The sequence below is a fragment of the Streptomyces sp. NPDC053426 genome (genome assembly GCF_055585405.1).
This window is the reverse complement of the sequence record NZ_JBVJKE010000002.1, coordinates 365,920-481,262: the sequence shown is the minus strand read 5'-3', so window position 1 is coordinate 481,262 and position 115,343 is coordinate 365,920. Positions and strand designations below refer to the sequence as shown.

The 115,343-nt window shown below is 71.7% G+C and carries 99 protein-coding genes and 1 pseudogene (2 of these 100 only partly in view); 60 read left to right on the top strand and 40 right to left on the bottom strand.

The features are described 5' to 3' along the window. A protein-coding gene (locus ACZ62B_RS05995; protein ID WP_344557321.1) for a S1 family peptidase crosses the window boundary here: on the top strand, positions 1-104 show its final stretch. 829 nt of this gene lie to the left of the window's left edge; only the last 104 of its 933 coding nucleotides appear in the window; the start codon falls outside the window, past its left edge; its stop codon occupies positions 102-104. Positions 105-128: 24 nt separating this feature from the next. On the opposite strand, the gene ACZ62B_RS05990 is transcribed toward ACZ62B_RS05995, so the two are convergent. Both ACZ62B_RS05990 and ACZ62B_RS05985 read right to left on the bottom strand, forming a co-directional pair. Further along, the gene (locus tag ACZ62B_RS05990; RefSeq protein ID WP_469689336.1) at positions 129-1,739 is read right to left on the bottom strand and encodes an N-acyl-D-amino-acid deacylase family protein; all 1,611 of its coding nucleotides are present in this window, start codon (positions 1,737-1,739) and stop codon (positions 129-131) included. A gap of 9 nt (positions 1,740-1,748) precedes the next feature. Continuing rightward, complete coding sequence (locus ACZ62B_RS05985; RefSeq protein ID WP_468882928.1) at positions 1,749-3,020, bottom strand: amino acid deaminase; 1,272 nt, start codon at positions 3,018-3,020, stop codon at positions 1,749-1,751. A gap of 159 nt (positions 3,021-3,179) precedes the next feature. On the opposite strand from ACZ62B_RS05985, the gene ACZ62B_RS05980 reads away from it, so the two are divergent. The 8 genes from ACZ62B_RS05980 to ACZ62B_RS05945 all read left to right on the top strand — a co-directional run bounded on the left by ACZ62B_RS05980 (position 3,180) and on the right by ACZ62B_RS05945 (position 14,066). After that, positions 3,180-4,364 (top strand): sugar kinase, encoded by a 1,185-nt coding sequence (locus tag ACZ62B_RS05980; RefSeq protein ID WP_469689388.1) that lies wholly within the window; start codon positions 3,180-3,182, stop codon positions 4,362-4,364. Next, entirely contained in the window at positions 4,361-5,131 is a 771-nt protein-coding gene (locus ACZ62B_RS05975; RefSeq protein ID WP_469689335.1) for an IclR family transcriptional regulator, read from the top strand. The genes ACZ62B_RS05980 and ACZ62B_RS05975 overlap by 4 nt, the downstream gene beginning before the upstream one ends. A gap of 13 nt (positions 5,132-5,144) precedes the next feature. Continuing rightward, positions 5,145-5,555: a RidA family protein gene (locus tag ACZ62B_RS05970; protein WP_468882930.1), complete on the top strand. Its 411-nt coding sequence runs from the start codon at positions 5,145-5,147 to the stop codon at positions 5,553-5,555. 129 nt (positions 5,556-5,684) lie between these two features. Next, positions 5,685-7,172 (top strand): GntP family permease, encoded by a 1,488-nt coding sequence (locus ACZ62B_RS05965; RefSeq protein ID WP_468882932.1) that lies wholly within the window; start codon positions 5,685-5,687, stop codon positions 7,170-7,172. Positions 7,173-7,315: 143 nt separating this feature from the next. Beyond that, positions 7,316-8,431, top strand: coding sequence for a macro domain-containing protein (locus tag ACZ62B_RS05960; protein WP_344557291.1), 1,116 nt, complete (start codon positions 7,316-7,318; stop codon positions 8,429-8,431). After that, on the top strand, positions 8,431-9,126 hold the full coding sequence (locus ACZ62B_RS05955) for a hypothetical protein (protein ID WP_344557289.1): 696 nt from the start codon (positions 8,431-8,433) through the stop codon (positions 9,124-9,126). The genes ACZ62B_RS05960 and ACZ62B_RS05955 overlap by 1 nt, the downstream gene beginning before the upstream one ends. Before the next feature lie 31 nt (positions 9,127-9,157). Further along, positions 9,158-9,811: an RES family NAD+ phosphorylase gene (locus tag ACZ62B_RS05950; RefSeq protein WP_344557287.1), complete on the top strand. Its 654-nt coding sequence runs from the start codon at positions 9,158-9,160 to the stop codon at positions 9,809-9,811. Positions 9,812-9,848: 37 nt separating this feature from the next. After that, positions 9,849-14,066, top strand: coding sequence for a CHAT domain-containing protein (locus ACZ62B_RS05945; protein WP_469689334.1), 4,218 nt, complete (start codon positions 9,849-9,851; stop codon positions 14,064-14,066). On the opposite strand, the gene ACZ62B_RS05940 is transcribed toward ACZ62B_RS05945, so the two are convergent. Beyond that, on the bottom strand, positions 14,047-16,020 hold the full coding sequence (locus ACZ62B_RS05940) for a caspase family protein (RefSeq protein WP_469689333.1): 1,974 nt from the start codon (positions 16,018-16,020) through the stop codon (positions 14,047-14,049). The two genes, ACZ62B_RS05945 and ACZ62B_RS05940, sit on opposite strands and share 20 nt — an antisense overlap. 176 nt (positions 16,021-16,196) lie before the next feature. Here ACZ62B_RS05940 and ACZ62B_RS05935 point away from each other — a divergent pair, with 176 nt between their 5' ends. The 7 genes from ACZ62B_RS05935 to ACZ62B_RS05905 all read left to right on the top strand — a co-directional run bounded on the left by ACZ62B_RS05935 (position 16,197) and on the right by ACZ62B_RS05905 (position 23,068). Next, the gene (locus ACZ62B_RS05935; RefSeq protein ID WP_344557281.1) at positions 16,197-16,718 is read left to right on the top strand and encodes a hypothetical protein; all 522 of its coding nucleotides are present in this window, start codon (positions 16,197-16,199) and stop codon (positions 16,716-16,718) included. Between the two features lie 59 nt (positions 16,719-16,777). Continuing rightward, positions 16,778-18,550 (top strand): hypothetical protein, encoded by a 1,773-nt coding sequence (locus ACZ62B_RS05930; protein WP_344557279.1) that lies wholly within the window; start codon positions 16,778-16,780, stop codon positions 18,548-18,550. Continuing rightward, positions 18,547-18,783, top strand: coding sequence for a hypothetical protein (locus ACZ62B_RS05925; protein ID WP_344557277.1), 237 nt, complete (start codon positions 18,547-18,549; stop codon positions 18,781-18,783). Before ACZ62B_RS05930 ends, ACZ62B_RS05925 begins: the two co-directional genes overlap by 4 nt. Further along, on the top strand, positions 18,780-19,343 hold the full coding sequence (locus ACZ62B_RS05920) for a DUF4588 domain-containing protein (protein WP_344557275.1): 564 nt from the start codon (positions 18,780-18,782) through the stop codon (positions 19,341-19,343). Before ACZ62B_RS05925 ends, ACZ62B_RS05920 begins: the two co-directional genes overlap by 4 nt. A 53-nt stretch (positions 19,344-19,396) precedes the next feature. Further along, on the top strand, positions 19,397-20,962 hold the full coding sequence (locus tag ACZ62B_RS05915; protein WP_344557273.1) for an AAA family ATPase: 1,566 nt from the start codon (positions 19,397-19,399) through the stop codon (positions 20,960-20,962). 92 nt (positions 20,963-21,054) lie between these two features. Continuing rightward, positions 21,055-21,678 carry a hypothetical protein gene (locus ACZ62B_RS05910; RefSeq protein WP_469689332.1) on the top strand — a complete coding sequence of 208 codons (624 nt, stop codon included), beginning with the start codon at positions 21,055-21,057 and terminating at the stop codon, positions 21,676-21,678. Positions 21,679-21,745: 67 nt separating this feature from the next. Then, positions 21,746-23,068, top strand: a complete 1,323-nt coding sequence (locus ACZ62B_RS05905; protein ID WP_344557261.1) for an Nramp family divalent metal transporter — start codon at positions 21,746-21,748, stop codon at positions 23,066-23,068. A 34-nt stretch (positions 23,069-23,102) separates the two neighbouring features. Here ACZ62B_RS05905 and ACZ62B_RS05900 read toward each other — a convergent pair whose 3' ends face one another. Together ACZ62B_RS05900 and ACZ62B_RS05895 are read right to left on the bottom strand one after the other, a co-directional pair. Then, complete coding sequence (locus ACZ62B_RS05900; RefSeq protein WP_469689331.1) at positions 23,103-25,412, bottom strand: serine/threonine-protein kinase; 2,310 nt, start codon at positions 25,410-25,412, stop codon at positions 23,103-23,105. Between the two features lie 171 nt (positions 25,413-25,583). Beyond that, on the bottom strand, positions 25,584-27,293 hold the full coding sequence (locus ACZ62B_RS05895) for a chitinase (protein ID WP_344566802.1): 1,710 nt from the start codon (positions 27,291-27,293) through the stop codon (positions 25,584-25,586). 427 nt (positions 27,294-27,720) lie between these two features. On the opposite strand from ACZ62B_RS05895, the gene ACZ62B_RS05890 reads away from it, so the two are divergent. The 14 genes from ACZ62B_RS05890 (at position 27,721) to ACZ62B_RS05825 (ending at position 39,262) form a co-directional block, all read left to right on the top strand. Continuing rightward, positions 27,721-28,557 carry a hypothetical protein gene (locus tag ACZ62B_RS05890; RefSeq protein WP_344566944.1) on the top strand — a complete coding sequence of 279 codons (837 nt, stop codon included), beginning with the start codon at positions 27,721-27,723 and terminating at the stop codon, positions 28,555-28,557. An 80-nt stretch (positions 28,558-28,637) separates the two neighbouring features. Then, on the top strand, positions 28,638-29,345 hold the full coding sequence (gene cpaB, locus ACZ62B_RS05885) for a Flp pilus assembly protein CpaB (protein WP_344566804.1): 708 nt from the start codon (positions 28,638-28,640) through the stop codon (positions 29,343-29,345). 9 nt (positions 29,346-29,354) lie between these two features. Next, on the top strand, positions 29,355-30,608 hold the full coding sequence (locus ACZ62B_RS05880) for a CpaE/TadZ family protein (protein WP_344566806.1): 1,254 nt from the start codon (positions 29,355-29,357) through the stop codon (positions 30,606-30,608). After that, on the top strand, positions 30,605-31,003 hold the full coding sequence (locus ACZ62B_RS05875; protein WP_344566808.1) for a pilus assembly protein: 399 nt from the start codon (positions 30,605-30,607) through the stop codon (positions 31,001-31,003). The genes ACZ62B_RS05880 and ACZ62B_RS05875 overlap by 4 nt, the downstream gene beginning before the upstream one ends. A gap of 1 nt (position 31,004) precedes the next feature. Beyond that, complete coding sequence (locus ACZ62B_RS05870; protein WP_344566810.1) at positions 31,005-31,451, top strand: TadE/TadG family type IV pilus assembly protein; 447 nt, start codon at positions 31,005-31,007, stop codon at positions 31,449-31,451. Positions 31,452-31,465: 14 nt separating this feature from the next. Further along, positions 31,466-32,803, top strand: coding sequence for a CpaF family protein (locus ACZ62B_RS05865; protein WP_469689330.1), 1,338 nt, complete (start codon positions 31,466-31,468; stop codon positions 32,801-32,803). 11 nt (positions 32,804-32,814) lie between these two features. Then, positions 32,815-33,759 (top strand): type II secretion system F family protein, encoded by a 945-nt coding sequence (locus ACZ62B_RS05860; protein ID WP_344566813.1) that lies wholly within the window; start codon positions 32,815-32,817, stop codon positions 33,757-33,759. 21 nt (positions 33,760-33,780) lie between these two features. Further along, positions 33,781-34,668 carry a DUF5936 domain-containing protein gene (locus tag ACZ62B_RS05855; protein WP_344566814.1) on the top strand — a complete coding sequence of 296 codons (888 nt, stop codon included), beginning with the start codon at positions 33,781-33,783 and terminating at the stop codon, positions 34,666-34,668. 11 nt (positions 34,669-34,679) lie between these two features. Continuing rightward, positions 34,680-36,149: a sensor histidine kinase gene (locus ACZ62B_RS05850; protein ID WP_468882953.1), complete on the top strand. Its 1,470-nt coding sequence runs from the start codon at positions 34,680-34,682 to the stop codon at positions 36,147-36,149. Continuing rightward, positions 36,146-36,994: a response regulator gene (locus ACZ62B_RS05845; RefSeq protein ID WP_468725878.1), complete on the top strand. Its 849-nt coding sequence runs from the start codon at positions 36,146-36,148 to the stop codon at positions 36,992-36,994. The genes ACZ62B_RS05850 and ACZ62B_RS05845 overlap by 4 nt, the downstream gene beginning before the upstream one ends. Positions 36,995-37,154: 160 nt before the next feature. After that, positions 37,155-37,391 (top strand): hypothetical protein, encoded by a 237-nt coding sequence (locus tag ACZ62B_RS05840; protein WP_468882957.1) that lies wholly within the window; start codon positions 37,155-37,157, stop codon positions 37,389-37,391. Next, on the top strand, positions 37,391-37,990 hold the full coding sequence (locus ACZ62B_RS05835) for a pilus assembly protein TadG-related protein (RefSeq protein ID WP_468882958.1): 600 nt from the start codon (positions 37,391-37,393) through the stop codon (positions 37,988-37,990). The genes ACZ62B_RS05840 and ACZ62B_RS05835 overlap by 1 nt, the downstream gene beginning before the upstream one ends. Before the next feature lie 34 nt (positions 37,991-38,024). Continuing rightward, a complete protein-coding gene (locus ACZ62B_RS05830; RefSeq protein ID WP_468882960.1) occupies positions 38,025-38,606 on the top strand; it encodes a hypothetical protein in 582 nt (193 codons plus the stop codon). Positions 38,607-38,614: 8 nt separating this feature from the next. Continuing rightward, the gene (locus tag ACZ62B_RS05825; RefSeq protein WP_469689329.1) at positions 38,615-39,262 is read left to right on the top strand and encodes an OmpA family protein; all 648 of its coding nucleotides are present in this window, start codon (positions 38,615-38,617) and stop codon (positions 39,260-39,262) included. On the opposite strand, the gene ACZ62B_RS05820 is transcribed toward ACZ62B_RS05825, so the two are convergent. The 4 genes from ACZ62B_RS05820 to ACZ62B_RS05805 all read right to left on the bottom strand — a co-directional run bounded on the left by ACZ62B_RS05820 (position 39,237) and on the right by ACZ62B_RS05805 (position 42,489). Further along, on the bottom strand, positions 39,237-39,623 hold the full coding sequence (locus tag ACZ62B_RS05820; protein WP_468725867.1) for an ASCH domain-containing protein: 387 nt from the start codon (positions 39,621-39,623) through the stop codon (positions 39,237-39,239). The genes ACZ62B_RS05825 and ACZ62B_RS05820 overlap by 26 nt on opposite strands. 131 nt (positions 39,624-39,754) lie before the next feature. After that, positions 39,755-40,123, bottom strand: coding sequence for a DUF192 domain-containing protein (locus tag ACZ62B_RS05815; RefSeq protein WP_344566830.1), 369 nt, complete (start codon positions 40,121-40,123; stop codon positions 39,755-39,757). A gap of 81 nt (positions 40,124-40,204) precedes the next feature. Further along, positions 40,205-41,728, bottom strand: coding sequence for an alpha-1,2-mannosidase (locus tag ACZ62B_RS05810; protein WP_344566832.1), 1,524 nt, complete (start codon positions 41,726-41,728; stop codon positions 40,205-40,207). Between the two features lie 92 nt (positions 41,729-41,820). After that, positions 41,821-42,489 (bottom strand): DUF4232 domain-containing protein, encoded by a 669-nt coding sequence (locus ACZ62B_RS05805; RefSeq protein WP_468725863.1) that lies wholly within the window; start codon positions 42,487-42,489, stop codon positions 41,821-41,823. 250 nt (positions 42,490-42,739) lie between these two features. Between ACZ62B_RS05805 and ACZ62B_RS05800 the strand changes: the two genes are divergently transcribed. The 9 genes from ACZ62B_RS05800 to ACZ62B_RS05760 all read left to right on the top strand — a co-directional run bounded on the left by ACZ62B_RS05800 (position 42,740) and on the right by ACZ62B_RS05760 (position 53,117). After that, complete coding sequence (locus ACZ62B_RS05800) at positions 42,740-43,333, top strand: hypothetical protein (protein WP_469689328.1); 594 nt, start codon at positions 42,740-42,742, stop codon at positions 43,331-43,333. Between the two features lie 367 nt (positions 43,334-43,700). Further along, positions 43,701-44,360 carry a hypothetical protein gene (locus tag ACZ62B_RS05795; RefSeq protein ID WP_469689327.1) on the top strand — a complete coding sequence of 220 codons (660 nt, stop codon included), beginning with the start codon at positions 43,701-43,703 and terminating at the stop codon, positions 44,358-44,360. Next, a complete protein-coding gene (locus ACZ62B_RS05790) occupies positions 44,348-45,376 on the top strand; it encodes a hypothetical protein (RefSeq protein ID WP_469689326.1) in 1,029 nt (342 codons plus the stop codon). The genes ACZ62B_RS05795 and ACZ62B_RS05790 overlap by 13 nt, the downstream gene beginning before the upstream one ends. Before the next feature lie 227 nt (positions 45,377-45,603). Then, entirely contained in the window at positions 45,604-46,479 is an 876-nt protein-coding gene (locus ACZ62B_RS05785; protein WP_344566844.1) for an LLM class flavin-dependent oxidoreductase, read from the top strand. Between the two features lie 42 nt (positions 46,480-46,521). Further along, entirely contained in the window at positions 46,522-47,331 is an 810-nt protein-coding gene (locus ACZ62B_RS05780) for a class I SAM-dependent methyltransferase (RefSeq protein ID WP_344566846.1), read from the top strand. A gap of 744 nt (positions 47,332-48,075) precedes the next feature. Continuing rightward, the gene (locus tag ACZ62B_RS05775; RefSeq protein WP_073932231.1) at positions 48,076-48,849 is read left to right on the top strand and encodes an isoprenyl transferase; all 774 of its coding nucleotides are present in this window, start codon (positions 48,076-48,078) and stop codon (positions 48,847-48,849) included. 305 nt (positions 48,850-49,154) lie between these two features. Then, complete coding sequence (locus ACZ62B_RS05770) at positions 49,155-50,480, top strand: PhoH family protein (protein ID WP_344566849.1); 1,326 nt, start codon at positions 49,155-49,157, stop codon at positions 50,478-50,480. Between the two features lie 410 nt (positions 50,481-50,890). Beyond that, the gene (locus tag ACZ62B_RS05765; RefSeq protein ID WP_468725853.1) at positions 50,891-51,583 is read left to right on the top strand and encodes an aggregation-promoting factor C-terminal-like domain-containing protein; all 693 of its coding nucleotides are present in this window, start codon (positions 50,891-50,893) and stop codon (positions 51,581-51,583) included. Positions 51,584-51,728: 145 nt separating this feature from the next. Beyond that, positions 51,729-53,117: an AI-2E family transporter gene (locus ACZ62B_RS05760; protein WP_468725851.1), complete on the top strand. Its 1,389-nt coding sequence runs from the start codon at positions 51,729-51,731 to the stop codon at positions 53,115-53,117. 382 nt (positions 53,118-53,499) lie between these two features. Here ACZ62B_RS05760 and ACZ62B_RS05755 read toward each other — a convergent pair whose 3' ends face one another. Together ACZ62B_RS05755 and ACZ62B_RS05750 are read right to left on the bottom strand one after the other, a co-directional pair. Next, entirely contained in the window at positions 53,500-54,033 is a 534-nt protein-coding gene (locus tag ACZ62B_RS05755) for an alkyl hydroperoxide reductase (protein ID WP_085574276.1), read from the bottom strand. A gap of 6 nt (positions 54,034-54,039) precedes the next feature. Then, on the bottom strand, positions 54,040-54,594 hold the full coding sequence (locus ACZ62B_RS05750; RefSeq protein WP_030859927.1) for a peroxiredoxin: 555 nt from the start codon (positions 54,592-54,594) through the stop codon (positions 54,040-54,042). A 133-nt stretch (positions 54,595-54,727) separates the two neighbouring features. Here ACZ62B_RS05750 and ACZ62B_RS05745 point away from each other — a divergent pair, with 133 nt between their 5' ends. Next, positions 54,728-55,672 (top strand): LysR substrate-binding domain-containing protein, encoded by a 945-nt coding sequence (locus ACZ62B_RS05745; RefSeq protein ID WP_382052682.1) that lies wholly within the window; start codon positions 54,728-54,730, stop codon positions 55,670-55,672. Between the two features lie 21 nt (positions 55,673-55,693). Here the strand turns inward: ACZ62B_RS05745 and ACZ62B_RS05740 are convergent, their stop codons facing one another. The 5 genes from ACZ62B_RS05740 to ACZ62B_RS05720 all read right to left on the bottom strand — a co-directional run bounded on the left by ACZ62B_RS05740 (position 55,694) and on the right by ACZ62B_RS05720 (position 60,574). Further along, positions 55,694-58,030: an ABC transporter permease gene (locus ACZ62B_RS05740; RefSeq protein WP_344566859.1), complete on the bottom strand. Its 2,337-nt coding sequence runs from the start codon at positions 58,028-58,030 to the stop codon at positions 55,694-55,696. Then, positions 58,027-58,722: an ABC transporter ATP-binding protein gene (locus ACZ62B_RS05735; protein WP_344566870.1), complete on the bottom strand. Its 696-nt coding sequence runs from the start codon at positions 58,720-58,722 to the stop codon at positions 58,027-58,029. The genes ACZ62B_RS05740 and ACZ62B_RS05735 overlap by 4 nt, the downstream gene beginning before the upstream one ends. Beyond that, entirely contained in the window at positions 58,719-59,243 is a 525-nt protein-coding gene (locus ACZ62B_RS05730; RefSeq protein WP_344566872.1) for a PadR family transcriptional regulator, read from the bottom strand. The genes ACZ62B_RS05735 and ACZ62B_RS05730 overlap by 4 nt, the downstream gene beginning before the upstream one ends. 144 nt (positions 59,244-59,387) lie before the next feature. Further along, positions 59,388-59,642 carry a type II toxin-antitoxin system antitoxin gene (locus tag ACZ62B_RS05725; RefSeq protein WP_073932240.1) on the bottom strand — a complete coding sequence of 85 codons (255 nt, stop codon included), beginning with the start codon at positions 59,640-59,642 and terminating at the stop codon, positions 59,388-59,390. Next, positions 59,639-60,574, bottom strand: a complete 936-nt coding sequence (locus tag ACZ62B_RS05720; protein WP_469689325.1) for an SPFH domain-containing protein — start codon at positions 60,572-60,574, stop codon at positions 59,639-59,641. Before ACZ62B_RS05720 ends, ACZ62B_RS05725 begins: the two co-directional genes overlap by 4 nt. A gap of 260 nt (positions 60,575-60,834) precedes the next feature. Here ACZ62B_RS05720 and ACZ62B_RS05715 point away from each other — a divergent pair, with 260 nt between their 5' ends. Continuing rightward, complete coding sequence (locus ACZ62B_RS05715) at positions 60,835-63,129, top strand: transglycosylase domain-containing protein (RefSeq protein ID WP_469689324.1); 2,295 nt, start codon at positions 60,835-60,837, stop codon at positions 63,127-63,129. A 62-nt stretch (positions 63,130-63,191) separates the two neighbouring features. On the opposite strand, the gene ACZ62B_RS05710 is transcribed toward ACZ62B_RS05715, so the two are convergent. The 5 genes from ACZ62B_RS05710 to ACZ62B_RS05690 all read right to left on the bottom strand — a co-directional run bounded on the left by ACZ62B_RS05710 (position 63,192) and on the right by ACZ62B_RS05690 (position 71,373). Further along, positions 63,192-65,315: a SpoIIE family protein phosphatase gene (locus ACZ62B_RS05710; protein WP_344566879.1), complete on the bottom strand. Its 2,124-nt coding sequence runs from the start codon at positions 65,313-65,315 to the stop codon at positions 63,192-63,194. Positions 65,316-65,589: 274 nt separating this feature from the next. Then, positions 65,590-66,282 (bottom strand): cytidylyl-2-hydroxypropylphosphonate hydrolase, encoded by a 693-nt coding sequence (gene fomD / locus ACZ62B_RS05705; protein WP_344566950.1) that lies wholly within the window; start codon positions 66,280-66,282, stop codon positions 65,590-65,592. 75 nt (positions 66,283-66,357) lie between these two features. Next, positions 66,358-67,761, bottom strand: a complete 1,404-nt coding sequence (locus ACZ62B_RS05700; protein WP_468725843.1) for a class II fumarate hydratase — start codon at positions 67,759-67,761, stop codon at positions 66,358-66,360. Positions 67,762-67,875: 114 nt separating this feature from the next. Beyond that, positions 67,876-69,309 carry a M28 family peptidase gene (locus tag ACZ62B_RS05695; protein ID WP_344566883.1) on the bottom strand — a complete coding sequence of 478 codons (1,434 nt, stop codon included), beginning with the start codon at positions 69,307-69,309 and terminating at the stop codon, positions 67,876-67,878. A 384-nt stretch (positions 69,310-69,693) separates the two neighbouring features. Then, positions 69,694-71,373 carry a fumarate hydratase gene (locus tag ACZ62B_RS05690; RefSeq protein WP_344566885.1) on the bottom strand — a complete coding sequence of 560 codons (1,680 nt, stop codon included), beginning with the start codon at positions 71,371-71,373 and terminating at the stop codon, positions 69,694-69,696. 182 nt (positions 71,374-71,555) lie between these two features. On the opposite strand from ACZ62B_RS05690, the gene ACZ62B_RS05685 reads away from it, so the two are divergent. Together ACZ62B_RS05685 and ACZ62B_RS05680 are read left to right on the top strand one after the other, a co-directional pair. After that, positions 71,556-72,251, top strand: coding sequence for a DUF1707 SHOCT-like domain-containing protein (locus tag ACZ62B_RS05685; RefSeq protein ID WP_344566886.1), 696 nt, complete (start codon positions 71,556-71,558; stop codon positions 72,249-72,251). A gap of 102 nt (positions 72,252-72,353) precedes the next feature. Continuing rightward, a complete protein-coding gene (locus tag ACZ62B_RS05680) occupies positions 72,354-72,728 on the top strand; it encodes a WhiB family transcriptional regulator (RefSeq protein WP_073932249.1) in 375 nt (124 codons plus the stop codon). Positions 72,729-72,984: 256 nt separating this feature from the next. On the opposite strand, the gene glpX is transcribed toward ACZ62B_RS05680, so the two are convergent. Then, positions 72,985-74,019 carry a class II fructose-bisphosphatase gene (glpX, locus tag ACZ62B_RS05675; protein WP_073932250.1) on the bottom strand — a complete coding sequence of 345 codons (1,035 nt, stop codon included), beginning with the start codon at positions 74,017-74,019 and terminating at the stop codon, positions 72,985-72,987. Between the two features lie 126 nt (positions 74,020-74,145). On the opposite strand from glpX, the gene ACZ62B_RS05670 reads away from it, so the two are divergent. Next, positions 74,146-74,670 carry a DUF4245 domain-containing protein gene (locus ACZ62B_RS05670; protein WP_468725834.1) on the top strand — a complete coding sequence of 175 codons (525 nt, stop codon included), beginning with the start codon at positions 74,146-74,148 and terminating at the stop codon, positions 74,668-74,670. Positions 74,671-74,844: 174 nt separating this feature from the next. On the opposite strand, the gene ACZ62B_RS05665 is transcribed toward ACZ62B_RS05670, so the two are convergent. The 3 genes from ACZ62B_RS05665 to xseA form a co-directional block, all read right to left on the bottom strand. Continuing rightward, a complete protein-coding gene (locus ACZ62B_RS05665; RefSeq protein ID WP_344566891.1) occupies positions 74,845-75,435 on the bottom strand; it encodes a malonic semialdehyde reductase in 591 nt (196 codons plus the stop codon). Positions 75,436-75,589: 154 nt separating this feature from the next. Further along, positions 75,590-75,853: an exodeoxyribonuclease VII small subunit gene (locus ACZ62B_RS05660; protein WP_344566893.1), complete on the bottom strand. Its 264-nt coding sequence runs from the start codon at positions 75,851-75,853 to the stop codon at positions 75,590-75,592. After that, on the bottom strand, positions 75,850-77,085 hold the full coding sequence (gene xseA / locus ACZ62B_RS05655; RefSeq protein ID WP_344566895.1) for an exodeoxyribonuclease VII large subunit: 1,236 nt from the start codon (positions 77,083-77,085) through the stop codon (positions 75,850-75,852). Before xseA ends, ACZ62B_RS05660 begins: the two co-directional genes overlap by 4 nt. A gap of 65 nt (positions 77,086-77,150) precedes the next feature. Between xseA and ACZ62B_RS05650 the strand changes: the two genes are divergently transcribed. After that, on the top strand, positions 77,151-78,170 hold the full coding sequence (locus ACZ62B_RS05650) for a 4-hydroxy-3-methylbut-2-enyl diphosphate reductase (protein ID WP_468727163.1): 1,020 nt from the start codon (positions 77,151-77,153) through the stop codon (positions 78,168-78,170). A 71-nt stretch (positions 78,171-78,241) separates the two neighbouring features. Beyond that, positions 78,242-78,988, top strand: coding sequence for a polyphosphate--glucose phosphotransferase (gene ppgK / locus ACZ62B_RS05645; RefSeq protein WP_073932256.1), 747 nt, complete (start codon positions 78,242-78,244; stop codon positions 78,986-78,988). A 6-nt stretch (positions 78,989-78,994) separates the two neighbouring features. Here ppgK and ACZ62B_RS05640 read toward each other — a convergent pair whose 3' ends face one another. Continuing rightward, positions 78,995-79,597, bottom strand: a complete 603-nt coding sequence (locus ACZ62B_RS05640; protein ID WP_468886809.1) for a DUF6542 domain-containing protein — start codon at positions 79,595-79,597, stop codon at positions 78,995-78,997. A gap of 183 nt (positions 79,598-79,780) precedes the next feature. Here ACZ62B_RS05640 and ychF point away from each other — a divergent pair, with 183 nt between their 5' ends. Together ychF and ACZ62B_RS05630 are read left to right on the top strand one after the other, a co-directional pair. Continuing rightward, positions 79,781-80,869 (top strand): redox-regulated ATPase YchF, encoded by a 1,089-nt coding sequence (gene ychF, locus ACZ62B_RS05635; RefSeq protein ID WP_344566907.1) that lies wholly within the window; start codon positions 79,781-79,783, stop codon positions 80,867-80,869. A 364-nt stretch (positions 80,870-81,233) separates the two neighbouring features. Continuing rightward, positions 81,234-81,455 (top strand): annotated as a pseudogene (locus ACZ62B_RS05630) (ATP-binding protein); the annotation flags it as partial. Between the two features lie 24 nt (positions 81,456-81,479). On the opposite strand, the gene ACZ62B_RS05625 reads toward ACZ62B_RS05630, so the two are convergent. From ACZ62B_RS05625 to ACZ62B_RS05585, 9 genes are all read right to left on the bottom strand, one after another. Further along, positions 81,480-82,202, bottom strand: coding sequence for a glycoside hydrolase family 11 protein (locus ACZ62B_RS05625; protein WP_344566923.1), 723 nt, complete (start codon positions 82,200-82,202; stop codon positions 81,480-81,482). A gap of 509 nt (positions 82,203-82,711) precedes the next feature. Continuing rightward, positions 82,712-83,893 (bottom strand): glycosyltransferase, encoded by a 1,182-nt coding sequence (locus tag ACZ62B_RS05620; RefSeq protein WP_344566925.1) that lies wholly within the window; start codon positions 83,891-83,893, stop codon positions 82,712-82,714. Beyond that, positions 83,890-85,290 (bottom strand): MATE family efflux transporter, encoded by a 1,401-nt coding sequence (locus ACZ62B_RS05615; protein WP_344566927.1) that lies wholly within the window; start codon positions 85,288-85,290, stop codon positions 83,890-83,892. The genes ACZ62B_RS05620 and ACZ62B_RS05615 overlap by 4 nt, the downstream gene beginning before the upstream one ends. 1 nt (position 85,291) lies before the next feature. Beyond that, positions 85,292-88,876 carry an SDR family NAD(P)-dependent oxidoreductase gene (locus ACZ62B_RS05610; RefSeq protein WP_469689323.1) on the bottom strand — a complete coding sequence of 1,195 codons (3,585 nt, stop codon included), beginning with the start codon at positions 88,874-88,876 and terminating at the stop codon, positions 85,292-85,294. After that, positions 88,873-89,727: an ACP S-malonyltransferase gene (locus ACZ62B_RS05605; protein WP_468727152.1), complete on the bottom strand. Its 855-nt coding sequence runs from the start codon at positions 89,725-89,727 to the stop codon at positions 88,873-88,875. The genes ACZ62B_RS05610 and ACZ62B_RS05605 overlap by 4 nt, the downstream gene beginning before the upstream one ends. 16 nt (positions 89,728-89,743) lie before the next feature. Then, positions 89,744-90,784: a hypothetical protein gene (locus tag ACZ62B_RS05600; RefSeq protein WP_344566936.1), complete on the bottom strand. Its 1,041-nt coding sequence runs from the start codon at positions 90,782-90,784 to the stop codon at positions 89,744-89,746. 22 nt (positions 90,785-90,806) lie between these two features. Next, a complete protein-coding gene (locus tag ACZ62B_RS05595; protein ID WP_344566938.1) occupies positions 90,807-91,817 on the bottom strand; it encodes a hypothetical protein in 1,011 nt (336 codons plus the stop codon). A 610-nt stretch (positions 91,818-92,427) separates the two neighbouring features. Continuing rightward, a complete protein-coding gene (locus ACZ62B_RS05590; protein WP_468880254.1) occupies positions 92,428-93,699 on the bottom strand; it encodes a phosphatase PAP2 family protein in 1,272 nt (423 codons plus the stop codon). 137 nt (positions 93,700-93,836) lie between these two features. After that, positions 93,837-94,769 carry a LysR family transcriptional regulator gene (locus ACZ62B_RS05585; RefSeq protein ID WP_344566940.1) on the bottom strand — a complete coding sequence of 311 codons (933 nt, stop codon included), beginning with the start codon at positions 94,767-94,769 and terminating at the stop codon, positions 93,837-93,839. Positions 94,770-94,861: 92 nt separating this feature from the next. Here ACZ62B_RS05585 and ACZ62B_RS05580 point away from each other — a divergent pair, with 92 nt between their 5' ends. The 10 genes from ACZ62B_RS05580 (at position 94,862) to ACZ62B_RS05535 (ending at position 106,374) form a co-directional block, all read left to right on the top strand. Continuing rightward, the gene (locus ACZ62B_RS05580) at positions 94,862-95,692 is read left to right on the top strand and encodes an SDR family NAD(P)-dependent oxidoreductase (RefSeq protein ID WP_344566942.1); all 831 of its coding nucleotides are present in this window, start codon (positions 94,862-94,864) and stop codon (positions 95,690-95,692) included. Positions 95,693-95,959: 267 nt separating this feature from the next. Then, entirely contained in the window at positions 95,960-97,540 is a 1,581-nt protein-coding gene (locus ACZ62B_RS05575; RefSeq protein WP_344565208.1) for a S8 family peptidase, read from the top strand. 95 nt (positions 97,541-97,635) lie between these two features. After that, positions 97,636-98,835: a DUF4190 domain-containing protein gene (locus ACZ62B_RS05570; RefSeq protein ID WP_468727145.1), complete on the top strand. Its 1,200-nt coding sequence runs from the start codon at positions 97,636-97,638 to the stop codon at positions 98,833-98,835. A gap of 147 nt (positions 98,836-98,982) precedes the next feature. After that, positions 98,983-99,735 (top strand): GntR family transcriptional regulator, encoded by a 753-nt coding sequence (locus tag ACZ62B_RS05565; protein ID WP_344565212.1) that lies wholly within the window; start codon positions 98,983-98,985, stop codon positions 99,733-99,735. Between the two features lie 524 nt (positions 99,736-100,259). Continuing rightward, entirely contained in the window at positions 100,260-100,448 is a 189-nt protein-coding gene (locus ACZ62B_RS05560) for an SPOR domain-containing protein (protein ID WP_344565214.1), read from the top strand. 50 nt (positions 100,449-100,498) lie between these two features. Further along, positions 100,499-100,912 (top strand): (deoxy)nucleoside triphosphate pyrophosphohydrolase, encoded by a 414-nt coding sequence (locus ACZ62B_RS05555; protein ID WP_344565216.1) that lies wholly within the window; start codon positions 100,499-100,501, stop codon positions 100,910-100,912. Between the two features lie 142 nt (positions 100,913-101,054). Beyond that, positions 101,055-101,483, top strand: a complete 429-nt coding sequence (locus ACZ62B_RS05550; RefSeq protein WP_469689322.1) for an ATP-binding protein — start codon at positions 101,055-101,057, stop codon at positions 101,481-101,483. A 266-nt stretch (positions 101,484-101,749) separates the two neighbouring features. Next, positions 101,750-104,365, top strand: a complete 2,616-nt coding sequence (locus ACZ62B_RS05545; protein ID WP_073932284.1) for a SpoIIE family protein phosphatase — start codon at positions 101,750-101,752, stop codon at positions 104,363-104,365. Positions 104,366-104,399: 34 nt separating this feature from the next. Beyond that, entirely contained in the window at positions 104,400-104,960 is a 561-nt protein-coding gene (locus ACZ62B_RS05540) for a GNAT family N-acetyltransferase (protein WP_469689321.1), read from the top strand. Between the two features lie 91 nt (positions 104,961-105,051). Then, positions 105,052-106,374 (top strand): hypothetical protein, encoded by a 1,323-nt coding sequence (locus ACZ62B_RS05535; RefSeq protein WP_469689320.1) that lies wholly within the window; start codon positions 105,052-105,054, stop codon positions 106,372-106,374. Here the strand turns inward: ACZ62B_RS05535 and ACZ62B_RS05530 are convergent. From ACZ62B_RS05530 to ACZ62B_RS05515, 4 genes are read right to left on the bottom strand one after another with little or no spacing between them, the layout of a single operon-like run. Continuing rightward, positions 106,371-107,138: a succinate dehydrogenase/fumarate reductase iron-sulfur subunit gene (locus ACZ62B_RS05530; RefSeq protein ID WP_468727135.1), complete on the bottom strand. Its 768-nt coding sequence runs from the start codon at positions 107,136-107,138 to the stop codon at positions 106,371-106,373. The genes ACZ62B_RS05535 and ACZ62B_RS05530 overlap by 4 nt on opposite strands. Further along, on the bottom strand, positions 107,135-109,069 hold the full coding sequence (locus tag ACZ62B_RS05525) for a fumarate reductase/succinate dehydrogenase flavoprotein subunit (RefSeq protein ID WP_344565227.1): 1,935 nt from the start codon (positions 109,067-109,069) through the stop codon (positions 107,135-107,137). The genes ACZ62B_RS05530 and ACZ62B_RS05525 overlap by 4 nt, the downstream gene beginning before the upstream one ends. 16 nt (positions 109,070-109,085) lie before the next feature. Beyond that, positions 109,086-109,922 (bottom strand): hypothetical protein, encoded by an 837-nt coding sequence (locus ACZ62B_RS05520; protein WP_344565229.1) that lies wholly within the window; start codon positions 109,920-109,922, stop codon positions 109,086-109,088. A gap of 46 nt (positions 109,923-109,968) precedes the next feature. Then, on the bottom strand, positions 109,969-110,262 hold the full coding sequence (locus tag ACZ62B_RS05515; protein ID WP_073932289.1) for a hypothetical protein: 294 nt from the start codon (positions 110,260-110,262) through the stop codon (positions 109,969-109,971). Positions 110,263-110,552: 290 nt separating this feature from the next. Between ACZ62B_RS05515 and ACZ62B_RS05510 the strand changes: the two genes are divergently transcribed. Further along, a complete protein-coding gene (locus ACZ62B_RS05510; protein WP_469689319.1) occupies positions 110,553-112,745 on the top strand; it encodes an ABC transporter family substrate-binding protein in 2,193 nt (730 codons plus the stop codon). A gap of 62 nt (positions 112,746-112,807) precedes the next feature. Here ACZ62B_RS05510 and typA read toward each other — a convergent pair whose 3' ends face one another. Next, entirely contained in the window at positions 112,808-114,715 is a 1,908-nt protein-coding gene (gene typA, locus ACZ62B_RS05505) for a translational GTPase TypA (protein WP_344565233.1), read from the bottom strand. A 441-nt stretch (positions 114,716-115,156) separates the two neighbouring features. Here typA and ACZ62B_RS05500 point away from each other — a divergent pair, with 441 nt between their 5' ends. After that, positions 115,157-115,343, top strand: partial view of an ABC transporter permease gene (locus ACZ62B_RS05500; RefSeq protein ID WP_344565235.1) — the 5' end (the start) only. Its footprint extends 854 nt past the window's final position; the window shows 187 of its 1,041 coding nt (coding positions 1-187); the start codon lies at positions 115,157-115,159; its stop codon lies off the right edge, out of view.

Here is a 115,343-nt window from a genome sequence, read left to right as displayed (position 1 = left end):
AGGGCATCAACTACGCCCAGCAGACCTACCTGTTCCCCGCCTGCTTCGGCGCGGACAACAGGCTCGACCTGAGCGCGAGCGGCTGCGCGGTCCCCAAGCCGTAAAGGGCCGGTGGGGAGGACGGGCGGTCAGCGGGGAGTCCTGCGGACCGCCCGTCCCGCCAGTACGTCCGTGCGCCGCCCGTCCTCGATCACGAACCGCCCGTCGACCAGCACGTACGGGATGCCCGTCGGAAGCGTCCGCGGCGCGGCGAAGGTCGACCCCGCGGCCACCGTCCCCGGATCGAACAGCACCAGGTCCGCCTTGTACCCCTCGCGGACCAGCCCCCGGTCCGGCAGCCGCAGCCGGGCCGCCGGGCGCGACGTCAGGTGCGCGACGCACTCCTCCAGCGACAGCACCCCCAACTCCCGTACGTAGTGCCCGAGGTAGTGCGGGAACGTCCCGTACGCGCGCGGGTGCGGCTTCGCGCCCTGAAGGATGCCGTCCGAGCCGCCGGTGTGCACCCGGTGCCGCATGATCGCCCGTACGTTCTCCTCGTGGCCGACGTGCTGGAGGATCGTCGGGGCCAGCCTGTCCTTCAGCAGCAGCTCCCGCGCGACCGCCCACGGCGACTCGCCGCGCGCCCGCGCCGACTCCAGGACCGTACGGCCCACGTACTCGCCCAGCGCCGGGTCGCCGACGCCCGAGATCTCGATGGTCTCCCACTCCACCGGCACCCCGTGGCAGCCGTCCGAGCCGGTGACCTCCATGTGGTGCCGGATCCGCTCGGCGGTCCCGTCGTCCGCGAGCCGCCGCAGGATCTCCTCGGGGCCGCCCTCGCTCGCCCAACCGGGCAGCAGCGCCACGAGGGTGGTGCAGCCCGGGGTGTACGGATAGGTGTCGAGGGTGATGTCGGCGCCGGCGTCGAGCGCGTCGTCGAGGAGGGACAGCAGCTCGGGCGCCCGGCCCTTGTTCACGCCGAAGTTCATCGTGGCGTGCGCGAGGTGCAGCGGGCAGTCCGCCTCCCGCGTCAGCGCCACCATCTCCTCGTACGCCTCCAGCGCCCCGGCGCCGTAGGAGCGGTGGTGCGGGCAGTAGTAGCCGCCGTACGACGCCACCACCCGGCACAGCTCGGTCAGTTCGGCCTCCTTGGCGTACATGCCCGGCGTGTACGTCAGCCCCGACGACATGCCGACCGCGCCCTGCTCCATGCCCTCCGCGACCAACCGCCGCATCCGGTCCAGCTCTTCGGGCGTCGCCTCCCGGTCCTCCCAGCCGACGGCGAGCGCCCGGACCGTGCCCTGCGGGATCAGATACGCGGCGTTGACCGCGATGCCCCGGTCCAGCCGGTCCAGGTACTCGCCCACCGACCGCCAGTCGAAGTCGATGTCGTCGCCCGAGCCGTTCCACCCGGCGATCGCCCGGCGCACCTCGCCCAGCGTCCGGTCGTCGACCGGCGCGTACGACAGCCCGTCCTGGCCCAGGACTTCGAGGGTGACGCCCTGCGCGGCCTTGGCGCCGTGGTCGGGGTCGCGCAGCAGCGCCAGATCGCTGTGGGCGTGCATGTCGATGAAGCCGGGGGCCAGCACCAGCCCCTCGGCGTCCAGTTCACGGCGGGCCTTCGGGCGCTGACAGCCCGCGTCCGCCGCCTCCTTCACGATGGAGACGATCCTGCCGCCGTCCACGACCACGTCCGCGCGGTACGAGTGGTCGCCGGAGCCGTCGACGACGTCCGCGTCCCGGATGACGAGCTCTTCCATGCCGGCCTCCTAGAAGAACGTACGGATGTAGTCGACCACCGTGCCGTCCGCCTCCGCCACGGGGATGAGCACCCACTTGTCGAACGACGTGCACGGGTGGGACAGCCCGAGCCCCACCCAGTCTCCCACCTCCAGATCGGCCTCCCCGGTGGTACGCAGCCACGCGTGCTGGTCGGACAGGCCGGTCACCGAGATCCCGGTGGCCGGGCGCTCGCCCCCGTCCCGGCGGACCACCTGGGCGAACGGCAGATCGAGGTCGTGGGCCGCGTCCCGCTTGCCCGCGTTGGTGAACGCCTGCCCGTCGGACGGCCGGGACACCACCTGCGTCCACAGCCGGAACGCCGGCTCCAGCGCGCCCTCCTCCGGGACCCGGTTGAAGGGGGTCAGCTTGCGGTAGTGACCGTCGTCGTGGGAGACGTACGCCCCCGAGCGCAGCAGCTTCAGCACGGGCGCGGAGAGTTCCGGGATCCCGGCGAACACGTCCGCCACCGCGTCGAACCAGGCGCTGCCGCCCGCGCTCACCACGATCTCGTCGAGGCCCGAGAACCGGCCCGCCTTGTCGAAGTCCACGGCGAGGGACACCAGCCTCCGCAGCCAGGCGTGCACCCGCTCCGGGTCCGCCCGCGGCACCTCGCCCTCGTAGCCGGCGACCCCGACCAGCCGCAGTCCGCGCGCGCCGGCCACGGCGTCGGCGACGGCGGCGCACTCGGCCTCCGTCCGCACACCGGTCCGGGCGCCCTCGCCGGCGGCGAGCTCGACGACGACGTCCACGGGGCGGGAGGCGCCGCTCGCGGTGAGCGCCGCGTCCATCAGCCCGACCCCGCGCACGGAGTCGACGTAGCAGACGAACCGGAACTCGGGGTCGGCGTCCAGCCGGGCGGCGACCCAGCGCAGGGCCGCCGCGTCCACCAGCTCATTGGCGAGGAAGACCCGCTGGACACCGAACGCCCTCGCCACCCGCACCTGGTGCGGAACGGCCAGGGTGATGCCCCACGCCCCGTGCTCGATCTGCCGCTGGAAGAGCTGCGGGGCCATGGAGGTCTTGCCGTGCGGCGCGAAGGCGAGCCCGTGCCGGGCCGCGTACGTCTCCATCAGCCTCAGGTTGTGCTCCAGCCGCTCGGCGGAGAGCGCGAGCACGGGGGTGGTGAAACCGCCGGTGAAGAGATTGCGGCGCTGCGCGGCCAGCTCGCCGACGGTCAGCCCCTCGGCGTCCGGCGGGAGGCCCTTGAAACGGTGGTCGACACGTTCCTCGGTGAGGCGGGCAAGAGCGTCGAGGACCATCGGAACCTCCCTGATCAGCTGTGTTGCATGTCTTGCAACACTCATTGCGTATAACGCTTACCGCTGTCTAACATCTCGGCCACGCGCGGTCAACGGAGACCGCCCCACCCGCAGAAGAGAAGGAGTCACGCCGTGGACGTTGTCGCACTCGGCGAGTCCATGGTGACGTTCCTGCCCTCCCGGCCGGGCCGCCTCGCCGACGTGCCGTCCTTCGACCGGGGGATCGGCGGCGCGGAGTCCAACGTGGCGTGCGTGCTCGCGGCGGCGGGCCACTCCACCCGGTGGGTCAGCCGGGTGGGCGCCGACGGCTTCGGCGACCACCTCGTCGAGGCGATCGGCGGCTACGGCGTCGACGTGTCGCACGTCCGCCGCGACCCGGCCCGCCCGACCGGCATCTACTTCCGTACGGCCGGCGACCGCGCCACGGACGCCCACGAGGTCGCGTACTACCGGGCGGGCTCGGCGGCCTCCGCGATGACGGTCGCGGACCTCGACCTGGAGGCGGTCCGCGCGGGACGCGTCCTGCACCTGTCAGGCATCACACCGGCACTCTCCGCCGACTGCCTGACCCTGATCCGGGAACTGACCGCCCCCCGCCCCGGCCGCCCCCTGGTCTCCTTCGACGTGAACCACCGCCCGGCCCTGTGGCGCGGCCCCCACGGCCCCGAGGTCCTCCTGGACCTGGCACGCGGCGCGGACCTCGTCTTCGTGGGAGAGGACGAGGCGGAGGAGGCCTGGGGCATCACAGGCGGCCCGTCATCCATCCGCGAAGCCCTCCCCGAACCGGAACTGCTGGTGGTCAAGCAGGGCGCACACGGGGCCGTGGCCTTCGGCCCGACTGCGGGCAGCCGTACCCACCTCCCCGCGGGCAGCCGTACCCGCCTCCCCGCGGGCAGTCGTGCCGCTGGGGCGATGGGGGTCCCCCCGCTCGAGCGAAGCCGAGAGTGGGGGAGGGTGGGCGCTGGGGGCACCCCCTCCGGGGGAGGCACCCCGCAAGCGCCGGGCAGCGCGACCCACCCCCGCCCCGCACCAGCACAGGGCACCTACGAACCCGCCCTCGAAGTCGACGTAGTCGCAACAACCGGCGCCGGCGACGCCTTCGCCGCGGGCTTCCTCTCCGCGACCCTCCGCGACCTCCCCCTGCGCGACCGCCTGAGACACGGCCACCTCATGGCCGCAGCCGCCCTCACCACCCCCGGCGACCTCGCCCCACCCCCGCCCCGCGCCCTCGCCGACCGCCTGGTCGCCCTCGGCGACACCGCGTGGGGGAAACTGCGACTCGGCCCCGGCTGGACGCAAGCCGATGAAGACGAGAGGGCCGAGAAGGAGGCACGCACCCCATGAGCCAGACCGTAGACCGCGCCCTGAGCATCCTCCCCCTGCTCGCGGAAGGCCCCGCCGACCTCGGCCAGGTCGCCGACCGCCTGGGCGTGCACAAATCCACCGCCCTCCGCCTCCTCCGCACCCTCCACGAGCACGGCCTGGTCTACCGCCAGTCCGACCAGCGCTACCGCCTCGGCGCCCGCCTCTTCGCCCTCGCCCAGGAGGCGATGGAGAACCTCGACGTCCGCGAGATCGCCCACGCCCACCTCGTACGCCTCAACGAGAAGTGCGGACACACCGTCCACCTCGCCGTGTACGAGGAGAACGAGGTCCTCTACATCGACAAGGTCGAGAGCCGCTACCCGGTCCGCATGTACTCGCGTATCGGCAAACCCGTCGCCATCACCGTCGCGGCCGTCGCCAAGCTCCTCCTCGCCGACCTGCCCGAACACGAGCGCCGCCCCGTCGCGGAGAAGCTCGACTACCCCATGTACACGTCCCGTTCGACACCCAACGCCACCGCGTTCCTCCAGGAACTGGCCAAGGTGCGCGAACAGGGCTGGGCCACCGACCTCGGCGGCCACGAGGAGTCCATCAACTGCGTCGCCGCGCCGATCCGCGGCGCCGACGGCAAGGTGGTCGCCGCGATGTCGGTCTCCGCGCCGAACGTCGTCGTCACCGCCGACGAACTCCTCACCCTGCTCCCGCTGGTGCGCCGTACGGCGGACGCGATCAGCGGCGAGTACTCCGGCCGGACCCCTGCGGAACCCCGGCAGAACCTCCAGTGAAGGAAACACCCGCATGACCGAGAAAGTCGCGCTGACCCCGAAGACCCACACCACCCCGCCCGCGAAGTTCTCCCACGGAGTCCGCAAGGGCAACATCCTCCAGGTCGCCGGCCAGGTCGGGTTCCTGCCCGCCGAGGAGGGCAAGCCGCCCACGCCCGCCGGCCCCACCCTGCGCGAGCAGACCCTCCAGACCCTCGCCAACGTCAAGGCGATCCTCGAAGAGGGCGGCGCGGGCTGGGACGACGTGATGATGATCCGCGTCTACCTCACCGACGTGGACCACTTCGCGGAGATGAACGACCTCTACAACACCTACTTCGAGGAGCAGGGCCTCACCCAGCCGCCCGCCGCCCGCACGACCGTCTACGTCGGTCTCCCCGCCGGACTCCTCATCGAGATCGACGCGCTCGCCGTCCTCGGCTGACCCGCGCCCTCCCTCTCTCCCTCCTCACCGCCGTACGTCGTCACGGCACGGCGTCCCGTACCCCCTGGGACGCCGTGCCGCGATCCCCCCTGCCCGAAAGCACCGTGCACTTAGCCAGAGGACCCCCGCATGTCCCATCCGCTCCTCCCGCTCGCCGCCTCCGCACCGGTGGAAGCACCACCGCACACCGGAGGACTGCTCCTCCTCCTCGACGGCACGGCGGGCCTGCTGACCGTCGCCGCCGTCGGCATCGCGCTGCTCCTCTTCCTGATCATCAAGGTCCGGCTCCAGCCCTTCGTCGCGCTGCTCGCCGTCTCCATAGCCGTCGGCCTGATGGCGGGGCTGTCGGTCACCGAACTCTTCGGCACGGTCCAGCGTTCGGACGCGGTGTCCACCATCGAGTCGGGGATGGGCGGCATCCTCGGCCATGTCGCGATCATCATCGGCCTGGGCACCATGCTCGGCGCGATCCTCGAGGTCAGCGGCGGCGCGGAGGTCCTGGCGGGCCGGCTGCTCGGCCTGTTCGGCGAGAAGCGCGCCCCGCTCGCGATGGGCCTCACCGGTCTGATCTTCGGCATCCCGGTCTTCTTCGACGTCGGCATCTTCGTCCTCGCGCCGATCGTGTACGCCGCCGCCAAGCGCTCCGGCAAGTCGATCCTGCTCTACTGCCTGCCCCTGCTCGCCGGCCTCTCGGTCACCCACGCCTTCCTGCCCCCGCACCCCGGCCCGGTGGCCGCCGCCGGACTGCTCCACGTCGACCTCGGCTGGGTCATCCTCATGGGCGTCGTCTGCGGCCTGCCGGCCGTCGCCGCCGCCTGGGTCTACTCCGCCTGGATCGGCAAGCGCATCTTCGTCGCCGTACCGCAGGACATGGTCGAGGCCGCCCAGGAGGCCAAGGACGCCGTCGTCGCCGAGCAGCGCGCCTCCGGGGTCGAACCGCGGGAGGCGCCGGTGCCGCTCGGCACGGTCCTCGGCATCATCGGCACGCCCCTCCTGCTGATCCTCGCGGCCACCTTCTCCTCGATCGCGCTGGACCCCTCCACCCTCCGCTCGGTGATCGAGTTCTTCGGCCACCCGTTCGTGGCGCTCACCCTCGCCCTGTTCCTCGCGTACTACCTGCTGGGCATCCGGCGCGGCTGGTCCCGCAAGTCCCTGGAGACCGTCTCCACGTCCTCCCTCAAGCCGGTCGGCAACATCCTGCTGGTGGTCGGCGCGGGCGGTGTCTTCGGAGCCGTCCTCAAGGCCAGCGGGGTCGCCCAGGCCCTCTCGGACACCTTCAACGACGTCGGCCTGCCGGTGATCGTCCTGTCCTATCTGATCTCCGTGGTGCTGCGGGTCGCGCAGGGCTCGGCGACGGTGGCGATCGTGACGACGGCGGGCATCGTGGCCCCGCTGCTGGCCGAGGGGGACCACTCGCAGGCGTTCGTCGCGCTGGTCATCATGGCCATCTCGGCGGGCTCGATCTTCGCCTCGCACGTCAACGACGGCGGCTTCTGGATGGTCGCCAAGTACTTCGGCATCAGCGAGCGGGACACGCTCAAGACGTGGACGGTGCTGGAGAGCGTGCTGTCGGTGGCCGGGTTCGTGGTGGCGGCGGTGTTGAGCGTGTTCGTGTAGCCGTACGACGGTTCACGCGTCCGGGGCCGGGCTTCGCCCCGGACGCGCCCTGAACCCGACCCGTCGTCGACCGGTCCCTGCGCTGCAATGGAAGGACGGAACGGGCTTGTGGGGCCTGTGACGCCGGTGCGATGCTGATCGTCATGCCGTCGCCGCAGCCGTACCCGCTCGATCACCGGACGGTCCTCGCGGAGGTGCGCAAGGTGCGACGAGCCGGAGTCGTCAGACTGCGTGAACTCGCCGTGCCGGTGCTCGCCGAGGTCGCCCGGGAACTTCCGTGGGGAGACGGCGAGTCGCCAGGGGGGCCGGTGGAGAAGGTGTTGCGGCTCGCCGTCTCCCGGATGGGCGGCGGCACCCTGCAGACCGCCGCGGAGTACAGCCTGGGCCTCGCCCAGGGCACCCGGGACTGGCCGTCCGCCGACCGGCGCCGACGGGCCGCCCAGGTGTACGGGGTGAGCGTCGAACGCTTCCGCAAGCACCACGAGTTCATGGTCCTCGGCCAGGTCGCGGAACAGATCGTGCAGGTCGCCGAGCAGCGCGTCGGGCGAGAGCGCGCGCGGGTGGCGGAACATCCGTCGCCGCTTGCCGAACTCCCCGCCGCCCACCGGTCCCTGAACGTCCGCCTGCACCGCCGTGCCGTCCCCGTCACCCTCCACGTCCACTCCGTGGACCTGCTGCGTGACATCGACGTCGTCGTCTCGCCCTCGAACACCTACTTCGCGCTGCCCGCGCCGTACAAGTCGTCGGTCTCCGCGACCTTGCGCCGCGCGGGGGCGCGCCGGGACCCCACCGGGGGACTCGTCGAGGACCTGATCCACGACGAGCTGGGGGACTGGGCCGCCCGGCACGGGGCCTCGGGCCGGGCGGCCCTGCCAGGAACGGTCGCCGTGACCTCCGCGGGCGCCCTGGCCGCGCAGAGCGTCCGGCGCATCTACCACGTGGCCGTGGCCGTGCCCCGCCCCGAGACGAACGACTACGACGTGCAGCCCGCCGACATCACCCGGGGGGTGGCCCGGGTCTTCGCCCTGATGGCCGAGGAGTCCCGCCGGTACGATCCGCCGCTGCGGTCGGTCTGTCTGCCGCTGCTCGGTGCCGGACGCGGCGGCCTGACCCCGCTGGAGAGCTTCGCCGCCCTGTGGGCCGCCGTCGAGGCCGAACTCGCCCGCGGCGCCGACTGGGACGTCCACTTCGTCGTACGCCGCCATGCCCGCGCCGATCTGCTGGAACGGCTGCTGACCACCGCAGGGGAGGAGGAGTGATGGGGTCGCCGCCGATGGGCCGGGAGGATCCGTTCGATCCGCACGTCACCCTGGCCGCCGCCGCGGCACGCTGGGACCGTCTCTCCGGGCGGCTCGGGCCGGAGGACCGTGCCCGGCTGGCCGAGCTGCTCGCCGTGGCACGCGCCCCGGAGCAGGACGAACAGGCCCGCCGCGCCGCGGTCCGGGCCGCCCGTCTGCTGCGGGAGCGGCTGCCCGACGAGTTCGGGGAGGGTGCGCAGGCCCGGCTGGTCGCCGTCCACGGGGCCGCGGGCGGACCGCCGACCGTGCAGGGGTTCGCCGCCGAGGATCTGGCCGTGCTGCTGATCGACGGGCACCGCATGGTCGGGCCGGTCCTCGGACCGGTGCGCGAACGGCTGCTCGCGGAGCCCGCGCTGGACCCGGACACGGTCGAGCGGCGGGGCGGCTCGCCCTACTCGCCCGACCTGATCCGGCTGCGCGGCGCCGGCGGCCGGCTCCGGTTGCCGAGCTTCCAGTTCTCCGAGGACGCCCTGCCCTGGCTGACCGTCCTGGAGGTCAACGCGCTGCTGGACGCCGACCACGACCCCTGGGGCGCCGCCGACTGGTGGCTGTCCGCCAACGCCTGGCTCGGCACCAGCCCCGCCCGGCTGCTCGGCACCGGACGGGACCGTCAACTGGTCGAGACGGCACGGTTCCTGATGGAAAGCGACTACTAGCCGTGCCGTGCCCAGGGGAGAGTGAGTAGCCGTGCCCAACTACCGGCCGCCCGAGGTGCTCACCGGCAGCCCCGGCAAGGTCACGCTGGCCCGCGGCACCCTGCTGTACCGCGTCCACGGCTCCCACCGCGGCGCCGCCGACTTCAACCCGAAGCCCTCGCACTGTCTGTACGGGGGCGGCCGCTTCGACGCCACCGCACACGAGCCCTACGGCTACCTGTACACGGGGCTGAGCGCGGCCGCCGCCGTGTGCGAGACGCTGCTGCGTTCGCTGCCCTTCGACCCCCTCGGAGGGCCCCGGCTGCTGCAACGCGCCGCCGTCGAGGGGCGCCGCCTGAGCACGCTGCGGCTCACCGCCGACCTGTGCGTGCTGCCGCTGATGAGCGCGCGGGACCTGGCCGCGGTGCACCAGGACACCTGGCTCGTGCACACGGAGGCCCAGGAGTACCCGTACACCCGTGACTGGGCGCACTGGATCCGCCGCCACACCGGGCCATGGGCGCAGGGGCTGGTGTGGTCGTCCAAGCGGGAACCGGCGGACCGGACGGTGATGTTGTTCGGCGACCGCTGCCAGGCCGGGGCGCTGCACTGCGAGGAGGAGAGCGCCGTGGACTTCGACACGGCCGAGGGGCGGGACTGGCTCGACTCGGTGCTGCTGCCCTACCACGTCCGACTCGCGCCCTGACGGCGTACGTTCACGAGAATCCTGGAAAGCCCGACCCGTGACCATTGAAGACCCGCACCCGGACGACGCCTTCGTCGCCGAACTCCGTACCCGGCGCGAAGAGGTCCTCGACACCCTCTCCGCGATGGCCGCGGACGACCCGGAGGCGCCCGCGCTGTGCGCGCTCGCGGGTGAACTCAGCTACCGGCTGCACCTGCTGACGGAGGACGGGCCGGACGATCTCCAGCTGGCGGCCCAGGCGTTCGAACTGGCCTTCAGGGCACCCGGGGACGACGGGGAGTGGGCGGCCTGGCGGATCGCGTTCGGGCACGTCCGGGCCTTCCAGTACGACAGCGAACCCGGCGCGGAACTCCTCGACGCGGCCTGGGAGCTGCTCACCGAAGGCATGGCGGCGCTGCCCGCGGACGACGCCGACCACGACGTCGTGAGGGAACTGGGACGGCAGCTCCTCGCGGCCTGCGCCAAGCAGCGCTACCTGAACTGCGACGGACCCGTCCCCCAGCGCGTCGGGCTCCTCGACGAGGCCCTGCGCCGGCATGAGGCGGCGGCCGACGCGCTGGAGCCCGGCAGCGAGGAGGCGGTCGCCCTGACGGAGGCGCTGGGATACCTCCACATGGAACGCAACGAGCTGCTGCGCGACCCGGCGGACGCCGAGGCCGCGGCCGTCCACTACCGGGCCGTGCTCGACGCCGGACTGCCCACCGGCGATCTGCCCCTCGTCCGCTACAGCCTGGGCCTCGCCCTCATGGTGCACGGCCGGGTACGGGCCGACCGGGACGAACTGGAGCAGGCCCGCGAGGAGTTCGGCACCGCGCTGCTCCAGGCGCGGCAGGCGACCGGGCGGCAGCCCTCATGGGCCTGGGACGCCGGGATCCGCAGCGCCCTCATCCGCTTCTTCATCTGGGCCCAGTGGAAGGATCACGCACACGCCGTCGCGGCCGAGGTGGAGCTGACCGATCTGCTGGCCGACCCGGCCGACGTCGAGCGGCTCACCCCGGTCTTCCTCGACGGCTTCGGGCGACTGCTGTACGAGCGGGCGGGCGTGCGGGGCGACGGAGCCGGCCAGGACCGGGCGATCGGGATGATCCGGCGGGCGGTGGACATCTGGGAGCCGGAACGCGACGGCGCGGTCACCGCCACCGCCCTGTTCCTCGCGCTCTTCCAGCAGAGCCGGTACCGGGAGGACCCCGATCCGCTGCGGCTCCACGACGTCGCCGAGGCCTGCGCGCTGGTCCTCCAGGGAGAGGAGATCTTCGGCAGTCTGCACAAGCTCGCCCAGACGATGGGCAGTTGGGCCTGGCTCACCCTGGAGCAGGAGCACGGCATCACCCCCGAATCCCCGGAGGACGTCCCGGAGGCGATGCGCGCCGAGAACGCGCGCAGCGCCTTCCTCGGGATACTCGACGACGTCGGTGAGGGGCGCGGTTTCCTGGACTTCAGCGACACCGACGACGACTTCCCCGGCATCTTCAAGGGCATCGGCGGCACCGCCCGGGGGGCGGAGGTCTTCGACCTGGGGTACGAGCGCTTCGCGGCCCTGGAAGACGACAGCGAACGCGCGTTCCTCGCCCTCAGCCTGCTCTCCCACGGCCTGCTCCTCGACCCGCACGGCACGCACGTCACCGAGGCGCAGAAGACGGAGCTGATCGACGCCGTCCTGTCCCACGGCCAGGACGATCCGTCCTGGCAGCGCAGGGCGCACGCCGTCGTCGCCCACGCCCGGCTGCGCGAGGAGATCAGCGGCTCGGGCCTCGGCATGGACGCGGTCCTCGACCACCTCACGCGGGCCGAGGCGGCGGGTGCGGCGGGTGCGGCGGACCAGGACGACAGCTTCGGGCACGGCATGGCCCTGTCCCGGTTCGTCGCCATGACCCACCGCGGGCAGACCGCCGGCACCGCCGACGACATGGAGGCGGCCGGCGCGCTGTGGCGCGAACTGCGCGACAACCCCCACATGACCGCGTACCACCGCCGGGTCTTCTCCGCCCAGCAGGCGGGCTTCGACGCCCAGGCCGCCGTCCAGCGCGGCGACCTCGCGGCGGCCGACGGCCACATCGCCCAGCTGCTCGCCGCGCACGCGGACCTCGACCCCGACGACTCGACGCGCATCGAACTGTGGACGCTGCTGGAGAACGCCCGCTCGGCCCGCGACCGCCTCGCCGACGAACTGGGCGCGCCGCCCGCACCACCCCTGGCCGGCCGCCCCTCGGCGGCCCAGCTGCGGCGCGCGGCACGCGAACTGCCGCGCGACCACCGGGCCTGGGTGCTCGGCGACAACGGCATCACCCGGTTCCTGCGGGCCCGGGACACGACCGCGCTCACGGAGGCCATGGAGCTGCTCCAGGAGGCGTACGACCTGGTCGACGAGGGCAGCGACAGCCGGCTGCGCTACGCCCACTGCCTCGGCTCGGGCCACTGCGCGCTGGCCTCGGTGCAGTCCCTCCCCACGGCCCGCGCCCGCCACCTCGCCCAGGGGATCACCCTGCTGGAGTCCGCCTTCAGGACCGCGGGCGGCCCCGAGCACCGGCTCTACGCGGCCGCCGGGCTCGCCCTCGGCCGCGCCTACCGCACCCGGGGCGAACTGCGCCGCGACGACAAGGGCGCGGGCCGCCGCACCGGGCTCGACGCGCTGCGCGGGCATGCCTGGGCGGCGCTGCTGCAGTCCGGCACCGAGCATGCCGCACAGGCCGTGAAGCAGGCCACCACGACGGCCCTGGAGGTCGCCGGCTGGTGTCTGCGTGACAACGCCCTCGACGAGGCCGTACAGGCCCTCGACGCCTGCCGCGGCCTGCTCCTGCACGCGGCGACCACGTCCCGTACGGTGCCCGAACGTCTCGTCGCGGCGGGCCACGACGCCCTGGCCGGGGAGTGGCGTGCCGCGGGCCTCGCCTCCGGCCCCGCCGACCCGCTCGCCTCGATGCGGGAGCCGCTGTCCGTCCCGAGCGCCCTGCGCCGCCGGGTCCTGGCCGCCCTCACGGGCGGTGACCTGCTGCAGGACCGCCTCCTGGAGCCTCCGGCGCCGGACGAGATCGCCGCCGCGCTGCGCACCCTGCGCAAGGACGCCCTCGTCTACCTGGTCCCGGCCGGCGACGACACCCCCGGCACCGCCGTCGTCGTCACCACCACCGGCGCCGTGCACTCCGTACCCCTGCCGACACTCACCGAGGACGCGGCACCACTGCGCGAGTACGTCCGCGTACCGGCCCCCGGGGCCGTCCGGCTCGGGGAGCCCGCGCCGGACGGGCGTGACATGGGGCCCGTCCCCGGCTGGAGCTCGGCCGGCGCCCGGCCGGGCGTCCCGTCGCTGCGGCAGCGGCTCGACCGGCTGTGCGGATGGGCCTGGTACGCCGGGGTGCGGCCGCTGCTCGACGTCTTCGCCACCCGTACCGGGCGGGCGCCCCGGCTGGTGTTCGTGCCGATGGGGACGCTCGGCCTGGTGCCCTGGCACGCGGCCTGGGAGCTGGGGCCCGACGGACGGCGCCGCTACGCGCTGCACGAGGCGGAGATCTCGTACGCCGCCTCCGCGCGCCTGCTGTGCGATGTGGCCGCCCGGCCCGAGGCCGTGCACTCGGGGGCCGCGCTCGTCGTGGGCAACCCCACCGGAGACCTCGGCTGGGCGGGTGCGGAGGCCGACGCCGTGCAGCGGGCCTTCTACCCGCGCGGCCGGTTCCTCGGACGGCGCGAGGGCGGCGCCGCCGACGGGCCCGGTACCCCGCAGGAGGTGCTGTCCTGGCTGAACGGCGCGGACCCGGACGACCCGGACCACGCGGTGGAGGGCGGTGTGCTGCACCTGGCCTGTCACGCCTCCATCGCGCGCACCGGCGGCCGTACCGCCCACCTCTCCCTGTACGGCGGCGAGCTGTCGGCCGAGGAGCTGACCGACGCGGTCGGCGGCGGGCGCGGCAGGCTCGGCCTGGTGCTGCTCGCCGCATGCCGCAGCCATGTGTCGGGACGCGGGCACAACGAGGCGTACAGCCTCGCGACCGCCTTCCTGGTGGCCGGGGCGCGCTCGGTCGTCGGCTCGCTGTGGCCGGTGCCGGACGACGCGACCTCGGTCCTGATGTTCCTGACCCATCACTTCCTGCGCGCCGAGGGCGAACCGCCCGCCAAGGCGCTGCGCCGGGCCCAGCTGTGGATGCTGGACCCCGAGCGCGAACTGCCCCCCGGCCTGCCCGCCCGGCTCGCCGAACGGGCCCGGCACATCGACCCGGACGACCTGAGCGCCTGGGCGGGGTTCACACACCTCGGCCAGTGACCGCCGTCGGCAGCGGCGGTACGACCGTCCGCACGGCGATCGTGCGCGTCGCCCAGCGTCCGGGCGCGCCCTGCGTCACCGGCCCCATGTCCCGAGGGCCGGGCGGCGGCGCCGGGGCGCCGAACCGCAGCACCCCGTCGGCGGCCGGACCGTCCGCCGCGTCGGCGTCCCGGTTCCCCGCGCCGTCGGGGTCCCACGCCCGCAGCCGGAACGGAGCCGTGCTCAACTCGCTCTCGGCGACGATGAGTTTCAGCCAGTCCCGGCACTCGGCCCCCGGTACGGCCGCCCGGTCCGCCGGCAGCGAGAGCCGTACGGGGTCGCCGTCCAGGGCGTAGCCGGTGCGGCCGGGGCCGATGAAGTCGCCGGGGAAGAGCGCCGGGTCGGCGGCGTAGCGGTCGGTGAGGTCGAGCAGTACACACCACAGCGAGCGGTGCGGCGAACGGTTGTGCAGCCGGATGGAGACCCACGGCTCCCGCGGCCCGTGCGCGTTCTCCGGCGCGTACGGGCAGACGAGGTCACCGCTCCCGTCCGGCAGGAGGGCCCGGCCGTCGGCCGCGTCCCACGGGACGACCTCCACCCGCACCAGGTTGTCCAGCACCGAGGGCCGCGAGGTGAGATCCCGCAGCTGGTACCAGCGGGCCAGATGGGACAGGCAGTCCACGACCCGCCCGGCGTCGCCGTCCGTGGCGAACGGCAGCGGCTTCACGAACTCGGTGCCGTCCCGCCCCAGCACCCGCGCGGTGGTGCCCCGCACCACCACCCTGACGTGCAGGTCCCCGTACTCCTCGGGCGCCGTCACGACCCGTACCAGCGGTGCGGGCCCGCCCCCGGGGCCGTACGACGCCACCGCCGCCCGCAGCAGGGCCGCCGCCCCGGGCCGGCCGGTGTCGTCCACACTCACCGTCGTGGGCGGGGCGGCCAGCGCGGTCAGGCTCACCGGGTACACCCGCTCGGCGTCGGGGGCCCAGCCGACCGGGTCCACCAGCGTCCGGTCGGTCCGCACCACGCGCGCCCGCACGACGGCGCCCGGTGTCGCACCCCGAGGCCCGACCACGCCGAACTCCGTGCCCTCGGCGCCGTCCCCGCCGCGCAGTCCATGGCCGGTGCCGCAGTCCACCTCCCAGCCGTCCGCCGCGAACCGCAGCAGATGCTCACCGGCGACACCCGCGACCGCGCCCCCGAGGAACGGCAGGTCCGCGGTGCCGCCCGGCACCTCGGGAAACAGCACCGGCCGCTGCCGGCCGCCGGAGCGCTGCACCCGCGCACCGGCCGCGGACAGCAGCTGCCGGTAGGTGGCGTCCGGTCCTGCCGCCCGCACCGCGCCCAGCAGCGCGTGCGTGAACGCCCCGTGCCGCCGGCCCCCGAAGTCCCCCTCGTACGACAACTCGTCGAGCCGACTGGCCGCCAGCAGCACGTGCCGCGGGGGTGCTTCGGGCAGCGCGAGCTCCCGTCCGGCCACCGGCCGCCAGCCGGGCAGCGGCGGCGCGAACCGCACGGTCAGCCCCTCGGGCACGCCCTTGCGGGTGGCGCCCCCGGAATAGCAGCAGTCGAGCACCGCCACCACCTGGGCCCCACGCGCGGCCACCGCGTCGAGCAGCGCGCCCAGCCGCTTGTCCGGCAGCGGTCCGTCCGCGCACACCAGCGCCTGGTTCCACCCGGTGGCCTCGACCAGCAGATCCGGGCCCGAGGCGACCGACTGCGAGCCGTGCCCGGAGAACCAGAACAACGCCGTGTCACCGGGCCCGGCCGCCCCCAGGAACGTGCGGATCCCGTCCTCGACCGCGGCCATGGTCGCCGCGCCGTTCAGCGCGGTCCGCACCTTCGCTCCGCCCGCCGTCCGGGCCGTCACCACCCGGTGGGCCTCGGTGACGTCGTTGACGCAGCCCTCCAGCGGTGTGGCGATCTCCTCCCGGTAGTCGTTGATGCCCACCATGAACGTGTAGATCGACCCCATGCCGGGCAGTGTGTCAGCCGTACCGGGCCGTGACATGGGTGAACCGGGCGGGAACGGGGCGAGTTCGGGGCCGAAACAGGTTTTCGGAGTGCCAAGTGGTCCATGCACTCGCACTATTGACTTGGCGTCATTAGTCTTCACTTCTCGCCAAACGCTTCACTCAAGTCGGGGGACACATGAGCCACTTGGAGCGGCCTCGGCGCATCGTGCAGCCGGGCGGCACGGCCGGGACACCGTCCACGTCCTCGGACGCCCTGCGCCGCACGGACCAGGGCCCCGCCGCCGGGGCCGGACCCCGCCGCACCGTCGGCGCGCCCGGCCCCGCCGCACCGCTGCGCCGCGAACGCCTCGCCCCGCGCCCGCAGGGCCTGCGCGACGCGGTCGGCCGCCTCGACGCGGGCCTGGACGAGCACGCCCGCAGGCAACTGGCCGAGTGGATCGGCGAGGAGTACCGGGCCCACCACGGCGAGATCCCGCTCGGCTTCTTCGCCCGCTGCTACCTCGGCCCGCCCTACGTGGACCACCAACTCAACCTGTTCCAGGTCATCGTCCGCCACTTCGCCCCGTCCGACCCGGTCCCCGAACCGTTCTCGGGCGCCCGGATGCTGGTGCGCTCCGGCGGCTACGCCTTCGTCGAGGTCTATTCCGGAGGCCTGCTCCTGCCGGTCCTCGACGACGGGACGGTCGTACGCCCCTGAGCCCCCGCACGCCCCACACCACGTGACCATGTGACAGACCCATGTGATCGGAGAACCGAATGTCCGAGGTGGACTACGCGCTGCACCAGAAGGTGCAGCAGGTCAGCAACCTCGTGGTCCGGCTCAGCGAGCAGGTCGGCTCCGTGTCCGGCCAGGTCCAGGCCGTCGAGGCCAACCAGCAGCAGACCCGCAGTGAACTGAAGGCTCTGCGCGACGAGTTCCTCGCGTTCGTCAGGACCGCCCAGCTCACCGCCAACGTCCAGCGCGCCGAGACCCGCGTCGGAGTGATCCAGGACCAGGTCGACCACGAGTTCGGCCACCACAAGACCGTACGGCGCACCGCTGTCGGCATGCTCCAGGCCTTCGACCTGGGACTGGTGTCCGAGGACAACGTCCGCACGGTCGGCGACCAGTTGATGATCCAGACGCCCCGCTACTGGCTGGCGCCCGCCCTGGTGGCACTCGCGTCCTGGTCGGCCGACGACCGCACGCTGTGCGAGAAGGCGGTGGAGGAGGCGTTCCGCCGCTCACCGGACCGCACCTCCCTGTTCTTCGCCCTGGTGCTGCGCCGCCAGAACCGCAGGGAGGCGTCCGTGCGCTGGCTGCGCCACTACCTGCTCGCCCAGGACCCGGCGGCGCTCGGCCGGGAGTTCGCGATCATCCTGGAGTCCATCGCCCAGGGCGCGTTCGGGCTCGCCGGACGCGAGCTGCTGAACAGCACCCTGGCCGGCTGGCGCGAGACGCTCATGGACAGCGCCGAGGCCCAGCAGAAGCAGATCACCCGCTGGCGCGAGGAGATCGACTCCCTCGTGCGGCCCTCCGCGGCCGCCGAGTTCCCGCGCCTCGTCCAGGTCTGCCCGCAGTGGCCGCAGCTCGACGGGGTGCTGGCCCGGGCCCGCGCCCAGCAGGTGGTGCTCGACAAGTACCGGGCCATCATGGAACGCGAGTTCCAGCCTTCGGACCGGCTGGAGGACGCGGTCGACGACATCCTCGACCGGCTCGTCTCCGAGTACGACGACGAGGAACTGCCGCTCCGCCGTGACCTGGCGTTCAACCACGCGGTGATCGACCACGGCGGTGACCTGGACGCCGCCCGCCACGCGGCCGACGCGGACTCCGCCTCGTACGAGGAGACCCTCGACTATCTGACCGTGCAGACCACCGCCGCCCTCAACCCGGCGGCCATCGGCACCTCGCCCGCCACCCAGCGGCTCTCCGTCGCCGCCTGCCAGGAGTGGTTCCTCCAGGCGCACGCCGGGTTCACCCGCGACTACCGGGCCGCCGTGCCGCAGGACGTGCAAGCCCGGTTCGGCACCGCGTACACGGTGGCCTCCCAGACCTTCCAGCTGCCGCCCTGGCACGGCTCGTTCACCCGGCCGCTGACCGATCTGGAGCTGTCGCTGACCGCCCACTGGGACCAGCACATGGAGCCGTTCATCGCCGGCTACGCCTTCCCCTGGGGGAAGAAGTCGGCGCCGCTCGCCATGGTCCTGGTCGGCATCCTGCTGATCATCGGGGCCTTCTCCATGGCCACCGCGCTGGTCGCCGCCGCGGTCGTCGGAGGCGTCTGGGGGCTCGTCCTGCGCAACGGCGCCCAGGCCGCGCGACGCCTCCAGGACAACGCCCGCCAGCTCCTCCAGCAGGCAAAACTGGAGTCCCTGCACCATCTGCGCGCGGCCTCCGCCGAACTCACCGACTGGAACACCAAGCTGCGCGCCGCCGACGCCGTCGAGCCCCGGTGCCGGGAGCTGATCAAGTCCCTCGGCACCGCCTCCCGGGGCGGCTCGCCGTTCGAGGGCCGGACCGTGGCCAAGGAGGAAACCGCGTCATGAGCACCGCACCCGGTCAGCACCCGGCGGCCCCGCCTCCGCCCCGCAGACCCCCGGGGGACCCCCAGTGGTCCACGCCCGGCACCCCCGTCGGCGGCTCGCCGTGGGGCGCCTCGCGCAGGCCCGCCGGGGAGCGCGCCACCAGCCGCGTGCGCAGGATCGCCGAAGGGCTGCCCGACTGGGAGCCCCTGCCGCCCGGCGAGACCGTCGTCCGCAGGCCGGGCGGCGTGGCGTGAGCACGTACTGGGGGCACGGCGGCCCCTACGAGACCTGGGTGGACTTCCTGCGCCGATGGGCCGCCGAGGAGAACCCCGACCTCGATGCCCTGCCGCCGCTGGCCCAGGACGACTTCCCGGGCGAGACCTGGGAACGGTTCGCCCTCCATCTCGGCGAGGCCCTCGACCTCCGGCTGAAGTCCTGGGCCGGGCGGCTCACCGAGGCGTTGCTCGCCGCCCCGGACGAGTTCTCGGCGGGCCGTGAGCTGGCCCAGGCGCGGGCGGGACTCCTGACGGTACGGGCGGTGGCGGGGCATCCCGGCCTGCCCGAGTCGCACCGCAGGAGGTTCCGCGAACTGGTCGACGGCCAGATCAAGGACCTCCAGCAGCAGCTGGAACGCAGGCTGGACGACCTGGCCGCCGCGAACGGCTCCGACCCACGCTGGGTGGAACGACGCCGCCGCACCCTGCGCGACAACGCCCTCACCGCGACACTCACGCCCTCGGCCGCCGGCTCGGCCGACCCATGGGCCCGGACACACACCGCAGACCGCCCCCGCCGCCGCGTCATCACGGATTGAAGAACCGCGACCGGACTGGCGCGGAGGCACCCGAAACCGATCCGAAGGCCCGCATGTCGAATTACACCGAAAGCCTCCACCACCTGGACAGCTACATCTCCGCCCGTGTCCCAGTGATCGGCATGCGCACCATCGAGCAACAACGCGCTCTTCGCCTCCTCAGGGACGCGGCCCTCCAGCCCCGCCGCAGCAGCATGCCGTTCTGGATCTACACCAGAGCCACCGGCCTGCGCGACCTGCGCACCAACGCGCCCGTGCAGGACGACCGTTCACTGACCGGGGCCATGGACTTCGCCGCCGCCCAGTTCAGCAGCCGAGCCAACGCCACCGTCGTCCTCGTCGACCCCGACCACCTGGAGGACGACACCCCCGTCACCCGGCACATCGCCGAACTCGCCCGGCTCGCCGACAACAACATGGGCAGCATCGTCCTGATCACGGACGCGCCCATCTGGAGCGGGCTGCAGCGGCTCGGCATGAGCCTGCAGCTGGACCTGCCGGACGCCGAGGAGATGCACGGCACCCTCGCCGGTTTTCTGGCCGATCACCGGGGCCACATCCCCATCGAGTGGGACGAGAACGACACCCGCCGCGCCGCCGAGTTCCTGAGCGGTGTCACCGAGGCCGAGTGCATCAACCTGATGGCCACCATCGCGTCCAAGGGCTCGATCGGGAAAGCCGACGTCCTCGGCCTCGCCCAGGCCAAGGACCGCATCTTCAGCAATCTCACCGGCCTCGAACGCGTCCAGCTGAAGGAGAGCGACTACACCGTCGGCGGACTGACCAGCCTGCGGGAGTGGCTGAGCCGCAAGCACGGCATGATGCACGCCGACCTGCGCGACTCGGAGCTGCGGCCGCCCAGGGGCGTTCTGCTGGTCGGGGTGCCCGGCTGCGGGAAGTCGCTCTCCGCCAAGGCCATCGCCCACGAGTGGCAGCTCCCGCTCTACCGGCTCGACATGGCCAGCATCCACGGCAAGTACCTGGGCGAGTCCGAGGGCCGGTTCCGGGAGGCCCTGGCGATGGCGGACCGGGTGGCCCCCTGCATCCTGTGGATCGACGAGATCGAGAAAGGCCTCGCGGGCAAGGACGACATGTCCGGCGTACCGCAGCGGATCATCGGGCAGTTCCTGTTCTGGCTCCAGGAGTCGCGGTCGCGGGCGTTCGTCGTGGCCACCGCCAACGACATCCGCAGCCTGCCGCCCGAGCTGCTGCGCAAGGGCCGGTTCGACGAGCTGTTCTTCGTCGACCTGCCCGACAGCCAGGACCGCAGGGAGATCATCGAGCTCTATTACCGCCGCTATCTGAAGACCGACCCCGAGCCGGAGCAGGTGGACCGGCTCGTCGATCTCTCCGAGGGCTTCGCGGGCTCCGACATCGAGTCGACCCTGCACGACGTGGGCGAGGAGGCGTTCCGCTGCGGCGGCGCCGACCGCATCAGGCCGTCCTTCCTCCTGGACACCTTCGCCAACACGGTGCCCTTGAGCCGGGTCAACCCCGAGCAGATCGAGGAGATCCGCGCCTGGGGCCGCGAGCGCGCGGTGCCGGCCGGCCGCGCGGCGACGACCGTGGGCGCGGGCGCGGCGACACCGTCGCGAAGGATCGTGTTCATGGACGAGTGACCCGTGTGAGCCGTGGTGCCCGTGTAGGCGTCTTATAACAAAGTTGGGGCTGGCTGTGTCCGACACAGGTTTGTCGACCATACTCCTGCGGTGTGGAGCAGCGCATAGGTTCGAGCAGCCAGCCCCTGGAAGGCGCCGGATTCGATCCGGCATTCATCCCCGGGCTCACCTCGCCCGTGTCCGGCCGGGAGGAGGGCGCGAAGGCGAAGCCGGAGGAACCGGAGGACACGGTCCCGGAGGAGGACACGACCCCGGAGCCGGAACCGGAGGCGGAGGAGGATTCCGCCCCCGAGGAGCCGGCGGCCCCCGACGGTCCCGTCTTCGAGGCGTCCGACCGCCGTGCCCGGGTCGTCGCCGACCACAGCGGCGTACGACTGCGCCTGGACGACCAGGAGTGCGAGTTCCGCTGGGACGAGATCGGCGCGGTGGAGACGGAGACCGCCCGCTTCGGCAAGCGCTACACGCTCACCGTCCACACCCCTGACAGCCGCTGGTACCCGATCGAGGTCGAGGCCCCGTCCCGCAGCAGCTTCGCGGAGTGGGACACCGCACTGGACGTGGTCCTGGACGCGTACTTCGAGGACGGCGAGGCGCAGTCCGAGAAGGACGACCAGCCGGACGATGCGAAGGACGACGAGAAGGACAGCGCGAAGGACGAAGAGAAGGACAGCGCGAAGGGCAGCGAGGGCGACGGCGACGGAACCGACGCCGACTAGGCGCATCGGGTGAAGATCCGCGCACGCCCTCTTGTCCCACCGGCCGCCATGGGCTTTCTTGACCCCCATGGCGGACACCACGGGCAACACCAGAGACGTAGGCGTACCGGGCGGGACCGACTCGGCTCCGCGTAAGTCCAGTTGGCGCTACATCGGTCCCGGCATCGTCGTCGCCGCGACCGGTGTCGGCGCCGGCGACCTCGTCGCCACCCTCATCGCGGGCAGCAACTTCGGCTACACCCTGCTGTGGGCGGCGATCCTCGGCTGCCTGGTGAAGATCTCCCTCGCGGAGGCGTGCGGCCGCTGGCACCTGTCCACCGGCCGCACCCTCTTCGACGGCTGGGCGAGCCTCGGCCGCTGGACGACCTGGTTCTTCGCGGTCTACGCCGTGATCTGGGGCTTCGTGTACGGCGCGGCGGCGATGTCGTCGAGCGCCCTGCCGCTCCAGGCCCTCTTCCCGGACGTGATGGACCTCGAATGGTGGGGCATCGCCTGTGGCCTCGTCGGCCTGGTCTTCGTCTGGTTCAACAAGTACGACGTGTTCGAGAAGGTCATGACGGTCCTGGTGGGCGTCATGTTCGTCGTGACCGTCTACCTGGCGGTCCGCGTCACCCCCAACCTCGGTGACGCCTTCGCCGGCCTCCTCCCGGTCCTCCCGGACGAGAAGGACTCGGTCCTCAACACCCTCGGCCTGATCGGCGGCGTGGGCGGCACCATCACGCTGGCCGCGTACGGCTACTGGGTCAACGCCAAGGGCTGGACGAACACCGGCTGGATGAAGGTGATGCGCCTGGACAACCGGGTCGCCTACGCCACCACCGGCGTCTTCGTCATCGCGATGCTCCTCGTCGGCGCCGAGCTGCTGCACTCGGCGAACATCGCGATCGCGAGCGGCGACAAGGGCCTGATGCAGCTCGGCGACATCCTGGAGGAGGAGTACGGCACGGCCACCGGCAAGCTCTTCCTGATCGGCTTCTTCGCCACCTCCTTCACCTCCCTGATCGGTGTCTGGCACGGCGTGAGCCTGATGTTCGCCGACTTCCTGGCCCGGCAGCGGGGCGAGCGGGAGGCGCGGGGCGACGAGCTGGCCTCCGGGCGCCGCGAACGCTCCTGGGCCTTCCGCGCCTACCTGCTCTGGCTCACCTTCCCGCCCATGATCCTGCTCTTCCAGGACGAGCCCTTCCGCCTGATCATCGTCTACGGCGTCCTGGGCGCCGCCTTCATGCCCTTCCTCGCCCTCACCCTGATGTGGCTCCTCAACTCCTCCCGCACGCCCCGCGAATGGCGCAACGGTCCCCTCAGCAACACCATGCTCGCCGTCGCCGGCCTGCTGTTCCTGGTCCTCTGCGTCAAGCAGGTCTGGGACCAGCCGTGGTCGGAGTTCTTCTGACGCCCACGGCGGTCCCACCGAGCCGGACGCGCGCTCAGTCCCCGCGACGGTAGGTCGACGGGGGCTGGTCGTCGCCGAGCAGGGTCACGGTCAGCTGGTCGGCGCTCTTGAGCCGCAGTGTCCTCGTGTTGCCGTTCTCGCACTGGTCCTGCGGTTCCGCGACCGTGACGACCGCGGGGCCGAGCCGCACCCCCGTGCTGGTGGCGTCCACCACGACGCTCTCCCACTCGCAGTGGTACGCCGCCCCGTCACCGGTCCACTCGGCCACCACCTCACCGTAGGCCCCTTGTTCCAGCACGAGGGACATGCTCTCGCCGGAGTCGGTGCCCTCACGCTTCCAGGTGCCGAGGAAGGAGTCCGGGATGGGGGTGCCGGACGGTTCGGTCCTCGTGAGGATCGCGGTCTCGCCGCCGTCGCCGCTGGTCCAGGTGATCGAGCCGTCGTCGCCCAGACGCAGGGTCTGCTCGCCGCCGTTGGTGCAGCCGGACTCGGGGATGCTGGTGACCGCGCGGGACTCCAGCACCATCAGGCTGCCGAACGAGACGAGCTTCCCGGCGCCGGTGCACAGCACGTCCTCGAAGGAGTTGAACGTCGTCGCGACGTCCTCGCCCTCCACGCCCTGGGTGATCGTGATGCGCCGGAGCGATCGCACGTTCCCGTCGGAGTCCTTGCCCTGGCCCTGCCAGGTGCCCAGGTACTCGTCGGCGATCGCGCCCTCGATGGAGGCCGAGGGCGCCGGGCCCGAGGAGGAGGTGTCCTCCTCGTCCTGCGTGGGGTCGCCCGCGGGCTCTTCGGTGCTGTCGTCGGCGGGCTGCTCGGAGCCGCCCGTCTCCCCGGCGCTGGTGTTCTTGCCGTCGTCCTTGTCGCCGCCCAGGTTCATGGCGGCGTAGGTGATGCCGCCGGCGACCAGGGCGACGACCAGGGCGACGGAGCCGACGACCAGCCGGGTCCGCCTGCGGGCCGCCGGAGCGGGCGCGGGGGCCGGCGTCGGAATGGGGTCCCCGAACACACCGAGCGGCGGCGCGACCGGCGTCGGCGCGGGTGTCCGGGCCGGGGTGGGAGCCGGTGTCGGGTCTGCGGCGGGCGGGCTCGGATCCACGGCAGGCGGTGCCGGGCTCATGGCGGTCGGCCTCGGGTCCACGGCGGCAGGGTCCGCAGCGGGCGGAGCCGGGTCCGCAGTGGGCGGGGTCGGGTCCGCGGCAGGCGGCGGTACCGGGTCCGGCGTGGGCTGCGGGGTGGCCGGCGCGCCGGCCGGCGGCGGCGGGGTCGCGGGAGGCGTCGCGGGCGGAGCGGAGGGCGGCGGCGAGGACGGGGCCGCCGACGGGACCGGTGGCGCCCCGGGCGGCTGCGGGGTGGCCGCGGGCGGCCCGGTGACGGGCATCGGCGGCACGGTCGGCGGTGCGGCCGGAGGCGCGGGGACGGCCCGGGTGCCCGGTGCCTCCGAGTCCAGCAGCCGGGCCGCCCTGCGGCCCAGTTCCGCGATCAGGCCGGCCGGCAGCCACGGCTCGGTGTCCGCGCTCGCCGCGTCGGCGGCCGTGCGCTCCACCAGATCGGCGGGCGTCGGCCGGGCGGCGGGGTCCTTGGCCAGGCAGTCGCGCACGAGTTCCGACAGGCCCTCGGGCAGGCCGGACAGGTCCGGCGCCTCCTGCGCGATCCGGTACATCACCGCGTGCATCCCGCTGTCCGACGAACTGAACGGCTGGCGCCGGGTCGCCGCGAAGGCCAGCACCGAGCCGAGCGAGAAGACGTCGCTGGCCTCGGTGAGCGGCTCGCCGCGGACCTGCTCGGGGGACATGTAGCCGGGCGAACCGATCACCGCCCCGGTGCGGGTCAGCTTGCCGTCGGCGGTCACCGCGTCGAGCGCGCGGGCGATGCCGAAGTCGATGACGCGCGGCCCGTCGATCGTCACCAGGATGTTCGCCGGCTTGAGGTCGCGGTGGACGAGGCCCGCCTCGTGGACGGCCGTGAGCGCCCGGGCGAGCCGGTTGGCGAGGATCCGCACCGACCGCTCGGGCAGCGGCTCCGGACGCCCGGCGATCACCTCGTGCAGCGAGGGCCCCGGCACGTACCCGGTGGCGACCCACGGCGCGGCCGCGTCGGTGTCCGCGTCCAGCACGGGCGCGGTCCACTCGCCGCCCACGCGCCGCGCGGACGCGATCTCCTGCGCGAACCGCCTGCGGAACTCGGGCTCCGACGCCAGCTCGGAGCGGACCAGTTTCACGGCGACGGTGCGGCCACCGGTCGAGCGGGCCAGATAGACCTCTCCCATGCCGCCCGCGCCGAGGCGGGCGAGGAGCCGGTAGGGGCCGATACGTGACGGGTCGTCGGGTCTCAGCTCATCCACGGCCCGATCCTCGCACAGCAGTCAGGCCAGGTGGCGTCCGAAGACGCATCGGTCACTTCTGTATCCCGCTCGTGACCTGCGGTCTCCGCCCGGGGCACCGGGCCCCGGACGGCGCCGCCCCCGCCCCGCGTCGTCGCGGGGCAGGGGCGGTCTCCGTTCGGGCCGTGCCGGTTACGGCAGCGCGTGGACGTGCGGGCCCACCGCGTTGGACCAGGCGTTTCCTGCCGTGGCGTCCCAGTTCGTGGACCAGGTCATCGCGCCCCGCAGGTCCGGGTAGGTCCTCGACGGCTTGAACGAGCCGCAGTTGGTGCCCTTGGTGAGGCAGTCCAGGGCGTTGTTCACGATCGTCGGGGAGACGTAGCCGCTGCCCGCGCCCCGCGTCGAGGCGGGCAGGCCCAGGCCGACCTGGGACGGGTCGAGACCGCCCTCGAGCTGGATGCAGGCGAGCGCGGTCAGGAAGTCCACCGAGCCCTGGCTGTAGACCTTGCCGTCACAGCCCAGCATGGAACCGCTGTTGTAGTACTGCATGTTGACGACCGTGAGGATGTCCTTCACGTTCAGCGCGGTACGGAAGTACGAGCCGGAGGTCGACTGCATGTCGATGGTCTGCGGCGCCATCGTCAGGATCATGTCCGGGCCCGCCTTCGCCGACAGGGCGCGCAGGGCCTGCGTCATGTAGGTCGCGTTGAGGCCGTTCTCCAGGTCGATGTCGACGCCGTCGAAGCCGTACTCCTGCATCAGCGCGTACACCGAGTTCGCGAAGTTCGTCGCCGAGGCGGAGTCGTTCACCGAGACGGTGCCCTTCTCGCCGCCGACCGAGATGATGACCTTCTTCCCGGCCGCCTGCTTGGCCCGGATGTCCGCCTTGAACTGGTCGACGGTGTAGCCGTCCAGGCCCGCCGAGTCCAGGTTGAAGGTGACGGCGCCCGGAGTGCCGGTGGCGTCCGCGAAGGCGACCGCGATGATGTCGTAGGCGTTCTGGACGTCGGAGATGCGCTGCACCGCCGCGCCGTTGTCGAAGTTCTGCCAGTAGCCGGTCACGGCGTGCTTGGGCAGGTCACCGCTTCCGCCGCCGTCGTCCTTCTGCTTCGTGCGGGCCGTCACCGCCGTCGACTTCGGCGACTCGCCCGCCGCGTTGGTCGCGGCGACCTGGAAGGAGTACGAGGTGTCGGCCGCGAGGCCGGTCACCGTCGCCGACGTGCCCGACACGGCCGTGACCTTCGTACCGTCGCGGTAGATGGTGTACCCGGTCGCCCCCGACACCGTGTTCCAGGCCAGCGACACCGACGACGACGTCGTACCGGAGACGGAGAGGCCGCCCGGGGTGCCCGGGACCGTCGGCTCCTCCTCACCGCCGCCCCCGTCGGGGCCGAACACCGACAGGTCGTCCACGTGGTAGGCGGCCTGGCCGTACCAGCCGTGGGTGTAGACCGTCACCGAGGTGGTGGAGGAACCGGTGGAGAAGCTGGTCGAGAGCTGCTTCCAGCTGCCGGAGTCGGGGGTCCAGGTGGACACGTCCGTCGTGCCGGTGCCGGTGACGCCCAGGTAGGCGTACCCGCCCTGCACCCAGCCGCTCAGCTCGTACGTGGAGTTGGGCCGCACCGCGACCGTCTGGGAGCAGCGGGCGTTGTCCTGTCCGGCGGGCGTGGCCTTGAGCGCGGCCGTACCGCCGTGCACCGGGGAGGAGACGGTCGTGCCGCTGTTCGCCGAACAGGTCCAGTTGCTCAGGCCCGCCTCGAAGCCGGCGTTCTTGGCGTTGTTGACGTCCGCCGCGGACGCCTGGCCCGCGCCGGCGAGGGGAAGGGCGAGGGCGAGGGCGGAGACGAAGGCTCCGGCCCAGAGACGTCTGCTGCGGACGGGCGTTCCTGGTGCGCGGTTCATGGGGCCTCCGGTGGGGGAGAAAGGGGCGGGGGAGAAAGGGGAGATGGGGGGAAGAGGGGAAGGGAACGACGGTGGCCACCGTGTGCAGCACAAGGTGGTCCAGACCAATCTCGTTGTCAATAGGTCCAGACCAAAATCGACCAGTGAGCCGGCCCCGGGGCAACGCCCGGCGTCAAGGAGATGCACGAGATCCACACCTGCGGGGCCCGATCGAGACCGGCAAGATGCTCAGCGTGTCCCGTTTTGGCGCACCTTGTGCACCGGCAGTTGCTGTTCGGCTACCCAAACGCTGTTCTCCGGCCACAGACCCGCGGATACAGTGCTGACGTAGTCACGCAGTGAAGTCACCAGGGTGCATCGGAGTGACGCCCGATGGGCCGAGGGGCCTGGGGAGAACGGGGAGCCGCGCGTGCCAACTGCCATCGCCGTGACCGGCGCCGACATGGCGCTGCCGGCCCAGGACGAACGAACCCTGCCCGCCGTGGTGCTGCGGGACATCGACACCCGCCCGCTCGAACAGGTCCTGACCGAACTGCAGTCGGTCATCGAGCACCACGGGCACGTCATCGTCGTCTGCTCCCAGGCCACCCCCCTCGCCGTCCGGCGACGCCTGCACACCCTGCGCTCCCTGCTGGAGAGCGACCGGATAGCCCTCTTCCGCCCCGACCTGCCACCGCTCGGACTGGCCGTCCTGGCCCGCCAGTTACGACAGCTCGCCTCCTGCGACCTCAGCCCCGGCGTCCTCGCCTCCGCCGGCCGGCTGCTGATCCACTACATCCACTCCGGGGCCCTGCTCGGCTCCGTCGCCCGCCTCGACCGCGTCCCCGTCGACCTGAGGCAGCACGCCAAGTCCTGGATGCCCGGCAGCCAGTTCGCCGTACTCGCCCACCCGCAGCCGCAACTCGTCCGCCTCGGCCCCGAAGCCTCCCTCGACGGCCCCGAGTTCGGCACCTGGATGCTCGTCGCCAAGGGCCAGCTCCAGTCCGACTGGGTCACCACCGCCCTGGCCCCCTCCTGGAAGGTCCAGGGCCTGCGCGAGACACCGCTCCCCGCCGATTCCCCGGGCTGGTGGGGAACCGGCAAGCTCATCGAGTTCTGCACCTACCTGCCCGACCTGTCCGTCCTGTACCAGCTCGTCACCTCCGTGCGGCGCGGCGTCTGCCACTGGTGCGGCATCGACGTCATCGGCGACCGGTGCGTGTTCTGCTCCGCCGTACCGCCCGCCCCCGAGGGCACGCCGGCCCTCGCCCGGGGCCGCACCTGACCCCGTTCGACCATCGCAGAGACCCGCAGACCCCCGCCCGATTCCGCTCGACCGATATCCCCGATGAGGTTGCACGGTTCATGAACTCCCGTCAGCGCCGCGGCGTGATACTCCTGCTTCTGTCGGTCCTGTGCGCCCTCGGCGCGTTCGCCGGCGTGCTCTCCGTCATCAGCGACGTGGAGTCCAAGGTCGGCCCCGAGGTCACCGCGTACCGGCTGAAGACGAACGTGGCGCCCTACACCCCCCTCAGCGCGGGCCAGTTCGAGAAGATCGAGATGCCCGAGCGGTGGCTGTCGAAGAACGCCGTCACCGACCTGGACGAGATCCGGGGCAAGATCGCCGTGACCGATCTGCGGGAGGGCTCCCTGCTGCAGAGCGACATGATCGTGAACCAGCCCGCCCTGCAGCCGGGACAGCAGGAGGTCGCCATCATGATCGACGCGGCGACCGGCGTCGCCGGCAAGATCACTCCGGGCTCCTCGGTCAACGTCTACGCCACCTTCGAGGGCGAACGCGAGGGCGACCCCGACCAGTCCAGAATCATCGTGACCAACGCCAAGGTCCTCGACGTCGGCAAGCTCACCGCCCTCCGGCCCGACGAGAACGACCGCGGCCGGGAGCCCACCGACGCCGTCCCGATCACCTTCGCGCTGTCCGCCATCGACGCCCAGCGCATCACCTACGCCGAGTCGTTCGCCCAGCGGGTCCGCCTCGCGCTGGTCGCTCCCGGAACCGACGGCACCGTCCCGGACTCGCAGCGGACGTACGAACTCGCGAAGGACAAGTGAGAGGCCCGCATGCCCACGAGGATCCTGCCGGTAGTCGGCGACGCGGACGCGGTCCGGTCCCTCACCACACTGCTCAGCCAGCTCCCGGACGCCGAGCCGGTGGCCCCGGTGGTCGACTCCACCCAGCTCATCGACACCCTCGCCCGCCTGGCCGCCGAGTCCGTCGACGAGCTGCCCGAGGTCGTGGTCGTGCACGAGCGGATCGGCCCCGTCCCCGCCCTGGAGCTGATCCGCGAAGTCGCCCTGCGCTTCCCCGCCGTCGGTGTCATCCTCGTCACCTCCGACGCGAGCCCCGGCCTCTTCCAGGCCGCCATGGACTACGGCGCCCGCGGCCTGGTCGCCCTCCCGCTCGGCTACGAGGAACTCGCCAGCCGCGTCCAGGCCGTCGCCCAGTGGTCCGCCGGCGTACGGCGCCACCTCGGCTCCGGGGGCGACGTGTTCACCGGCGTCGGCGGCACCGTCGTCACCGTCAGCGGCGCCAAGGGCGGCGTCGGCGCGACCCTGACCGCCATCCAGCTCGCCCTCGCCGCCCAGGCCTCCGGCCGCACCACCGCCCTCGTCGACATGGACCTCCAGACCGGCGACATCGCCGCCTACCTGGACGTCCAGTTCCGCCGCTCCGTCGTCGACCTCGCCGCCGTGGGCGACATCTCCCCGCGCGTCCTCGCCGACGCCGTCTTCCGCCACGACACCGGCCTCGCCCTGCTGCTCGCCCCCGGCGAGGGCGAACGCGGCGAGGACGTCACCGACCGCGCCACCCGCCAGATCGTCAGCGCCCTGCGCTCCCGCTACGAGGCCGTCGTCATCGACTGCGGCGCCCAGCTCGGCGGCGCCGGCGCGGCGGCCGTGGAGATGGCGGACACGGCCCTGCTGGTCACCACCCCCGACGTGGTCGCCGTACGGGGCGCCAAGCGGGCGGTGCGGATGTGGGACCGACTGCAGATCCGCAAGGCCGAGGAGACCACCGTGGTCGTCAACCGGCACACCCGGTCCACGGAGATCCAGCCCCCGCTCATCCGGAAGATCACCGGCACCGCGGTCGCGTCCACCGTGATCCCCGCCCACTTCAAGGAACTCCAGGCCGTCGTGGACGCCGGCCGCGTCCACGAACTGGAGAACAAGAGCACGGTGAAGCAGGCCCTGTGGGGCCTGGCCGGCGAACTCGGCCTGGTCAAGGCCGCCGAGGGCGCCCGCAAGGGCGGCAGGCCGCGCGGCGACCGGGGGTCGGTGAGCTTCCGGCGGCGCAGGGACGGAGGGGGATGACCATGAAGGCGGCATTACCCGCGCGTGGTCGTGACCGGGGCCAGGTGACCATCGAGTTCCTCGGCATGACCCCCACGATCCTCGTGACGCTGGTGGTGCTGTGGCAGCTCGTACTGGTGGGGTACGCGTTCACGCTCGCGGGGAATGCTGCGGACGAGGCCGTACGGGCGGGCACGGCGGCGGCACCGGGCGCACGCCAGGGCGCCTGTCAGGCGGCAGGGCTGGACAAGCTGTCGGGAGCGTGGGCGGAGGGAGCGACCGTGAACTGCACGACCTCGGGCGGCTTCGTCACCGCCGACGTGAAGCTGAACGTCCCCCTCCTCTTCCCCGGCGCCATCTCCCTCCCCCTCGACGTGGAGGGACACGCGGGCGCGGTCGAGGAGGAGACGGACTGACATGCCGTACCAGCCGCACAGGTCGTACCGGCCGCACGGGCCGTACCAGCCGCATAAGGCATACAAGCCGCACAAGACGTGCAAGCCGCACGGACCGAACACACACCGGCTCCGCGACCGCGGCCAGGTCGCCATCGAGTACCTCGGCTTCCTCCCGATCCTGCTCATCGTCGCCATGGCCGCCGTACAGCTCGGGCTGGTCGCCTACACCGCCCAGCAGGCGGGCACGGCGGCCCGCGCGGCGGCGCGCAGCGCGTCGCTGGACCAGGCGTACGGCTCCGCCTGCACCGCCGCCGTCAGCGACTGGCTCGCCGACGGCACCTCCTGCGAGGGCTATCCGGGAGGCGACGAGATCACCGTCACCGCCACGGTCGACATCCCCTCGATCGTGCCGGGCTGGGACTTCGGCCCCGCCCGCAAGTCCGCCACGATGCCGCGAGACCACTGAGGAGCGAGCGACCCATGAGCCTGCGGGCACGCATCAACTCCCCCGAGGAGACGGCCGGACGGGGCGAGGACGGCCACCTGGTCGCCTCCTACCGCGCCAAGCTCCTGGAGGAGATCGACCTCGCGGAGATGAGTTCGCTGGCGGCGGCCGAGCGCCGGGCCCGGCTGGAACGCGTCCTCGGCCACATCATCAGCCGCGAGGGCCCGGTCCTGTCGACCGTCGAACGTTCCCAGCTGATCCGCCGGGTCGTCGACGAGGCACTGGGCCTCGGCATCCTGGAACCCCTGCTGGAGGACGCGTCCATCACCGAGATCATGGTGAACGGCCCGGACGCCATCTTCGTGGAGCGCGGCGGCCGCGTGGAACAGCTCCCGCTCCGCTTCGCCTCCAACGACCAGCTCATGCAGACGATCGAACGCATCGTCTCCACCGTCAACCGCCGCGTCGACGAGTCGAACCCCATGGTCGACGCCCGCCTCCCCTCCGGCGAGCGCGTCAACGTCGTCATCCCGCCGCTCTCCCTGACCGGCGCCACCCTCACCATCCGCCGCTTCCCCCGCTCCTTCACCCTCCAGGAACTGATCGGCCTCGGTTCGCTGGACGACCACATGCTGTACCTGCTGGCCGGCCTGGTGCAGGCGCGCTTCAACGTCATCGTGTCCGGTGCGACGGGCACCGGGAAGACGACCCTCCTGAACGCCCTCTCCGGCCTGATCCCCGAGGGCGAACGCATCATCACCATCGAGGACTCCGCCGAGCTCCAGCTCCAGCAGCCGCACGTCATCCGCCTGGAGTCCCGCCCGCCGAACGTCGAGGGCAAGGGCCAGATCACCATCCGCGACCTGGTCCGCAACTCACTCCGCATGCGCCCCGACCGCATCGTCGTCGGTGAGGTCCGCGGCGGCGAGTCCCTGGACATGCTCCAGGCGATGTCGACGGGCCACGACGGCTCCCTCGCCACGGTCCACGCCAACAGCGCCGAGGACGCGCTGATGCGGCTCCAGACCCTCGCCTCCATGTCGGACGTGGAGATCCCCTTCGTCGCGCTCCACGACCAGATCAACAGCGCCGTCGACGTCATCGTCCAGCTCACCCGCTTCGCCGACGGCGCCCGCCGCATCACCGAGATCGCCCTGCTGGAGAGCCACGGCTCGGAGCCGTACCGGCTGGCCACGGTCGCCCGCTTCCACGCCCGGCCCATGACCGCCGACGGCCGCGTCCACGGCGCCTACGAGCACTACCCCCTCCCGCGCCGCACCGCCGACCGCCTCTACATGGCGAGCCAGCCCGTCCCCCAGGCGTTCGGCATCGCCCAGTCCTACGACCAGCTCGCCACCCGAGAAGCCAGGTAGGAACCGTCCCCATGGATCTGCAGAACCTGATCACGCTGACCACCGGCATCACGCTGCTGACCTGCGTCCTCGCGGTCGTCGGCGCGCACTCGTACGCCACCGGCAGGGCACAGCGGCAGGCGCTGGTGGACCGGCTGTCGGCCACCGGCCAGATCCCCGTCACCGGCCGCCGGCGCCACTTCCCCACCCTGGACCGCCGCCTGCGCCGCACCAAGCTCGGCAAGAAGCTCGAACTGCGCCTGACGGCCACCGGCCTGGACGTCACCCCCGGCGAGTTCTTCGTCTACATGCTCGCCACGGTCGCCGGTCTGTGGCTCGTCGGCCAGGCGACCCTCGCCCCCTTCTTCGGCCCGATCGCCGGCCTGCTCGGCGTCTGGGTGGCGTTGCAGTTCCTCAACTGGCAGCGGCAGAAACGCATCGAGAAGTTCATCAACCAGCTCCCGGAACTGGCCCGCATCCTCGCCAACGCCACCCAGGCCGGCCTCGCCCTCCGTACGGCCATCGGCATGGCGGCGGAGGAGCTGGAGGCCCCGGCGGGCGAGGAACTGGCCAAGGTCGCCAACCAGTTGGCGGTGGGCGCGTCGATGGACGACGCCCTCGGCGAACTCGCCGACCGCCTCCCGTCCCGCGAACTGGTCGTCCTGGTCACCACCCTCGTGCTGTCCAACCGGGCGGGCGGCCAGGTGGTGAGCGCCCTCCGCAACCTGACCGAGACGCTGGAGGAGAGGAAAGAGACCCGCCGGGAGGTCCGTACGCAGCTCTCCCAGGTCAGCATGACGTCGTACGCCGTCCCCGTGCTCGGCGTCGGATCCCTCTTCCTGATGAACGGGGTGAAGGACGGGGCCCTGGAGCGCATGACCGGCTCCCCGGCCGGACAGGCCGCGGTGGTCATCGCGTTCGGCCTGTACGCCGTCGGCTTCGTCCTCATCCGCCGCCTGTCCCGCATCGACGTCTGAGCGGCGAGGAGACCGACCGACATGGCACTTCTGCTGGCCCTCCTGATGGGCCTCGCCGTCTACGGCGTCTTCGCCGGCGTCCGCATGTACCGGGCGGAGGTGAAACTCCCCAGCGACCTGGCCCTGGCCCTGGAGGTCGGCTCCACCCGCACGGGCGCGGTCGACTCCCTCGTCGACCGCATGGGCATGCGCTACGCCCCCGCCGTGCTGCGCGTCATGGGCCCCAAGCAGGTCGCCAGGTACCGCCGCAAGATCGACCTGGCGGGCAACCCCGGCGGTCTGACCATCGACCGCTACGCCGCCCGCCGCGCGGTGTACGGTGCGCTCGGCGGGCTGGGCTTCCTGGTGTTCCTGATGCGCGGCCAGCTCTTCATGGCCCTGCTGCTCCTGGCGTTCGGCGCGTTCTGGACGGAGGTCGGCATCTGGTCGGCGATCCGCGTCCGCAGGGACGTCATCGAGCGGACGCTGCCGGACTTCCTGGACGTGCTGGCGGTGGTGGTGAGCGCGGGTCTGGGCTTCCGGCAGGCCCTGGACCGGGTGTCGTCGAAGTACGAGGGCCCGTGGGCGGACGAACTGCGCATCACCCTGCGCCAGATGGACCTGGGCATGAGCCGCCGCCAGGCCTTCGCGGAACTGCGCCGCCGCAACGACTCGGAGCAGGTGGCGATGTTCGTCACGGCGTTGCAGCAGGGCGAGGAACTGGGCGCGCCGATCGTGGACACGCTGGTGTCCCTGGCGAAGGACATGCGCCGTACGGATTCCCAGAACGCCCGCCGCAAGGCGGCCCGCGCGGTCCCGAAGGCCACCATGATGATCACCACGTTCATGGTCCCGGCCACGATGATCCTCCTCGGCGCCGGCCTGATCCTCGGTTCCGGCATCGACTTCGGCGCGGTCACGGGCGAGTAGGGCAGGGGGCGATGACGACGACAAGGGAACGCACGAGGCTGTTCCGCCGTCCCGCGAAACCGTCGGAGACCACCACCCCGCCGACGGGCACGGTCCTCCCGCCCCACACCGAGGCAGGCGCCCCCGACGGGGCCGAACCCCCGCAGGCCCACGAAGCGGCGGCCGCCGACGGCGGTCGGCCCCCACAGGGGCCACCCGCACCCGACGACGAAACCCGCACGGGGGATGCGTCCGCACCGGCCCCGGACGTCCAGATCCAGATCAACGCCCTCCAAGCCCTGTGCCGGCAGGCGTTCGGCTTCAGACTGGCGATGATCGCCCTGGCGACCCCCTCCGCCCTCCTCAACGCGGCCCCGGGCTGGAGCACCCGCCTGGTCGGCATGGCGGTGGTGGCCACCTTCATGGCCTCCTACGTCCTCTTCCGCGACTGGGAACGCTTCGGCCCCCTCCTCCTGCGCCACCCCACCCTCCTGGCGGCGGACACCCTCTTCGGAGCCCTGCTCCTGATCTCGGCGGGCCCCGACACCACCCTCGCCTACGTCAGCGTCTGCACCCCCCTCCTCGCGGGCCTGATCTACGGCTGGCGCGGCGCGGCGGTCTTCGCCTCCCTCCAGGGCCTGATCCTCCTCCTGGTCCACGCCGCCCTGGACAACCCCCGGACGGACCCGGCGGAATCACTCCTCCTCCCCGGCCTCTGCGTGATCGCGGGCGCGGTCGGCTCCAGCCTCCGCAACCTCATGCTCCGCCTGGGCACGGCGACCCAGGCCCTGACGACCGTCCAGGCCCGCCTGGCCGTCACGGAAGCGGTCAGCGCCGAACGCGCCCGCCTCGCCCGCGAGATGCACGACTCGGTGGCCAAGACCCTCCACGGAGTGGCCCTGGCGGCGGACGGCCTGGCCGGCACGGCGGGCACCCCGCACCCGGACCCGGCCCTGGTGAGACGACAGGCGGAACTCGTGGCCCGCTCGGCCCGCAGAGCCGCCGCCGAATCCCGCGAACTCCTGGCCGACCTGCGCAGGGAGTCGGACCCGGCACAGGGCACGGACGTCCTGGCGGAACTGGCCGCCCGCACCCGCGACTTCTCCGCCCGCACCGGCGTCCCCGCGGCCTACCACCCCACCGGCGAGCACGCGCTCCCGCCCGTCCCGCCCGCCGTGGCCCGCCAGCTCCTCACCATCGTCTCGGAGGCCATGGAGAACGCCCACCGCCACGCCGAGCCGACCAGGGTCGACGTCCACGCCGGCGTTCACGGCGACCTGCTCCGCATCAGCGTGCACGACGACGGCACCGGCCTCCCGCCCGGCACCGACCTCGAACAACTCCGCCGCGCCGGTCACTTCGGCCTCGTCGGCATGGTCGAACGGGCGGCCTCGGTCGGCGCCCGCATCCACATGGGCCGGGGCGAACACACCCGAGGCACCGAAATCCGCCTGGAACTCCCGCTGGCGGCCGTGACGACTCCCACGGAGGCCACCCCATGACCACACCACCGAACCCCTTCGCGAACGTCCCGCCCCCGGCCTCCCTCCGGGTGCTGGTGGCCGACGACAACCCGGTGGTCCGCGCCGGCCTGACCGCCCTCCTCACCGGCCGCGAGGACATCACGGTGGTGGCGGAGGCGGCCGACGGCCGGGAGGCCTGCGAGGCGGCCCACACCCACCGCCCCGACGTGGTCCTCCTGGACGTCCGCATGCCCGGCGTGGACGGCATCTCGGCCCTCCCGTACCTGGTACGGATCGCACCCGTGGTGATGCTGACGTACAGCGGGGAGTCGGAGATCGTCCAGGAGGCCCTGCGCAGGGGAGCGGGCGGCTACCTGGTCCACGGCGAGTTCACGGCGGACCAGCTGGTGGCGGCGATCCGCGACATCAGGGAGGGCAGGCCCCACTTCACCCCGACGGCGGCCGGGGCGTTGCTCTCGCAACTACGCCAGGATCCGCGACCGCCCGGGCCGCTACCGGAGGGGCTGGGGACTGCACGCGCAACTACCCCCACCACAAACGGACTCAGCTTCCCCCACATCCCACCCTTACCTACTTCTGCGGAAAACCTTTCGCAAATGCAACCAGGTATGGCACGATCGTCGTCTGGGTGGACAGGCGGCCGCCCGGCCGCTCCCGACAGGTCGAGGTACCAACTGAGCACGAGGGAGGCGGAGATCATGGACCTCATCGCATCCGGCATGAACAACCAGCAGATCGCCGCCACGTGCTTCATCAGCGAGAAGACGGTCAAGAACCACATCAACCGCATCTTCGCGAAACTCCACAGCACGAGCCGTTCCGAGGCCGCGGCGAAGTGGCTCGGCACGACAGGGGCGGGGTGACCTCCGGTGACGGCGAGGGGGACGAGGAGCTGGGCCCGCGATTGGGCCCGGGATTGGGCCCTGGTGCCCTCTGACGGACAGGGCACCCGCCCGTACGTTGCAGATGCCGAAAGCGGCCCCATGAAGCAGGCCGCTGTTGCGTCAGCCGGAGGGGAACACCATGAGCGACCTGATGATCAAGACCGCCGTCGCGACCAAGGTCCGCGTCAACGGCTGGAAGAACACGACGGTCGAGGCCCTGCAGCGCCGCAACGCCGACAAGGGGCAGACCGCGGTCGAGTACCTGGGCATCATCGCGGTGGTCGTGCTGATCGTGCTCGCGATCACCGGCACCAGCATCGGCCAGTCGATCTACGACGCGATCACGACGCAGATTGCCCGGGTTACCGGCGGCTGATGCGCCCACGCAGGTACGGCGATGCAGGGCAGGCTTTCCCCATCTACATCACGGTGGTGGGAGGCCTGCTCTTTCTCGCGTTCGCCTACTTTGCGGTCGGCCAGGCTGCGGCGAACCGGAACGGCGCACAAACAGCCGCTGATGCGGCCGCGCTTGCGGCAGCTCAGGACCAGCGAGATCAACTCGCAGACGCGTGGTTGCAGAACCTCCTCGATCCGGCCAAGTGGCAGGGTATTTTCAACGGCACTGCAGAAGGTATTGCCCCGTCGTGCTGGCGGGCAGACCAGTTGGCGGCGCAGAACGATGCCGTTGTGCTGAGCTGCCTTCCGGACGGATTACTGGGCTACACGGTGGTGGTCGAAACGAATGACACCGTGGGAGAGTCCATCGTCCCCGGCACGGAAGGCAAGAAGTCCCAGGAGAAAGCCACTGCCGTAATCAAGCCTCGCTGTGAGTTCGAGCTTCCGACGGAAGAAGCAGGAGAAGACGTGCTGCCGTTGCTGTCCTGCAAGGGCACCGAGTGGGAGCTGAACCCGGAGGAATCTGAGGAACTGCTTCCGAAACCTGAAGACCTTTTCGACGTCAACCTGGCCGACTGATAAGCGAATGACGAGTGACTAAGGAAGCAGAGGCATGAGCGTTTGGTTTACAGCGAAGGCCCGTAGGGGGGTGGCCACGATGGCTGTCGTGGCCGGACTGGCCCTCGGAGTGGCCGCCTGCGGTGGTGGGGCAGAAGACGACAAGAAGCCGGAGGCCTCATCGTCGGCCTCCAAGGACAACGGTTCCGCTCCGAGCGCACAGGAGGGCCAGGCGAGTGAGCCTCTGGCGGAACTGAGAGGATCGAACGGATTGCTTCTCCAGATCTCCTCTGCGCAACGTGACGCTGGTGGGTTCGTCACCGTTAACGGCACACTGAAGAATGACGGAGCCGACAGCGTCGTAATCCCTGCGACTCTGAGTGGCAATGAGACTGAGATCGTGCGAAATGGTCGATCGCTTGGCGGCGCCACGCTGGTCGACTCAAAGAGCAAGAAGCGGTACTACGTACTGCGTGACACAGACGGCCGGCCATTGACCACGGCCGGTTTCTCGACTGTCAAGGCGGGAGAGAGTCTTTCTGTCTTCATGCAATTCCCCGCGCCGCCGGCGGACACAACTGAAGTCACCTTCCAGTTGCCGACGTTCGCCAGCGGCACCATCCAGATCTCTGGGTGAGGTCGGCCATGACACATACGCATATGCGCCCGGTGCCGACTCGATTCACCCTGGCACTCACCACTGCCACTCTTCTGGTCGCCACCAGCCTCTGCTGCGCCACAACTGCCGTAGCAGACGACGGCCCCAGCGTCCCTCCAGGCACCGAGGCTACTGCCTCAGCCCCCGTGGAACTTGACCCCAATGACCCCGACCTCAAGCTCCCGGAGGGCGCGACCCTCGCTGAACCGAAGGTCCTGGACATCAAGCAGGTCGTAGAAGACCAAAGCGGCGACGAACGCCGCGAGGACACCAACTCCGACGTGACGTTCGCGCTCCAGGCCGAGGTGCTGTTCGGCAAGGACAGCGCGAAGCTCGGCGCGGAGGCGAAGGCCCGTATCGTCACGATCGCGGGCGAGATCAAGACGCAGAACGCGACGAAGGTCCGCGTCTTCGGCTTCACGGACAACCTGGGCTCCTCCGCGCACGGTGACGTCCTGTCCCGCCGGCGCGCCAACGCCGTACAGGCCGTCCTGGGCCAGGAGTTGAGCGACGCCAACATCACCTACGAGGTGCGCGGTTACGGCGAGCAGTACCCGATCGCCGACAACTCCACGGAGGCCGGCCGCAAGAAGAACCGCAGGGTCGAGATCACCTTCCCGCGCACGGGGAGCTGAGCCGGAACCGCAGGCACACCAGCGGCGTGTCCTCGTCCACCGGAGTGCCGATGCCTTCCCAGAAGCGCCTGTGTCCGGTCCGCCACTCCTCCAGCGATCGGTCGCCCTCTCCTTCGGCGGTGGCGTGTTCCCACGTGACACCGCCGAAGGACGTCAGCTCGACGCCGGTGATCTCGATCGTGGCGACGCAGTCTCCGTCGTTCCCGAGAAGCGCCAGGCGCTCACCCTCGAACTCCAGGCCCTCCGTCTCCTCGACGTACTCGGCCAGCAGCCCGGTGGTGGCGGTCTTCCTCCCGGCCAGGACGAGGGCGTTGAGCCGCTCCCGCATCTCACCGATGGTGCCGAGCTCCAGTGCCCGCATGCCGTTCACCCGTGGCCACACGGTTCCACTTCCCTTCCGGCGCCTGCCTCCGCACCGATCATCCCTCAGCTCCTGGCGCAGGCGGTCGGCCCTACCCGCTTTGATCTCCGGGACTGCCCGGCGGCGGCGCCCTATAGGCCCACTTCCACCCGGGCCCCGACCCGCAGCCCCCACCCCTCCATCGCCCCGGCCCCGGCTTCGAGCACATGCCGTGCCCGGAGCCGGGGCAGACCGAGCCGCCCCGGCGGCATGGTGCGTACGGCGATGACCCGGAGCCGCCGGTCGAGGTAGGCGACGTCGATGGGCATGCGCATACGGAAGGTGTGCACGCTGTTGGCGGGGGAGAGCAGCAGGGCCCCGTCGAGGGAGTCCCGCCCGAGCAACCCTTTGGTGCGGGCCCGGTAGGAGGTGGCGATCTCCAGGGGGACGCGCACCGGCGCCCCCTCACCGTCCCCTCGTACGACGGTCAACTCCCCACGCCCGTCCCGCCAGCGCGCCATGCCCGACCGCCCCCTCGACTACCCACCGACACCCACCGACGAACCGTCCGCCCCGAACGTATCCCCGCGGGCCCCTCGGAATCAGTGCTTGCGGAGTTGTGCGGCCAGGGCGGCGAGGGTCTGGGCGGTCTCGGACAGGCTCGCGACGGCGGCCTGGAGCTCCGAGGCGACGCGGGGAGCGGCGGGAAGGGCGGCGGACGTGGCGGCGACCGGCGTGCCGCGGTAGCCGATGGGGCCCTCGTTGTAGCGCTGGTAGTAGCCGGTGAACGCCTGCCCGGTGGGCGCTTCCGCGAACCGGACCTGGGCGAGCTGGACCTCGGTCCCGCCGGAGTTGCGGGTGATGTCGAGACGGTAGTGGCGGTAGGCCCGGGCGTTGGAGCGGAGGTGGAACTCCCGGGTCTGGAACCGCTCGGTGAACTTCTCACCGCTGCGCGTGTCCAGCGGCGTCCACGTGTGGCCGTCGTGCGAGCCGAGGAGCGTCCAGTCGCGGGGGTCGCGCTCGGCGAAGTCGTTCGCCGACACCAGGGAGTACGAGGCGACGGCGGTGGGACGGGCGAGGGTGAAGTCGAGGTGGGCGGTCTCCTCGAACGTCAGCCACTTGCTGCGCCGCTCCTCGAGGAGGTTGTCGGCCCCCTCGCCCCCTTCGTCGTACTCGTCGCTCGCCTCGACGTCGGTCACCTCCACCTCGGCGGCGGCGGTGTGCAGCACGGCCACCCCGGAGTTGCCCCGCTGGTCGCGCCAGGTGAACCGCTCGACGGGCGCCCCGCCGTCGTCGACCAGCAGCCGCAGTTCGTGGGAGGTGTGCCAGCGACCGCCCCACCCCTCCTCCGTGTGGAAGCGGTGCAGGGGGGACGCCGAGAGGTTCCGGGTGTCGTCCGAGAACGGCCGGCGGTCGGTGAGCCGCCCCCGGTACTCGTACGCCGTACCGTCCGCGGCGCGGTACACGCCGTGGAAGTCGGACATGTTGGACTGGAAACTGATGGCGGCCTCGGCGCCGTCCTCGCCGCGCCAGCCGAGCTGGGCGGGCAGGGAGTGCTCGTCCCGGTCGATGTGGAAGAGCAGCCGCGGGGCCGCCTGCCAGGTGGCGGAGGAGGAGTGGGCGGGGCGGAGCTCCGTACGGTAGGCGAAGACCGAGTCGCGGGCGGCCTCGGCGGTCCGCGCACGCTCGGAGCGGCCACGCTCCCAGACGGGGTCCAGGGTGATCCGGTAGAGCCAGAGCATGCTGCCGGCCTTGGCCGAGGAGCGTATCTCCAGGGTGTTGGTACCGGGCTTCAGCAGGCGCCCCGGCACGGCGAAAACGTTGTCCTGCGGGAGGTCGCCGCCACCGGGCACGGTGAGGTCCTCGGCCACCACCTCACCCTGGACCAGTACGTCCATCGGCGCGTACCCGAGGTCGGAGCCGAGCTTGGAGACGAGGGCCGTGACGGTGAGCGTCACCTGGGGGACGTCCTCCGGGTCCGCCACCTCGAAGTCCAGCGTCACACTCCCGCCCGCGCTCAACGCCAGGTGCGACCCGGCGAACCGGGCCCGCTGATACCGGACATCGGCGTTGGCCAGCCGAGTCGGATCGACGGAAAAGTCGGCGTAGGTGGCCTCAAAGCCCATGATCGCTCCAGGAAGTGACGGGACGTCAGTTAAAGTCGCCGCGTGGTGGCGACTGTGATCGGGACCTTAGTGGGCCGGACTGACAACGCCGTTCAGGCGAAGGGAACGGCGTCCGCCGGGGAGGTGTGCCAGTTGGTGACGATCGGGTCCTCGACGGTGATGGTGCCGACCGGCAGGGAAACCGGGTTGGGGTCGGCGTCACCGACGGCGACGATGATGCTGTCCAGTTCCTTGCCGCCGTCTCCGTCGGTGGTCTTCGGGTTCACCCCGGCGTAGGCGGTGGTGCTCCCGCTCAGCTTGATCTGCTCGCCGACCGCCTGCTCCGCGGGACCCGCCTCGGTGCCGTCGGACCCGAACGCCACGACCGGCAGCTCGGCGGGCAGGTAGCAGGTGATCCCCGGCTTCGCCTTCGCTGTGATCAGGATGTATCCGCCGCCCTGAGTCTCGGACTTGGTGCTCCAGGAGATGTCGTTGGCGCCGCAGGTCTGCTCGACCGCCACCCGCTCCCCGTCACCGGTGTCGACACCGGAGCCGGCCCCGTCCCCGGTTCCCTTGCTCGTCGCGCCGGTGCTCTGCTCGCCGCCCTTGGCCGACGAGCCGGACGACGGGGTGGCCGTACCGTCGGTCGAAGCGGTGGACGAAGAACCGCTCGCGGCGCCGGTGTCCGTGGCCGCGTCCGTGTCCTGGCAGGCGGTCATCAGCATGGCGCCGCCCACGAGGGCCGCGGAGACGAGGAAGGCCTTGCGACGGTTGCCGAACATGAAATCTCCTTGGCGATCGGTTGGTCGAGGCCGAAGCGAGTTCGGCTTCTCGGTGCTTCCTTGATCACTATGAGGGGTCCGCGGGCCGAAGGGATGTCACCGCCGCCGTTCCACGACATCGCTGTCACAGGAAGGTGACATGGGCACGAACTCGTCCGAATGCAGGCCGGGTTTGAACCGGTGACCCGCCGCTCACCAGGTGAAGTGGGGAGACGGACGAGAGGCGAGGAGAAGAGAGAGGGAACAGGACATGCGATGCGTGGTGCGGGGCTTCTGGGGTCCCCGGCAGGAGTCGGCGGAGGAACTCGCCGCACGGTGGAGCACGACGCTGGACAGGTTCACCCGACTGCTGCCGCAGACGACGGGGACATGGCACACCGCCCCCGCCTCCGGACCGGCCGAGACCCTCCAGCCGACCGAACCGTCCCTGCTCGCCGCCCTGCACAGGGCCTGGACAACAGACGACTGGTCGGCGGCGAACGGCACCTCACTCCGACTGACCGCCGACACCGCCGCCCCGGGCTGGAAGGTGGAGATCGCCGCACTGGCGGGCGGAACCCCGGAGTACCTGCTCCAGTCACTGGTGGCCACGATCGTGTTCCCCGGCGAGGCACCGGACCTCCCCGACGCCGCGCTCCTCACCACCGTGGCGGAGTCGTGGCATCCGGACTACGGAGACGTGATCGACCGCGCGGTGACGTCGGCACTGAAGAAGGAAGCGGGCTTCAAGATCGGGACCCCGTCGGTCGGCCGGCTGGCCTGCCTGTCCGCCGGCCGAGCGGCCCGCACACCCACCGACGCGTTCCCCGACAGCAAGGAACTCCCCACCGGAGGCACACTGTGACGCCCTGCGCAGGAACCCTCTTCGACCAGAACGACCTGACAGGCGTGTACGGCCGCGAACGGGAACGAACGGAGCCGAGAACGGAGTCACACCCGACCGAACCGACAACGCCCCTGGGCACTCCCCGGCCATGCGGTCCCTCCGCCTCCAACGGGATTCCGGCGAACGGTTCACCCGCCGGACCGTCCTCTCCCTCAGTCGGTCCAACGGCGACACCCCTTGATCCGCACGGCCCTGATCACCGGCCCACCCGCTCACGGAACCGCCGGACCCCGCAAGTTGACCCCGTTCACTCTGGTGCCTCGACTTACGCACCGGATAGCTTTGACTTCGCTGAAGCCAAGCCTCGCCCTACTGGGAGCCGACTGTGACCCGCCGCCCCACCCTGCTCGCAGCGCTCGCGCTGACCGCCACCGCGGCCCTGACGCTGTCCGCATGCGGAAGCGACGACGACAGCCCGACGAAGGACAACGACAAGATCGCGGGCGCGGACACAGGGGGTGAGAAGTCGGCGTCACCCACCCCGAGCGCGTCGGACTCCGGCGGTCGCCCGAAGATCACGTTCCCTTCCGACGCGAAGAACGTCTTCGAGTACGAGAAGACGGGCGACGCGGCGAAGGACGCGGCGCTCGCCGACAGTACGCTCACCGTCAACGCCGTGGATGAAGCGATCTTCGAGGGTGACACGGGAACCGAGGCTCTGGGCTTCTACATCACGGATAAGGCGTTGAGTTCGTACATCACTTACGTGCAGAAGTACATCGACGACGGTGAGACATGGGTCGGTGAGACTCGCTACTTCAAGTACAAGGTGACGCTTTCGGGCAAGCAGAAGGCTTACGTCACCTACTGCTCCGACGAGAGCAAGTCGTACATCAAGGACAAGAAGACAGGGGAGGTTGACAGGTCGCCGGCCACAGCGAGGTCATACGTCCTGTACAACACGAGTCTGACCAAGAACTCCGATGGCATTTGGCGGACCACCGACGTCGTCTCGGACAGGGGGAGCAAGGCGTGTCAGCCGTAAAAAAATCGGCGAGAACTGTCACGGTCCTCACACTCACGTGCGCTTGTCTCTTTGCTTCACACGCGGCATATGCCGGACGTGACGAAAACGGAAACGCCAACCAGGCGGACCAGAGTGCCGACGTCGACGGCGAAGGGAACCTCTCCGTCACCGTCGGCGGCGTCGTCTTCGACCGTTCGAAGAACGGCAGCGGCGACTCCGCGGGCGCGTTGACGTCGTCCACCTCGTGGAGCCCGCCCCCCTGCTGGTACGCCCCCAAGTACACCCCCGAGCAGCTGCAGAAGTACCTGGAGCCGATCTGGGAAGCCGGCTCGACGGGCCACGAGTGGGACGCCGAACAGCGGGAAAAGTACAACGCCAATGACGAGAAGAAGGCCTTCAACAAGGACAAGTCCGGCGAAGGCTATTGGTGGGGCTCGTACGTGGACAAGAGCTACCCGCCGGGCTGGGACTCCTGCGACGAGGACTACTTCTGGGTGGACACGGGCGACGCCCCGCCCGCGGACATCGAGAACGCCATCACCCCCGAAATCCTCGCCGAACTCGCCTACGCGGAGATCCGCGTCCCGGGCACCGAGGTGACGCTGGCCCCCGCGGAAGCCACCAAGGTGAACCTTCCGACGTGGGCGTGGCTGGACGGTGCGGAGTTCAAGCCGGTCTCGGTCACCGCGTCCGTCGAGGCGATCGGACTCGAGGCGACGGCCACGGCGGAGCCGGTCTCGCTGGAGATCGAGCCGGGCACGCCGGACGCGGAGACCTACCCGGCCTCGGGCGTCTGCGAGATCAACGACGGCCGTATCGGTGAGCAGTACGAGAAGGGCAAGGCGGACGAGACGCCTCCGTGCGGCGTGAGGTACCTGCGCTCCTCGGGCGACGGCACGTTCCCGCTCCAGGCGACGGTCACGTGGGAGATCCACTGGACCGGCACCGGCGGCGCGGGGGGCGACCTCCCCGACGGCGAGTTCGGAGCGACGCAGGACGTCGTGGTCCAGGAAATCCAGGCCATCAACCGCTGATCCCGGGCTTCGCCCTGCCGGGAGCCGACTGTGAACCGTCACCCGGCAGGGACAGGACCGGGGACGCCGCGTACGTTCCGCTCGCTGGCGTCGGGCAGGAAACGGGCGACCTGTGTGAAACCGGATTCCTCCGCCGCCATGCCGTACGCCCGGACGTTCGAGATCAGGACCGAACAACCGGCGGATCACGTTTCCCCGCCCACTCTCCGGTGGGTAGGAACACCTCCATGACCACACTTGGCGCAGTCTTCCGTCCCCAGCTCGCCCCCGAACGACTCCGTGCCGTCGCCGAGCTTGCCGATGAGGTCGGCCTCGAGGAGCTCTGGTTGTGGGAGGACTGTTTCCGGGAGGGCGGGATCTCGACCGCCGCTGCCGCGCTGGCGTGGACCGAGCGGGTTCGGGTGGGGGTCGGGCTGCTGCCGGTGCCGTTGCGGAACGTCGCGATGACGGCGATGGAGGCCGCCAGTCTGCACCGGATGTTCCCGGGGCGCGCGATCCTCGGCGTCGGGCACGGGGTGCAGGACTGGATGGGGCAGGTCGGGGCGCGGGCCGAGTCGCCGCTCACCCTGCTGCGGGAGCATCTCGTCGCGCTGCGGGCGCTGCTGGGAGGGGAGAGGGTCACCACCGAGGGGCGGTACGTCAGGCTCGACGACGTCGCCCTCGACTGGCCGCCGCGGGGGCCGGTGGAGGTGCTCGCCGGTGCCACCGGGCCCCGTACCGTGCGGCTCACCGGGGAGGCCGCCGACGGGACCATCCTCACCGCCGACACCTCGCCCGAGGGGGTGCGGCGGGCGCGCCGGCTCATCGACGAGGGGCGGGCCGCGGCGGGGCGTACCGGCGAATCCCACAAGGTCGTCGTCTATCTGCTCGCCGCCACGGGGGCGGGGGCCGGTGAGCGGGTGCGGGCCGATCTGGTCGCCGAGGGGGTGGACGGGGAAGCGGAAGTCGGGGTCGCCGGGGACGCGGGGGCCGTCGCCAAGGCCGTACAGCGGCTCGCCGAGGCCGGGGCCGACTCGGTGATCCTCCAGCCGACCAGTGACGAACCGGACCCGGAGGGCTTCGTGCGGTTCGTGGCGGAGGAGGTGCGGCCGTTGGTGCCGTAAAGCCGGGGGACAGGCGGTGGCCGCTGCGTGCATGATCGGTGCATGACGGACGAGGCGGCCCACCGTACCTTCGACGACCTGATCGCGGAGGGTGCCTCCGTGCCCACCGAGGGGTGGGACTTCTCCTGGTTCGAGGGGCGGGCCAGTGAGGCCCGGCCCTCGTGGGGGTACGCCAAGGCGATGGCCGGCCGGCTGGCCGGGGCCGGTGCCGCGCTCGACATCCAGACCGGGGGAGGGGAGGTCCTGGACTTCGCCCTCGCCAACGCCCCCGGGCGGCCCCGGCTCGCCGTCGCCACCGAGGGCTGGCCGCCCAACCTGGCCAAGGCCACCGCCCTGCTCCGGCCGCGCGGCGTCGCCGTCGTCGCCTCGCCCGAGGACGCGCCGCTGCCCTTCGCGGACGGGGCCTTCGACCTCGTCGTCAGCCGGCATCCCGTCGAGGCCCGCTGGGAGGAGATCGCGCGGGTCCTCGAACCCGGTGGCGTCTACTTCGCCCAGCACGTCGGGCCCGGCAGCGTCTACGAGCTCGTCGAGTACTTCCTCGGGGCGCAGCCGGACGAGCGGCGCGACGCGCGGCATCCGGACCGCGAGCGGCGTGCGGCCGAGGCCGCCGGGCTGGAGATCGTCGAGCTGCGGGCCGAACGGCTGCGCGTGGAGTTCCACGACATCGCCGCCGTCGTTCATTTCCTGCGGAAAGTGATCTGGATGGTTCCCGGATTCACCGTCGAGGCGTATCTGCCGCGGCTGCGCGCCCTGCACGAGCGGATCGAGAGCGAGGGGGCCTTCGTGGCCCACAGCACCCGGCACCTCTTCCACGCCCGCAAGGGCGGAGCCGGCCGAGCCTCGCGTCCGTGAGTTTCCTCATCGTTATGGGGTGCGGCTGGTCGGCGGAGCAGGGGATCGCATAGGTTCGGACCAAGTTGATTCGCGTCGGCAAAGCTGCGCGGGGCGGCGGTACCGCGCAGCGGAGGGGGCTGCGCGGTGCCCGATCCGGCCTTCCCGGGGCGATCCGGTCCCCTCGGGTCAATCCGGTGGCCGCGCCCGGGTCACCCGTCGGAGGGATGGCCGGAAATGTGGTCGTCCTGTCGGCGGGTGGTGTCACATCCGGCACAGAGACCCCTCGCCGCTCGATTTTCACGCGATCTCGCCGCTTTTCAGCCACCTCAGGGCCCTGAACAGTGCCTTCCGGGGCCGTCTGCGCGTCGTCGGGCGGTTTCGGAGAGTAGTTGTGGCGCGCCGATGTACGCAGCATCACTTACGAAGGGTTATGGTGGAAACCCCCCCTCGGGCCGGTCCGTCTCCCCCCCACGGACCGGCCCGTTTTTTCTCGGCCCCGGGACACGGGTGGGCGAGCGCCCGACGGGACGGCGGTCCGGGTGCTGGTCCGGGACGGTGGGCAAACGCGATCGCCCCGGAAAACGCGACCACCTGGACTTCGACCCCGGACTTTGGGGGCCTCCGCCCCGGCAGGGGTACGCTTCGCCTTCGGGGACCGCCATACGGACAGGGGTCGCCCGCGGCCGAGACCGGGCCGCTTGCCGCGCCACGCGGCGGGGAGCGCCGCGCCTGTCCGATCCGTACGGAGGGGCTGACGATCACGTGAACCTGCGCGACAAGCTGCGGGGCCTGCTGGTCAGGCTGTACGCACGCCGGGTGGAAGGCCACCTGGACACCGCTCAGGTGCCCAAGCACATCGGCGTCATCATGGACGGCAACCGCCGCTGGGCGAAGGCCGCGGGTTCCAGCACCGTCCACGGCCACCGGGCCGGCGCGGACAAGATCGGGGAGTTCCTCGGCTGGTGCAGCGAGACGGACGTCGAGGTCGTCACCCTCTGGCTGCTGTCGACGGACAACTTCGACCGGCCGAAGGAGGAGCTCGTCCCGCTCCTCGGCATCATCGAGGACGTGGTGCGCACCCTCGCCGCCGACGGACGCTGGCGGGTCCATCACGTCGGCACGCGCGACCTGCTGCCGTCCGGGATGCAGACCACCCTGAAGGAGGCCGAGCAGGCCACCGCGGACGTCGACGGGATAGTGGTCAACGTCGCCATCGGGTACGGCGGTCGCCAGGAGATCGCCGACGCGGTGCGGTCCATGCTGCTGGACGCCCACGAGCAGGGCACGTCGATGGACGAGCTCGCCGAGGCCGTCGACATCGACATGATCGGGCGTCACCTCTACACCCGCGCCCAGCCCGACCCGGACCTCGTCATCCGCACCAGCGGTGAGCAGCGGCTGTCCGGATTCATGCTGTGGCAGACCGCGCATTCGGAGTACTACTTCTGCGACGTGTTCTGGCCGGCCTTCCGCAAGGTCGACTTCCTGCGCGCGATGCGCGACTACGCCGCCCGCCACCGGCGCTACGGCGGCTGAGCACCCCGCGCATCCTCCGCGGGTCACACGGAGTTCACCGGCGCGCCGTCATATGCCGTGGCATGGCGGCGCTCGTTCGAGGGCATAACCCAGACAGGTCGACACCCGAACCACGGGTGTCGGATCTCAGCGGGCGGCACAGGCGTCGTCCGCCCGGGAGGCCCTTTGCACCAGCCCGACCGTGCGGTCACGGCACGGAAGAAGCGGCGGAGGGCCGGTTCTCGGCCCGCTGTGCATGAGGGCCGTCGACCGGTCCAGTCTCGCCTCGTCGCTCCCCGACCTCATCCGAGGGGGTACGTCCTTCCGTGGTGACCAGCGCAAAGCGCCACAAGCCCGACCGGCGCACCTATGTTCTCGACACCAGTGTCCTGCTGGCCGATCCCAACGCCCTGAGCCGCTTCGACGAGCACGAGGTCGTGCTCCCCATCGTCGTGGTGACCGAGCTGGAGGCCAAGCGGAACCATCCCGAACTCGGCTATTTCGCCCGACAGGCGCTGCGCCTGCTGGACGACTACCGGGTGCGGTACGGCCGTCTCGACGCCCCCATCCCGACCGGGGACCTCGGCGGGACCGTACGGGTCGAGCTCAACCACTCGGACCCCAGCGTGCTGCCCAGTGGCTACCGCCTGGGGGACAACGACTCCCGCATCCTCGCGGTCGCCCGCAACCTGCAGGCCGAGGGGTTCGACGTCACCGTCGTGTCGAAGGACCTCCCGCTCAGGATCAAGGCGTCCTCCGTGGGCCTCCTCGCCGAGGAGTACCGCGCGGAGCTCGCCATCACGGACTCCTCCGGCTGGACCGGAATGTCCGAACTGACCCTGCCGGGCGAGCAGGTGGACGTCCTCTTCGAAGAGGGGCACGTGTATGTGCCCGAGGCATCCCGCCTGCCCGTGCACACCGGGCTGACCATCCAGTCGGAGCGCGGCAAGGCGCTGGGGCGGGTCACCGCCGAGGGCAACGTCCGCCTGGTGCGCGGCGACCGCGAGGCGTTCGGCATCAAGGGCCGCAGCGCCGAGCAGCGGATCGCGCTCGACCTGCTGCTCGACCCGGACGTCGGGATCGTCTCCATGGGCGGCCGGGCCGGCACCGGCAAGTCGGCGCTGGCCCTGTGCGCCGGCCTGGAGGCGGTGCTGGAGCGCCGTCAGCACCAGAAGGTGATGGTCTTCCGTCCGCTGTACGCGGTGGGCGGGCAGGAGCTCGGCTATCTGCCGGGTTCCGAGGCGGAGAAGATGAGCCCCTGGGCGCAGGCGGTGTTCGACACGCTGTCGGCGGTCACCAGCCGGGAGGTCATCGAGGAGGTCACCGCGCGCGGCATGCTGGAGGTCCTGCCGCTCACCCACATCCGGGGCCGCTCGCTGCACGACGCGTTCGTGATCGTGGACGAGGCCCAGTCGCTGGAACGGAACGTACTGCTGACCGTTCTGTCCCGTATCGGCGCCAATTCGCGGGTCGTTCTGACCCATGATGTCGCCCAGCGGGACAATCTGAGGGTCGGTCGGTACGACGGTGTGGTCGCCGTCGTCGAGAAGCTGAAGGGGCATCCGCTGTTCGCGCACGTCACCCTGACGCGGTCCGAGAGGTCCCAGATCGCCGCCCTTGTGACCGAAATGCTCGAAGAGGGGCAGATCTGACCCGCGACATCCAACAAGGGTCGGTTACCGCTTAGTTGGCGCCGTCCGGAAAGGCGTAGAGCCTAGCCGGGCGGCGTCGGCGTGTGTGCGGATTTCCGGGATTCCCTGGGGCCAAACGGGATGTGAGCTTTCACACGCAACGGAGAATTGCCTTGCGGTGTCGGGTTACGGCAGAGTCTCACTCCTGTCAGGCCCCGCATACGACACATCTGTACCCCCAGCGGTGCGGCACCACAGTTTCAACTTCATAGCGTCGTCGTATGTCGCCCGAAGCACCACGCGGCGCTCCTCCCGCAGGAGTCGCCCACCGGGCCCGCGCCTCCCGTGACCCGTAGTTGGGGAGGCCAGTGCCAGGGGCACGATTGCGTCCGCGAGGGTCACCGAAGCGGGCGATGCTGGAAGGAAACCGTGTGAGCCGGATCTCGGTCCGGGGATTCGCAGTGGCCTCGGCCACGGCGGTCACCGCTGTCGGAAGTGTCGTCGGCGTTGCCTCGGGCAGCACCGCGCAGAACAACGACGCCGAAGCGACGGCAAGCGGCGCCACGCTGCTCGCGGACATCCCCGCGGGCCAGCAGGCCCAGGTGCAGACCGCGTCCCTGACGCAGCAGGCCGAAACGATGGCCATCGCCGCGGACGCGAGCGCCAAGAAGGACGCCGAGGAGGCCGCCCGCAAGGCTGCCGCGGATACCGCGGTCGCGAAGAAGAAGGAAGCCGAGAAGGCGGCGCAGGACGCCAAGGATCGCGCGGAGGCCAAGGCCGCCAGCCGCTCCGCGGTCCGCGACGCGTCCAGCTTCGCGGTCCAGTCCTCCTACACGATCGCCGAAGTGCAGGCGATGGCCCGGCAGCTCGTGCCGGCGGACCAGTTCCAGTGCTTCAGCAACATCGTGGACCACGAGTCCAGCTGGAACTACCAGGCCGACAACCCCACCTCCGACGCCTACGGCCTGGTGCAGGCGCTCCCGGGTTCCAAGATGTCCTCCGCCGGAGCCGACTGGGCGACGAACCCGGCCACCCAGATCAAGTGGGGCCTCGGCTACATGAACGACCGCTACGGCAGCCCGTGCGGCGCCTGGAACTTCTGGCAGGCCAACCACTGGTACTAGAAGTACCGGGAGCACGTCGTTCCCGGCCCCGCTCAACCACGGCACAGCCCCGCACCGTCCTACGGTGTGGGGCTTTCGCCATGTACGGTCTGACCGACGACTCCAGGGGTGAGTGGTGGGGAGAAACGGGGGAAGAGGACGGATCATGTCGCGAGTGCCAGGATGGCTCGGCCGGGTCGGAGCCGGGCTGACCGAGGTCAGCAAACGGTTGGAGGAACGCCGCGCCGAGGTGGAGCGGGACCGTCCGTCGGACGCCGACCCCGAGCCCGAGACCGGACGGGCGAAGACCCCGCACCCCGCCCCCGAGCCGCCGCTCGAGTACACGGCCGCCGTCGTCCCGGCCCGCCCCGACCCGGCGCAGGCCGTGCCCTGGGGGGTACGGGTCGCGGCCGAGGCCGGCTGGCGGCTGCTGGTGCTGGCCGGCACGGTCTGGGTGCTCATGCGGGTCATCAGCGCCGTACAGCTCGTGGTGCTGGCGTTCGTGGCCTCGCTGCTGATCACCGCGCTGCTGCAGCCGACGGTGTCGCGGCTGAAGCGGCTCGGCGTGCCGCGCGGGCCGGCCACCGCGCTGACGGCGCTGTTCGGGTTCGTCGTGATCGGCCTCATCGGCTGGTTCGTGACCTGGCAGGTCATGGAGAACATCGACCACCTCTCCGACCAGATCCAGGACGGCATCGACGAACTGCGCAACTGGCTGCTGAACAGCCCCTTCCACGTCACCGACAAGCAGATCAACGAGATCGCCAAGAACCTGCGGGAGGCGGTCGGCGCCAACACCGAGCAGATCACCTCGGCGGGCCTGGAGGGCGTGACCGTCGTGGTCGAGGCGCTCACCGGCATCCTGCTGGCGGTCTTCTCGACGCTGTTCCTGCTCTACGACGGCAAGCGGATCTGGCAGTGGTCGCTGAAGCTCGTTCCGGCCGCGGCCCGTCCGGGTGTCGCCGGGGCGGGTCCCGCGGCGTGGCGGACGCTGACGGCGTATGTGCGCGGCACGGTGATAGTGGCTCTGATCGACGCGATCTTCATCGGCCTCGGCATCTACTTCCTCGATGTGCCGATGGCGGTGCCGCTCGCCGTGTTCATCTTCCTGTTCTCGTTCATCCCGCTGGTGGGTGCGGTGGTGTCGGGGGCGCTCGCGGTGGTCGTCGGGCTCGTCACCCAGGGCGTGTTCACGGGCGTCATGGTGCTGGTGGTGGTGCTGGCGGTGCAGCAGATCGAGGGGCACATCCTCCAGCCGTTCATCCTGGGGCGCGCGGTCCGGGTGCATCCGCTCGCGGTGGTGCTGGCGGTCGCCTCGGGCGGGATGGTGGCCGGTATCGGGGGAGCGGTGGTGGCCGTGCCGCTGGTCGCGGTCACCAATACCGTCGTCGGCTATCTGCGTGCGTACACGCACGAGACGGCCGTGGTCCAGGCTCCCCGGCCGCGGGGGGCGACGGCGATGTCCGAACCGGACGCCCCACTGCCGGCGGTGTCGGAGGCCCGGCCTCCGACACCGGACACGGAGAGGCGGCCGGGGGGTGCCGACGAGGAGTAGGCGCGAGCAGCCGCCCCTCCCGCAGCCGCGGGCGGTCACGCCGCACTCCGCCCCTCCGCGGGCAGTCGTGCCGCAGGGCGGCACGGGTGGGCGCGGCGGCACCCCGTCAGCGCCGGGCTGCGCGACATCCCCCCGCCCCGCACCGGCACCGCTGACTGGTGCGGGCCGGGTGCAGCTTTACTCACCGGCGCTCGCCGGGTGCCTCCCCCACTCTCGGCTTCGCTCGAGCGGGAGGTACCCCCACCGCCCACCCGTGCCGCCCCAGCGGCACGACTGCCCGCAGCTACGGGGGTTGCGGTGCGGCTGTCCCGTGGAGGTGGGGCGTGTGCCTCGGGCCCGGGCCACCGGGTGGGGTGGGCCGGGCCCGAAGGGGGGAACGGAGTTACTCCGCGAGGGCCGCCTCCGCGTCCAGCGTCGCGGCGACCGCCTGGATCACCGCGGCGATCTTGAACGCCTCCTGGACGACCTCACGCTCCACGCCGGCCTTGCGCAGTACCTGCTCGTGGGAGTCGAGGCACATGCCGCAGCCGTTGATCGCGGAGACCGCGAAGGACCAGAACTCGAAGTCGACCTTGTCGACCCCCGGGTTGCCGATGACGTTCATCCGCAGACCGGCGCGCAGGTTGCCGTACTCGTGGTCCGACAGCAGGTGACGCGTCCGGTAGAAGACGTTGTTCATCGCCATCACCGCGGCGGCGGCCTTCGCGGCCGTGTACGCCTCCGGCGACAGGTTCGCCTTCGCCTCCGGCTCCAGCTCGCGCAGCACGATGGCCGAGCGCGACGCGATCGCCGTCGACAGCACCGTGCCCCACAGCTGCTGGGCCGGCAGGTCGGAGTTGCCGATGACCGAGCCCAGGTTGAGCTTCAGGTCCTTGGCGTAGTCCGGTATGCGGGACTTCAGGGAGTCGAGGGACATGTCAGCTCACTCCCCGGCCAGCAGCGCGACCGGGTCCAGGGTCTCGTCGCCCTTGGACCAGTTGCACGGGCAGAGCTCGTCGGTCTGCAGGGCGTCCAGGACCCGCAGGACCTCCTTGGGGTTACGGCCGACGGAGCCGGCGGTCACCATGGAGAACTGGATCTCGTTGTTCTGGTCCACGATGAACACGGCGCGCTTGGCGAAGCCGTCCTCGCCCTCGATGCCGAGGTCGCGCATCAGCTCGTGCTTGGAGTCCGCCATCATCGGGAACGGCAGGTCGCGCAGGTCGTCGTGGTCCTTGCGCCAGGCGTGGTGGACGAACTCCGAGTCGCCGGAGAAGCCGAGGACCTGGGCGTCACGGTCGGCGAACTCGTCGTTCAGCTTGCCGAAGGCGGCGATTTCGGTCGGGCACACGAAGGTGAAGTCCTTGGGCCAGGCGAACACGATCTTCCACTTGCCCTCGTAGGTCTTGTGGTCGATCGTCTCGAACTCCTTGCCCTTCTCCAGCGAGACGCAGGCGGTCAGTTCGAACTCGGGGAACTTGTCACCGACAGTGAGCACAGGCTCTCCTTGCAGCGAGGAAACGCCCGGATTGCGGGCGTTTCCCATGGGTTGGACCTTGTTGATGTTGGCACATCGTGCATTGATTAGTGAAATAGCTACACTCGGTCGTGTTGATCGGAGGTAGCTATCAGTGACCGTGGGCAAGAGGCGCAGGCAGCCCAGTTTCGCTCAGCTCCGCGCGTTCGCCGCGGTGGCCGAGCATCTTCACTTCCGGGACGCCGCCTCGGCGATCGGGATGAGCCAGCCGGCGCTGTCGGGCGCCGTGTCGACGCTGGAGGAGACGCTCGGTGTCACCCTCGTGGAGCGTACGACGCGCAAGGTGCTGCTCTCGCCGGCCGGTGAGCGGCTCGCCGTCCGCGCCAAGGCCGTACTCGGGGAAGTCGACGCGCTGATGGAGGAGGCGGACGCGCTGCGGGCGCCGTTCACCGGGGTGCTGAGGCTCGGCGTCATCCCGACCGTCGCGCCCTATCTGCTGCCGACGATCCTGCGGCTGGTCCGCGGCCGCTATCCGCTCCTCGACCTCCAGGTGCACGAGGAGCAGACCGCGAACCTGTTGGACGGACTGGCCGGCGGCCGGCTCGACCTGCTGCTGCTCGCGGTGCCCCTCGGCGTCCCCGGCGTGACCGAGATCCCCCTCTTCGACGAGGACTTCGTGCTGGTCACCCCGCTCGGCCACCGGCTCGGCGGCCGGGAGGGCATCCCCCGTGCGGTGCTGCGCGAGCTGAACCTGCTGCTGCTCGACGAGGGCCACTGCCTGCGCGACCAGGCCCTGGACATCTGCCGGGAGGCCGGGCGGGCCGACGTCCCGGCCACGACGACGGCGGCCGGACTGGCCACACTCGTCCAGCTGGTCGCGGGCGGCCTCGGGGTGACCCTGCTGCCGCGCACCGCCGTCCAGGTCGAGACCGCCCGCTCCAACCGGCTGCTCACCGCCCGCTTCACCGATCCGGCCCCCAGCCGCCGCATCGCCCTCGCCATGCGCACGGGCACGGTGAGGGCGGCGGAGCACAAGGAACTGGCGGCGGCCCTGCGAGCGGCGATGCGGGACCTTCCGGTACGGATGGTGGGGAACTGAGCGCCCCACCATCCGTACCGTTCACTCCGTCCGCAGGCCGTCCGGGCGCATCATGCGCAGCAGCGGGGGCAGGCTCAGCAGCGTCACCGTGAGGACCACGCCCGCGCCCATGCCGGTCATCCGCAGCACGCTCGGCCAGTCCACGCCGACCGGTGTCGAGGTCATCTTCAGCAGCACCGTGCCCAGGGCGATGCCCACCAGCGAGGCCAGCAGCAGCCCCAGGCCGATCGGGATCGCCGTCTGCCACAGCACCGACAGGCTCAGCGTGCGGCGCCGGGTGCCGAAGGCGACCAGGGCCGACAGCAGCTTGCGGCGTTCCCGCAGCTGCTCCAGCTGGGAGACCAGCAGACTCGCCCCGATCAGCGCCAGTACGGCGGCGGCGCCGACGAACAGGCCCGTACGGATGGAGTCGTAGCGCTCGGAACGCTCGACGGAGTTCCACGTCATCGGATAGGCCAGCGGGTCGACCGCGGCCGCCGTGTTGCGTATGTACTCGTCGGCGTACGGCACCGAGTCGTCGACCGACAGATACAGCTGGCCGGTGACCGCCTCCGCCATGTCCGCGGGCACCGCGGCCGGGGTCACGAGGAAGCCGCCGCGCTTCGTCCCGGTCGGGTCCTCGATGGAGTCGGCCCGCTTCAGGCCCTCGGGGAGGGTCCAGACGGCGTCCTCCCTGCTGCTGACGCCGACGGGCTTCTCCAGGTACAGCTTCTGGCCCGGCCTGCTCAGCGACGGGGTGTCGGTGTCGTACTCGCCGCCCCGGACCGTGAACACGTCGCCGTCCGCGCACGAGGGCAGCTTCGCCACCTCGCGCAGGGTCGCGCAGTCGCCGATGGTCAGCTGGGCGGTGCGCTGCGGATCCTTGTTCCAGGGCCGGTCGCCGAAGTATCCCTCGGACAGCGGATAGACCTTGCGGACGCCCTTGGTCTCCTCGAACTTCGCGGTGGCCGCAGCGAGTTCGGTGCCCTCCGGCACCCGTACCTGCATCTGCGCCAGCGACATGTCATAGCCGGTCTCCTCGGTGTAGTCGCCCTCCACCCCGGCGAACAGCATCTGCAGCGCGATCGCGCCGGCCACGGCCACCGCGATGCCGTTGACCATGCGGGCCGCCGCACCGCTGCTCAACTGCAGTCGGCGCACCGCCAGTTGCCAGGAGACGCCGCCCGGTCCGAGCCGGGAGACGACCGTCTCCACGATCCACGGCAGCAGCGCGGTGACCCCGACGAGCAGGCAGATGACACCGCCGGTGACCAGGTACTGGTTGAACTCCCCGTTCTCCCGGCCCTGGCCGAGCATGGGGAACAGCATGCCGATCCCGGCCAGCGGCAGCAGCAGCCGCCACCACAGCCGGCGGCGGGCGGGCCGCGCCGTGCGCACCACGCCCAGCGGTTCGATGACCACCCCGCGCAGCGCCAGCAGCGTCACCAGCACCGCGGCCCCCGGAACCGCCACCGCGACCAGCAGCGCCAGCAGCGGCGAGGGGTTCAGATAGCTCGGGAAGACACTGATGTGGAACACCTCGACGGACGCCGCGAACTCACGCCCCGCCAGGAAGAACCCGGCGCCGAACACCAGCCCGAGCAGCGCCCCGGCGAGCGCCTCGCCCGCGGCGATCCGCCGGGTCATGCCGCCGTCGGAGCCGACCAGCCGCAGCGCGGCCAGCCTGCGGTCGCGCCGCTCGCCGCCGAACCGTACGGCCGCGGCGATGAACACGGCGACCGGCATCAGCAGCACCACGAAGACGACCAGGACCAGCAGCATGAGGACCGGGTCCATCTCCTCCACCACCGGGTCGGGGTTCCCGAAGGAGTCGATACGGCCCACCAGCCCGTCGCCGGCCCGCCCCGCGAGGCCCTCGGCGCCCGCGTAGTAGGCGAGCTCCTGCGAGCCGATCAGCCCCTGCTCGCCGATCGTCCCCACGATGTCGTACGACAGCCGCTCCCGCAGCAGCTCGCCGCCGTCCGAGTCGAGGAGTTCCCTCAGCGCGGGGGAGACCACCATGTCGCCCGGCGCCGGGAACTCCCGCAGGCCGGGCGGCAGCGGGGCCTTGTCGCCCTCCGGCTCCAGCAGCCGGCCGCGGACGTCCCGGCCGTCGAACTCGGTGTCGGTGTCCGCGGTCATCAGGGTGTCGTCGGCGCGCTCGATCTGCTCGCCGAAGGTGTAGTTGAGCCGCGCCTCCTCCCGCCGGTCCCGCTCCGCCAGCGCGCCGGGCAGGGCGGTGGTGAGCAGCAGCAGCGCCACCCCCAGCCCGACGCCGACGGCGGTGAGCAGCGCCCGGATCCACCCCTCGCGTCCGCCGGCGAAGGCGAACCGGGTTCCCATGGTCAGATCGCGGGCCCACTGCTTGGCGGTACTCATACGACGCGCTCCATGTCCCGGGACTTCCCGTCGCGCACGACGACCTCGCGGTCGGAGTACGCGGCCACCCGCGCCTCGTGCGTGACCAGGACGACGGCGGCGTTGGTGGACCGGGCGGCGTCGGTGAGCAGCTCCATCACCCGCTCGCCGTTGAGGGAGTCCAGCGCGCCGGTCGGCTCGTCGGCGAACAGCACCCGCGGGCCGGTGACCAGCGACCGGGCCACGGCGACCCGCTGCCCCTGACCGCCGGACACCTCGCCGGGCCGCTTCTTGCGGACGTCGTCCACCTCGAGCCGCTCCATCCAGGTCAGCGCGGCCCGCTCGGCCTCCTTGCGGGACGTGCCGTTCAGCCGCAGCGGCAGGGCGACGTTCTCCACGCAGGTGAGCTCCGGGACGAGCTGCCCGAACTGGAAGACGAAGCCGAACTCCGAGCGCCTGAGCGCACTGCGCTCGGCGTCGCTCATGGCGGTCAGCTCACGGCCGTCGTACGCGATCGACCCGGAGTCGGGGGTGACGATCCCGGCGAGGCAGTGCAGCAGCGTCGACTTGCCCGACCCGGAGGGCCCCATCACGGCGACGACCTCGCCGGGGTGGATGGAGAAGGCGGCACCGTCGAGCGCGGTGGTGGGGCCGTAGGCCTTGCGCAGGTCCTGGGCGGTGAGCAGGGAACCGGGAGGAACGGGCGCGGTCATCGGGTCACCGCCGCACGGAGCTTGTCGAGGCGCGCCGCGGTCAGCTCCAGCCAGCGCAGATCGGCCTCGAGGTGGAACAGGGCGTGGTCGCAGATGAGCTGGTCGGCGAGGTCGCCCTTGCGCTTGCGGTCGGTGAGGATCCGCATGCCGCGCAGATGCTCCGAGCGCTGGGTGTCGAGGACGTCGGCGGCGTCCCGGCTGGTGAGCAGGGCGAGGACGACCTTGGTGTAGAGCGTCGACTGGAGGTACGGCTCCGGCTTCTCCGGCGTGGCGAGCCAGCGTTCGACATCGGTGATGCCGGCCTCGGTGATCGCGTACCGCTTCCGCTCGGGACCGCCGCCGGCCTCGATGCCGTCGACTTCGACGAGCCCGTTCTTCAGCAGCCGGGACATCGTCGAATAGACCTGGCCGTAGTGCAGCGGCCGGTCGTGACCGAACTTCTCGTCGAAGGCCCGCTTCAGGTCGTAACCGTGACGCGGGCCGGACTCCAGGAGCCCCAGGAGGGTGTGACCGATGGACATGCGGAGCACTCTACACACGGTGTATACGCGGTGTGTATACACGGAGTGTGCAGGTCGTGCCGGGGTGTGCGGAGGCGCAGGTGAAGGCCGATTGTCACGGTTCCGCTACCAACCAGCCCGTCCGGCGGTTGAGGGCGAGGCCGTTCAGGCCGACGGGGGTCTGGGGGCGGAGCCCCCGGGCGGTCGACCACGGCGAGGCAGAGGCCCCGCCTCGCCGGGCAACCGCCCCGCCTCCGCGAGGGCCCGTCGCAACAAGAACTCGATCTGCGCGTTGGCGGAGCGCAACTCGTCGTTCGCCCACCGCGCCAGCGCCTCGTACACCGACGGGTCCAGCCGCAGCAGCACCTGCTTGCGCTGCGGCCGACCCTGGGGGGCCGGGCCCCCGGACGGAGTCGTCACTGGTAGAGCGTCCCGGTGTTGAGGACCGGCTGCGCGGAGCGGTCACCGCACAGCACCACCATCAGGTTGGACACCATCGCCGCCTTCCGTTCAGGGTCCAGCTCCACGATGTCCTGCTCGGCGATCCGGGCCAGCGCCGACTCCACCATGCCCACGGCACCCTCCACGATCTTCTGCCGGGCCGCCACGACGGCGCCCGCCTGCTGCCGCTGGAGCATCGCCGAGGCGATCTCGGGAGCGTACGCGAGATGCGTGAACCGGGACTCGATGATCTGCACCCCGGCCGCCTCCACGCGCGCGTGCAGTTCGACGGCGAGCTTCTCGGTGATCTCCTCGGCGTTGCCGCGCAGCGAGAGGCCGTCCTCGTCGTGGGCGTCGTAGGGGTACTCGATGGCGATGTGCCGCACGGCCGCCTCGGTCTGGGTGGAGACGAACTCGATGTAGTCGTCGACCTCGAAGGTGGCCTGGGCGGTGTCCTTCACCCGCCACACCACGACCGCGGCCAGCTCGATCGGGTTGCCGTAGGCGTCGTTCACCTTCAGGACGGCGGTCTCGTGGTTGCGTACGCGCGTGGAGATCTTCCTGCGCGAGGTGAGGGGGTTCACCCAGCGCAGGCCGTCCTGGCGGATCGTGCCCCGATAACGGCCGAAGAGCTGCACCACCCGCGCCTCGCCCGGCGCCACCATGTTCAGCCCGCACATCGCGAGGAACGCGGCGATGGCGACCAGGATGCCGCCGATGATCAGTACGGCCTTGGCGCCGGCCCCGTCGACCGCCGTGGCGGTGACGATCAGCGCGGCGCCGGCCAGCAGGCCGAGGAGGCCGAGCAGCAGTGCCAGCCCGCCGCCGATGCTGTGCGCCGCGAACTCCCGCACGCGCGGGGCCGGCATCTCGGGCACATCGGCCGTGACCTGCGTGTCGTGTGTGGACATGGGTGATCCCCCGTTCCTCCGGGCGCCCGCCGAGCGGCTAGCGCCTGTCTAGCTAAGTGATATCACTTTACCCCGTCCCGGCAACCTCACGCCCCTCTCGAACGTCGGTTCCGTTGGAGCGGGTGCTGATTGTCACGCCCGTAAAGGCCGGATCGGCGGCTCTTTGTCATAGCTCCCGGTGTTAGCTTTCTGAGCTGACCCGAGCGGCGAACTGGTGTGGCTGAAGAGCACACACGAACGAAGCGGAGCGGAACGGACGCATGGGACGAGCGGAAGAAAGACGCGCACGACAGCGCGGTGGGCGCCGTGCGGCACCCAAGGGCCGCCGTTCGTCGGGCGCGGCCGGACGCGGCGGCATACGCCGCCTCTTCACCTGGAAGAAGATCCTCGGCACGTTCTTCGGCCTCTGCCTGCTCGGCATGGGCGCCTTCATCGTGCTGTACATGGTGATCGACATCCCCGAGGGGAACGCCGACGCCGAACTGCAGGGCAACGTCTACAAGTACAGCGACGGCTCGATCATGGCCCGCCGGGGCTACAACCGCGAGATCGTCGACCTCGCCAAGGTGCCCAAGGACGTCCAGCGCACCTTCGTCGCCGCCGAGAACAAGTCCTTCTACAAGGACTCCGGCGTCGACCTCAAGGGCACCGCGCGCGGTCTGCTCAACACGGTCTCCGGCAAGGGCGCGCAGGGCGGTTCGACGATCACCCAGCAGTACGTCAAGAACTACTACCTGACCCAGGAACAGACGGTCACCCGCAAGCTGAAGGAACTGGTCATCTCCCTGAAGCTGGACCGGGAGAAGTCCAAGGACTACATCCTCGCCGGCTACATCAACACCAGCTACTACGGCCGCGGCGCCTACGGCATCCAGGCCGCCGCGCAGGCCTACTACCGCGTCGACGCCGAGGACCTCACCGTCGAGCAGGGCGCGTACCTCGCCGCGCTGCTCCAGGCGCCGAACCAGTACGACTGGGCGATCGCCAGCGACACCGGCAAGAAGCTCGCCCAGGAGCGCTGGAACTACGTCCTGGACAACATGGTCGAGGAGAAGTGGCTGGACGGGGCCGACCGCCAGGGCATGAAGTTCCCGGTCCCCAAGGAGCCCAAGGCCGTTCCCGGGATGGAGGGCCAGACCGGGTACCTGGTCGAGGCGGCCAACGCCGCGCTCAAGCAGCAGCTCGTCGCCCAGGGCGTCGCCGAGGACACGAAGCAGGCCGACGCCATGCTGGACCTCGGCGGCTACACCATCACGCTGAACATCGACAAGAAGAAGCAGAAGGCGCTGGAAGAGGCGGTCAAGGAGAAGCTCACCAGCAGGCTCGACCCCGACAAGCGCGAGGTCGACGCCGACGTCCAGGCCGGTGCCGTCTCCGTCGACCCGAAGACGGGCGCGGTCCTGGCGATGTACGGCGGCGTGGACTACGTGAAGCACTACCGGAACAACGCCACCCGCGACGACTACCAGGCCGCCTCCACCTTCAAGCCGGTGATCCTCGCCGCGGCCGTGGACCAGGACTCCGAGACCCAGGACGGCGTGCCGATCACGGCGAACACCATCTACGACGGCACGAGCGAGCGCCCCGTGATGGACGGCGGCAAGGAGGTCGGCTTCGCGCCGCCCAACGAGGACGACCAGAATTACGACGACATCACTGTCCAGGAGGCGATGAACAAGTCCGTCAACTCGGTCTTCGCGCAGATGGGCATCGACGTCGGCATGACCGAGGTGGTGGAGACCGCGGGTGAACTCGGCATGGAGACCGAGGGCATGCCCCCCGTGCCCGCGCAGACCCTGGGCAGTATGGGCGCGAGCCCGCTGGAGATGGCCGGTGTCTACGCCACCCTCGCCAACCACGGCAAGAAGGTCACCCCTGCGATCGTGAAGTCGGTCGAGCACAAGGACCGCGCGGTCGAGTTCCCCGACCCGATCGGCGAGCAGGTCATCAGCCGCGAGGCCGCCGACACCGTGACCTCCGTGCTCACCGGCGTGGTCGACGACGGTACGGCCAGGGCGTCCGTGAAGGACAACCCGCTGCGCGACGGCCAGGACGTCGCCGGCAAGACGGGTACGTCCGACAACAACAAGTCGGCCTGGTTCACCGGGTTCACCCCCGGACTGGTCACCTCGGTCGGCCTGTTCGGCGAGGACGACAAGAGCGGCACGCAGGTCCCGATGTACCGGGCTGCCGGCGTCGACTACCGCGTCAACGGCGGTGGCCCCCCGGCGGAGATCTGGGCCGCCTACACCTTCGGCGTCATGGGCGAGGTCACCGAGTTCGACCTGGACACCAAGCAGGGCAACGCGGTGAAGAAGCCGAGCAGCTCGCCGTCGGTCTCGCAGTCGCCGTCCGGGACGCCGAGCGACGAGCCGACGAGCGAGGCGCCGACCACCGAGGCGCCGCCGGAGACCTCCGCGCCGCCGACGTCCGCGCCGCCGAGCAGCCAGCCGCCGACGTCGGAGCCGCCGGTGGACCCGACCATCTCCACATCGCCGACGTTCGAGCTTCCGGGGGGCCCGGAGGACCCGGGGGGCGACGAGGAACAGCAGTAGACGGAGAACAGAGGGGCGCCCGGTGACCGCACCGGGCGCCCCTCCCCATGTCGTACGGCGGTTCAGCCGCGGTTCAGTTCGAACCACACCACCTTGCCCGTGCTCAGCCGGGTCGCGCCCCAGCGCCGGGCCAGCCGGTTCACCAGGTACAGCCCGCGCCCGCCCTCGTCGGTGGCCCGCGCCTGCCGCAGCCGCGGCAGCTGCGGCACGTCGTCACCGACCTCGCAGCGCAGCACGTCGGTGCGCAGCAGCCGCAGGGTGACCGGCCGCGTGGCGTACCGTACGGCGTTGGTCACCACCTCGCTGACCAGCAGCTCCACCGAATCGCTCAGCTCCTCCATGCCCCAGCGGGACAGCGCCCGCCGGGCCAGCCGGCGGGCCCGGCCGGGGGCCGCGTCCTCCGGCTCCAGGAACCAGTACGCCACGTCGCTCGGCGCGATCCCGTCGAAGCGGGCGGCGAGCAGCGCGATGTCGTCGTCCCGGTCGCCCGGGCCGAGCATGTCCAGCACCTCGTCGCAGAGCGCCTCGAGCGGCGGCGGATGGTCAGGACCGGTGAGCTGCGCGGTCGCGGCGAGCTTCTCGCGCAACTGCTCGATCCCGGTCCACACGTCCCGCAGCCGGGACTCCACCAGGCCGTCGGTGTACAGCAGCAGGGTCGCCCCGGCGGGCGCGTCCAGCTCCACGGCCTCGAAGTCCACCCCGCCCACGCCGATCGGGGCGCCCGCGGGCACCCGCAGCACCTCGGCGCGTCCGCCCAGCTCCAGCAGGACGGGCGGTGGATGGCCGGCGTTGGCGATGGTGATGCGGTGCGCCACCGGGTCGTACACCGCGTAGAGGCAGGTCGCCATGCGGTCCACGCCGAGCCGCTGCGCCTGCTCGTCGAGGTGGTGCAGCACCTCCTGCGGGGGCAGGTCGAGTCCGGCGAGGGTCTGCGCGGTGGTGCGCAGCTGGCCCATGATCGCCGCCGAGGTCATGGAGTGGCCCATGACGTCACCGACGACCAGCGCGACCCGGCTGCCGGGCAGCGGGATGGCGTCGTACCAGTCACCGCCGACCCGCGCGGTCTCCGCGGCCGGGAGGTAGCGCGAGGCGAGCCGTACGCCGGTGCAGCGCGGCAGGTTCTCCGGCAGCATCGTGCGCTGCAGCTCGTCGGCGATGTACGCCTCCCGCCCGTACAGCACCGCCTTGTCGATGCCGAGGGCGCTGTGCGTGGCGAGCTGGGCCGCGACCAGCAGGTCGTCGGCCTCGAACGGGATGCGCTCCGGGCGGCGCAGGAACAGCGCCGCGCCGATCACCCGCCGCCGGCCGCGCAGCGGCGCGAGGATCGCCCGCTGTCCGTCCGGTACGGCCGACGCGCCCTCCTCACCGAGGAGTTCGGGCAGCGCGGCGCGGGCCGCAGGCGCGTCCGTGAAGACCGGCCGTACGCCGCGCAGCACCTCGGCGAGCGCGCTGCCGGGCCGTACGGTGCACAGCTCCGCGCCGACCGAGTCCAGCTCGGACGGCTCCGGCGGGGCGACCGGCGTGAACCCGCCCTCGGTGTCCCGTTCGGCCGGGATCCGGTCGGTGCGGCGCAGCCGCAGCACCAGCGGGCCGGTGGGCCGCTCGTCGCCGACCGGCAGGGGATCGCGCAGATAGACCAGGATCGCGTCGGAGAAGGTGGGCACGGTGGCCCGGCACAGCCCCATCACGATCTCGTCCAGGTCGATGCCGCGGGCGATCCGCCGGGTCGCGGCACCGACGAACCGCAGCCGGTCGCCGTCCCTGCGCATCGGCGTGGGCCGTCCGGGCTGCGCCTGCTGCCCGGTACGGCGCTCCGTGCCGTCGGGACCCCGGTCCGGCCGGCCGTGGTCCGCGGCCGGCTGCACCGGGATGCCCTCGGGCGCGGGACGCGGCCGGTGCGTGTCCGGTCCGGTGCCCTGCCCGGCTCCCGGCTGGGAGTGCTCGGAGCCGGACCCGGCGGCCGGATCCTGGCCGGTGCCGTCCGGAGTCACCGTGTCCGGGGACGCGGCCCCGGGCGCGGGAGGCTCACCGCCGGAGCGGTTCTGTACGGGTAAGGCGGCCCCCGTGCCCGGCACACGCGCCGGTGGCGGGGTACGCAGGAGCGCCCCGCGGGGATCCGCGGGGTCGACGCCCGGCTGCGGGCGTTCGAAGGAGGTCGGCTGCTCCGTCACGCGTGTCGAGTCCATCCGTCCGGCGCACGCCGTGCGCGCGGTTCGTGCCGCTGAAACCCCGATACCCGGAATACGTGCCCCCGGAACGGAGTTTCCGCGTGGTCAGAGGTTGTTCCTGTGCCGTTGGCCGGCCGTTCCCGGTCGGCACCGGTGTTTCCGTACCCCTCGCTCACGTCCTGCCGCCCCTCGGTGACGATCGGTCAAGCCCGGCGCGTACTCCGGTGGTTGCTGCCCCGTGCCCTTGCGGAGGACGATCCTACGTTTCCCGCCCGGGGGCGCAGCAAGGGTCTCACGAGGACAGATGTGCGGGAGTGCGGTCCCAGTCCTGTGGCAGTGACGGTACCGTCCACGACGGATCGGGGCGCCAGTTCTCCCACCCGTCCGCGAACGGCGATCCCCAGGCCTCGATCACCTCCACCGCGGCCCGTCCGGCCTCCCGCACCCTTCTGGCCAGTGCGGAGTCCACCAGACCGTCCCGCAGGGCCTGGGCGAACTCGTCCTCGTCCAGCCAGTACCAGTTCCGGTCCGGGCGCACGGAGATGTCCAGGAAGTGATCCTCGGAGTCCACCCCGCCGGCCCAGCGGGCCAGCGGCTCCTCCAGGTTCACGTACCAGTTCTTGAACCGCCAGCCCGGCTCCCAGAACAGCCACACCGACCAGGGCTCGCCGGGCCGGGCCAGCTTCAGCACACCGGTGCCGAGCCAGCGGCCCCGCTGCACCGTGCGCGGCTTGGTGTACCGGGTGCCGAGGGGCTCCCGGTGCACGGGCGTGCCGTCGGCGAGCACCGGCTTCACGCACTCGGTACCGGGTGCCATCCACACCGCGAGCAGCTCCGGGTCGTCGCGTACGACCGTGACGGGGCGCGCGATGTGGATGCGCGCGCCGCCGTTCTCCCGGTACCGCCACAGGACCTGTGTCCCGGGCGCCCAGTGTCCGGCCGTCCCGCCCGCTTCCTCGCGCATCGTCGCTCCGCCCTCCGTCATGGCCAGGTATGAGAGTGCCATGGGCGTACGACGCCGCGGCCCCCGGTACGGTTCACGCTCCCCGGTGCGGTGTTCTCACGGCCTCGTCATCCGCAGGACGTCCAGCGCCTCGTCGAGCTGCTCGACGGTGAGGTCGCCGCGCTCGACGTAACCGCTCTCCAGCACGACCTCCCGGATGGTCTTCCGCTCGGCCAGGGACTTCTTGGCGACCTTGGCGGCCTCCTCGTAGCCGATGTACTTGTTGAGCGGGGTGACCACGGACGGCGAGGACTCGGCGTACTCGCGGGCCCGTTCGCGGTGGGCGACGATGCCGTCGACCGTGCGGTCGGCGAGCAGCCGGGAGACGCTGGCGAGCAGCCGCACCGACTCCAGGACGTTCTTCGCGATGACCGGCAGCATGACGTTGAGCTCGAAGTTGCCGGAGGCGCCGGCGGCGGCGACGGTCGCGTCGTTGCCGGTGACCTGGGCGCACACCATGAGCACGGCCTCCGGGATGACCGGGTTGACCTTGCCGGGCATGATCGAGGAGCCGGGCTGGAGGTCGGGCAGGCTGATCTCCGCGAGGCCGGTACGGGGGCCCGACGCCATCCACCGCAGATCGTTCGCGATCTTCGTCAGTCCGACGGCGACGGTCCGCAGCTGCCCGCTGGTCTCCACGATGCCGTCGCGGGCGCCCTGCGCCTCGAAGTGGTCGCGCGCCTCGGTCAGCGGCAGTCCGGTCGCGCGGGCGACCTCCTCGATGACGGCGGCGGAGAAGCCGGGCGGGGTGTTGATGCCGGTGCCGACGGCGGTCCCGCCCAGCGGCAGCTCGGCCAGGCGCGGCAGGGAGGCGTTCAGCCGCTCGATCCCGTACCGCACCTGGGCCGCGTACCCGCCGAACTCCTGGCCCAGCGTCACCGGTGTGGCGTCCATCAGGTGCGTCCGCCCGGACTTCACCACGTCGGCGAACTCCTCGGCCTTGCGCTCCAGGGCGGTGGCGAGGTGGTCGAGCGCCGGGACCAGATCGCGGGTGACGGCGGCGGTCGCGGCGATGTGGATGGACGAGGGGAAGACGTCGTTGGACGACTGCGAGGCGTTGACGTGGTCGTTGGGGTGCACGTCCCGCCCCAGCCGCTCGCCGGCGAGCGTGGCGAGGACCTCGTTGGTGTTCATGTTGGACGAGGTCCCGGACCCGGTCTGGAACACGTCCACCGGGAAGTGCTCGTCCCACCGGCCCTCGGCGACCTCGCCGGCCGCCTCCTGGATCGCCTCGGCGATGTCCTCGTCCAGCACCCCGAGCCGGGCGTTCACCTTGGCCGCGGCACCCTTGATCCGGGCGAGGGCCTCGATGTGGGCGCGTTCCAGCCGCTGCCCGGAGACCGGGAAGTTCTCCACGGCGCGCTGGGTCTGGGCGCGCCACTTGGCGTCGGCCGGTACCTTCACCTCCCCCATGGAGTCGTGCTCGACGCGGTAGTGCCGGTCGTCGTCCGTGGTCGTCATCGTCGTACCTCCGAGCATGCACAGCAGCGGTGTCCGGCGAGCGTATTCCCGTGAACGGCCTCCGCCCCGCCGCGGAAGGAGCGCGGCGGGGCGGAGTACCCGTGGGGGGTGGTCTCAGTCGTTCCGCAGGGTCACGTCGTCCACGACGAAGCTCGTCTGCAGCGAGGAGTCCTCACTTCCGGTGAACGTCAGGGTCACCGTCCGCCCCGCGTACGCCGACAGGTCGACCGAGCGCCGCACGTAGCCGCTGCCGGCGTCGGCGTTGGACAGGGTGGCGAGCGTGGTGCCGCCGGCCTTCACCGTGAACCGGTCGTACGGCGTCGAGCCGGACTCGTCGGTGTCGATGTGCAGCCAGTAGTCCAGCGCGGCCCGGGTGCACCCGGCCGGCACGGTCACCGACTGGCTGATCGACTCGGTACGGGTGGAGCCATACCCCGACAGCCAGGCGAACCGGGTGCCGGTGTGGGCGGACCCGCCCGAGTGGGCGCCGATGGTCCCGGTGTCCCCGGTCCAGGGCGAGGTGCCGCTCTCGAACCCGCCGTTGGCGACGACCCCGGTGGTGTCGCAGTCGCCACCGCCGCCGCCGTCACCGGTGTCCACGGCCCGCTGCCAGATCGTGTACGCGATGCCGTCGGACGCGCGGTCCAGGCCGGTGGTGTTGATGTTGGTGAGGGTGTCGCAGGAGGAGTGGTAGCAGGGGTCGTACGCCCTGCCCGCGGTGCCGCCCCACTTGGCGGCCTGCGCGGAGGTCTTGCGGGCGCCGGCGCCCATCGCGTAGCCGGAGGTGGGAATGCCGTACCGCTCGAAGGAGTAGTCGTCGCTGCGCCCCGCGCCCTCGGTGTTCTCCTCGGGCTGGAGTCCGAGCGAGTCCCAGTACGCCTTCATCGGGGCGGCGGCCGAGGAGGTGATGTGGTTGATGAAGTAGCCGCCGTTGACGGAGGCGACCATGTCGAAGTTGTAGTACGCCTTGATCCTCGCGCGCTCGGCCGACGACAGGGAACGCACGTAGAAGTCGGACCCGTTGAGGCCCTGCTCCTCGTCGGTCCACCAGGCGAAGCGGACCCGGTCGCGCATGGTGGGGTTCTGCTGGGCGAGCGTCAGGGCGTTCTCGAGGAGGGCGGCGGAGCCGGAGCCGTTGTCGTTCATGCCGGGTCCGGCCGAGACGCCGTCCAGGTGGGCGCCGAACATGTGCACGTTGCCGGCGTCGCCCCCCGGCCACTCGGCGATCAGGTTGGGTCCGGCCCCGCTGGTGCAGCCGGAGGTGCAGGGCTGCTCGGTGACGGTGTATCCGGCGGCCTGGAGCCTGCCCTTCACATAGGCGACGGAGTCGTCGTAACCCTGGCCGGTGGAGCGGCGGTTGCCGCCGTTGCGGCCGGCGATGGCGCTGAGCTCGTTCAGATGCGCCTTCACCTCGGTCACGTCGACGTCGGGTGCGGCGCTGAGGGTGGTGTCCGCGGTGGGTACGGAGCCGGCGGCCACGGCGGGGAGTGTTCCGCAGCCGAGCACGACGGCGAGCGAGATGCCCGCCACGGCGAGTCTTCGTTTCACCTTGTCTCCTCCGGGAGGTGGCTGTGGGGTGAGCCACACAGGATTGACATGGCATGAGCATGTCGGAGTGGCGAGAAGACTCACAGTGATGGTTGAGCCAGTCAACGGAACGGGCAGGGCTGAGGCTTGATTGTCCGAAAGCAGTACGCGGGATCCGCTATCCGGACGCCAATGACACGCCCCCGCCGCCCCTTCCCGTCCCGACCCGGGGGCGCTGCCCCCGGACCCCCGCTCCTCAAACGCCGGAGGGGCTGAAGTCAGCCCGTCCGGCGTTTGAGGACGAGGCCCGTTCAGGGCCGAAGGGGGTCTGGGGGCGCAGCCCCCAGGGATGGGACGGGAAAGGGCGGCGGGGGCGAAAACCCACTCCCGCCGCACCGGGAGGGACTACGCCAGCCCAGGCCCCCGCACCGGAATCGTCGTGAACGTCGGCTGCTGCGGCGAAGGATCCTGGAAGAAGTCATTCCCCTTGTCGTCGACGACGATGAACGCCGGGAAGTCCTCGACCTCGATCTTCCAGACCGCCTCCATGCCGAGCTCCTCGTACTCGACGACCTCCACCTTCTTGATGCAGTCCTGCGCGAGCCGCGCCGCAGGGCCGCCGATCGAGCCCAGGTAGAACCCACCGTGCGCGCCACACGCGTCGGTGACCTGCTTCGACCGGTTCCCCTTCGCCAGCATCACCTTCGACCCGCCCGCGGCCTGGAACTGCTCCACGTACGAGTCCATGCGCCCGGCCGTCGTGGGCCCGAACGACCCCGACGCATACCCCTCCGGCGTCTTCGCGGGCCCCGCGTAGTACACCGGGTGGTCCTTCAGGTACTGCGGCATCTCCTCACCCGCGTCCAGCCGCTCCTTGATCTTGGCGTGCGCGATGTCGCGCGCCACGACCAGCGGGCCGGTCAGGGAGAGCCGGGTCTTGACCGGGTGCTTGGTCAGCTCGGCGAGGATGTCGTCCATCGGCTGGTTGAGGTCGACCTTGACGACGTCGCCCTCGGACTCCAGCTGCTCGTCCGTCGTCTCCGGCAGGAACCGCGCCGGATCCGTCTCCAGCTGCTCCAGGAACACGCCCTCGGCGGTGATCTTCGCGACGGCCTGCCGGTCCGCGGAGCAGGACACGGCGATCGCGACCGGACACGACGCCCCGTGCCGCGGCAGCCGCACCACCCGCACGTCGTGGCAGAAGTACTTGCCCCCGAACTGCGCCCCGATCCCGATCCTCTGCGTCAGCTCGAAGACCTTCTCCTCCAGCTCCTTGTCCCGGAAGCCGTGCCCGAGCGCCGACCCCTCGGAGGGGATCTCGTCCAGGTAGTGCGCGGAGGCGTACTTCGCGGTCTTCAGCGCGTACTCGGCCGACGTGCCGCCGACGACGATCGCCAGGTGGTACGGCGGACAGGCGGCCGTACCCAGCGAACGGATCTTCTCCTCCAGGAACTTCATCATGGAGGCCTCGTTCAGGACGGCCTTGGTCTCCTGGTAGAGGAACGACTTGTTGGCCGAGCCGCCGCCCTTCGCCATGAACAGGAACTTGTACGCGCCGCCGTCCGTCGCGTACAGCTCGATCTGCGCCGGGAGGTTGGAACCGGTGTTCTTCTCCTCCCACATGGTGAGCGGAGCCATCTGCGAGTAGCGCAGGTTCAGGTTCTTGTAGGCGTCGTAGATGCCCTTGCTCAGGGCCTCCTCGTCGCGCCCCGAGGTCAGCACGTTCTGCCCGCGCTTGCCCATGACGATCGCCGTACCGGTGTCCTGGCACATCGGCAGCACGCCCGCCGCCGCGATGTTCGCGTTCTTCAGCAGGTCCAGCGCGACGAACTTGTCGTTGCCCGACGCCTCGGGGTCGTCGATGATGCGGCGCAGCTGCGCCAGGTGGGCGGGGCGCAGATAGTGCTGGATGTCGTGGATGGCCTCCTCGGCGAGCTTGCGCAGCGCCTCCGGCTCCACCTTGAGGAACGTCCGCCCGTCGGCCTCGAAGGTGGAGACACCTTCGGAGGTCACCAGCCGGTAGGGGGTGGTGTCCTCTCCCATGGGGAGCAGATCGGCGTACTCGAACTCAGGCATCTCGCCCATTCCTCACTCGACAGGAAGTCTTCCGGGGCGGCTCGCCTGCGGCGCGCTCGCCGGCCGCCCGCCGACGTCGGCGGGCGCCCACCAGCGTAGGACGTGCTCTTCGCGGCGAGCCTGTGAGGTTGTCCTCAGTTGTCCCCGTCGGGGGGTAGTCGCGATCTATCGCGTTTCGGTACGCTGTCGCCGTGGACCTTCAGAAGCACGCCCAGCAGCCGGACACGGCACCGCGGACGGCCGAGCTGCGCGCCTCCGACGCCGACCGGGACCGTACCGCCGACCTCCTGCGCGAGGCCCTCGCCGAGGGCCGCCTCACCGCCGACGAGCACGCGGAGCGCGTCGAGGGCGTGCTGGCCGCCAAGACGGTCGGGGAGCTGGAGGTGTTCGTCCAGGACCTGCCGGCGGCCCACCAGCGGCGCGCGGCACACGCCTCCGCCCCCAGCCGCCCCACCACCGGCGCGATCCCGATGGACCCCGATGACAACGTGGTCGCGGTGTTCAGCGCCGCCACCCGCAAGGGCCGCTGGCGCACCGGCCGCCGCATCCACGCGTACGCGGTCTTCGGGAGCGTGGAGATCGACCTCAGCGAGGCGCTGTTCGACCACCAGCAGGTCATGATCAAGGCGTTCTCCGTCTTCGGCAGCGTCGAGATCCGCGTCCCGGAGAACGTGTCGCTGCGCGGCATGGGCGGCGGCGTGCTCGGCGCCTTCGAGGTGGACACGCTCGACGCGACCGACGACGAGGCCCCGGTGGTCTACGTCGACGGCTGGGCGGTGCTGGGCAGCGTCGAGGCGCGGCCCAAGCGCGGCAAGCTCGTGGCGGACATCCTCGACCGGGTGCAGCGCAAGGTCGACAGGAGCATGCGCAGGCACCTGGGCCACTGACGGGCCACCGGGCGGTTCGGAACTCAGTGCATAGGCTCGCGCACATCGGGTAAGCCTTGCTGCATCGTGTCTCGCTTGCGAAGCCGTCGTCAGGAGTAGACCGTGCTGCAACCGCCGCATTCGTCCCTGCAGATAGCCGCTGTCCCGGCCCAGCGAGCGGCAGCGCGGGACAGGGACCAGGACGCCCCCTGGCACACCGAGGCGGTGTGCCGGCGCGACGAGGCGGGGCTGTTCTTCGCACCCTCGAAGGAACCCACCGCCGCCCGGCTCTCCCGCGAGGAGGCGGCCAAGCGCGTCTGCGCCCGCTGCCCGGTGATGGTCGAGTGCCGCGAGCACGCCCTGCTCCAGCCCGAGCCCTACGGCGTCTGGGGCGGCCTCACCGCCGCCGAACGCCGAGTGGTCCTGGCCCGCCGCAGGCGCCGCGAGATGGAACTGAAGAAAACCCCCCGCCCGGGCCGCATCGCGGCAGCGGGCTGACCCCCGCACAAGCAACAAGAAAAGGCGCCCCCTCCGCACAGGGGGCGCCCTTTCAGGTGCAGGGTAGGACTACACGCTTAGGGGCGCGGGGCTGTGACATGTGCGGCTCCGCCGCGTGGGCGCCCCCTCCGCACAGGGGGCGCCCTTTCAGGCGCAGGGTAGGACTACACGCTTAGGGGCGCGGGGAACTGCGCGACCAGCCACAACGCACCCGCACTCACCCACGCGCCGCAGGCCCCCGCCCCGAAGTGACGTTTCACTTGGCGCGATCGAAGTCAATCGCGCTGTACGCCCGCAGCTTCGAGAGCCGGTGCTCGGAGTCGATCCGACGCACCGTCCCCGACTTCGACCGCATCACGATCGAATCGGTCGTGGCCGTCTCCGGCCGGTACCGCACCCCGCGCAGCAGCTCACCGTCGGTGATCCCGGTCGCCACGAAGAACACGTTCTCCCCGGCGACGAGGTCGTCGGTCGTCAGCACCCGGTCCAGATCGTGCCCCGCGTCGACCGCCCGCTGCCGCTCCTCGTCGTCCTTGGGCCACAGCTTGCCCTGAATGGTCCCGCCCAGGCACTTCACCGCGCACGCCGAGATGATGCCCTCGGGGGTGCCGCCGACGCCGAGCAGCAGATCGATGCCCGTGCCCTCGCGCAGCGCGAGGATCGAGCCGGCCACGTCGCCGTCGGAGATCAGCTTGATGCGCGCCCCGGTCTCCCGGATCTCCTTGATGATGCCCTCGTGCCGCGGCCGGTCGAGGATCACCACGGTGACGTCCTCGGGGGTGACCCGCTTGGCCTTGGCGACCCGCCGGATGTTCACGCTCACCGGCGCGTTGATGTCGACGAAGTCGGCGGCCTCCGGCCCGGTGACCAGCTTGTCCATGTAGAAGACGGCCGACGGGTCGAACATCGAGCCGCGCTCGGCGGCGGCCAGCACCGCGATGGCGTTCGTCATGCCCTTGGCGGTCAGCGTCGTACCGTCGATCGGGTCGACGGCGATGTCGCACTCCGGGCCGGTCCCGTCGCCCACGCGCTCCCCGTTGAAGAGCATCGGGGCCTCGTCCTTCTCGCCCTCGCCGATGACGACGACGCCGTTCATCGAGACGGTGGAGACGAGGGTGCGCATGGCGCGCACCGCGGCGCCGTCGGCGCCGTTCTTGTCGCCGCGCCCTACCCAGCGGCCGGCGGCCATGGCCGCCGCCTCGGTCACCCGTACGAGCTCCAGGGCGAGGTTGCGGTCGGGGGCCTCGGACGGGACATCGAGCTCGGACGGCAAGTGATGGTGTTCGGTCATCGGAGCGCACCTTTCTGTACGACGACGGCCGGATGAGGGTGTGGGGCACGACTCTATCGCCAGTCCGACAAAATGAGCAGGGCCCCCCACGGATGAGCGCACCGGGCACCTGCGACGATAGGGGGCGTGGCAGGAACGAAGAGCGTGCAGAAAACGGCCCGGGACATGATCCTTTCCCTGGCCCTCATCATGCTCGTGGCGGGAGTGGCCTGGCTGTTCATCCCGCACGAGGACGGTGAACCCGACCTCAAGCGGGTCGACTACCGGGTCGACCTGCTCACGGCCCGCCGGGCCGCCTCCTACCCCGTCGCCGCGCCGGAGGGCCTGTCCGAGGCGTGGAAGCCCACCTCCGTCCGCTACCGGGGCACCGAGTCCGAGGCCTGGCACCTCGGCTTCCGCGCCCCCGACGGGGAGTACGTGGCGGTCGAGCAGTCCACGGGCAAGCGGTCGGAGTTCATCGAGGACAGGACGCAGGGTGCCGCGAAGACGGGGACCACGCGGCAGATCGACGGCAGGACCTGGACGCGCTACGAGGGCGACCACTACGACGCGCTGGTGCTGGAGGACGCCGAGGGCTCGACCACGGTGGTGACCGGCACGGCATCGTTCGGCCAGCTGGAGAAGATGGCCGGGGCGCTGCGCACGGAGTGAGCGGGGCGTGGACGCATGCGGGGCGGGGGCCCGGGGGGGGGGGGGGGGGGGGGGGGGGAGGGGGGGGGTGGGGGGGGGGGGGGGGGGGGTGGGGGGGGGGGGGGGGGGGGGGGTTCTTCCCCCCCCCCCCCCCCCCCCCCCCCCCCCCCCGCCCCATGTGCGCCGTACTGACGCTCAGACGGTGGTGACGACCTGCTCGTACTCCAGCCGCGGGGAGCGCGGGAACCACGCGTCCGGCCCGGGGCGGCCGATGTTGACGACCATCAGCGGGGTGTGGTCGTCGTCCAGGAACTCCTTGCGGAGGCCCTCGAAGTCGAGGCCGGTCATCGGGCCGGCGGCCAGGCCCGCGGCGCGCACGCCGACGATGAAGTAGGCGGCCTGGAGGGCGGCGTTCACCAGGGCGGAACCCTCACGCACCGGGCGCTCGCTGAAGAAGGCGTCCTTGGCCTGCGGGAAGTGCGGGAGCAGGGCGGGGAGCTCCTCGTGGAACTCGTTGTCCGCGGACAGGACGGCGACCAGCGGGGCGGCGGCCGTCTTGGCCTGGTTGCCTTCCGCCATGTGCCGGACGAGACGCTCGCGGGCCTCGGGGGAGCGGACCAGGGTGACGCGCAGGGGGCTCTGGTTGAAGGCGGTGGGGCCGTACTTGACCAGGTCGTAGATCGCCCGCACCTGCTCGTCGGTCACCGGTTCGTCGGTGAACGTGTTGGCGGTGCGCGCCTCGCGGAACAGCAGGTCCTGGGCGGCGGGGTCAAGGGCGAGTGACATGCGTGAACCTTCTCGGGGGGTACGTCGGCCCGTCTGTCCGTGGAGGGACCACGGATGTCCGTGTAGGAACCACGGACCGGTTGACGGGTTCGACCGTACGCCTATGAAGTTCAACGCTCAACTAAATCCGGAGCCCGGTGATCCACTTCACACCTCAGGCCTTCCCGGAGTCCTCCGCCCCGCCCTCCTCCTTCTCCTCCTCCGCGAGCGCCGCGTCCAGCCGGGCCCGCGCCCCCTCCAGCCGGCGCCGGCACACCCCGGCCAGCTCCTCGCCCCGCTCCCAGAGCGCGAGGGACTCCTCCAGCGTCGTACCGCCCGCCTCCAGCCGTCGTACGACCTCGATCAGCTCGTCCCGCGCCTGCTCGTACCCGAGCGCCTCGGCCGTCGCCGCCGCCGTCTGCTCCGTCTTGCCGGTCATCCGTCCACCCTCTGTGTATCGACCTGTGTATCGACTCGAACTGTGAACTCGCCCTCGGACACCCGCGCCCGCAAGGTCTCACCGGCCTCCACCTCGGCCGGATCCCGCACCGCGTGCCCGTCCGCCCGCTGGAGCACGGCGTACCCGCGCTTCAGCGTCGCGGCGGGGGACAGGGCCACCACGCGCGCGTGCGTGTGCGTCAGCTCGGAGTCGGCCCGGTCCAGCCGGTACCGCAGACTGCGCCGGCTCCGCTCCAGCAGCGCCGTGACCTCCTCCGCGCGCGCGTCGACCATCCGGTGCGGATCCTGCAGCGAGGGCCGGGCCAGCGCGTGCGCCAGCCCGCGCTCCTCCCGGTCCAGCAGCGCCCGGACGGAACGCCGCGCGCGGTCGCGCAGCATCCGCACCCGCTCGTACTCCTCGCCCACGTCCGGCACCACCTTCTTGGCGGCGTCGGTCGGTGTGGAGGCGCGCAGGTCGGCCACGTGGTCGAGGAGCGGGCTGTCCGGCTCGTGCCCGATCGCGGAGACGACCGGCGTACGGCACGCCGCCACCGCCCGCACCAGCTGCTCGTCGGAGAACGGCAGCAGGTCCTCCACGCTGCCGCCGCCCCGCGCCACGATGATCACGTCCACGTCGTCGACCGCGTCCAGCTCCTTCACGGCCTGGACGACCTGCGGCACCGCGTGCACCCCCTGCACGGGCACGTTGCGCACCTCGAAACGGACGGCCGGCCACCGCAGCCGCGCGTTCTCCAGCACGTCCCGCTCGGCCGCCGAGGCGCGCCCGCACACCAGCCCGATCAGCCGCGGCAGGAACGGCAGCGGCTTCTTCCGCTCCGGCGCGAACAATCCCTCCCGCGCGAGCGACTTCTTCAGCTGCTCGAGCCGCGCCAGCAGCTCCCCGACCCCCACCGGCTTGATCTCGGCGGCCCTGAGCGACAACTGCCCGCGCGGCGCGTACCACTCCGGCTTGCAGTGCACCACCACCCGCGCGCCCTCGCTCACCACGTCCGCGACGGCGTCGAACACCTGCCGGTAGCAGGTCACGCCCACCGAGATGTCGTGCGACGGGTCGCGCAGCGTCAGGAACACCACCCCGGCGCCCGGCCGCCGCGACAACTGGGTGATCTGCCCCTCGACCCACACCGCGCCGAGCCGGTCGATCCACCCCCCGATCAGCCGCGACACCTCACCGACGGGCAGCGGCGCTTCCGCAGACGTGTTGAGAGCCATGTCCGCGAGAGTAGTGCGCCCCACCGACAACGCACCGTGACCGCGCCCCCGAGCGCGGCCTTACGATGGGACGCATGACCGCTTCGCCTGGCCGCCGTGTCCTGCTCGCCGCCCCCCGTGGCTACTGCGCGGGGGTGGACCGCGCCGTGATCGCCGTCGAGAAGGCCCTGGAGCAGTACGGGGCTCCCGTCTACGTCCGGCACGAGATCGTGCACAACAAATACGTCGTGCAGACCCTGGAGAAGAAGGGCGCGATCTTCGTCGAACGGACGGAGGAGGTGCCCCCGGGCAACATCGTCATGTTCTCCGCGCACGGCGTCGCCCCCGTCGTCCACGAGGAGGCCGCGCGAGGCCGGCTCGCCACCATCGACGCCACCTGCCCGCTGGTCACCAAGGTCCACAAGGAAGCCGTCCGCTTCGCGAACGACGACTACGACATCCTCCTGATCGGCCACGAGGGCCACGAGGAGGTCATCGGCACCTCCGGCGAGGCCCCCGACCACATCCAGCTCGTCGACGGGCCGGGCGACGTGGCGAAGGTCGAGGTCCGCGACCCCTCCAAGGTCGTCTGGCTCTCCCAGACCACGCTGAGCGTCGACGAGACCATGGAGACCGTCGACGCCCTCAAGGAGAAGTTCCCCCAGCTGATCTCCCCGCCCAGCGACGACATCTGCTACGCCACGCAGAACCGCCAGCTCGCGGTCAAGCAGATGGGCGCCGAGGCGGACCTGGTGATCGTGGTCGGCTCGCGCAACTCCTCCAACTCCAAGCGGCTGGTGGAGGTCGCCAAGCTGGCCGGCGCCCGCGCGGCGTACCTGGTGGACTTCGCCGACGAGATCGACGAGGCCTGGCTGGAGGGCGTGACCACGGTCGGCGTCACCTCGGGCGCCTCGGTGCCGGAGATCCTCGTCGAGCAGGTCCTCGAATGGCTGTCGGGGCGCGGCTTCGAGGACGTCGAGCTCGTCAAGGCGGCCGAGGAGTCCATCATCTTCTCCCTGCCCAAGGAACTCCGCCGCGACCTGCGCGAGGAGGCGGCGGCCCTGGTGGCCGAGCGCGGCGGCTCCGGGGCGGACCCCGCGCGGTGACGGCGGAGCGGGCGTGACGGTCACGGAGGCCGACTGACGTGACTGTCCGTCCTACGTCGTAACGTAGGGCCATGCAGATCTTCGGCGTGGACATCGGCGGTTCCGGGATCAAGGGTGCCCCGGTCGACCTGGACAAGGGGGACCTGGCGCAGGAGCGCTGCAAGGTCCTCACCCCGCACCCGGCCACACCGGACGCGGTGGCCGACGGCGTGAAGCAGGTCGTCGACCACTTCGGCTGGACCGGACCGGTCGGGGTCACCTTCCCGGGTGTCGTCACCGGCGGCACCACGATCCGTACGGCGGCCAACGTCGACAAGAGCTGGATCGACACCGACGCGCGCGTGCTGCTCGGCGACCGGCTCGGCGGCCTGCCGGTGACGGTGGTCAACGACGCGGACGCGGCCGGCGTCGCCGAGATGCACTTCGGCGCCGGACGCCACCACCGGGGCACGGTGATCCTGCTGACCTTCGGCACCGGCATCGGCAGCGCCCTGTTCGTGGACGGCGTCCTCGTCCCCAACACCGAGCTGGGCCACCTGGAGCTGCACGGCCACGACGCGGAGAAGCGGGCCTCCAGCAAGGCCAAGGAGGACCACGACCTGTCGTGGGAGGACTGGGCGCACCGGGTGCAGAAGTACCTGGCCCACGTGGAGATGCTGTTCTCGCCCGAGCTGTTCATCATCGGCGGCGGCGTCAGCCGCAAGTCCCACAAGTTCCTGGACCGCATCCAGGGCATCAAGGCGGAGATCGTCCCGGCCCAGCTCCAGAACAACGCGGGCATCGTGGGAGCGGCGATGCGGGCGGCGACGGGCGCCTGAGGGAGATCAGGGACGGGGGCGGCTCCGCGCGGCGCGCCGGTTGATCTCGCGCACCCGGCGCACCCTGCGGCCGAGCACGAGCAGGCTCGCGACCAGCGTCCCGCCGTAGAGCCACCCGGCCTGGGTGGCGAGGCCCGTCACCATCCCCATCAGCCGGTCGGCGGTGCCGCCGCCCCCCTCGTCGGAGAGCGGGACCAGCCCCACGGCGAAGGCGATCGGCACCACGACGGGCGCGATGAGCAGGTCCCCCTCGCGCACCCACAGCGCGGTCAGCACGCACACCGGCAGGAAGAGCACGCCGTACACGGTCCCTGACGCCCCGAACAGCGCCTCGGTCAGCAGACCGAGTACGAGCATCACCAGCCCGCAGAACAGGCTCGAGCCCAGCCCGGTGAGCCGCGGGTTGGGCAGCCGCCGGACCGCGGGCGGGGGAGCGGGCCGGCGCTCCGGCACCCGGGCGGGACCGACGGGCCGGGCGGTCCGCGCGACCCCTCCCCCCGTCGCCCGCCCCGCCTGCGGAGGCAGCGGCGGCTTGGCAGACCCGGCCGGCCTGTCACGTCGCGGTCCGTACCGTCCGTACCGCGCGGGTCGCGTCCTGTGTTGCTCCACTGCACCAACGTAGGTCGTTTTATGTGCCGAACCACCCGTCAGACACGCCGGGGATCGCGGTCCGGCCGGACGTTCGACAGGTCCGCCGGGCCGTGGGCGGGCACGCCGTAGACTGGTGGATCGGCCCACGCAGCCCAGTCGGCCGGTCCTCGCCCCTCATCCTCACGTACGGGAAGTCGCAACGTGTCGCTCACGATCGGAATCGTCGGTCTGCCGAATGTCGGCAAGTCGACCCTGTTCAACGCCCTGACCAAGAACGACGTGCTGGCGGCCAACTACCCGTTCGCCACGATCGAGCCGAACGTCGGCGTCGTCGGCGTCCCCGACCCCCGCCTGACCAAGCTGGCGGAGATCTTCGGCTCCCAGCGGATCCTCCCGGCCACCGTCGACTTCGTCGACATCGCCGGCATCGTGCGCGGCGCGTCGGAGGGCGAGGGCCTCGGCAACAAGTTCCTCGCGAACATCCGCGAGTCCGACGCGATCTGCCAGGTCATCCGCGCCTTCAAGGACGAGAACGTCGTGCACGTCGACGGCAAGGTCTCGCCGAAGGACGACATCGAGACGATCAACACCGAGCTGATCCTCGCCGACCTCCAGACCATCGAGAAGGTCCTGCCGCGCCTCCAGAAGGAGTCGCGGATCAAGAAGGACATCGCGCCGAAGGTCAAGGCGGTCGAGGAGGCCAAGGAAATCCTGGAGAAGGGCGACACCCTCTTCTCCCAGGGCATCGTCCAGGGCACCGAGCGCTCGGAACTCCTCCACGACCTGCACCTCCTCACGACGAAGCCCTTCCTCTACGTCTTCAACGTCGACGAGGACGAGCTGACCGACGAGGACTTCAAGAACGAGCAGCGCGCCCTGGTCGCCCCCGCCGAGGCGATCTTCCTCAACGCCAAGCTGGAGGCGGACCTCGCCGAGCTGGACGAGGAGGACGCGATGGAGCTGCTGGAGTCCGTCGGCGCCGAGGAGCCCGGCCTCGCCACCCTCGCCCACGTCGGCTTCCGCACCCTCGGCCTGCAGACCTACCTCACGGCAGGACCGAAGGAATCCCGCGCCTGGACCATCAAGAAGGGCGCCACCGCCCCCGAGGCCGCCGGTGTCATCCACACCGACTTCCAGAAGGGCTTCATCAAGGCGGAGGTCATCTCCTTCGACGACCTGGTCGAAACCGGCTCGGTCACCGAGGCCCGCGCCAAGGGCAAGGCCCGCATGGAGGGCAAGGAGTACGTGATGCAGGACGGGGACGTGGTGGAGTTCCGCTTCAACGTGTGATCGGTGACTTGGCACCACTTCGCTGACCTGGCGGACACACAGGTCGGAAGGGGCCCGACCCTCCGGGGGCGGGCCCCTGGTCTTTCCCGTGCCGGGACGAGTGCTGCTCAGAGCCCGGGCGGCAGGACACACACGGGTGAACGACGCTTCCGACGTCCTCTTCATGGCTCCGATACGAGCAGAGACCGTGACCAAGGGCGACAGCCGGCGAAGGCTGTGCGCTGACTTCCATGTCACTGACATCATTGTTGGTGACATGCGTGGAGGTCGGCGGGGGTGGGCGGGGAGCGGCCCGGTCGGTGCGTGATGTCGCGTGGGCGGCGCCGGGTGGGCAAGTCGCGATCGGCCGAGCGGTTCGCGGAGCACCAACGACGTCGAGACCGACGTCGTTGATGCGGACCGCGCCCCCATCGCCAAGGAGCTGCTCTTCCCCGGCTCCGTCAAGTGGCTGGAGCAGTCACCCTTCGACCGGCACGACCTGGCAGCTCTCCATCGACACCGGGCCGCCCTCACCGACGAACCCGTTCCAGTCGTGGCGGTCTCGCGCAGCGGGGTCGACTGTCCGGGGCCGGCTCCTTCGTCGTGATGGTGCCGGCCCCGGAGGCCGGCGTCAGCCGCTGACGGTGATGTTCGAGCTGCCGCTGCTCTGGTAGCCCTCGGTCGCCATGACCATGTAGTACCTGAACTGGCCGAGGTTCATGCCCGCGCGGGCCCAGGCGTCGAAGTGGTTGCCGGTGGTGATGGTGCCGGAGCCGCTGGTCACCTTCGACTGGCGGACGCTCCAGTACTGGTCGAAGGTGCGGGTGCCCTCGACGGAGGGGGCGTTGTACCGCGTCGTCTTGTAGATGTCGTACGTGCCGCCGTCGCTGTAGACGGTGCCCCTGTACTCGCCGGTGGGCCGGTAGCTGCCCCAGTTGTCGACGATGTAGTACTCGACCAGCGGGTTCGAGGTCCAGCCGTAGAGACAGCCGTAGCCGTTGCCCGACGGGTTGAAGTACCCGGTGTAACGGACCGTCCTGCGCCCGCCGTTGGCCCAGCCCTTGCCCGCGACGAAGTTGCCGCAGTTGGTCCACCTGGTGCTGTAGCTGCCGCCGCCGTTGAGGGTCATGGAGACCGAGCCGCCGCCGTCGGTCCAGAACGTGTAGTACAGGCCGTCGGTACCGGTCTGGTTGGTGGTGATGGTGGTGGCGGCGTGGGCGGTGCCGGGCAGCAGGAGCCCGGTCGCGGTGGCCAGCGCGGCGGCGCCGGCGCCACCGAGGAAGCCCCGGCGGCCCAGGCCGGGGGGAATGATCGCCTGCTGGGCCTGGTCCTGCTGCGTGCCGTCCTGGTGCATGCTGTTTCCTTCCGATCAAGGCAGGTGGGGGCCGCACGGCCTTCTGCCGCCCGGCGGCCTTGCGAGAAACGCGCGGCGGGGGCGCCCGCCGTTGTGCGGTACCGAGCGACCAGGCCCTCGTCGCGGGACGCGAGGGGAACGCGGTCTTCTGCTTCGGCGGCCTCAGTGTTCTGAGAGCTTCATGCTCCTGTCAACACTTTCGACCTTCTTTCGGAAACATCTCTGTGCTCAAGGATGCGCTTGATGAATACATCTTCCCTGTTCAAACCGCCTATCACGCGAATCGATGGGCGGGGTGAAGAGGGGTTCGGGTTGAGGTGGGGCGCAAGCACGTGAGGCCATCACGAAAGTTTCGAATGTGGGGGAGGGGAGGCTCCGGCACTCCGTCGGCTTGCCGTTCCACCGGGACGTCCGTTCCATCGGGACGTCCGCTCCCTCGACGGCCTGTGGCCGGATTCGCCGACAGCACCCCTGAAGGGCCCCGCCGCCGGGTCCGGGCCGCCCCGGTGCTACCCCGCGACCGCCCGCAGGGCCGCCTCCCGCACGCGGGCGGTCGCGTGTTCGGGCAGGTACCGGCCGGCGTGCAGCCGGCTCGCGGCGGCGGTCGTCGCGTCCCTGCGGGCCCGGTCGGTGAGCAGGTCCGCGCAGTGCCGGGCCAGGTCCTCGGCGGTGTCGGCGAGGGCCAGGTGCTCACCGGGGACCACGTCGAGGCCCTCGGCGCCGATCGTGGTGCTGACCACCGGCACGCCGTGCGCGAACGCCTCGAGGATCTTGATGCGGGTCCCGCTGCCCACGCGCAGCGGGACCACGACCAGGCCGGCGGCGCGCAGGTGGGGCGCCATGCTCGGGACCGCGCCGGTGACCTCGACGTGCGGGCCCGCCAGCGCGGAGACCTCCGGGGTGGACGCGCCCGCCAGCACGACCGTCGCGTCCGGCACCCGCTCGCGGATCAGCGGCAGGATCTCACCGGTCAGCCAGGCGGCGGCGTCCGCGTTGGGCGCCCAGTCGAAGGAGCCCTGGAACAGGATGGTCGCGCCGCCGGTGCGCGGCGGCCCCGGCGGGCGGGCGGGGTAGGTGTTCGGCACCACCACCGTCCGCCCCGCGTCCAGCCGGGCGGCGTCGCGGGCGCAGGCGACCACGGCCACGTCCGCCTCCCGCGCCACCCGCCGGTGGACGCGGCCCCACCAGGCGATCGAACGCCGTGCCTGCACACGCTGCCACGGCGTCAGCGGCACGTCCCACACGCCCCGGCCGAGCCGTGCCCAGCGGCGGATCAGCACGTCCTCGAAGTCGTCCACGTCGACGACGGTGCGGCCGGTGAACCGTCCGCGCAGCGGCAGCCAGGAGCGTTCCCGGTTGAACCACACCAGGTCGTAGCGGGTGCCGGTCGACCAGTCGGGCAGGACGGGCGCGAGCGTGCGCCGCTGGTGACCGGCGTAGGCGGCGGACGGCCCGCGCGCGGCGATCTCCAGGAAGGCGCGGGCGCCCGTGTACGGCGGTACGGCGGCGACCCCGGTGCGGGCGAAGCGGACGGTCTCGTCCGGCGGCGGCACGGTGTCCGGCGGCGCGAGGAAGAGCGCGTCCACGGGACCCAGTTCGGCGAGCGCCCCGGTGACCAGGTCCATCCGCTGCACCGCGCCGCCGGCGGGGCGGCGGGGCAGGACGTCGCTGACGAACAACGACCGGATCACCGGACGGCCCTCCCGTCCGGCTGCGCCACCGGGCCGGCGTCCCCGTCGGGGCCGGCCCGCGGCGCGGTCACCGCGTGCCGGGTGGCCAGCAGCGTGTAGCCCAGCCCCACCGCCCAGCCGATCACCGTCGCCCACATGATGCCGTCGACCCCCCACGCGTGGCCCAGCGCGTACGACAACGGCAGCCGGACCGCGCCCAGCGACGCCACCGTGCAGATCAGCGGCACGACGGTGCGGGCGATGCCGTTGAACCAGCCGTGCAGCACGACCGTCAGCGTGTAGCACAGGAAGAACGGCGCCGTGATGAGGATGTACCGCTCGGTCACCAGCCGGGTCTCGGCGCTGCCGGAGAACAGCGCGGCGATCGGCCCGCGTCCGACGAGCAGCAGCAGGGACACCACCGCGGTGAGCGCGACGCCCAGCCACACGGAGCGACGGACCCCCTCGCGGACCCGCGCGGCCCGGCCGGCGCCGGTGTTCTGCGCGGTGAACACCATCAGCGCGCCGGACAGGTTGAGGAACAGCACGCTGGTCAGCAGCTCCAGCCGGGCGACGACGGTCAGCGCCGCGAGGGCCTCCTCGCCGAACGGCGTGATGATCCACACCAGCACCAGCACGCCGACGCCGATCAGCAGGTACTGCACGGCCATCGGGGTGCCGATCCGCAGGCCGCGCCGCACCTCGGCGCGCACCGAGGCGGCCGTGACCGCGGTCGGCCCGGCTGTCCCGTCCGCCCCGGCCGGCCGCGGCCGGCGCTGCTCGCGCACCAGGCGGGTCAGGCCGACCACCGCGGTCAGCGCGTTGGAGGCCACCACGGCCAGCGCCGCGCCCGCCATCCCGAGCCGCCAGGGGCCCACGAACAGCCAGGCGAACACCGCGTTCAGCACGCTCGCGGCGATCATCAAGGCGGTGGCCCTGCGGACGTCGCCGCGGCCGGTCAGCACCGCGCACACCGCGCCGAGCGCGTAGACCGCGACCATGCCCGAGCACAGCGTCACCACGAAGGTGCGGGCCTCGGCGGCGACCTCGCCGGTCACGCCGGTCAGCGCCAGCAGCGGCTCCGTGGCCAGGACCGCGACCGCGGCGCAGAGCGCCGACCACACCGCGGTGCAGGCCGCCAGCGCCAGCAGCGCGCTCGGGTCGTCGCGCCGCCCGGCGCCGGCGAGGTGCCCGAGCCGTACCGTGAACGCACCGGAGACACCGGTGAACAGCGAGGTCAGGATCGCGTACAGCGGCTGTGCCGCGCCCAGCGCGGCCAGCCCGGTGACGCCCACGTACCGGCCGACGACCGCGCTGTCGACCAGCAGGTAGCCCTGCTGGAGCAGATTGGCCAGGGCCAGCGGGGCCGCGACGCCGACGATGCCGGTCAGGACCGGGCCCCGCGTCAGGTCCGGCACGTCAGTCTCCGGGCATGGTCAGCAGTTCGTCGAGCCACGCGTCGTCGCCGTCGTCGTCGTCCGGCGCGCCCGTGTCGTACTTGTTCTCGATGAGCCGGGCGACGGCGGCCACGGTGCGCTCGCTCATCAGGTCGACGGCGTCGAACTGGCGGCCCAGGCAGGCGGAGATGCTGTTGCCGACGGTCAGCGCCATGATCGAGTCGGCGCCCAGGTCCCGGAAGTCGGCGTGGACGTCGATCACCGGGTGGCCGAGGGTGTGCGCCAGGCAGCGGCCCACCATCCGTTCCCGGTCGGTGTACCCGTCGTCCGGACGCCCGGTGAGCCGCACCTCGGTGGACTCCACGGCCTCGCGGACGCGGGCGAGGCTCTGCCTGGACCGCTCCTCGAGCGCCGCCAGCCCCGTCTCGATCTTGCCCTCGATGTCCGTGGACAGGGCGACGTGGTACGTCGGCAGTACGCTCATCAGGTCGCTGCCGTAGTTGATCTCACCGGCGAAGAACCCCGCCCGGTCCCCGCGCAGCGCCGCGTCGATCAGGCCGAGGCCGGTACGGGTGCGCAGCGACCGGAACACCAGGTCCTCGCTGACGCCGGTGGCGACCGCCATGCCGACCTCCCGCCAGGCCACCCAGTCGACGCTGACCACGCGGTGCTCCGGCGTGTTCAGCGTGCGGGCCAGGTGGTCCAGGTAGAGGTTGGCGGCCGCGTAGTCGGCCTGCCCGAGGGCCGGGAACACCGCGGCCACCGAGGACATGTGCAGCACGAAGTCGGGCCGGTCGTCCCGGGTCAGGTGGTGCAGCAGGAACGCGCCGCGCAGCTTCGGCCGCAGGACGGACGCGAACTCGTCGGCCTCCCGGTACGCGATGAGGTTGTCGCCGGGCACGCCGGCGGCGTGCACGATGCCGTCCACCCGGCCGTGCGCGGCGCGGATCGCGGCCAGCACGTCCGCCAGCGCGGCCTCGTCGGCGACGTCGGCGGCCACCGGGTGCACGTCGGCGCCGAGCGCGGTGATCTCGCGGACCGCCGTGACGCGCGCCGCGGCGGGGTGCTGCGGGTCGGCGGCGACCGCGTCCCACTCGGCCTCGGGCGGCAGGGCGGTGCGGCCGAGGAGGTACAGGTGGACGCCGGGGGCGCCGGCCGCGAAGTGCCGGGCCGTCTCCAGGCCGATGCCGCCGAGGCCGCCGGTGATCAGGTACGCGCCGCCGGGCCGCAGGTACGCGTCGCGGACCGCCGGGATCTCCGGCAGCTCGGCGAAGGACTCGCGGTACTTGTCCGTGCCGCGCAGCGCGTACACGCCGGCCTGCGGGGCGAGGATCTCCGTGCGCAGCAGCGCGGCCGGCACCGCGTCGTCGACGTCGAGCAGCCGGACGGTCACGTACGGGTACTCCCGGCCGATCGCCTTGGCCAGCCCGGCGAGCGCCGCGTGTTCCGCGACCACGCCCGGCTCGCCGGGCACGACCGCCAGCGCCCGCCGGGTCAGCACCACGAGGTCGACCGCGGCGCTCGCGTGCATCAGCGCCTTCGCCAGCCGGAAGAGGCCGGTGAGGTGCTCGTCGACGCGGCGGTCCAGTTCCGCGGGACCGTCCGCCGGTTCGGCGTCGAAGGCGAGCGCGTACACCAGGTGGGTGCAGCCCTCGTCGACGAGCTCCTCGGCGAGCCGGTCCGGGTCGGCGTCCGCGGCGCCCGGCGTGCGCAGCACCGCGTCCGGCGGCAGGGCGGCGGCCACGGCGTCGGCCGCGTCCGGGCCCACCAGCGCCATCACGCGGGCCGACGGGCCACCGGGCCCGGCGAGCGGCGCCGGCGCGAACCCCACCTCGTGCGTCAGCGGGTGCTCGGCCCGCGGCGCGGCCAGCGCGAACCGGTCGCGCCAGGTGTCGGGGAAGTCGACCCAGGCGCGGGTCTCGTCGAACTCGTACGGCGGCAGGTGCACGGTCCGCGGAGCCGGCCCGTGGTACCGCGCCCGCAGGTCGAGGTCGGCGCCGGCGGTCCAGGCGCGGGCGGCGTCGGTGCCGGCGGCGTCCGGCACCTCGCCGGCCTCGGTGGCCGCCAGCGCCGCCCGCAGCCCGGCCAGGTCGGCGACCGTGTAGGCGAGCCGGTGCCGGTGTCCGGCGCGGGAGACGTTCGACGTCCAGCACACGTCCCGGACGCTCCCGTCGATCCGGCCGCCGTCGATCGCCTCGCGGTAGCGGGTGACCAGCCGGCCGAGTGACGCCGGGCTCTGCGCGCTGAGCGTGAACAGGTAGGGCGGCCGGTCCTCGGCGGACTCGGCCGGCGCCGCGGTGAACTCCTCCAGCACGACGTGCGCGTTGGTCCCGCCGAGGCCGAAGGCGCTGACTCCGGCGCGGCGGGGGCCGTCCCCCTCCGGCCACGCGTGGGCCTCCCGCGGCACGTACACCGGGCCGTCGTCGAGGTCGATCGCGGTGTTCGGCCGCTCGTAGTTCGCCAGGGGCGGGATCACCCGGTGCCGCAGCGCGAGCGCGGCCTTGATCACGCCCATCACGCCCGAGCCCTCGAAGAGGTGGCCGATGTTCGCCTTCACCGTGCCCACCGCGCAGAAGCGCCGGTCGTCGGTCCGGGCGGCGAACGCCCGCCGCAGTCCCTCGAACTCGATCGGGTCGCCGACCTTGGTGGCGGTGCCGTGCACCTCCAGGTAGCCGATCGTGCGGGGATCCACGCCCGCGTCCCGCCACGCGGCCTCCAGCAGGTCGGCCTGGGCGCGGGAGTCCGGCGCGGTCATCATCTCGGACCTGCCGTCGTGGTTGACCGCGCTGCCCTTGACGACCGCGTACACCTGGTCGCCGTCGGCCAGCGCCCGGTCCAGCCGCTTGAGCACGACCGCCCCGGACCCCTCGCCGAAGCCGGTGCCGTCCGCGCCCTCGTCGAACGTACGGGTCACGCCGTCGGACGACTCGATGCCGATCCGGGTGTGCGGGTGCCGCACCGGCGCCATCACGATCCGGGTGCCGGCCACCACGGCCATCTCGCAGTCGCCCAGCAGCAGCGCGGACCTGGCCTGGTGCAGCGCCAGCAGCGACGCCGAGCAGGCGCTGTCGATCACCATGCTGGGGCCGCGCAGGTCGAGCAGGTACGAGAGCCGGTTGGCCAGCATCGTGACGATGTTGCCGGTGATGCCGAGCTGTCCCAGCGCGGGGTCGATGCGGCAGAAGTAGTCCAGGTACGACCCGCCGGGGTTGCCGGCGTAGCCGACGTACACGCCGGTGCGGCTGCCGGCCAGCCGCTCGCCGGTGTAGCCGGCGTCCTCCAGCGCGCGGTACATCGTGCGCAGGACCAGCCGCTGGTGCGGGTCGGTGACCGCGGCCTGTTTCGGGGTCATGCCGAAGAAGGCGTGGTCGAACAGGTCCACCCGGTCCAGGAAGCTGCCGTCGTGGAAGTCGACCCGCTCCTCGGCGTCCGGCACCAGCGCCGACTCCCAGTGGTAGCGCAGGTACTCCTCGATCTCCCGGCGCCGCCGCGCCGGGAACGGCCGGGTGAGGCTGCGGCCGGTGCGGACCATGTCCCAGAACGCGTGCTGGTCCGGCGCGTCCGGCACTTCGACGGACAGTCCGACGACAGCGATGTCCGTGGTCATACGAGTTCCTCCGTCGGCTGTGCGGCGATCCGTGCGATGAAAGCGGTGAGGGTGGTGCCGTTGGCCTCGTCGAAGTGGGTGACGCCGGCCGCGCGCAGGGCCCGGACCGTGCGCACCCACTCCACCGGGCGGTGGATCTGCCCGCTGAGCAGCCGGACCGCCTGGTCCGGGACGAACGGGGCGCCGGTGACGCTGGACATCACCGGCGTGTGCCCGGCGCGGAATTCGTACTCGCGCAGGACCGTCGCGAACGCCCGGCCGGCCGAGGCCATGAGGGGCGTGTGGAACGGACCGCTGACGGACACCGGCAGGACCCGGGCGCCCCGTCCGCGCAGCGCCTTGACCGCGAGCGCCAGCTGCGGCCGGTCCCCGGCCACCGTCACCTGCTGGTCGCTGTTGCGGTTGGCGACGTGCACCAGGTTGAGCCCGGCGCCGTGCAGCACCGTCTCGACCTGCGCCGGGCTCGGCCCGACCACCGCGACCATCGCGCCGCGGGTGACGCCGGCCATCAGCTCGGCGCGGCGCCGGACCAGCGCCAGGCCGTCCATCAGGTCGATGACGCCGGCGGCCACCAGCGCGTTGAGCTCGCCCAGGCTGTGCCCGGCGAAGTAGTCGTACCGCCGGCCGGCGCGCTCGAGGTCCATCCAGGACAGCGCGTTGACGAGGAAGACGGCCGGCTGCGCGTAGCGGGTGTCGGCGAGCCGGTCGTCGGGGTCGTCGCGGCACAGGTCCGCCACGGAGTAGCCGAGCGACTCGGTCGCGGCCGCGGTCTCCCGCGGATACCGCTCGAACAGTTCCCCTCCCATGCCTCTGCGCTGTACGCCTTGGCCGGGGAAGACCAGACAGTGCATGCGTACGCTCCTTCACTCAAGCGGTCGGTGCGGGGACGCTGCGGTAGCGCAGGCCGTGGTGGCCGCCGCGCAGGGTCTCCCGGGTGAACACCCGGGCCGACGGGCCCGGTCCGAAGTCGACTATCTGGTCGGGCCGGCAGTCCTCGACCGCGGCGCGGACCGTGCCGGGCCAGTCCAGCGGGCGGCACACCGCGTGGGCGAGGACGTCCGGCAACAGGTCACCGCGGTGCTGGAGGTTGACCGGCGCGTCGGCGACGTACACCGGTACGGCCAGCCGGTCGCCGGTGAGCGGGAACGTCATGAAGTGCCGTTCCTCCAGCGTCGCGCGCACCGCCGGCTCCAGGAGCGGCGTGTGGAACGGCGCGGTGCTGCGCAGGTGGGTCCACCCCACCCCCGGCTCGGCCAGTCGCCGCGCGTGCCTCGCCCGGAAGCCGGCGAGGTCGGCCGGGTTCCCGGCCAGCACGTGCGAGCGGCCGGAGTTCGCGAGGGCCAGGTGCACCGGGGAGTCCGTCACCAGCGCGCGCAGCTCCTCGGCCGGCACGCCCGTCACGGCCGCCATCGGGGTGGCCGCGCCCTTCCGCGGCGGTGTCAGCTGATGGCAGCGGATCAGCGCCAGCGCGGTCATCGCGATCATGTCGTGGCAGAGCGCCGTGTACTGCCGGCGGCCGGTCACCCTCAGTCCCGCGACCATCGCGCCGATCAGGCCCAGGCTGTGGCCGATGGCGGCCACCGGCGCGGACCGGTCGCCGTCCGCGCGGCCGACGGCGGGCTGCAGCAGGCACAGTTGGTAGATGTGGGCGCACAGGCCGTCCACGATGGAGTGTTCCAGGGCGCCCGCGTCCGGCGGGTCGCCGCGCAGCCAGGCGGTCAGCGGGATGCCGCCGGGCAGCTCCCGGCGGTAGGCGTCCGCGCCGACGTGGTCGAGCACGCGCGCCACCGCCTCGGCCGCGGCGGTGAAGTACCGCGCGTTCTCCGGCCGCGCGTACAGCGCCCGCAGTGCGGCGAGCGGCGGGCCCTGTACGCCCGCCATGCCGCTGAACAGGTATAACCGTCGCACTTCTCTTCCCCGTGTGAGGCGATTACCGGCCACTGGCCGGAGTCGGCAGGATCTGCGGGAGGGCGGCCGCCTCGTCGACGAGGAGCCGTGCCGCCCGCTGTTCGCGCAGCCGCAGCTGCGTGAGGCCGTGGCGGATCCGGTCCGCCGGCAGGGCGGGCAGCCCGGCCTGGAAGGCGGTGACCCGGTCCGACAGCACGGTGGCCAGCTGTGCGACGCGGGCGTAGGCGGCGCGGACCCGCTCGCTGTGCTCGGTGAGCGCCAGGAACCGGCAGAACAGGGTCCGCGAACCGGCCAGCAGCGCCATGCTGTTGACGCCGGGCGCGCGATAGGCGGCGGCGACCGACGTGCGTTCCACGACGAGGTTGTCGCCGATGACGTCGTAGAGCTCGAAGCCGTCGCGGAAGCCGGCCAGGAACGCGCGGTAGGCGTCCTCGAACCCGTTCCGGTCGGGCTCGGCCACCTGCCGGACGGTGGCGCAGCCGGTGAACCAGCGTTCGGGTTCCCGGGCGTAGCCGTCGCGCAGCACGTCCCACCCCACGGTCAGCGGGAAGTACTCGTGGTCGTCGGCGGTGTTGTCGGCCAGCAGGACGTCGGTGCCGTTCGCCCCGCAGACGAGGAACGAGTGCAGGAGCCGGTACTCCTCGGGGAGCGTGCCGACCCGGCGCATGAACTCCACCCAGTGGGGGAAGTGGTGCCGGGGCGCGTAGAAGAACACCGGCTGTCCCGCGGCGAGGAAGTCGGTCAGGCCGGACTCGAAGCGGGCCAGGTCCACGGTCCCGGCCGAGAACACCTCGAAGCCGAGCAGGCGCAGGTCGTCGTCGTTCACGTAGGGGGTGTCGAACGCCCAGCGGTCCCCGCCGCGCAGGTGGCAGTGGCGGTGGACGGCCGAAGTGGAGCCCAGGGCCCGGTACATCAGCAGGTCGGACCAGGGGGTGCGGCCGCCGACATACGCGAGGAGCTGGGACTTGCGGCAGTGCAGGTGGTTGTTGGGGTCCCGGGTGCGGATCCGGTCCAGGCCCGGTAACTCGGTCATCTGGTCGACGGACAACAGCGTAAACCTCCGTTCGGCGACGCCTTCGCCGCGGACGCCGGAGCTGGGAGTGCCGTACTCCGGCGGGTTCGGTCCGTCACGCGGGACGGCGGCGCCGTGGTGGGGGTGGGCTCAGTCGGGCCGTGCACGACGATGTGCGGATGCCCTTCGCGACGCGCGCCGGGGATTCCCGCCATTGGGCGATCTCCGGCGAGGCGCGCGGAAACAACGAGCAGACGGGTCCTGCGGGACCCGGTAGGCGAAACATTCGAGGTCGATGCGGATGACATTCGACTGTTCGCCTGGCATTCAGCATCATGCCAGTCCCCCCGGTACCGGTCAATAAAAGTCATATGATTTGGCTTGTACCGGAGTTGAGCCCAGGTCAACCTGGTGAGGATGTCGATGCGGGTGCCGCGTCGGAGGGTGAGGGGTGGTCGTCTCCCCGGGCGCCCGCCCGGGTGGAGCGGGAACTCGCGCGCCGTTTCACTCGAAAGTTTTGCTGGTTCTTGCGAATGTGTCGAGTCGTCCTCGGTTCCACCGAGCAGCAGGTCCCCGGGAACCGGGCCGGTGTCGTCGATGCCGACCGGTGCCTGACGTCACGTCACGCCGCTCAGGCGAGTTCCGGTTGTGGTCCCCGTCGCCGCTCCGGTGCGGTCGCCGTCTCCCACAGCGCGGTGGTGCGCGCATAGCCGTAGATCACCGAGATCATCGCCAGGACGGTGAGGGGGCCGAACGCCCACGGGTACTCGGCCATCCGCTGCGGCAGCCAGCGGTACGACACCAGGAGCACGGTGAACACCGTCGTGCCGTGGGCGACCAGCCAGGTGGCCGACCGGTCCCAGCCGCGTGCGAGCGAGCGCATCGCCGCCTCGACCGTGAGCGCGAACACCACGCCGGCGACGAGGTCCACGCCGTAGTGGTAGCCGAAGCCCAGCGTCGCCGAGAGGGTGGCGACCAGCCAGAACGTGCCCGCCCAGCGCATCGCCCGCGAGCCCTTGCGGGTGTGGACGAAGAGGGTGACGGCCCACGCGGTGTGCAGGCTGGGCATGCAGTTGCGCGGGGTGATCCCGTCGAACGGGATCGGGAGCGGGGTGCCGATGGACGGCAGCGTGTCCGGCCACAGATGGCCCACCGCCCACGGGCCGCCGTCGGCGCCGTAGGCGTAGACCGGCCCGACGACCGGGAAGACCATGTAGACGGCCGGTCCGAGCAGGCCGATGACCAGGAAGGTGCGCACCAGGTGGTGGGCCGGGAAGCGGCGCTCCACCGCCACGTGGCGCAGCTGGTACAGCCCGACGAGCGCCGCCGCCAGCGGGAGCTGGCCGTAGACCACGTGGAGAAGGAAGGGGCCGATCGGTTCCGTCGCCTCGACGATCCGGCCGGCCAGCCACGACGGGTCGCCCAGCGCGCGGTCGGCGAGCGCGACGTACGGGTCGAGCACCGTCGGGCGGGTCTTCGAGGTGATGAGCAGCCAGGTGTCGCCCGTCTTGTGACCGGCCACCAGGAGCAGGCCGAGACCGGTGCCCTTCAGCAGCAGCAGGCGTTCCGGCCCGGTACGGCGGGTGACGGCGACGACCGCGATGCCCAGGACCACCCACAGCGCGCCGTTGCCGAAGTTCATCTCGGCGCCGGCCGCCCACCGCACCAGGAAGAAGACGACGTCGACGCCGATCGCCGTGCCCGCCGCGACGAGCCGCTGCCGCCAGGTGAGCACCACCATCGCCAGCGCGAGACCGGCGTACAGCAGCGGTCCCGAATCGGGGGCGAAGACCACCTCGCGCGCGTGGTGGGTGATCGGCCCCGGCAGGCCGTAACCGCGCGCGGTGAATTCCAGCGCCATGAGGAATCCGAGGGTCGCCGCACCCGCGGCCGCCCACAGCATCGCCCGCGGCTGACGTAGGTGCGCCGGTATCCGGCTTGGTTCCGTTTTCACTGCCTGGTCTATGGGTGAAGATCGGGTGATCAGGTGGTCGTCCTGAGTCCGCACATGCTAGCGGCACCCTGTGGACCCGATGTGGGTCAGGGCCGCCCTCGCCCGGACCGCGGCCGCCCCGTCGCCCGGCGGCACGCCTCCGCGTACCCCCGGACCAGGGGACGGGAGCCGTCCTCCACCCGCCAGGCCAGGACGTACCGGCTCGGGGAGAGGCCGTGGACCGGGCGGGTCGTGACGCCGCCGAGGGAGATCAGGGGGGCGTTGCCCGCGGCCACCAGGCAGATGCCGAGGCCGGCCACCAGGGCCTCGTAGGTCTCCTCCGTGCCGGCGATCTCCGCGCCGACGCGGAGCGGGCCGCCGGGGCGTTCGTCGAGGGCGAGCCAGTGGTCGCGCAGGACGCCCGCGCTCGGGGGCAGCGCCAGGAACGGTTCGCCGGCGAGGTCCGCGAGCGTGAGGTCCGTACGGGCGGCCAGGGGGTGCGTCTCGGGGAGGGCGACCAGGCGCGGCTCCTCGGCGACCACCGTCCAGTCGTAGCGGCCGGCGTCGGGCAGCGGCAGCCAGACGAACGCCACGTCCGCCTCGCCGCCCGCGAGCCCCGCCGTCGGGTCCTCCCAGCCGACCTGCCGCAGCCGGACCGCGGCGTCCGGGTACGCGGCGGTGAAGCGGGAGCGGATCGCCGGGAGCAGGCCGCCGCGGCCGGGGCTGGTGCTCATGCCCACGACCAGCGTGCTGCGCTGTGCGGCCCGCGCCCGCTCCACCGCCGTGGCCGCCTCCTCCCAGCCCTCCAGTACGCGCCGGGCGTGCGGCAGCAGTGCCGTACCGGCGGCGGTGAGCGCCACGCCCCGCCGGTCGCGCCGGAACAGCTCGACGCCCAGTTGCCGCTCCAGCGCGCGTATCTGCTTGCTCAGCGCGGGCTGTGACACGTACACGCGCTCGGCCGCACGGGTGAAGTGCAGCTCCTCCGCCACGGCCAGGAAGTAGCGCAGATCCCGCAGGTGAACGTCCGTCCTCATAACCATCGGTTGTCAGCGTAGGTCTTGGACGGGCGACCCGCCCCGGCGGCAGGGTGGTTCGCACAGACCGAAGGGCAGCCGAGGCACGAGGAGCCGGGATGAACAAGGTGTGGCTGATCACGGGCGCGAGCAGCGGGTTCGGGCGGGCGATCGCCGAGGCGGCCCTCGCCGACGGCGATGTGGTGATCGGCGCGGTCCGCCGGCCCGAGCTGCTGGACGACCTGGTCGCCGCCCACCCCGACCAGGTGGAGTCGCTGCGCCTGGACGTGGCCGACGTCGAGGACGCCGAGGCCGCGGTGCGGGACGTGGTGGCGCGGCACGGCCGGATCGACGTCCTGGTCAACAACGCGGGCCGGACCCATGTCGGGGCGTTCGAGGAGACCACCGACGACGAGCTGCGCGAGCTGTTCGACGTGCACGTCCTCGGCCCCGCCGCACTGGTGCGGGCCGTGCTGCCGGGCATGCGGGAGCGGCGCTCGGGGGCGATCGTGCAGATGAGCAGCATGGGCGGGCAGTTGTCCTTCGCCGGTTTCGCGGCGTACAGCGGAACCAAGTTCGCGCTGGAGGGCATGTCGGAGGCGCTCGCGGACGAGGTGCGGGAGTTCGGCGTCAAGGTGCTGATCGTCGAGCCGGGGTCGTTCCGGACCGGCCTGTTCGAGACGAGCCGGGCCGGGGTCAGCCCGGACAGCGGCCTTTACGCCAAGGTCGGCGAGACCCGTTCCGCCGTCGCCGGCGGTGACGGCACCCAGCCCGGCGATCCCGCGAGGGCGGCGGACGTGATCCTGGCCGCCCTGGAGGCGCCGGACACCCCCCTGCGGCTGCCGCTCGGCGCCGACGGTGTCGACGGGATCCTCGCGCACCTCGACCAGGTCCGCGCGGAGGTCCTGGCCTGGGAGAAGCCCGCCCGCGCCACGGCCTTCGACGACTGACCCGGGCCCGTGCGGAACCGGGCGGCCCGCCCGTGGGAGGGCGGGCCGCCCGTCGTCGTGCCGTCGGGGACGCGGCCATAACGTCGGTGCAGGGCCCTTGTGTTATTCCTGTGGAACCCTCAATCTTTCGGCTGACGCACGGACTCGGCCATTACGTTTGACATGATCCTGTCAGTGGCTGGTTCGCCTCGCCACCCGCGCGGCGTGTGCGTCGACAGCACGGCACCCCCACAGCACACGCACCACCGACTGAGGAGGAACCCTCACATGGCAGTGATGCGTCACCCCCGGCGAAGACTGGCCGCCCTCGGCGCCGCGACCACCGCGGCCCTCGTCACGAGTCTCGTCTCCGCCCTCCCCGCGGGCGCGGCCCCGGCCGCCCCCGAAGGCCGCATCCAGTACGCGGGCGCCGCGAACGCCGTCGCCGGCAGCTACATCGTGACCCTGAAGGCGGACGAGGCCCGCTCCGGCTCCGCCGAGGGCCGCGCCCTGGCGAAGAAGTACGGCGCCGACATCGAGCGCACGTACACCAAGGCCCTGAACGGCTACGAGGTCGAGGCCTCCGAGACCGAGGCGAAACGCCTCGCCGCCGACCCGGCCGTCGCCTCCGTGGTGCAGAACCGCACCTTCCACGCCACCGGCACCCAGCCGAACCCGCCGTCCTGGGGCCTGGACCGGATCGACCAGCAAAACCTCCCGCTGAACGACTCGTACACCTACCCGGATTCGGCCGGGGAGGGCGTGACGGCCTACGTCATCGACACCGGCGTCCGCATCACCCACGACGACTTCGGCGGCCGGGCCTCCTACGGCTACGACGCGATCGACGACGACAACACCGCCCAGGACGGCCACGGCCACGGCACCCACGTCGCCGGCACGGTCGCGGGCAGTTCCTTCGGCGTGGCGAAGAAGGCGAAGGTCGTCGGCGTCCGGGTGCTCAACAACTCCGGCTCCGGCACCACCGCCCAGGTCGTCGCCGGCATCGACTGGGTGGCGCGGAACGCGGCCAAGCCGGCCGTCGCCAACATGTCCCTCGGCGGCGGCGCCGACAGCGCCCTCGACGCGGCCGTGCGCAACGCCGTGGCCTCCGGCATCACCTTCGTCGTCGCGGCCGGCAACGAGTCCACCGACGCCTCCACCAAGTCCCCGGCCCGGGTGACCGAGGCGATCACCGTCGGCGCCACCACGTCCGGCGACTCGCGCGCCAGCTACTCCAACTACGGCTCCGTCCTGGACGTCTTCGCGCCGGGCTCCTCCATCACCTCCGCCTGGCGCACCAGCGACACGGCCACCAACACCATCTCCGGCACGTCCATGGCGAGCCCGCACGTCGCCGGGGCCGCCGCCCTCCACCTGGCCGACAACCCCTCGGCCACCCCCGCCCAGGTCTCCTCCGCGCTGACCTCCGCCGCCACCACCGGCGTCGTCGGCAACCCGGGCAGCGGATCACCGAACCGCCTGCTGTACGTCGGCGAGGGGGACACCACCCCGCCCCCGACCGGTGACCGTTTCGAGAACACCGACGACTACACCGTCTCCGACAACTCCACCGTCGAGTCCCCGGTGACCGTCTCCGGCGTCTCGGGCAACGCGCCCTCGAACCTGGCCGTCGACGTCGACATCACCCACACCTACATCGGCGACCTCCAGGTCCAGCTGATCGCCCCCGACGGCACGGCGTACACGCTGAAGTCGTACGGCACCGGCGGCAGCGCGAACGACATCGACACCACCTACACCGTCGACGCCTCCGCGGAGACGGCCAACGGCACCTGGAAGCTGCGCGTCAGCGACAACGCGTGGTGGGACAGCGGGCGGCTGAACGGCTGGGCGCTGCAGTTCTAGCACCGGAGGACACCGCTCACCGCGCATGACCCTCGTCCCCGGGGAAGGGGCTCCCCGGGGACGAGGCACGCCGTCCCGCGCCTACGATGCGGCTCGTGTCCATACCTCCGCCCCACGGGCCCCCGCAGGAACCTCAGGGCCCCCAGGGTCAATCCCCCGCTCCCCAGGGCCGGTTCCCGTATCCGCCGCCGCGGTTCACCTACGGAGGCGGGCCCGGTCCCGCGCCGTACGGGCTCTACGGGCCGTACGGTCCCCGGCCGCCGGCCGTCGTCAACGGTGTCGCCGTCGCCGCCCTGGTGTTCGGCGTGCTGTGCCTGGTGCCGGCCGTCGGGCTGGTGCTGGGGCTGGTCGCGCTGCGGCAGATCAAGCGGCGGGGGGAGCGGGGGCGGGGGATGGCGATCGCCGGGACCGCGCTGTCCTCGCTCGGGCTCGCGCTGTGGACGGCGGCCCTCGCCTCCGGCGTCCTGAGCGACGTCTGGGAGGGCGTCAAGGACGGGACGCGCGGAAACAGCGTCCTCGCCCTGGCCGAGGGCGAGTGCTTCGACTCGCCCGGCGGGCTGGAGGGCTGGACCGCCGACGCCGACCGGGTGTCCTGCGCGCGGGAGCACGACGGTGAGGTCTTCGCCGTCGTCCGCCTCCCCGGCGACCGCTATCCGGGCGACGACGGTCTCACCGACACCGCCGACGAGCGGTGCTACGACCTCCAGGACGCCTACGTCATGGACGGCTGGGCGCTGCCCGCCACCGTGAACGTGTACCACCTCGTCCCGTCCCGGGAGAGCTGGCGCTTCGGCGACCGCGAGATCACTTGCGTCTTCGGCAACCAGGACCCGCAGAAGACCCTCACGGGGTCGCTGCGCCGGGACGAGACCACTCTCGACGCGCACCAACTGGCCTATCTGGAGGCCGAGGCGGTCCTCGACGCGGCGCTGGAGGAGACCCCCGAGTCGGAGTACCCCGAGGACGACCTGCCGGAACACACGCAGTGGGCGGCGAAGGTCGCGGACGCGCTCGCCGAGGAGGCCCGGATGCTGCGTGCGCACGAGTGGCCCGCCGCTGCCGAACAGGCGGTGGGGGACCTCGCCGCCGACCTGGAGGAGGCGGAAGGGGCGTGGGCGAAGGCCGCCGAGGCCGACGACGCGGACACGTACATCGAGCACACCGACGCGGGCTGGGACGTGACCGACCCCTACGCCTCGGTCACCGCGCGCCATGCCCTGGGGCTGGCCTCCACGCCGCCCGAGTACGACGAGGAGGTCGAGCGCGACACCGGCGACGGCGGAATGAAGGTGTGAGAGCCGCCATAGCGGGGAGAAAGTGCCTGCGTAAAGCCCTCACCCGGCAGATGTCATCACATCGAGTGATTCTCTGGCCTTTGCTTGCCGGATACAACCTACGGTTGCCACGCTGTTGCTGTCTGTACAACCTGATGGGAGTGGCCCGTGACATTCGGTGAGCAGCCGGCGTACCTGCGTGTCGCGGGTGATCTCCGCAAGAAGATCGTCGACGGCCGCCTGCCGCCGCACACGCGGCTCCCCTCCCAGGCGAGGATCCGCGAGGAGTACGGCGTCTCGGACACGGTCGCGCTGGAGGCGCGCAAGGTCCTCATGGCGGAGGGGCTCGTCGAGGGCCGCTCCGGCTCGGGGACGTATGTGCGCGAGCGTCCGGTGCCCCGGCGGGTGGCCCGCTCCGGGTTCCGTCCGGAGCGGGGGGCCACGCCGTTCCGTCAGGAGCAGGCCGACGCGGGCGTCCGGGGCACCTGGGAGTCCAGCAGCGAGCAGGCCGAGGCCCCCGGCGCCGTCGCCGAGCGGCTCGGCATCGAGCCCGGCGACCGGGTGATGCGCACCAAGTACCTCTTCCGGGAGGCCGGTGAGCCGGTGATGCTCTCCACCTCCTGGGAGCCGCTCGCCCTCACCGGCCGGACCCCCGTGATGCTGCCCGAGGAGGGGCCCCTCGGCGGCATGGGCGTCGTCGAGCGCATGCGCGCCATCGACGTGATCGTGGACAACGTCACCGAGGAGGTCGGCGCGCGTCCCGGACTCGCCGAGGAGCTGGTGCTGCTGGGCGGCGTCCCCGGGCATGTCGTCCTGGTCATCGAGCGCACCTACTTCGCCTCGGGCCGGCCGGTCGAGACCGCCGACGTGATCATCCCGGCCGACCGCTACCGGGCCGCCTACCACCTCCCGGTGAAGTAGCGAACCCGGAGGGCGGGACGGGCCCGTCCCGCCGCTCCCTCCTCCTCCGGGGGCGTCCGCCGCGCCCCTGGCCCTCGGTGCTCCCGCGCTTCCGGTGGAGCCCCTTGCGCCCCTCGGGGAAAACCGTCGTGGGCCCGGCCCTCGGCCCTCCGTGCTCCCGCCGGGACCCCTACCGGGTGATCCTCGCGCGCCTTCGCGCGCCCTTCCGCGCCCCCGGTTCGCCTCCGCTCCGGCGCTCCGCCCGTGGCGTCGTCGCCTCCCGTGCCGTAGCAATCTGGCCGTTCTCCCAGGTCGCCCCCGGAGCGCGGTGCGCCGGGGGTCATGCCGCTGACCGGACGTGTCGGCCTTCCCGCACGGCGCGTCCGCCGCCGTGCGCCCCCTGCGTTCTGGCTGGTTGCGTGCCTCTTTGTGAAAAGGCGTATTCGCTCAGTGAAGGTAAGGCGTAGGCTCGGGCATATGCGGACTGGGGTTTCCTTATCGGGCGGGGCGCGGCACCGGCCGCGGACGGGAAGTGGAGGGGAGCGATGAACGACGGCACGGTGACTCTTCCCTGGCTCGTCGTACGTCAGGACGACAACGGCAATCGCTACCGGGTGGGCAGGTACGCGACCCGCGCCGAGGCCGAGAGGATCGCGGACAGCCTCGACGGGCGCGGACACAAGCAGCTCTACTGGGTCGAGCGGATCAGCCGGAACGGGACGTCCGCCGACTGACCCGGGACCGCCGGCGGGCCCCTGCCCGCACCTCCCGTAGGCTCCGGTGCGTGAGCGAGCGGATCGTGGTGGTCGGTGCGGCCCTGTGGCACGAGGGGCGGCTGCTCGCCGCCCGCCGGAGCGCACCCGCCGAACTGGCCGGGCGCTGGGAGCTGCCCGGCGGCAAGGTCGAACCGGGCGAGACCCCCGAGGCGGCCGTCGTGCGGGAGTTGCGCGAGGAGCTCGGGATCGACGCCGAGGCCGTGGAGCGCGTCCCGGGGGAGTGGCCGCTGCGGACGCCGTACGTGATGCGGGTGTGGACCGCACGCCTGCGCCCCGGCTCCGCCGCGCCCCGGCCCCTGGAGGACCACGACGAGCTGCGCTGGCTCACCCCCGACCTGATCTGGGACGTCGACTGGCTCGACCACGACGTGCCCGCCGTCCGCGACACCCTCACGCACCTCGGCCTCCGGGAGGGCGTGTGAAGCGTGAGTCCGGCGTGCGGAGGCAGGGGTGACGGTGCGTGGGCACCTTTCCGCGCCGCTCGTGCCACGATGCGCCGTCGGGCGCGGTACTCCGTCCGGGATATCGGGTATGTGCCCATTAACCCCATGAAACCGGACATGGGTGGACTCCCTCGACGGGGAAGTGATCCGCGTGAGCGACACCGACGGCGACCATGCCGCCTGGACCTTCTCCGCGGACCTGGGAACCGTGCGCGCCGCCCGCCGCGCCGTCCGTGACCAACTGCGGCTCTGGGACCTCGACAGCGTCGGCGACCTCGCGGCCCTGCTGGTCAGCGAACTGGTCACCAACGCCCTGCGGCACGCCACCGCCCCCGTCGGCGTACGCCTGACACGCCCCGCGGACCACACCGGTGTCCTCCTGGTGGAGGTCTCCGACCCCCTCCCCGAGCCCCCGCACGAACGCGCCGCCCAGCCCGAGGACGAGGGCGGGCGCGGGCTGCAACTGCTGGCCTCCGCCTCCCATCGCTGGGGCACCCGGCCGGGCGCCGTCGGCAAGACCGTGTGGTTCGAACTCGCGGTGCCGAGATGAGGGGTCGCACGCCCGTTCACGGTGTACGTGCCCGCCACTTCCGTCGAGTGACCGGTTCGGGACCGTGGAGGTTGTCGAAGAGGGGGGTTCGACGACGTGTCCGCTGGTTAGAAGACTGGAAGTGTTCTCACGGCGCGGACCGAAAAGCATCGGGACCGTGCTGTGATCGTGAACACCGTGTTGTGCGGCGCCGTAGTGCTGGATACTGCGGGCAGCCGCCCCCGGTGACCGGTGCCGGGCGCGGTGAGCTGGAGGGGACGGTTCGCGTGAGCGAGATACCAGCGAAGGCCACGGAGTCCGAGGACTCGTCGGGCGGCGCGAGGAGTGGGGCCGCGGACGGCCCCGTCTTCGGCGATGCCCCGTCCGCCGACGCGATGTGGCAGAGCAGTCCGCCCGGCTCCATCTACGACTACATCAAGGTCGCCTCGTTCTCCATCGGCCCGGACGGGCTGGTCGACCAGTGGAGCCTGCGCGCCGAGCAGATCTTCGGCATCCCCGCCGAGCGCGCCGTCGGCACGGACCCCATCGAGGCGTTCATCGAGCCCGTCCGGCGGGAGCGCGGCCAGCGCAAGATGGCCGAGATCCTCGACGGCCGGGAGTGGACCGGAGTGGTGCCCTTCCGGCTGCCGGCCACCATGGTGGCGGACGAGCGCGACCGGGAGGGCCTCGCCGAGGTCTACGTCATGCCGACGCGGACCGAGGAGGGGGAGAAGGCCGCCGTCTGCATCGTCGTCGACGTCCGCACCCTGCGCCGTATCGAGACCGACCTCGCCGCCTCGCAGGCCATATTCGGCCAATCTCCGTTCGGCTTCCTGCTGATCGACCCCGACCTGCGGGTACGCCGCGCCAACCAGCGGTTCGCGTCCATCTTCGGCGGCACCCCCGCCGACCACCGCGGCAAGGGCGTGCACGACTACCTGCCGCGCGGGGAGGCCGAGCGGGTCGCCGCGACCCTGCGCCGGGTCCTGGAGTCCGGCGACTCCATCACGGACATGCACGTCACGGGCTTCGTGCCGGGCTCCGACGAGCGCCGCCACTGGTCCGTCAACCTCTACCGCGTGCACAGCGGCAGCGGCCGGCCCATCGGCGTCGCCTGGCTCGGAACCGACATCACCGCCCGCCGCGCGGCCGCCCGGGAGGCCGCCGCCGCACGGCGCAATCTCGCCCTCCTCAACGAGGCGGGCGCCCGGATCGGCAACTCCCTGGACCTGGAGACCACCGCCCGCGAACTCCTCGACGTCGTCGTCCCCGGCTTCTGCGACCTGGCCACCGTCGACCTGTACCAGGGCCTGCTGGCCGGTGACGAGACCCCGCCGGGGCTCGCCGACGGCAGCGCGGAGGTGCGTCGCGTCGCCTTCGCCAGCGCCGTGTCCGACGCGCCGTTCAGCGTCACCGGGGAGCCGGTGAAGCTGGGCGCGGTCCACCACTACCCGTTCAACTCGCCCTGCGCGGACGCCCTGCGCACCGCCCGCCCGCAGAGCGTCCCCGGCGGGGACGGCGGCCTGGTGCAGTCCACGCTCGCCGTGCCGATGGTCGCCCACGACACGGTCGTGGGACTCGCGCAGTTCGCCCGCACCAAGGGCAGCGAGCCGTTCGGCGACCGCGACCGCGAACTCGCGGTGGAACTGGCCGCCCGCGCCGCCGTCTGCATCGACAACGCCCGCCTCTACCGGCGTGAGCACGAACGCGCGTTGATACTGCAGCGCTCGCTGCTCCCGCCCGGCGACCCCGAGGCCTCCGGTCTCGACATCGCCTGCCGCTACCTGCCCGGCAGCGTGGCCACCGGCCGGCCCAGCGAGGTCGGCGGCGACTGGTTCGACGTCATCGAACTGCCCGGCCACCGCACCGCGCTGGTCGTCGGCGACGTCATGGGGCGCGGTCTGCGCGCGGCCGTCGCGATGGGCGAACTGCGCACCGCCGTACGGACCCTGGCCCAGCTCGACCTGGAACCCGCCGAGGTCCTCTCCCAGTTGGACGAGATCGCCCGGGGCCTCGGCGCCCCCGGAGGCGTCCAGCAGGCCACCCGGGCCGCCCGCCGCCCCCGCGAGGCCGACCTCTCCGAGGTCTACCTGGCGACCTGCGTCTACGCCGTCTACGACTCGGTGACCAGGCGCTGCACCTTCGCCAACGCGGGCCATCTGCCGCCCGTCCTGGTCGAACCCGGCGAGCCCGCGCTGATGCTGGACGTACCGCCCGGAATGCCGCTCGGCGTCGGCGGCGAACCCTTCGAGGAGGTGGAGGTCGAACTGCCCGAAGGCGCCCTTCTCGCGCTCTACACGGATGGACTGGTCGAAAGCCGCGACCACCCCCTCGACGAGGGCCTCCAGGCCTTCGTGCACGCCCTGAGGGACCCCTCCGCACCCCTGGAGGACGTCTGCGACCACGTCCTCAACACCCTCGACACCCACCACGGCGAGGACGACATCGCCCTGCTGATGGCCCGCGTCCAGGGACTGCCCGCCGAGTCCGTCGGCGACTGGACCCTGCCCCGCGAGCCCCGCAGCGTGGGCCGCGCCCGCGAGTACGCCCGCGCGCAGCTGCTCGGCTGGGACATGGAGCCCCTGGTCGACACCACGGAACTCCTGGTCAGCGAGCTGGTCACCAACGCCCTGCGGTACGGCGAGGGGGAGATCAGACTCCGTCTCCTCCTCGACCGCACCCTGGTCTGCGAGGTCTGGGACGCGGGCCTGGTCCAGCCCCGCCGCCGCCGCGCCCGCGACACCGACGAGGGCGGCCGGGGCCTCCAGCTCGTCGGTCTGCTCAGCGCGGCCTGGGGATCCCGCCGCACCCCCCGCGGCAAGACGGTCTGGTTCGAACTCCCCCTCCCCGGCACCGACACCACCCTCACCGACCCGGCGGAGGCGCTGCTGAGCCTGTTCTGACGGCCCGTCGGCGCGGCGCGTATACGCTCGCGCCATGTCCACCGCTCGGGTCACCCCGGTCCGCCTGACGGCCGGCCCCCTCACCCTGCGCCCCTGGGCGCCCGAGGACGCGGTCGTCCTGGCCGGGTTGTACGAGGACGAGGCGATGCGCCGGTGGGCGAGCGCGCCCGTGCACGACGAGCCGGGCGCGGCGCGCTGGGTGGCCGAGCAGCGGCGCGGCCGGGAGACCGGCGAACGCCTCGCGTTCGCCGTGGAGGAGACGGAGGCGTCCGACGCCCGGCCGGCGGGCCATGTCGTGCTCAAACGGTCGGCCGCGACCGCCGCCACGGCCGAGGTCGGCTACTGGACGGCGGCCCACGCACGGGGCAGGGGAGTGGCCCCGCGAGCCCTGACGGCCCTGGCCGACTGGGCCTTCGCCACCTTCGCCCGGGAGGGCCTGACCCGCCTGGACCTGCTGCACCAGGTCGACAACACGGCCTCCTGCCGGGTCGCCGGGAAGAGCGGCTTCGTCCTGTCCGGCCTGCTCCCCGCCGCCCCGCCGGCCTTCCCCCTCGACGGCCACCGGCACATACGGAGGGCGTCCCGCGCCACATGATCGCAACCGGAACACCCGTTCCCCTCGTCCTCCTCCTCAACATCGACCACGCGGCTGCCCATCGGGAGTCGACGCTCGAAGGGGAGCCGGCATGGACCGCACGGAGCCGCAGGAGCCGGCGACCACGGAGGACGCCCCGTCCCCGGAACCGGCCCCCGACGCCGCACCGGAGCCGGTCGGCATGAGTGCCCCGGACGACGCGAGTGACGAGGCTCCCCGGCGGAGCACGGCCGAGGGCGGCTCACCACCCGGCGCGCCCTCGGGTGCCGAGCCGACGGGCGCACCGGGTGAGGCTTCCCCGCCGGGGCCGGTCGGAGCGGGCGACGAGGACGACGCGGCCTCCCCGCGGGAGCCGGCCGGCGGTGACTCCGCGGCGGCCCCCGACGGGCGGACCGGTGCACGCCGCAGACCCTGGGTCCGCCGGGCCGGACGCACCGTCCTCGCGGTCGCGCTCCTCCTGATCGTCCCCCTCCTCGCCGCCGGGACCGCCCTGCGGATCAACTACATGGGAGACCCGGCGGACGGCACGTACACCCGCGACCGGGACGCCATGTGGCTGGGGCACGCCTGGGTCGACGGGCGGAAGAAGGACGCCGACGTCACCGCGCTGGCCCGCCGCCTCGAGGACACCGGGATCCGTGACCTGTACGTCCACTCCGGGCCGCTGGAGCACGACGGGACCCTGCCGAAGTCCAAGTACCCGCGCGCCCGTTGGCTGATCGACGCCGTGCACCGCGAGCTGCCGGGTGTCCGCGTCCAGGCCTTCCTCGGTGACGTCCTCGCCAACGGGGGCCCCGACGGCCTGCACCTGGACCGTGCCGCCACCCGCGCGGAAGTGGTCCGCAGCGCCGGTCAGGTCCTGGACGTGGGCTACGACGGCGTCCACCTCGACCTGGAGCCGCTGCACTCCGGCGACCGGGACTACCTCTCCCTCCTGGACGACCTGCGCGCCGTCACCCGTGACCGGGGCGCCCGACTGTCGGTCGCCGCGCACCAGATCGACCCGCTCCCCGCCCTCCACTCCGTCTTCGGCGTCTTCACCGAACACCCCAAGTGGTGGTCGCAGGAGTTCTTCGGCCAGGTCGCCCGGCGCGTCGACCAGATCGCCGTGATGACGTACGACACCGCACAGCCCCTGGAGGGCACCTACGGCGGCTTCGTGGCCCAGCAGACCTCCCTCGCCCTGGAGGTCACCCCGCCCACCACCCACCTGCTGATCGGCCTGCCCTTCTACCACGAGAGCAACTTCGACCACTGGGGCCACGCCGAGACCGTCGCCGCCGCCGTCCGCGGCGCCCGCCTCGGCCTCTCCCGGACGGACCCCGACCGGGAGCTCTTCGGCGTCGCCCCGTACATCGACTTCGCGGCGACGGAGACGAACTGGAAGGAGTACCGGGAGGGCTGGGTCCGTTAGGACCGGCGTCTGATCTTCGAGCCCAGCCACACCAGCGGGTCGTACTTGCGGTCCACCGCCCGTTCCTTCATGGGGATCAGCGCGTTGTCCGTGATCCTGATCCCCTCGGGGCAGACCTCCGTACAGCACTTGGTGATGTTGCAGTAGCCGAGGCCGTGTTCGTCCTGGGCCGTGCGGCTCCGGTCCAGGCCGGCGTCCCCGGCCGCGTCCAGCGGGTGCATGTCGAGTTCCGCGACCCGCATCAGGAAGCGCGGTCCGGCGAACGCCGGCTTGTTCTCCTCGTGGTCGCGGACCACATGGCAGGTGTCCTGACACAGGAAGCACTCGATGCACTTGCGGAACTCCTGCGACCGGTCCACGTCCTCCTGCATCATCCGGTACTCGCCCGGACCGACCCCTTCCGGCGGGACGAACGCCGGGACCTCCCTGGCCTTGGTGTAGTTGAAGCCGACGTCCGTCACCAGGTCGCGGATCACCGGGAAGGCCCGCAGCGGCGTCACGGTGATCGTCTCGTCCCGCTCGAACACCGACATCCGGGTCATGCACAGCAGCCGGGGCCGCCCGTTGATCTCCGCCGAGCACGAGCCGCACTTGCCGGCCTTGCAGTTCCAGCGCACGGCGAGGTCGGGGGCCTGGGTGGCCTGGAGGCGGTGGATGATGTCGAGGACCACCTCGCCGTCGTTCACCTCGACCTCGAAGTCCTCCAGGCCGCCGCCCTCGACGTCCCCGCGCCACACCTTGAAGCGGGCCTCGTAGCTGCTCACTCGTAGAGCTCCTCTTCGGCGAGGTACTTGACCAGCTCCTCCTTCTCGAAGAGGGCGAGCAGGTCGGGGCGGATGGGTTCGGTGGTCTCGCGGGTGAGGGCGATCCCGCCGCGCGCCGCGTCGGTGGCCGGGACGCCCTCCGCGGGTTCGGCCAGCGCGCACAGCAGGTTCACGTTGCGCCAGGACCGGTCCATCCCGGAGTGGTCCTCACGGGTGTGCCCGCCGCGCGACTCGGTGCGCTCCAGCGCCGCCCGGGCCACGCACTCGCTGACCAGCAGCATGTTCCTCAGGTCCAGGGCGAGGTGCCAGCCCGGATTGAACTGCCGGTGCCCCTCGACGCCGGCCCGGCGGGCCCGTACCCGCAGCTCGGCGAGTTTCTCCAGGGCCTGCTCCATCTCGTGCTCGCGGCGGATGATGCCGACCAGGTCGTTCATCGTCTGCTGGAGCTCCTGGTGCAGGGTGTACGGGTTCTCCGGCGGCCCCCCGTCCGGCTCGGCGCCCTCCGCGGAGAACGGGCGCAGGGCCTCCGCGGCGGCCGTGTCGACCTGTACGTCGTCCACCCGGGGCCGCGCGGACCCGGCCCCGCTCGCGTACTCGGCCGCGTGCAGGCCCGCCCGGCGTCCGAAGACCAGCAGGTCGGACAGGGAGTTCCCGCCGAGCCGGTTGGAGCCGTGCATCCCGCCGGCCACCTCGCCGGCCGCGAACAGCCCCGGCACCCCGCGCGCCGCCGCCGAGTCGGAGTCGACGGCGATGCCGCCCATCACGTAGTGACAGGTCGGACCGACCTCCATCGCCTCCGCCGTGATGTCGACGTCCGCCAGCTCCTTGAACTGGTGGTACATCGACGGCAGCCGTCGCTTGACGACCTCGGCCGGCATCCGCGTGGACACGTCCAGGAAGACCCCGCCGTGCGGGGAGCCGCGGCCCGCCTTCACCTCGGCGTTGATCGCGCGGGCCACCTCGTCGCGGGGGAGCAGTTCGGGCGGGCGCCGGTTGTGGTCCGGGTCGTCGTACCAGCGGTCGCCCTCGTCCTCGGACTCGGCGTACTTCTCCTTGAAGACGTCCGGGATGTAGTCGAACATGAACCGCTTGCCCTCGGAGTTGCGCAGCACCCCGCCGTCCCCGCGCACCGACTCGGTGACGAGGATGCCCTTCACCGACGGCGGCCAGACCATCCCCGTCGGGTGGAACTGCACGAACTCCATGTTCAGCAGCGGGGCCCCGGCCAGCAGCGCCAGCGCGTGCCCGTCGCCGGTGTACTCCCACGAGTTCGACGTGACCTTGAACGACTTGCCGATGCCGCCGGTCGCGATCACCACGGCGGGCGCCTCCAGGACGAAGAAGCGGCCGGACTCGCGCTCGTACCCGAAGACCCCCGAGACCCGCTCGCCGTCCTTCAGCACGCGCGTGACCGTGCACTCCTGGAAGACCTTCAGCCGGGACTCGTACTCCCCGGTCTCGCGGAAGTCCTCCTGCTGGAGGGCGACGATCTTCTGCTGGAGGGTGCGGATCAGCTCCAGGCCGGTGCGGTCGCCCACGTGCGCCAGGCGCGGGTACTCGTGGCCGCCGAAGTTGCGCTGCGAGATCCGGCCGTCCTTCGTACGGTCGAACAGCGCGCCCCAGGTCTCCAGCTCCCACACCCGCTGCGGCGCCTCCTGGGCGTGCAGCTCGGCCATCCGCCACTGGTTGAGGAACTTCCCGCCGCGCATGGTGTCGCGGAAGTGGACCTGCCAGTCGTCCCCGGCGTTGGCGTTGCCCATCGCCGCCGCGATGCCGCCCTCGGCCATCACGGTGTGCGCCTTGCCGAACAGCGACTTGCAGATCACGGCCGTACGGGCGCCCCGCTCGCGCGCCTCGATGGCGGCGCGCAGGCCCGCGCCGCCGGCCCCGACCACGACGACGTCCCACTCCTGTCGGTCGACCACGGACATCAGTCACAGCCCCCAGCTAGAAGAAGCGCGGATCGTCGAAGACACCGGACGCGACGAGGTAGACGTAGAAGTCGGCGAGCGCCACGCTCAGCAGCGAGGCCCAGGCGAGCTGCATGTGCCGGGCGTTCAGCCGGCCCACCCACTGCCACATCCGGTAGCGCACCGGATGCCTGGAGAAGTGCTTCAGCTTCCCGCCGACGATGTGCCGGCAGGAGTGGCAGGAGATGGTGTACGCCCAGATCAGCGCGATGTTGACCAGGAACACCAGGGTGCCCAGACCCATGTGGCCCCACGCGTAGTGCTCGTCGCGGAAGGCGAGCACGGTGTCGTAGGTCAGGATGCCGGCGACCAGGATCGCCGCGTAGAAGAAGTACCGGTGGACGTTCTGCAGGATCAGCGGGAAGCGGGTCTCCCCGGTGTACCTGGCGTGCGGTTCGGCCACCGCGCAGGCCGGCGGGGACGCCCAGAAGCCCCGGTAGTAGGCCTTGCGGTAGTAGTAGCAGGTCAGCCGGAAGCCGAGCGGGAAGATCAGGATGATGATCGCCGGCGAGACGCCCCACCAGCTTCCGAACAGTTCCCAGTTCGGCCCGGCCTTCATCGGCTCGCAGTTCTCCGCGAGGCACGGCGAGTAGAACGGTGAGACGTACGGCGCCGCGTAGTAGTCGGCGTCGGCGAAGGCCCGCCAGGTCGAGTAGACGACGAAGGCGAGCAGCCCGGCCGCGGTGGCGGCCGGGGCCAGCCACCAGCGGTCGGTCCGCAGATGCGGTGCGGCGATCGCGGCGCGCGTACCGGTTCTCACACCGCCGCTTCGGGGATGGGGTTCGGTGGCAGGAGGTTCCGTGCCAGTGGCCACTTGTCCGCTCCGGTAGGGGTCGGGGGGCGCCGCGATCGGCGGGGGGTCAGGGGGCGCGACGGTCGCGGGCGCCGAGACCCTCGTCGTCCGTGTCCACCCACAGCGAGGGGTCGTACGGCGTGTCGGAGATGGTCACGAGATCGGGGCGCTTCTGCGCGGCCGCGACGGCGGGGGCCGTCTCCCGCAGCAGCGCGACGCTCTCGCGCAGGTGATTGGTGTCGGCGCGGACGCGGCGCATCTCCAGGCCGCCGCTGCCCATTTCCTTCTCCAGGCGCCCCACCGACCGGATCAGGTCGTCGAGACAGCGCTGGACCGATGTCAGTTCGTCGTGCACGGACATGACTTGCCCTCACTTCCGCGGGTCCTTCAGGCCCAAGGCGGCAACGTTCATGCGCCTGCGAGTGTTGCGCGTCACACCTTGCGCTGTGAAGGGATGTGCATCGATTGGCCGAGGCGTACGGGTGCACTCTTCGGTGCTTTGCGCCGCACGGGTGGGCTTGACACCCGTGGCCGCCGTGTCGCCCTGAGTTGCCGAACCCTTTCCTCTTCAGTGGGCCGCGTACATCGGATGAGCTCCAAATACCACCAAAAGTGATCGTAACGCCCGCGGCTTCCCGGAGGTACCCAGAGATGTCCCACGACGGCGTCGGCCCGCGCGCGGCTCTGCGCTCGCTCGCCTTCCTCACCGTTGGCGTGCTCGCGGTGCCCGCGCTGGCCGGATGCGGCTCCGAGGACCCGGCGGGCAAGCCGCTCGCGGGCGCGGACATCGCACGCGCCGACCGGTCCGGGATCGCCGACGGGGGCACCCTGCGCTGGGCCGTGGACACCGTCCCGGACACCCTGAACGCTTTCCAGTCGGACGCCGACGCCACCACCACCCGGATCGCCCAGGCCGTCCTGCCCTCGATGTACCGGATGGACGGACGGGGCCGGCCGGTGCGCGACCCCGACTACCTGGAGTCCGCCGAGGTCGTCGACACCGAGCCCAGACAGGTGGTGCTCTACCGGCTCAACCAGCAGGCCGTCTGGAGCGACGGCCGCGAGATCGGCGCCGCCGACTTCGTCGCCCAGTGGCGCGCCCTGTCCGGCAAGGACACCGCCTACTGGACCGCCCGCAACGCCGGCTACGACCGCATCGAGAAGATCGAGCGGGGCAAGAACGACCTCGAGGTCAAGGTCACCTTCAGCCGTCCCTACGCCGACTGGAAGTCGCTGTTCACGCCGCTGTACCCGAAGGAGGTCATGGGCACCCCGGACTCCTTCAACGACGGGGCCCGCAAGAAGCTGAAGGTCACCGCCGGGCCCTTCACGGTGAAGGAGGTCGACACCGAGGAGGACGAGGTCACCCTCACCCGCAGCACGCGCTGGTGGGGCGACCCGGCGAGGCTCTCCACGATCGTGCTGCGGGCCGTGCCCCACGACGAGCGGATCTCCGCGCTCAGCGCCGGCACCGTCGACCTGGCCGAGATCGACCCGGCCGCCGTCCGCCGCATCACCGCCGCCGCGCTGCCGCGGAGCGCGAGCAGCCCCCTGATGGGCCCCGGCGCCGAGCGGTCCGCCGCGGACGCGCTGCGCTCCTGGGCCGTCGCCAACGGCTCCGACGAGGAGGCCGCCGACGAGGAGATCTCCGCCCGCAAGAAGCTGCGCAAGAAGATGGCGAAGTACGCCCGTCAGCAGAAGGCCCTCACCGGCTTCGAGGTGCGCAAGTCACTGGAGCCCGCCTACACCCAGCTCGCCCTCAACGGCGCCGACGGCCCCCTCGCCGACGAGCGGGTCCGCCGTGCCGTGGCCCGCGCACTGGACCGCAAGGCCATCGCCGAGACGGTCCTGAAACCGCTCGGCCTGCCCGCCGAGCCCCTCGGCAGCCACCTCGCGCTGTCCGGCCAGGCCGCCTACGCCGACGGCAGCGGCGCCCTCGGCGAGCAGGACGCCAAGGAGGCGCGGGCGCTGCTCGCGGACGCCGGCTGGGTGCCGGGCGGCCCGGTGAAGAAGGAGAAGGACGAGGGGGAGGAGGCGGCCGGCTCGGAGGGCGAGAAGGGTGGGGACTCCGAGGAGGAGACCGAGTCCGAGGGCGGCGACGACGGCACGTACATCGTCGGGGAGGAGGACGAAGGCGACGGGGGTGACAACAAGGCCCCGCGGGACTCCGGTACCAGTACCAAGCAGCTGAAGCAGGGCGGTGCCCCCGGCGCCTACGCCCCCAAGGGCACCGCCGCACCGGCCCGGGCCGAGAACGCCCGCGTCGCCAAGGACGGCAAGGCGCTCACCCTCCGCTTCGTCCTGCCCTCGGGACCGGGCTCGGACACGCTGCGCACCGTGGCCGGCCGGATCTCGGAGATGCTGGAGCGGATCGGCATCGGCACGAAGATCACCAAGGTGGACGACGAGAGCTACTTCAAGGACCACATCGCGTCCGGCGAGTACGACCTCGCCCTGTACTCCTGGCCCGCGACCGCCTACCCCGCCACCGACGCCCGCCCCGTCTACGCCAAACCGGTCCCGGCCGCCGACGGCTCCCTGAACGTGGAGCAGAACTACACCCGCGTCGGCACCGACCAGGTCGACCAGCTCTTCGACCAGGCCGTCACCACGCTCGACGCCTCCGAGCGCCGCGCCCTGCTCCGCAAGGCGGACTCCCGCATCTGGGCGGCGGCCGGCTCCATTCCCCTCTACCAGCGCCCCCAGCTCGTCGCCGCCCGCAAGAACCTGGCCAACGCCGGCGCGTTCGGATTCCGTACACCGGTGTACGAGGACATGGGCTTCCTGAAGAAGCCGGCGCGGGGGCCGGGCGCGAAGAGCGCCGGGCCGTCGGCCGGCGACTGACGCCTCAGGAACGAGAAGCGGCACACCCCGCCGGGGTGTGCCGCTCCTCGTGCGCGTCGGGATCAGCCGTGCTTGGCGCGGCTCGCGGCGCGGGCGCGCTCGCGGGCGTCCAGGTTCACCTTGCGGATGCGGACCGCCTCCGGGGTGACCTCCACGCACTCGTCGTCGCGGCAGAACTCCAGGGACTGCTCCAGCGACAGCTTGCGCGGCGGCACGATCGACTCGGCCACGTCGGCCGTGGACGACCGCATGTTGGTGAGCTTCTTCTCCTTGGTGATGTTGACGTCCATGTCGTCGGAGCGCGAGTTCTCGCCGACGATCATGCCCTCGTACACCTCGGTGCCGGGCTCGGTGAACAGCACGCCGCGCTCCTGGAGGTTGGTCATCGCGAACGCGGTGACCGCGCCGGCGCGGTCGGCGACCAGGGAGCCGTTGTTACGGGTGGTGAGCGTGCCGAACCAGGGCTCGTGGCCCTCGTGGATGGAGTGGCCGATGCCCGTGCCACGGGTCTGGGTCAGGAACTCCGTACGGAAGCCGATCAGACCGCGGGAGGGCACCACGAACTCCATGCGCACCCAGCCCGAGCCGTGGTTGGACATGTTGTCCATCCGGCCCTTGCGGACGCCCATGAGCTGCGTGACGGCGCCCATGTGCTCCTCGGGGACGTCGATCGTCATGCGCTCGACCGGCTCGTGGACCTTGCCGTCGATCTCCTTGGTGACGACCTGCGGCTTGCCGACGGTGAGCTCGTAGCCCTCGCGGCGCATCTGCTCGACCAGGATGGCCAGCGCCAGCTCGCCGCGGCCCTGCACCTCCCAGGCGTCGGGGCGGTCGGTGTCCAGGACGCGCAGCGAGACGTTGCCGATCAGCTCGCGGTCCAGGCGGTCCTTGACCTGTCGGGCGGTGACCTTGCGGTCCTTGACGGCCGCCTTGTTGTCGGCGCCCTTGCCGGTGCCGCCGCGGCCGACCAGCGGGGAGGTGTTGGTGCCGATGGTCATGGAGATCGCCGGCTCGTCCACCGTGATCAGCGGCAGCGCGACCGGGTTCTCCTGGTCGGCCAGGGTCTCGCCGATCATGATGTCCGGGATGCCGGCGACGGCGCAGATGTCACCGGGGCCCGCCTTCTCGGCGGGCTTGCGGGTGAGCGCCTCGGTCATCATCAGCTCGGAGATGCGCACGTTGGAGACGGACCCGTCGCGCTTCATCCAGGCGACCGTCTGCCCCTTCTTCAGCTCGCCCTGGTGCACGCGGAGCAGGGCGATACGGCCGAGGAAGTTGTCGGCGTCGAGGTTGGTGACGTGGGCCTGGAGCGGGGCGTCCTCGTCGTAGGTCGGGGCCGGGATGTGCTCCAGGATCGTGGAGAAGAACGGCTCCAGGCTGGTGGAGTCCGCCGGGACCGTGCCGTCCTCGGGCTTGGTGAGGGAGGCCACACCGTCCCGGCCGCAGGCGTAGACGATCGGGAACTCGATCTGCTCCTCGTCGGCGTCCAGGTCGAGGAAGAGGTCGTAGGTCTCGTTGACCACCTCGTCGATGCGGGCGTCCGGGCGGTCCGTCTTGTTGATGCAGAGGATGATCGGCAGCCGCTGCTGGAGCGCCTTGCGCAGGACGAAGCGGGTCTGCGGCAGCGGGCCCTCGGAGGCGTCCACCAGCAGCACCACACCGTCGACCATCGACAGGCCGCGCTCGACCTCGCCGCCGAAGTCGGCGTGGCCGGGGGTGTCGATGATGTTGATGGTGATGGGCTCCCCGCCGTCCTTGGGGTGGTACTTCACCGCCGTGTTCTTGGCGAGGATCGTGATGCCCTTCTCACGCTCCAGGTCGTTCGAGTCCATCATGCGGTCGTCGACCGAGTCGAGCTGGTGCGCGGCGAAGGCGCCGGCCTGCTTGAGCATGCCGTCCACGATGGTGGTCTTGCCGTGGTCGACGTGGGCGACGATGGCGACGTTGCGGATGTCGTGGCGCGTGGCCATAAAAGGCGTACTCCCGGAGTGCTGAGGAATGCCCCGCACGGGCGTCTGTGGTGTGCGGGCCCTGCCGGGCTGAACACGCCTCGGCCTCACCCCATGGTACGGGGCCGCCGGAGGGTCCGCCTTCGCGAGCCCGTGGGCCCTCTGTTACTCCTGGGAGCCGGAAGGACGCGTTCGGATATCGGAGTGCGCGCGAACACGTTTCGGACATGTAAAGAAAAAGCTGTACCTAATTGTCCGAATTGCCGCTTTCTCTCCAGAGGTGTCAAGCGCGCGTAGGTGTCAATCTTTGCAATTTTCGCTCAAAATATGAACGGTAGGGAGATCCCTATGCCTTCCGCCCTTGACGCGCGTTGACTGTCTTGGCGAAAGTTCCCCCAAACCACAGAACCTGCCGGTATCTGTGCTGCGCTCAACTCTCCAACCCCCCGGGGGACGAACACGATGACCAGTCCAATCAAGGCCGAGGACTCCGGGTCCGCGGCTGTCTTGGACCCTGAGCTCGCGGCGACCACCGAAAACGCGGTCGCCAAGAGTGAAAAGCAGCCCGAGGGTCGTTCCCCCGGCCAGTTGATGTGGCAGCGCTTCAAGCGCGACCGTACCGGAGTCGTCGCCGCGTGTGTGGTGATTT

Bases quoted from the DNA above. Each gene is read 5' to 3' on its own strand.
- ACZ62B_RS05930 (WP_344557279.1), top strand. From the start codon at position 16,778: ATGTCCGAGGTGGACTACGCGCTGCACCAGAAGGTGCAGCAGGTCAGC.
- ppgK (WP_073932256.1), top strand. From the start codon at position 78,242: ATGCAGATCTTCGGCGTGGACATCGGCGGTTCCGGGATCAAGGGTGCC.
- ACZ62B_RS05660 (WP_344566893.1), bottom strand. From the start codon at position 75,853: ATGACCGGCAAGACGGAGCAGACGGCGGCGGCGACGGCCGAGGCGCTC.
- cpaB (WP_344566804.1), top strand. From the start codon at position 28,638: ATGAACTCCCGTCAGCGCCGCGGCGTGATACTCCTGCTTCTGTCGGTC.
- ACZ62B_RS05940 (WP_469689333.1), bottom strand. From the start codon at position 16,020: ATGGGGTCGATCTACACGTTCATGGTGGGCATCAACGACTACCGGGAG.
- ACZ62B_RS05915 (WP_344557273.1), top strand. From the start codon at position 19,397: ATGTCGAATTACACCGAAAGCCTCCACCACCTGGACAGCTACATCTCC.
- ACZ62B_RS05835 (WP_468882958.1), top strand. From the start codon at position 37,391: ATGCGCCCACGCAGGTACGGCGATGCAGGGCAGGCTTTCCCCATCTAC.
- ACZ62B_RS05585 (WP_344566940.1), bottom strand. From the start codon at position 94,769: ATGGTTATGAGGACGGACGTTCACCTGCGGGATCTGCGCTACTTCCTG.
- ACZ62B_RS05590 (WP_468880254.1), bottom strand. From the start codon at position 93,699: ATGCTGTGGGCGGCCGCGGGTGCGGCGACCCTCGGATTCCTCATGGCG.
- ACZ62B_RS05525 (WP_344565227.1), bottom strand. From the start codon at position 109,069: ATGTCCGTGGTCGACCGACAGGAGTGGGACGTCGTCGTGGTCGGGGCC.
- ACZ62B_RS05610 (WP_469689323.1), bottom strand. From the start codon at position 88,876: ATGACCACGGACATCGCTGTCGTCGGACTGTCCGTCGAAGTGCCGGAC.
- ACZ62B_RS05825 (WP_469689329.1), top strand. From the start codon at position 38,615: ATGACACATACGCATATGCGCCCGGTGCCGACTCGATTCACCCTGGCA.
- ACZ62B_RS05785 (WP_344566844.1), top strand. From the start codon at position 45,604: ATGACCACACTTGGCGCAGTCTTCCGTCCCCAGCTCGCCCCCGAACGA.
- ACZ62B_RS05960 (WP_344557291.1), top strand. From the start codon at position 7,316: ATGCCGTCGCCGCAGCCGTACCCGCTCGATCACCGGACGGTCCTCGCG.
- ACZ62B_RS05740 (WP_344566859.1), bottom strand. From the start codon at position 58,030: ATGAGTACCGCCAAGCAGTGGGCCCGCGATCTGACCATGGGAACCCGG.
- ACZ62B_RS05650 (WP_468727163.1), top strand. From the start codon at position 77,151: ATGGGACGCATGACCGCTTCGCCTGGCCGCCGTGTCCTGCTCGCCGCC.
- xseA (WP_344566895.1), bottom strand. From the start codon at position 77,085: ATGGCTCTCAACACGTCTGCGGAAGCGCCGCTGCCCGTCGGTGAGGTG.
- ACZ62B_RS05595 (WP_344566938.1), bottom strand. From the start codon at position 91,817: ATGACCGAGTTACCGGGCCTGGACCGGATCCGCACCCGGGACCCCAAC.
- ACZ62B_RS05715 (WP_469689324.1), top strand. From the start codon at position 60,835: ATGGGACGAGCGGAAGAAAGACGCGCACGACAGCGCGGTGGGCGCCGT.
- ACZ62B_RS05755 (WP_085574276.1), bottom strand. From the start codon at position 54,033: ATGTCCCTCGACTCCCTGAAGTCCCGCATACCGGACTACGCCAAGGAC.
- fomD (WP_344566950.1), bottom strand. From the start codon at position 66,282: ATGACGGAGGGCGGAGCGACGATGCGCGAGGAAGCGGGCGGGACGGCC.
- ACZ62B_RS05605 (WP_468727152.1), bottom strand. From the start codon at position 89,727: ATGCACTGTCTGGTCTTCCCCGGCCAAGGCGTACAGCGCAGAGGCATG.
- ACZ62B_RS05985 (WP_468882928.1), bottom strand. From the start codon at position 3,020: ATGGTCCTCGACGCTCTTGCCCGCCTCACCGAGGAACGTGTCGACCAC.
- ACZ62B_RS05720 (WP_469689325.1), bottom strand. From the start codon at position 60,574: ATGTCCACACACGACACGCAGGTCACGGCCGATGTGCCCGAGATGCCG.
- ACZ62B_RS05575 (WP_344565208.1), top strand. From the start codon at position 95,960: ATGGCAGTGATGCGTCACCCCCGGCGAAGACTGGCCGCCCTCGGCGCC.
- ACZ62B_RS05580 (WP_344566942.1), top strand. From the start codon at position 94,862: ATGAACAAGGTGTGGCTGATCACGGGCGCGAGCAGCGGGTTCGGGCGG.
- ACZ62B_RS05860 (WP_344566813.1), top strand. From the start codon at position 32,815: ATGGATCTGCAGAACCTGATCACGCTGACCACCGGCATCACGCTGCTG.
- ACZ62B_RS05850 (WP_468882953.1), top strand. From the start codon at position 34,680: ATGACGACGACAAGGGAACGCACGAGGCTGTTCCGCCGTCCCGCGAAA.
- ACZ62B_RS05990 (WP_469689336.1), bottom strand. From the start codon at position 1,739: ATGGAAGAGCTCGTCATCCGGGACGCGGACGTCGTCGACGGCTCCGGC.
- ACZ62B_RS05560 (WP_344565214.1), top strand. From the start codon at position 100,260: ATGAACGACGGCACGGTGACTCTTCCCTGGCTCGTCGTACGTCAGGAC.
- ACZ62B_RS05700 (WP_468725843.1), bottom strand. From the start codon at position 67,761: ATGACGACCACGGACGACGACCGGCACTACCGCGTCGAGCACGACTCC.
- ACZ62B_RS05925 (WP_344557277.1), top strand. From the start codon at position 18,547: ATGAGCACCGCACCCGGTCAGCACCCGGCGGCCCCGCCTCCGCCCCGC.
- ACZ62B_RS05780 (WP_344566846.1), top strand. From the start codon at position 46,522: ATGACGGACGAGGCGGCCCACCGTACCTTCGACGACCTGATCGCGGAG.
- ACZ62B_RS05805 (WP_468725863.1), bottom strand. From the start codon at position 42,489: ATGTTCGGCAACCGTCGCAAGGCCTTCCTCGTCTCCGCGGCCCTCGTG.
- ACZ62B_RS05895 (WP_344566802.1), bottom strand. From the start codon at position 27,293: ATGAACCGCGCACCAGGAACGCCCGTCCGCAGCAGACGTCTCTGGGCC.
- ACZ62B_RS05840 (WP_468882957.1), top strand. From the start codon at position 37,155: ATGAGCGACCTGATGATCAAGACCGCCGTCGCGACCAAGGTCCGCGTC.
- ACZ62B_RS05665 (WP_344566891.1), bottom strand. From the start codon at position 75,435: ATGTCACTCGCCCTTGACCCCGCCGCCCAGGACCTGCTGTTCCGCGAG.
- ACZ62B_RS05905 (WP_344557261.1), top strand. From the start codon at position 21,746: ATGGCGGACACCACGGGCAACACCAGAGACGTAGGCGTACCGGGCGGG.
- ACZ62B_RS05955 (WP_344557289.1), top strand. From the start codon at position 8,431: ATGGGGTCGCCGCCGATGGGCCGGGAGGATCCGTTCGATCCGCACGTC.
- ACZ62B_RS05515 (WP_073932289.1), bottom strand. From the start codon at position 110,262: ATGTCCGTGCACGACGAACTGACATCGGTCCAGCGCTGTCTCGACGAC.
- ACZ62B_RS05965 (WP_468882932.1), top strand. From the start codon at position 5,685: ATGTCCCATCCGCTCCTCCCGCTCGCCGCCTCCGCACCGGTGGAAGCA.
- ACZ62B_RS05845 (WP_468725878.1), top strand. From the start codon at position 36,146: ATGACCACACCACCGAACCCCTTCGCGAACGTCCCGCCCCCGGCCTCC.
- typA (WP_344565233.1), bottom strand. From the start codon at position 114,715: ATGGCCACGCGCCACGACATCCGCAACGTCGCCATCGTCGCCCACGTC.
- ACZ62B_RS05810 (WP_344566832.1), bottom strand. From the start codon at position 41,728: ATGGGCTTTGAGGCCACCTACGCCGACTTTTCCGTCGATCCGACTCGG.
- ACZ62B_RS05730 (WP_344566872.1), bottom strand. From the start codon at position 59,243: ATGTCCATCGGTCACACCCTCCTGGGGCTCCTGGAGTCCGGCCCGCGT.
- ACZ62B_RS05625 (WP_344566923.1), bottom strand. From the start codon at position 82,202: ATGCACCAGGACGGCACGCAGCAGGACCAGGCCCAGCAGGCGATCATT.
- ACZ62B_RS05535 (WP_469689320.1), top strand. From the start codon at position 105,052: ATGGACCGCACGGAGCCGCAGGAGCCGGCGACCACGGAGGACGCCCCG.
- ACZ62B_RS05865 (WP_469689330.1), top strand. From the start codon at position 31,466: ATGAGCCTGCGGGCACGCATCAACTCCCCCGAGGAGACGGCCGGACGG.
- ACZ62B_RS05735 (WP_344566870.1), bottom strand. From the start codon at position 58,722: ATGACCGCGCCCGTTCCTCCCGGTTCCCTGCTCACCGCCCAGGACCTG.
- ACZ62B_RS05800 (WP_469689328.1), top strand. From the start codon at position 42,740: ATGCGATGCGTGGTGCGGGGCTTCTGGGGTCCCCGGCAGGAGTCGGCG.
- ACZ62B_RS05820 (WP_468725867.1), bottom strand. From the start codon at position 39,623: ATGCGGGCACTGGAGCTCGGCACCATCGGTGAGATGCGGGAGCGGCTC.
- ACZ62B_RS05935 (WP_344557281.1), top strand. From the start codon at position 16,197: ATGAGCCACTTGGAGCGGCCTCGGCGCATCGTGCAGCCGGGCGGCACG.
- ACZ62B_RS05830 (WP_468882960.1), top strand. From the start codon at position 38,025: ATGAGCGTTTGGTTTACAGCGAAGGCCCGTAGGGGGGTGGCCACGATG.
- ACZ62B_RS05980 (WP_469689388.1), top strand. From the start codon at position 3,180: ATGGTGACGTTCCTGCCCTCCCGGCCGGGCCGCCTCGCCGACGTGCCG.
- ACZ62B_RS05815 (WP_344566830.1), bottom strand. From the start codon at position 40,123: ATGGCGCGCTGGCGGGACGGGCGTGGGGAGTTGACCGTCGTACGAGGG.
- ACZ62B_RS05875 (WP_344566808.1), top strand. From the start codon at position 30,605: ATGACCATGAAGGCGGCATTACCCGCGCGTGGTCGTGACCGGGGCCAG.
- ACZ62B_RS05760 (WP_468725851.1), top strand. From the start codon at position 51,729: ATGTCGCGAGTGCCAGGATGGCTCGGCCGGGTCGGAGCCGGGCTGACC.
- ACZ62B_RS05970 (WP_468882930.1), top strand. From the start codon at position 5,145: ATGACCGAGAAAGTCGCGCTGACCCCGAAGACCCACACCACCCCGCCC.
- ACZ62B_RS05540 (WP_469689321.1), top strand. From the start codon at position 104,400: ATGTCCACCGCTCGGGTCACCCCGGTCCGCCTGACGGCCGGCCCCCTC.
- ACZ62B_RS05975 (WP_469689335.1), top strand. From the start codon at position 4,361: ATGAGCCAGACCGTAGACCGCGCCCTGAGCATCCTCCCCCTGCTCGCG.
- ACZ62B_RS05880 (WP_344566806.1), top strand. From the start codon at position 29,355: ATGCCCACGAGGATCCTGCCGGTAGTCGGCGACGCGGACGCGGTCCGG.
- ACZ62B_RS05710 (WP_344566879.1), bottom strand. From the start codon at position 65,315: ATGGACTCGACACGCGTGACGGAGCAGCCGACCTCCTTCGAACGCCCG.
- ACZ62B_RS05510 (WP_469689319.1), top strand. From the start codon at position 110,553: ATGTCCCACGACGGCGTCGGCCCGCGCGCGGCTCTGCGCTCGCTCGCC.
- ACZ62B_RS05855 (WP_344566814.1), top strand. From the start codon at position 33,781: ATGGCACTTCTGCTGGCCCTCCTGATGGGCCTCGCCGTCTACGGCGTC.
- ACZ62B_RS05690 (WP_344566885.1), bottom strand. From the start codon at position 71,373: ATGGGCGAGATGCCTGAGTTCGAGTACGCCGATCTGCTCCCCATGGGA.
- ACZ62B_RS05870 (WP_344566810.1), top strand. From the start codon at position 31,005: ATGCCGTACCAGCCGCACAGGTCGTACCGGCCGCACGGGCCGTACCAG.
- glpX (WP_073932250.1), bottom strand. From the start codon at position 74,019: ATGACCGAACACCATCACTTGCCGTCCGAGCTCGATGTCCCGTCCGAG.